Annotated in this window: 70 protein-coding genes, 2 tRNA genes, 1 other RNA gene and 2 pseudogenes; 18 read left to right on the top strand and 57 right to left on the bottom strand. The window is 44.0% G+C overall.

Going from position 1 to position 89,416, the window contains the following annotated elements:
* Positions 1-1,458: 1,458 nt before the first annotated feature.
* The 3 genes from G493_RS0112735 (at position 1,459) to G493_RS32175 (ending at position 4,766) form a co-directional block, all read left to right on the top strand.
* Positions 1,459-1,992 (top strand): RDD family protein, encoded by a 534-nt coding sequence (locus tag G493_RS0112735; protein WP_028580706.1) that lies wholly within the window; start codon positions 1,459-1,461, stop codon positions 1,990-1,992.
* A 191-nt stretch (positions 1,993-2,183) separates the two neighbouring features.
* A complete protein-coding gene (locus tag G493_RS0112730; RefSeq protein WP_205623675.1) occupies positions 2,184-2,774 on the top strand; it encodes a lipid-binding SYLF domain-containing protein in 591 nt (196 codons plus the stop codon).
* A 57-nt stretch (positions 2,775-2,831) separates the two neighbouring features.
* Positions 2,832-4,766, top strand: a complete 1,935-nt coding sequence (locus G493_RS32175; RefSeq protein ID WP_051309275.1) for an ATP-binding protein — start codon at positions 2,832-2,834, stop codon at positions 4,764-4,766.
* A gap of 113 nt (positions 4,767-4,879) precedes the next feature.
* Here the strand turns inward: G493_RS32175 and G493_RS29100 are convergent, their stop codons facing one another.
* The 15 genes and pseudogenes from G493_RS29100 to G493_RS0112645 all read right to left on the bottom strand — a co-directional run bounded on the left by G493_RS29100 (position 4,880) and on the right by G493_RS0112645 (position 23,320).
* Entirely contained in the window at positions 4,880-6,022 is a 1,143-nt protein-coding gene (locus tag G493_RS29100; protein ID WP_051309274.1) for a glycosyltransferase, read from the bottom strand.
* Positions 6,023-6,371: 349 nt separating this feature from the next.
* On the bottom strand, positions 6,372-7,805 hold the full coding sequence (locus G493_RS0112715; protein ID WP_035274389.1) for a sigma-54-dependent transcriptional regulator: 1,434 nt from the start codon (positions 7,803-7,805) through the stop codon (positions 6,372-6,374).
* Positions 7,789-8,859, bottom strand: a complete 1,071-nt coding sequence (locus G493_RS0112710; protein ID WP_232363762.1) for a protein-tyrosine phosphatase family protein — start codon at positions 8,857-8,859, stop codon at positions 7,789-7,791. Before G493_RS0112710 ends, G493_RS0112715 begins: the two co-directional genes overlap by 17 nt.
* A 95-nt stretch (positions 8,860-8,954) precedes the next feature.
* Positions 8,955-11,411, bottom strand: coding sequence for a PEP/pyruvate-binding domain-containing protein (locus tag G493_RS0112705; RefSeq protein WP_028580702.1), 2,457 nt, complete (start codon positions 11,409-11,411; stop codon positions 8,955-8,957).
* A gap of 41 nt (positions 11,412-11,452) precedes the next feature.
* Positions 11,453-12,139, bottom strand: a complete 687-nt coding sequence (locus G493_RS0112700; protein WP_028580701.1) for a hypothetical protein — start codon at positions 12,137-12,139, stop codon at positions 11,453-11,455.
* Positions 12,140-12,160: 21 nt separating this feature from the next.
* Entirely contained in the window at positions 12,161-13,870 is a 1,710-nt protein-coding gene (locus G493_RS0112695; RefSeq protein WP_035274355.1) for a sulfite exporter TauE/SafE family protein, read from the bottom strand.
* 248 nt (positions 13,871-14,118) lie between these two features.
* Positions 14,119-14,568: a hypothetical protein gene (locus G493_RS0112685; protein WP_153306506.1), complete on the bottom strand. Its 450-nt coding sequence runs from the start codon at positions 14,566-14,568 to the stop codon at positions 14,119-14,121.
* A gap of 50 nt (positions 14,569-14,618) precedes the next feature.
* Positions 14,619-16,298 carry a GAF domain-containing protein gene (locus tag G493_RS0112680; protein WP_035274354.1) on the bottom strand — a complete coding sequence of 560 codons (1,680 nt, stop codon included), beginning with the start codon at positions 16,296-16,298 and terminating at the stop codon, positions 14,619-14,621.
* A 33-nt stretch (positions 16,299-16,331) separates the two neighbouring features.
* On the bottom strand, positions 16,332-16,784 hold the full coding sequence (locus tag G493_RS29095) for a 4Fe-4S dicluster domain-containing protein (RefSeq protein WP_084813562.1): 453 nt from the start codon (positions 16,782-16,784) through the stop codon (positions 16,332-16,334).
* Entirely contained in the window at positions 16,781-18,895 is a 2,115-nt protein-coding gene (locus tag G493_RS0112670) for a molybdopterin-containing oxidoreductase family protein (protein ID WP_028580697.1), read from the bottom strand. The genes G493_RS29095 and G493_RS0112670 overlap by 4 nt, the downstream gene beginning before the upstream one ends.
* A gap of 44 nt (positions 18,896-18,939) precedes the next feature.
* Entirely contained in the window at positions 18,940-19,299 is a 360-nt protein-coding gene (locus G493_RS0112665; RefSeq protein WP_028580696.1) for a response regulator, read from the bottom strand.
* A gap of 14 nt (positions 19,300-19,313) precedes the next feature.
* A complete protein-coding gene (locus G493_RS0112660; protein ID WP_028580695.1) occupies positions 19,314-20,864 on the bottom strand; it encodes a two-component system sensor histidine kinase NtrB in 1,551 nt (516 codons plus the stop codon).
* Positions 20,861-21,325: a hypothetical protein gene (locus G493_RS0112655; RefSeq protein ID WP_051309273.1), complete on the bottom strand. Its 465-nt coding sequence runs from the start codon at positions 21,323-21,325 to the stop codon at positions 20,861-20,863. Before G493_RS0112655 ends, G493_RS0112660 begins: the two co-directional genes overlap by 4 nt.
* A gap of 389 nt (positions 21,326-21,714) precedes the next feature.
* Positions 21,715-22,302: pseudogene (locus tag G493_RS29090) on the bottom strand (hypothetical protein); the annotation flags it as partial.
* Positions 22,303-22,534: 232 nt separating this feature from the next.
* Entirely contained in the window at positions 22,535-23,320 is a 786-nt protein-coding gene (locus tag G493_RS0112645) for a hypothetical protein (RefSeq protein ID WP_028580692.1), read from the bottom strand.
* Positions 23,321-23,855: 535 nt separating this feature from the next.
* Between G493_RS0112645 and G493_RS0112640 the strand changes: the two genes are divergently transcribed.
* The gene (locus G493_RS0112640) at positions 23,856-24,188 is read left to right on the top strand and encodes an IscA/HesB family protein (RefSeq protein ID WP_028580691.1); all 333 of its coding nucleotides are present in this window, start codon (positions 23,856-23,858) and stop codon (positions 24,186-24,188) included.
* Between the two features lie 65 nt (positions 24,189-24,253).
* Here G493_RS0112640 and G493_RS0112635 read toward each other — a convergent pair whose 3' ends face one another.
* From G493_RS0112635 to G493_RS0112580, 11 genes are all read right to left on the bottom strand, one after another.
* Positions 24,254-25,321 carry an HD domain-containing phosphohydrolase gene (locus G493_RS0112635; protein WP_028580690.1) on the bottom strand — a complete coding sequence of 356 codons (1,068 nt, stop codon included), beginning with the start codon at positions 25,319-25,321 and terminating at the stop codon, positions 24,254-24,256.
* On the bottom strand, positions 25,318-27,243 hold the full coding sequence (locus tag G493_RS0112630; RefSeq protein WP_153306505.1) for a histidine kinase dimerization/phospho-acceptor domain-containing protein: 1,926 nt from the start codon (positions 27,241-27,243) through the stop codon (positions 25,318-25,320). Before G493_RS0112630 ends, G493_RS0112635 begins: the two co-directional genes overlap by 4 nt.
* Before the next feature lie 382 nt (positions 27,244-27,625).
* Positions 27,626-29,062, bottom strand: coding sequence for a cobyrinate a,c-diamide synthase (locus tag G493_RS0112620; RefSeq protein ID WP_084813561.1), 1,437 nt, complete (start codon positions 29,060-29,062; stop codon positions 27,626-27,628).
* Positions 29,063-29,147: 85 nt separating this feature from the next.
* Positions 29,148-29,825, bottom strand: coding sequence for a lysophospholipid acyltransferase family protein (locus G493_RS29085; RefSeq protein WP_051309272.1), 678 nt, complete (start codon positions 29,823-29,825; stop codon positions 29,148-29,150).
* Positions 29,818-31,866: an excinuclease ABC subunit UvrB gene (uvrB, locus tag G493_RS0112610; protein WP_028580686.1), complete on the bottom strand. Its 2,049-nt coding sequence runs from the start codon at positions 31,864-31,866 to the stop codon at positions 29,818-29,820. The genes G493_RS29085 and uvrB overlap by 8 nt, the downstream gene beginning before the upstream one ends.
* Before the next feature lie 343 nt (positions 31,867-32,209).
* Positions 32,210-34,093, bottom strand: a complete 1,884-nt coding sequence (locus tag G493_RS29080) for a bifunctional acetyl-CoA hydrolase/transferase family protein/GNAT family N-acetyltransferase (RefSeq protein WP_035274350.1) — start codon at positions 34,091-34,093, stop codon at positions 32,210-32,212.
* 151 nt (positions 34,094-34,244) lie between these two features.
* On the bottom strand, positions 34,245-36,362 hold the full coding sequence (locus G493_RS29075; protein WP_035274348.1) for an acetate--CoA ligase family protein: 2,118 nt from the start codon (positions 36,360-36,362) through the stop codon (positions 34,245-34,247).
* A gap of 10 nt (positions 36,363-36,372) precedes the next feature.
* Complete coding sequence (locus G493_RS0112595) at positions 36,373-37,032, bottom strand: CBS domain-containing protein (protein ID WP_028580685.1); 660 nt, start codon at positions 37,030-37,032, stop codon at positions 36,373-36,375.
* A 28-nt stretch (positions 37,033-37,060) separates the two neighbouring features.
* Entirely contained in the window at positions 37,061-38,032 is a 972-nt protein-coding gene (locus G493_RS0112590) for a histone deacetylase family protein (RefSeq protein WP_028580684.1), read from the bottom strand.
* Positions 38,033-38,319: 287 nt separating this feature from the next.
* Positions 38,320-38,997, bottom strand: a complete 678-nt coding sequence (locus G493_RS0112585; protein WP_028580683.1) for a ferredoxin--NADP reductase — start codon at positions 38,995-38,997, stop codon at positions 38,320-38,322.
* Positions 38,982-39,554, bottom strand: coding sequence for a cob(I)yrinic acid a,c-diamide adenosyltransferase (locus G493_RS0112580; protein WP_028580682.1), 573 nt, complete (start codon positions 39,552-39,554; stop codon positions 38,982-38,984). The genes G493_RS0112585 and G493_RS0112580 overlap by 16 nt, the downstream gene beginning before the upstream one ends.
* Positions 39,555-40,409: 855 nt before the next feature.
* On the opposite strand from G493_RS0112580, the gene G493_RS0112565 reads away from it, so the two are divergent.
* The 7 genes from G493_RS0112565 (at position 40,410) to G493_RS0112535 (ending at position 49,968) form a co-directional block, all read left to right on the top strand.
* Positions 40,410-41,426, top strand: a complete 1,017-nt coding sequence (locus G493_RS0112565; protein ID WP_028580680.1) for a CoA transferase subunit A — start codon at positions 40,410-40,412, stop codon at positions 41,424-41,426.
* Between the two features lie 57 nt (positions 41,427-41,483).
* The gene (locus G493_RS0112560; RefSeq protein WP_028580679.1) at positions 41,484-42,278 is read left to right on the top strand and encodes a CoA-transferase subunit beta; all 795 of its coding nucleotides are present in this window, start codon (positions 41,484-41,486) and stop codon (positions 42,276-42,278) included.
* Between the two features lie 293 nt (positions 42,279-42,571).
* Positions 42,572-42,976 (top strand): methylmalonyl-CoA epimerase, encoded by a 405-nt coding sequence (mce, locus tag G493_RS0112555; protein ID WP_028580678.1) that lies wholly within the window; start codon positions 42,572-42,574, stop codon positions 42,974-42,976.
* A gap of 169 nt (positions 42,977-43,145) precedes the next feature.
* Positions 43,146-45,290: a methylmalonyl-CoA mutase gene (gene scpA, locus G493_RS0112550; RefSeq protein WP_028580677.1), complete on the top strand. Its 2,145-nt coding sequence runs from the start codon at positions 43,146-43,148 to the stop codon at positions 45,288-45,290.
* 86 nt (positions 45,291-45,376) lie between these two features.
* Positions 45,377-46,366 carry a methylmalonyl Co-A mutase-associated GTPase MeaB gene (gene meaB / locus G493_RS0112545; protein WP_028580676.1) on the top strand — a complete coding sequence of 330 codons (990 nt, stop codon included), beginning with the start codon at positions 45,377-45,379 and terminating at the stop codon, positions 46,364-46,366.
* 820 nt (positions 46,367-47,186) lie between these two features.
* Positions 47,187-49,496 carry a penicillin-binding protein 1B gene (gene mrcB, locus G493_RS29070; RefSeq protein ID WP_051309271.1) on the top strand — a complete coding sequence of 770 codons (2,310 nt, stop codon included), beginning with the start codon at positions 47,187-47,189 and terminating at the stop codon, positions 49,494-49,496.
* 10 nt (positions 49,497-49,506) lie between these two features.
* Positions 49,507-49,968 (top strand): tetratricopeptide repeat protein, encoded by a 462-nt coding sequence (locus G493_RS0112535; RefSeq protein WP_028580675.1) that lies wholly within the window; start codon positions 49,507-49,509, stop codon positions 49,966-49,968.
* Positions 49,969-50,177: 209 nt separating this feature from the next.
* Here the strand turns inward: G493_RS0112535 and G493_RS0112530 are convergent, their stop codons facing one another.
* The 15 genes from G493_RS0112530 to G493_RS0112460 all read right to left on the bottom strand — a co-directional run bounded on the left by G493_RS0112530 (position 50,178) and on the right by G493_RS0112460 (position 65,945).
* Positions 50,178-50,624, bottom strand: coding sequence for a CBS domain-containing protein (locus G493_RS0112530; protein WP_028580674.1), 447 nt, complete (start codon positions 50,622-50,624; stop codon positions 50,178-50,180).
* Positions 50,625-50,702: 78 nt separating this feature from the next.
* On the bottom strand, positions 50,703-52,121 hold the full coding sequence (locus G493_RS29065; RefSeq protein ID WP_051309270.1) for an NADH-quinone oxidoreductase subunit N: 1,419 nt from the start codon (positions 52,119-52,121) through the stop codon (positions 50,703-50,705).
* Between the two features lie 14 nt (positions 52,122-52,135).
* A complete protein-coding gene (locus G493_RS29060; protein ID WP_084813560.1) occupies positions 52,136-53,665 on the bottom strand; it encodes a complex I subunit 4 family protein in 1,530 nt (509 codons plus the stop codon).
* Positions 53,666-53,679: 14 nt separating this feature from the next.
* Positions 53,680-55,590: an NADH-quinone oxidoreductase subunit L gene (nuoL, locus tag G493_RS0112515; RefSeq protein WP_028580673.1), complete on the bottom strand. Its 1,911-nt coding sequence runs from the start codon at positions 55,588-55,590 to the stop codon at positions 53,680-53,682.
* Between the two features lie 4 nt (positions 55,591-55,594).
* A complete protein-coding gene (nuoK, locus tag G493_RS0112510; protein ID WP_028580672.1) occupies positions 55,595-55,891 on the bottom strand; it encodes an NADH-quinone oxidoreductase subunit NuoK in 297 nt (98 codons plus the stop codon).
* Positions 55,888-56,397, bottom strand: coding sequence for an NADH-quinone oxidoreductase subunit J family protein (locus tag G493_RS0112505; RefSeq protein ID WP_028580671.1), 510 nt, complete (start codon positions 56,395-56,397; stop codon positions 55,888-55,890). Before G493_RS0112505 ends, nuoK begins: the two co-directional genes overlap by 4 nt.
* Positions 56,398-56,401: 4 nt before the next feature.
* Positions 56,402-56,926: a NuoI/complex I 23 kDa subunit family protein gene (locus G493_RS0112500; protein WP_028580670.1), complete on the bottom strand. Its 525-nt coding sequence runs from the start codon at positions 56,924-56,926 to the stop codon at positions 56,402-56,404.
* Positions 56,927-56,939: 13 nt separating this feature from the next.
* Positions 56,940-58,226, bottom strand: a complete 1,287-nt coding sequence (locus G493_RS0112495) for a complex I subunit 1/NuoH family protein (protein WP_153306504.1) — start codon at positions 58,224-58,226, stop codon at positions 56,940-56,942.
* Positions 58,213-59,775, bottom strand: a complete 1,563-nt coding sequence (locus tag G493_RS29055) for a 2Fe-2S iron-sulfur cluster-binding protein (protein WP_051309269.1) — start codon at positions 59,773-59,775, stop codon at positions 58,213-58,215. Before G493_RS29055 ends, G493_RS0112495 begins: the two co-directional genes overlap by 14 nt.
* Positions 59,776-59,821: 46 nt before the next feature.
* A complete protein-coding gene (nuoF, locus tag G493_RS0112485) occupies positions 59,822-61,066 on the bottom strand; it encodes an NADH-quinone oxidoreductase subunit NuoF (RefSeq protein ID WP_028580668.1) in 1,245 nt (414 codons plus the stop codon).
* A gap of 12 nt (positions 61,067-61,078) precedes the next feature.
* Positions 61,079-61,585, bottom strand: coding sequence for an NADH-quinone oxidoreductase subunit NuoE family protein (locus tag G493_RS0112480; RefSeq protein WP_051309268.1), 507 nt, complete (start codon positions 61,583-61,585; stop codon positions 61,079-61,081).
* Entirely contained in the window at positions 61,582-63,273 is a 1,692-nt protein-coding gene (locus tag G493_RS29050; protein WP_408608813.1) for an NADH-quinone oxidoreductase subunit D, read from the bottom strand. Before G493_RS29050 ends, G493_RS0112480 begins: the two co-directional genes overlap by 4 nt.
* A gap of 22 nt (positions 63,274-63,295) precedes the next feature.
* Entirely contained in the window at positions 63,296-63,808 is a 513-nt protein-coding gene (locus tag G493_RS0112470) for an NADH-quinone oxidoreductase subunit B (protein WP_028580665.1), read from the bottom strand.
* Positions 63,799-64,158: an NADH-quinone oxidoreductase subunit A gene (locus G493_RS0112465; protein WP_028580664.1), complete on the bottom strand. Its 360-nt coding sequence runs from the start codon at positions 64,156-64,158 to the stop codon at positions 63,799-63,801. The genes G493_RS0112470 and G493_RS0112465 overlap by 10 nt, the downstream gene beginning before the upstream one ends.
* A 1,046-nt stretch (positions 64,159-65,204) precedes the next feature.
* Positions 65,205-65,945: an enoyl-CoA hydratase/isomerase family protein gene (locus G493_RS0112460; RefSeq protein ID WP_028580663.1), complete on the bottom strand. Its 741-nt coding sequence runs from the start codon at positions 65,943-65,945 to the stop codon at positions 65,205-65,207.
* Between the two features lie 682 nt (positions 65,946-66,627).
* Between G493_RS0112460 and G493_RS0112455 the strand changes: the two genes are divergently transcribed.
* The 4 genes from G493_RS0112455 to G493_RS0112440 all read left to right on the top strand — a co-directional run bounded on the left by G493_RS0112455 (position 66,628) and on the right by G493_RS0112440 (position 72,194).
* Positions 66,628-68,214, top strand: a complete 1,587-nt coding sequence (locus tag G493_RS0112455; RefSeq protein WP_028580662.1) for a two-component system sensor histidine kinase NtrB — start codon at positions 66,628-66,630, stop codon at positions 68,212-68,214.
* A 2-nt stretch (positions 68,215-68,216) separates the two neighbouring features.
* Complete coding sequence (locus G493_RS0112450; protein ID WP_028580661.1) at positions 68,217-69,572, top strand: sigma-54-dependent transcriptional regulator; 1,356 nt, start codon at positions 68,217-68,219, stop codon at positions 69,570-69,572.
* Positions 69,573-69,843: 271 nt separating this feature from the next.
* Entirely contained in the window at positions 69,844-70,290 is a 447-nt protein-coding gene (locus G493_RS0112445) for a hypothetical protein (protein ID WP_028580660.1), read from the top strand.
* Positions 70,291-71,078: 788 nt separating this feature from the next.
* Positions 71,079-72,194: a hypothetical protein gene (locus G493_RS0112440; RefSeq protein WP_153306503.1), complete on the top strand. Its 1,116-nt coding sequence runs from the start codon at positions 71,079-71,081 to the stop codon at positions 72,192-72,194.
* A gap of 145 nt (positions 72,195-72,339) precedes the next feature.
* Here G493_RS0112440 and G493_RS0112435 read toward each other — a convergent pair whose 3' ends face one another.
* On the bottom strand, positions 72,340-73,041 hold the full coding sequence (locus G493_RS0112435; RefSeq protein WP_028580658.1) for a hypothetical protein: 702 nt from the start codon (positions 73,039-73,041) through the stop codon (positions 72,340-72,342).
* An 802-nt stretch (positions 73,042-73,843) separates the two neighbouring features.
* Here G493_RS0112435 and G493_RS0112430 point away from each other — a divergent pair.
* From G493_RS0112430 to G493_RS34650, 3 genes are all read left to right on the top strand, one after another.
* A complete protein-coding gene (locus tag G493_RS0112430) occupies positions 73,844-74,872 on the top strand; it encodes a response regulator (protein ID WP_028580657.1) in 1,029 nt (342 codons plus the stop codon).
* Between the two features lie 492 nt (positions 74,873-75,364).
* On the top strand, positions 75,365-76,198 hold the full coding sequence (locus G493_RS0112420; RefSeq protein ID WP_028580656.1) for a cytidylate kinase-like family protein: 834 nt from the start codon (positions 75,365-75,367) through the stop codon (positions 76,196-76,198).
* 289 nt (positions 76,199-76,487) lie between these two features.
* On the top strand, positions 76,488-76,979 hold the full coding sequence (locus tag G493_RS34650; RefSeq protein ID WP_028580655.1) for a PilZ domain-containing protein: 492 nt from the start codon (positions 76,488-76,490) through the stop codon (positions 76,977-76,979).
* Between the two features lie 195 nt (positions 76,980-77,174).
* Here G493_RS34650 and G493_RS33400 read toward each other — a convergent pair whose 3' ends face one another.
* The 15 genes and pseudogenes from G493_RS33400 to ffs form a co-directional block, all read right to left on the bottom strand.
* Complete coding sequence (locus G493_RS33400) at positions 77,175-77,369, bottom strand: hypothetical protein (protein ID WP_153306502.1); 195 nt, start codon at positions 77,367-77,369, stop codon at positions 77,175-77,177.
* Positions 77,370-77,659: 290 nt separating this feature from the next.
* Positions 77,660-77,736 (bottom strand) — tRNA-Pro (locus G493_RS0112405).
* A 204-nt stretch (positions 77,737-77,940) separates the two neighbouring features.
* Positions 77,941-78,159, bottom strand: a pseudogene (locus G493_RS34825) (MerR family transcriptional regulator); the annotation flags it as partial.
* Positions 78,160-78,317: 158 nt separating this feature from the next.
* Complete coding sequence (locus tag G493_RS0112395; RefSeq protein ID WP_028580654.1) at positions 78,318-78,608, bottom strand: integration host factor subunit alpha; 291 nt, start codon at positions 78,606-78,608, stop codon at positions 78,318-78,320.
* Positions 78,605-81,058, bottom strand: a complete 2,454-nt coding sequence (gene pheT, locus G493_RS0112390) for a phenylalanine--tRNA ligase subunit beta (RefSeq protein WP_028580653.1) — start codon at positions 81,056-81,058, stop codon at positions 78,605-78,607. Before pheT ends, G493_RS0112395 begins: the two co-directional genes overlap by 4 nt.
* A gap of 140 nt (positions 81,059-81,198) precedes the next feature.
* Positions 81,199-82,212 carry a phenylalanine--tRNA ligase subunit alpha gene (gene pheS / locus G493_RS0112385; RefSeq protein WP_028580652.1) on the bottom strand — a complete coding sequence of 338 codons (1,014 nt, stop codon included), beginning with the start codon at positions 82,210-82,212 and terminating at the stop codon, positions 81,199-81,201.
* Between the two features lie 9 nt (positions 82,213-82,221).
* Positions 82,222-82,578, bottom strand: coding sequence for a 50S ribosomal protein L20 (gene rplT, locus G493_RS0112380; protein WP_028580651.1), 357 nt, complete (start codon positions 82,576-82,578; stop codon positions 82,222-82,224).
* 92 nt (positions 82,579-82,670) lie between these two features.
* Entirely contained in the window at positions 82,671-82,868 is a 198-nt protein-coding gene (gene rpmI / locus G493_RS0112375) for a 50S ribosomal protein L35 (protein WP_028580650.1), read from the bottom strand.
* A 66-nt stretch (positions 82,869-82,934) separates the two neighbouring features.
* The gene (gene infC / locus G493_RS0112370; protein ID WP_232363760.1) at positions 82,935-83,570 is read right to left on the bottom strand and encodes a translation initiation factor IF-3; all 636 of its coding nucleotides are present in this window, start codon (positions 83,568-83,570) and stop codon (positions 82,935-82,937) included.
* Positions 83,524-85,455: a threonine--tRNA ligase gene (gene thrS / locus G493_RS0112365; protein ID WP_028580648.1), complete on the bottom strand. Its 1,932-nt coding sequence runs from the start codon at positions 85,453-85,455 to the stop codon at positions 83,524-83,526. Before thrS ends, infC begins: the two co-directional genes overlap by 47 nt.
* A 74-nt stretch (positions 85,456-85,529) precedes the next feature.
* Positions 85,530-85,604: transfer RNA gene (locus tag G493_RS0112360), tRNA-Val, on the bottom strand.
* Positions 85,605-85,952: 348 nt separating this feature from the next.
* Positions 85,953-86,558: a recombination mediator RecR gene (recR, locus tag G493_RS0112355; RefSeq protein ID WP_028580647.1), complete on the bottom strand. Its 606-nt coding sequence runs from the start codon at positions 86,556-86,558 to the stop codon at positions 85,953-85,955.
* 13 nt (positions 86,559-86,571) lie between these two features.
* Positions 86,572-86,880 carry a YbaB/EbfC family nucleoid-associated protein gene (locus tag G493_RS0112350; RefSeq protein ID WP_028580646.1) on the bottom strand — a complete coding sequence of 103 codons (309 nt, stop codon included), beginning with the start codon at positions 86,878-86,880 and terminating at the stop codon, positions 86,572-86,574.
* A gap of 15 nt (positions 86,881-86,895) precedes the next feature.
* Positions 86,896-88,809 (bottom strand): DNA polymerase III subunit gamma/tau, encoded by a 1,914-nt coding sequence (dnaX, locus tag G493_RS29040; RefSeq protein ID WP_051309266.1) that lies wholly within the window; start codon positions 88,807-88,809, stop codon positions 86,896-86,898.
* 46 nt (positions 88,810-88,855) lie between these two features.
* Positions 88,856-88,954, bottom strand: an RNA gene (gene ffs / locus G493_RS33010) — signal recognition particle sRNA small type.
* Positions 88,955-89,416 lie beyond the last annotated feature (462 nt).

The following is an 89,416-nucleotide window of genomic DNA, read 5'->3' as shown; positions in this document are numbered from 1 at the left end:
CTGGGCAAGGAAAAACCTACACCTAAATTAAGCAGGGTATATTGCTTTACGCCTTTATCTGTCCGCTTGGATTCAACAAGGCGATAGGTATAATACTGCCCACCGTCTTTCCTTCCTTTGATTGTAGTTCTTCGAATATACATGCGTCGCAGCTTGGCATAAAAAAGTCTGCATGTCAAGTCTTTATTATTTTTTATGGCACTACAAGCGATGGTGAATTTCTATGTGGCTGAAATTCTGACGATTTATTTTTTTAGCGCAACGAAAAACTTTCATCAGGGGAGATTTTGAGAATAATTGTCAAAAACTTGGGTTAAAATTATTATACCACACAGTGTGATTGTTTTAGTCCCTAATAAACGAACCACTATTAAAAAATAATTGCAATTTCCGATTAATTAGAACCATTTGAGTAACCTAACTGAAATTTCTAACGAATCAGGCCCCCTGAGACATGATACAACCGATGCGATCGTACATATGCAGCTATCTCGGTTGCAGTATGTGCAATAGAGGTAACTCATTGAAACATTAGTATTGTTAACCCAGTGACCAGTTTCCGACAGAGTGATAACCACGCGGGATAAAGGTCATATTCCCAACGAGTTATACATGTATTGTTTACTCAATCATTATAACTGTATAGAAAGAGAAACCTACTGCCCGATTTTCAGCTAAAATAATTCAGATCACACTACCCCCAATGCTTGTTATGCACTCCTGCTAATTGTGTTTTTTAAATGCTGCGAGTTGAGTTATGATTAAAAGTGTTTCTTGAGAAAGATGTAAGGGTCACGGAAAAAATAAATTATCCAATCTTACTTGTCTCTCAACTCGGGAACGTCGTCGCGTTAATGGCTCAATACGGTCAGCATGGAACCATTAGCGCTACGACGTTACCAAACCGATATCCTACGCAATTTTTGGATATTTATTCTTTTCCGCGACCCTAAAATAGAGACTATGTATCCTGTTGGGATCAGTTCGCCAGGTGAAACCATTCAGAACTGATTGAAATATCAGCATTGTTATCCCCGTGATCAGTTACGTAAAATTGGCTTATCCCGTGATGGTAAGCAAAAAACATGTTGTCAAACCATCCTTTTCACCTGCGCCATGAAACCGATGATGGTCGGTACTAAGAGTTGCAAAACACGTAAGCACAGGGTGCAGCCGGTCTATATTAAAAAACCACTTTTCTATCTGGCTATAATTGCGAAATTTTGAAAAAAGGCATTTTCAACAATTTGTCAAAAATGGCGATTTTTGGCATTAAAACACAATTATTGACAAATCATGGAAAAATGATGTTGTGTATCATGCTAATTTTCCTTATTTTCTTTTCTCCCTGTTTTTTTAGGAAGACCGGCTACACCCGTAAGCACATTACACCAGCCCCACAAAGACACAGGATCCGGCAGGTGTACATAGCCAGCGATAGCCCGGAAGGAGAAGCCTTTGACTTCACAAAAGAACAAGCTTGGAGTGTATTATTCTCCTGAGGATTATGCAAATTTTTGGCGAAGGATAGCTGCCTGGGTAATTGATCTCCTTGTCCTTTCGCTCCTAGTATCTTCCTACTCTCTGCTCTTTGTTTATTGTACAGACGGCAATTCTAGCGCATTCACCATATTGTTCACTGTCTCACTTACGACGTGCCTCCTCTATTTGACAGTTATTAAAGCCTCACAGTTTTCTACTCTTGGATTCTGGTGTACGAAAATACAGATAGTTAATTTATTCGGAGAAAAGCCCAGTTTCTGGACCATGGGATTTCGATTTATTTTACTCACTCTTGGTCCATTTGAACTAATAATCGACCTATTATGGTTAACAGGAGAAAAGACCAAGCAAACACTGAGAGATAAATATGCAGGCACCTACGTGATACGAAAAAATGCTGTACCAATTGGAAAAGCTCCAATTATACAGAGTAGACTTGATGTTCTTGGCTGGCATCTTGTTTTCAGTGAAGTTGACATTCCTGAATAATTACGCCCTATCCTTAGCAAGGATTTAATGAAAAGTATTTTAGATGGTTATAAATTTTCTTAAATACCAAGTCATCATGGATAAAAATTCAGTAAAAGCTTACAATAGAGTGACTAGAGACAGGCAGCCATCGTTATAAAATGTTTTACACCAAGAAGACTATTTTTAACGTGACCTCAGGGAGATCCTACATGAAGAATTTCACAGTTCAATACCATTTCAGGAAATCATTCTCTTTGCCATGCATTCAAGCGCTTACCCTTACCATCTTGTTACTTGGTACACCCCAGGCAGGATTTTCAGCAACCGCTGAACAAATAGATAGTGAGGTGGAACTGGCTATGAACATATTAACCAGCACTATCCCTGCTGCTAAAAAAATGGCTCCTGATGCCAAAGGGATATTAATCTTTCCAAGCATCATCAAAGGTGGCCTGATAATCGGTGGGCAGTATGGTGAAGGAGCCTTGCAAGTTCCGGGAAAAACTACCAAATACTACAAAACTGTTTCTGCTTCCTATGGCTTGCAGATAGGAGCCCAGACCTTTGGTTACGCTTTATTTTTTATGGATGAAAAAAGCCTGGGTTACCTGCAACAGAGTAAAGGTTGGGAAATTGGAGTGGGCCCCAGCGTAGTACTTGTGGACGAAGGCCTGGCTAAATCAATGTCGTCAACTACAGTACAGGATGGCATCTATGCTTTCTTTTTCAGCCAAAAAGGACTGATGGCAGGACTTGGTATCCAGGGCAGCAAGATATCGCAATACACTCCTGCCAAATAGCGTCAGAGGCCTGAAAATAATATATTCATTTCAATGTCGTGCAGGAAAGGCACATTCATGACCAGAAAGCCCTCCGACAAAAAATTTCCCGACATATCTGCAAATACATCCCGAAGATTGTTCACTGATTTGATCATCGGTTTACTGAGCATCGTAATAATTGTAGCCAGCCTGAGCATGGGAGGATACTTTTTCATCGCCTACCGAAAAGCCTCCCAGACCCTTGAGGGTGATGCCGATCAATACATATCCTATCTGATTAAAAGCCTTGAATTACCACTATGGTCTCTGGATGATGAAACTGTTCAACAAATTGGAGATGCATATATGACTTCTGGTCGCGTCTCGCTTCTGGAAATTATCTCCAATGCATATGAAGAGGAATATATTTATGTAAAGAAAAAGGATGACGAGAACGACATGGTGTTACGCAAAGCGCAAATCTTCCATTCAGGGCAGATTGTCGGCAGTATCCGGATAGGCCTTTCCAGGGCATATTATGAAGGGGAACTGTATCGTTTCTTGATTTCAAGTATCGGAATCCTTCTGATTATAGTTTTAGCGATGATGGTGGCTACTTCATTGATGCTACACTACTTTGTACGCAAACCCCTTCAACTGCTAATGGATGTGGCCGAAGATATGTCCCAGGGTAATTACGAACGAAAACAGGAAAAGATCCGGCACTATGAAATAAGCATTGTCTACGGCCAGTTGGTCATTATGGCTGAGAATGTAAAAAGAAGAGAAACGTCTCTTGCAGAATCCAACACTAGACTTCGCGGAGAAATCGCGCGCAGGGAAAACAGTGAGCGGGAGATTCTCCGGCTGAGAAACTACCTCTTCAACATTATTAACTCTATGCCCTCCTGTCTTGTTGCAGTGGATATTAAAGGCAGGGTGACCCAGTGGAACAACCAAATGGAACAGGCTACAGGCATATCTTTTAAAGACGCACTCTCCAGACCACTGGCTCAAGTTTTCCCACGTCTGGCAGAAAAAATGCCTGAGATTGAAACCGCTATCCGTGAAAGCAGGGTAGTTCTAGCCCCTAAAGTATCCCGACAGACAAAACAGGGAACATGCTTCGAAAATATTACCATCTTTCCCTTGATAGCCAATAAGGTGGAAGGAGCAGTAATTCGGATAGACGATGTTACCGAACATGTACGCATGGAAGAAATGATGGTTCAGAGTGAGAAGATGCTCACTGTTGGAGGCCTGGCCGCGGGTATGGCTCACGAAATCAATAACCCCCTGGCTGGTATATTGCAAACGACAGGAGTTATGAGCAACCGTCTGAGTACCAACCTCAAAATCTCGGCAAATAGAAAAGCAGCCGAGGAGGCAGGTATTACCCTGGAGGCCATAGAGCAATTCATGAAATCCCGGGGCATTTTCCGCATGATCGATACTATTAACAGTTCCTGCAGGCGGGTTACCGAGGTCGTAAAAAACATGCTCTCCTTTGCCAGAAAGAGTGATGAGGGCATGATCCCGTACTCTATGGATGAGATAATGGACAGTGCTCTTGATCTTGCTGCCACTGACTATGATCTGAAGAAAGAGTATGATTTCAAAAAAATTACAATCATTAAGGAATATACAGACAGCCTTCCGCCCATTCCATGTCAAAAGTCCCAAATTCAGCAGGTACTGCTTAACATTTTGGGTAACGGCGCCCAGGCAATGAAAAGTGCAGGAACAGAAAATCCCCACTTCATTATCAGAGCATATGTGGAAAAGCATAAGGATATGATCTGCCTGGAAATTGAAGACAATGGCCCTGGAATGGACGAAGTTATACGAAAAAAAATATTTGACCCCTTCTATACAACAAAGCCTCCTGGAATGGGAACCGGCCTTGGGCTAAGCGTATCCTATTTTATTATTACGGAAAACCATCAGGGAAAAATAACAGTAGAATCCGAACCCGGTGCCGGTGCAAAATTTATCATATCCTTGCCTTTATATCGTCGAAGGCAGCAATAATTATGTACCAGAAACAGATTCAGGAGAGTTACCAGGTTTAGCCCCTTACCCATGAGTAGCCACCGCAGGTCAATCATTTCTTTGTATATCAACAATACGACTGTAGCAAGTTGTCAACGTTGCAGCAGCCATTTAAGTGTAATAAGCGGAGTGATTGTTCGTAGCTGACGGAGAGAATAATGGGTGCCTCTCCAGGTAATTCCACGCTCATAAAGAGTTACCAGCATGGCACGAAGAGAAACGAGCAGCAAAATGCCCGGAGCCAAAGGAGCCCAGAGCAAGGAATGCAACGGAGCCATCAATCTGCGGCACACAAGGAAAAAACAGAGCAGTTTAAGCAGTACAATGATTCCACAGAACAACTGCACCAGACCACCTGCAAAGAGAATCCCCAGATATGGCAAGATGCTCAGTCCGATTATGATCAGGGCGGCACCAATAGCGGTAGGGATGTGAAAATTGTAAAAGGCAAAGACGTTTTTCATCAGCCCCCCCACCATATCGCCGGTTCCTGCGTACCAATCTACTGTCACATGGTGATATCCGCACAGGCAATCCTGAGAATATCCATGCTCCTTCAAGGTCTTGCCCAAAATGAGATCGTCAATGGGATGCAGCGGATTGGCCGCATGGCCACCAATGTTGTCGTAAGCACTTCGGGCAACAAGATTAAAGGCACCAATACCAATGAAATATTTTCCTCCCTTCTCTGCTGCTTTCCAGGGACGCAGGAGCAGAAAAAGCCCGGTCATGGCCTCGACAATAACCGCGTTGAGCAGCCCTCCTGGTGCGGTATTACGAAAGAGCAGGGTCAGATGATCAAGTTTGTTACGGTAAACATGTTCCATTGCTCTTTTCAAGGTGTCAGGAGCAAAACGAATGTCAGCGTCTGTAAACAAAAGATACTCCCCGCTTGCCAGCTCAACCCCTGTATGGAGGGCGTAATTTTTTCCGAGCCATCCTTCTGGCAGCGTGGTGATATGTACTCCCTTTACTGCTGGGATATCGGCAAGAATCTTGTTCAACACCTGGCCTGTTGCATCGGTTGAACGGTCATTTATGATGATAAGCTCCAGTGGTCTGTACTCTTGAGCAAGTATGCTGTGTACGGTCTCATGAAGATTATCGGCTTCGTTGCAGGCCGGCACAATCACCGACACTTTAGGTAGTTTGATTTCGCTTCCCACCACGTTTTCAAGTCGCACGCCTTCCAGAGTGCCAAGTTTGGACAGACCATACCACAGCAGAAACAACATATACGCTGTGAACAGAGAAACCGCAAAGGACCAATAAAATAGCATAATAGTAAAGAAAAAAGTTTGGCACGTGGAAAAATACATTATCCGAGTTTACTTCGTAATGGCATATGCTCAGCCCGGATTTTCCACGATCATAGCTTTTAGGGTCGCAGAAAATAATTAAAATCCAAAAATAGGATATCGGTTTGGTAACGCCGTCGCGTCAATGGTTCCATACTGGACGTATTGAGTCATTGACGCGACGGTGTTACCGAGTTGAGAGACAAGCAAGATTGGATAATTTATTTTTTCCGTGACCCTTAATAAAGAAGAGGCACCGGACATACAGCCGTAATAAAACGAACCTTTATTTTTTATAATCAGCAGAAACAATCCCACATTTCCGCATCAACCGCTGCAGGGCCTGCCGTTCCAGGCCGCAGGCTGCAGCAGCATTGGTGACATTACCCTGATGAAGGTTAAGCAGGTTATGAATATAGCCTGTGGAAAAAGCACTCACCAGATCAGCTTTAGCCTGGTTATAAGGTGCTGCATAGTAATGACGTATATCATAGCCAGGGTCTGATCCATACGATTTCGATTGCCCATTGCCATCCTGCAACAGCAAATGCAAATCTTCCATCTCAACCCTTTTTCCGGCAGCAAGCAGCACTATCCGCTTGATGCTGTTACGTAATTCCCGAACATTCCCCTGCCATTTGCGATTGCACAGGTACTGCAATACATCAGGAGCAAGTACCACGTCTTCACGGTCGTACTGTTTTGTAAACAAGGAAAAAAAGTAATGGATCAACAAGGGAATATCTTCAGGTATCTCCTTCAGTCCGGGCATTACCACGGTTACCACGTTCAAACGATAGAACAGGTCTTCTCTGAACTCTCCGGCACGTATCTTTGCCTCGAGATTTTGGTTGGTGGAGGCCACCACACGGACATCAACCTTGATGGTCTTGTTCTGCCCCAGGGGTTGAATTTCCTTTTCCTGAAGCACACGCAGCAGTTTGGTCTGTATTGACACCGGAATATCAGCGATTTCATCAAGGAGTATGGTTGATCCCTGGGCCTCCAGAAACAGTCCTTTTTTATCGCGTAATGCCCCAGTGAATGCACCTTTGCTGTAACCGAAAAGTTCACTTTCCAGCACGTTTTCAGGAAGCGCAGGACAGTTAACAATCACCCTCTTCCTCTCACTGCGGCTACTGAGCTGGTGCAGGGCTCTTGCAGCGAGTTCCTTTCCGGTTCCACTTTCCCCCCGTATCAAAACAGTGGCATCAGTATCAGCCACCCGTGAAATCAGATCAAGGGCAGCTCGTAAGGGAGGGCTTTGACCGACAAAGCCTTCTGGCAGGCTAAGTTGCTGCAACTTTTGCTGCAAGCTAACATTGGTGCGCAGCAGTGAGGTACGTTCTATGCAATTATTAACCAACCGGACAATATGATCTTTCTCAAAGGGCTTTTGCAGAAAATCATAGGCACCGTTTTTTAAAGCCTCCACAGCCATGGCAATAGTGCCGTAACCAGTCATGATAATAACAGAAACAGTGGCATCACATTCCCGAATTCGCTTCAGCAGTTCAAGCCCATCCATATCAGGCATCTTGATATCTGAGACAACAACATCAGGGTTGTTGCCCTTTATCAAAGGAAGCGCATCAGTACCTGAAGGTGCAGTTATGACATCACATCCACATTTTTTTTGTAGAACAAGCTTGAGCATGAGCAGCATGTCCGGTTCATCATCCACAACCAGGACCAGAGGCTGTTTACTCTGATTTTCCATCATCATTTTTCTTTTTGTCAGATTTCTGTGCGGCAAGGTGCTGGAAATATTTTTGAATAAACTTCCCGGAAATAGTATCACGATTGCTCACATCCGGAAGGGAAATATACTCCGCAGCTTGCTTTCCAAAAACAGCATAAAAAACTTCTTCAGAGAGCAAGGCCAACTCTTCATAAATAGCATAGACCTCCTTGGCGTCCAATGAACAACCGGCCAGACGACAATACACTGGACGAAACGTGTGCAGCAGGCACTTGCCATCTTTACGCAGAGGACATTTCGTATCAGATATGGAATGGAAGACAGGCAGTTGCCCTTCCTGCAAAGTATTAGTGTTCTCTTCTTTCTTGCGGGTATCAGTTATCCCGACAGCCTGGTCGATAATAGCATTGCGCTGCTCAGAGGTAAGCGCGACATTGACCTTGTTGTTCAGGTATAATGCCTCAATAAGTGACAGATTGAAATTTTTACTGCAGGTTTCTTTCTTTTTTCCACAGCTGGCAGGCCCTGACTCTTCTATAAGCCTGTCCACCTTCTCCAGCAGCTGTTCATACCGTTTGTAATATACGCTAAGATCGTCACTGCGGCGATTTTCCGCTGAAGGTTCATAGAGTTTCAGCTGCCCTTCTTTTTTCCCGAATTTTCGGAGCAGCCACCACTGGGAAAAATTAGTGGGATTGGCTCTGGTTCTTGCTTTTCTCAGCAATTTTTCAGCTTTTCTGAGGTTAAATCCTCGTCGCAACATATAGGCGGTAAGGAAGGTACCGGTTCGTCCGACCCCGTGTTTACAGTGTATAAGCACCTTTTTTCCAAGATAGATTGCCTCATCAAGCCATTCAAGCCCTTTTTCCATTTCCTCCATGGGGGGCGCTGTCTCATCAGGAATGGGGATATAAAACACTTCAAAACCAGCCCCTTCTTCGAGCTCGTGGAGATCTGAAAATTCGCCGCAAAGATTCACAATACCACTGATCCCCTGTTCCCGTATACTGTCCAGATCATCATAGGACATAGGGGCATGACCAACGGCCAAGTGATCAGTTATCCAAGTCATTTCATAGCCTGACATATGCTTTTACATCCCTGAAATCTATCTCTATTGAAAACAGCCATCCTGTAAAGCTGGTGTGTTGTGATCAGTTGCCGTTGTCATCCCTGCTCAGAAAAAGAATACCTGCCATTAAAAAAATCATCGACACAGGTCTCTACCATTTCAGGATCTTCCAGTACCATATCCATGAGTTTGGTCGCACCCAACAGTCTACCGAGCATATCCAGTTTAGCGGCAAGCTCTTCCTTACCAAGAGATTGCAACTTACCTTCCAGCAGGTCTCCTTTGTGTTCCACCCTGAACCCCAGGCGAAGCAGTACACCAACAATAAAATCAATCCGCAAAACACGGTGATCATAATCGCCTCCACCACCTGCAAAGCGCAGCATGCAATAGTTTTCCACACTGTTTTCACCACATAATACGTCAAGGATGGTGAAATGGTACCCGAATCGAATATTAAAATGAAGATAATCAGCACCAATGGCAGCATAGCTGGCAAAAGCAAAGCTATCTTTTTTCGGCGGCACCCCGCCAGCCAGTTCAATCTTATCGTAGGCATCCCAGTCAAAAGGTTTCTGTTTCCACTGTACATCAGGGTGACTCATCCCTGCCCAGAGAGCCTGAAAAGGAAATGAGGCGACCTCTTCCAATGGGATAGATTTGCGTTTGCCGATATCAGCAACAAATCCACCTCCTACATCAAAGAGGAACACATCCAGGGGAATATCTGCAACAAGCCGCAAAGCTCCCCTGCCCGTCCCCGGCCTGGCTGTCGCAAACATGGCCTGCAAGGCCATTTCATGACAAAAACGGATGATATCGTGCATGGAACGGCATCCTTCGGGGGTAAAATTTGATGCAGCAGCATCAACCAGTTCAAGGGGGGTAATAAATTTCATTACCTCTCGAAGAATGCGAGAACGCTCTCTCTTTTTTGTTGTACGTTCACTCTTTTTAAGCAGTTGTTCTACCTTGCCGCTGTATACGATCCCCCTGTCGCCATCAACAGTTACCAGTTCACCAGAAGGGAGGCTTTCAAAGGCTTTTTCCCTGCCAACAAGCAAGGGAACACCAAATTCCCTGGCAACTGTGGCAAAATGGCTGGCCCTGCTGCCATGCACGGCAACGACGGCAGCCAATCTATTGAGAACACGCACATATTCAGGAGGGCTGTCCATCGTAACCAAAACAGCACCTTCAGGGACACTATCGAGATTATTGGAAACATCCAAATGATATACCAATCCGGAAGCAACACCAGGTGCTGCACACCTGCATCCATCAAGAAGTTTTATGCTGCCCGAAATCTCGGGCAAAGAGCCGGAGTCTTGTTCCGATACGTGTAAAGGTCTTGCTTGAAGAATGCTTAACATATTGTTTTGATCAATGGCCCATTCTATATCCTGTTCACAACCGAGCGTCTGCTCTATCTCCAGCCCATACCGGGCAATGCAGACCGCCATTTCTTTATCCAGTTGACTGCATTCCCCATTGCAGTGAGATAAAACAGGAGGCTGCTCTCTACTGAAAAGATACGTATCCGGGTTGTCATGTCCTCCTACCAGCCGCTCTCCAAATCCAGGCACCGCATGGAGCTGCATTTGTTCAGAATCTGAGACAACATTTCTGGTATAAAGCACTCCGCTGGCAACAGGTAGCACCATCTGCTGAACAAGCACAGACATGGCAGTCTCCTCGTCACCCAGGCCATGACTGATACGATAAAACAATGCTTCTGGAGAATATTTGGATGCCAGGACCTGTAGGTATGCCTGTCCCAAAGAGTTGCGATCGACATGTAATACCGTGGAATATTGTCCGGCAAAGGTTATGCCGCTATCTTCAATTATTGCACTGCTGCGTACAGCAACGAGACGCTCTTGATCGCCGCTAAGCCCAGGTAAAACCTCATAACCTGTGAGCAACTCTTCAAGCAGCAGCGGGGGCACCTCGCCCTGCAATATCATATGCTGCAATTCCTGGGCGTGGTGATTGAGATTGGCTGGTTCGAAAATTTGAATTTCAGCAAGCAGTCTGTCAATTTCCGGCCTGAGATCGTTATATTCAATGAAATAATGGTATCCGCCTGTGGTTACCACAAAACCTGGTGGAATCGGCAATTGTAGTTCCTGGAGCAGGATCGCAAGATTTTTTGCCTTGTTTCCAATTTCAGGATTATCCCGTTGTATATCATCCAGCCTGTAAACAAAGGGTGCTGCATAGGTTAATTTTGGCGGTGCCAGAAGAAATCTTGTGTAGAAATCAAATTTTTTATGATATGCCTTTAAAGAAGCATAGCTCCCAGGAGAGATGACTTCAAGAGCGGCTACCATCTCCCTGACATTAGAAGAAAAATCAGTAAACCTTTTTCGAATGGCAACCAGATCTTCAGGCTGACCGCTGTGGAGAATATCCTGAAATTCAGCCATTTGTTCATGGCTGAGGATATCATAATTAAGGAGTTTCTTCAGGGCCTCATACCGTTCCCGAAGCATGGTTCCGGGAGCAAACAGACGATAGCTCCAGTGCCTGAAAAGTGTATTGAGCAACATCGTGTCTCCCTGTAGAGATAGGATGGAAAGTACAGTTCAGTTTACATACAATTATCCTCAGCCGGTACAGGCATGGTTGATGGGGTTTGGCGACTCCACTTCTGCACCAATTTCCTGCCCAGGCCCCAGCAAATATAACAGGCCAGCAGGCTGATAAAATACCAGAATACTGCACCAATCAACACAGGTTCCCCACCTGGATTAACCAGGCAGATGACATAATTTTGCCCGAACAGTTCCTGCAGATTTTCCTGTCGGTAAAATTCATTGAGAAAAGCAAATACAAAAAATATGGGAATGACTTTTCTGGCAATGCCAAGGAGAAAACCTTCAAAGAAATAATCATAGTAGGCTCTATTGAGTTCTGCCTGATCGATATTTCTGGCAAGCATTTTTCCTTTCTCGGGATCCTCACACTGCAATGCTTCCTGCCGGAGGTCAAACCAATGATGATACTCTTTTTCCAGTTTAAGAAAACGTTTAGTAACAATAACCCGGTTTAGAAATTTGGTCAGCAGTACAGTACACAGGGCAAGAACAGAAATAAGTACTGCGGGACCAAGAAAATGCAGGTGCTGGAGTACCGCATAGCAAGTTTCTCCTGCAAAGATAAACCCTATTACCAGGTATTCCCAAACTCTATCAAGAAAGGCATCCATTGTTACGATTTCCAAAAGATATGGTTTTAGCCTCACAGCCGGAGAAAATGCCTCTCCGGCTGTGTACATATGCAGTACCTCTGTTGACCTTTAGATCCAGACTTCAATCTTGAAGAAGCGGAAAAAGAGAAAGAACAGAGTAATAGCAAGAACAACCTTGAGCTGCATCTCACTGAACATTTTCTGGGCACGGCTACCGAGCATACCACCAGCAAAGCCGCCGATGATGATGGCACCAGCCAGGACCCAGTCAGGCCAGTAGCCGATCATAACATACCCGATAAAAGAACCAATACTGGAAAAACAGGTTCCTATCAAAGAGATCGGCACCGCAACATACATAGGTAATGCACCTATACTGGTCATGGCAGGTACGAGCAGAAAACCACCGCCAACTCCAAAGGCACGTGAAACAATACCTATAAGTATACCAAGAAAACAGAACAGCAGAGGATTAATGCGGAACTCTTCACCCCAGAACTTGAATCGGTAATCCATAAGTCCGGTTTTGATTGGTTCAATGGCTCCCATTTCCATGGCACCACCAGTTTCTTTTGCCTTTTTAACCGCAGCATTGAACTTCTGGGTCATGGCCTTAATATTCTTCCGCTTATTCATGGCCTTGGGTGTCATCTCACTCAGTGTTTTAATTCCCATGAGCACAACCAATATTGCGAGCCACTCTTTATAGGCAGCCATGGGCATAATAGCGGAAATATATTTTCCGAGCCAAATGGAGCCAATAAAGATACCGACACCGAAAGAAATACCCACTGGCCAGGCAACCCGTTTCTCAACCACAGCAAAACGGTAAAAAGAACCAAGCGGAGAGAAAAGGGTCAACGCCATGTTGGAAGGCTTTAGCACGTTTGCCGCGTTCACGCCAACAGGACCGGCTGTATTGACAACCAAAACCTGGAATGCAGCCATGAGCAAACCACCTGCAGCACCGATCATGGAAAAATAGGTTCCTACGGCAATGGCGCCAAGAACAATCCAAAGAGGGTTCATATAACGAAACCCTTTGGCAAGCCAGAAACCTTTGCCTTTTAGGCTGAAAGATGTAGATTTTTCACCATTGACATAGACGTCAAACGCAGTGTCAGGAGGAGTGTGGCGATATGAGGTCAGGGTTGCGGTAAACTTACCTGTGGCCTTGTCCAGATTAACGGTAGTCCCCTTATCCCAGTAGTTGCCACTGGACTGATCCTGAAGGACGGTTCTGGAAAAAATAACGACTTGACCTACACGCTGGCCCTCTTTGACAATGGTATTGATACCATAGGAACTCTCATTAGCCCACTTGAGCATGGTCCATTGGGCTGCTGTTGTAATGGGGCCCAGGGCTGCTCTGGCTGTTGCATCAATGGCATTGAAATCATCCTTTAACAGATAACTGTAGGTGGAATACAGGCCTTTAGTGCGCCCCTTACCGAGCAAAACTGAAGGACCGCCGAACCTGGTATCGTCTACCCGTTTACCAAAAGCAGAAGGATTGGTGGTCAAAACATAATAGAGCGGTGGAATGGAGGTATCCATGCCAAAATCGCGCTTATCGGTTTCCTTGGCAAAGGTCTTTTTCTCATGGGGCATCGTAGCGTCAGCAGGTTTAAACTCCTCCTGCTGCGCAACTGTCAGATACAGGTCCTTACCCGGTTCAATGGTTCCTTCAAACGTAATTGTGTCACCAACATTACCGTTGGTGGTTACCTTAACTTCAGCAAGTGCCAGACTCTGGCTCGCCAGAAGAAAAGCCCCCAGACTTAACACCGCCATCAGCGGCTTGCGCACGACTTTCATGCATTCTTCTCCTTATTGTATGAATCTCCGTTACTGTTAACCCAGACTAGTATCTCTTTCCAAAATTCTGTAATTACACCTCCCTCTTTTTCACTCGTGTCTGTCCAGCATACTGATTTTCCTCTAATTTCAAGGCATATATATACCCCTGGCATACAGCTGAAATTGAGTGCTATCCTCCTTCGAGGGTATGAAATGACATATTTCAGCAAAATTGAGCCAAAAGGCCATCACTGGATAAGCACGTATTAATCTCCATCTGTTATATTCAAATTCAACGCATATTTTTTTGCAGCTATCCAACTCCCAAAAAACGTTCCACCTACAGCAGCAACGATACCTGAAACACATCGAACCCAATCGAAAAGAGATTCCCAGGGAAACAGGACCACCACCGAGACGATCCCCACAATGGTCAGCAGTACAGCAATGGACACCAATGCTATGTTAGCCTTTGGAAAAGAGCGGAGCCTATTGATCATGCCGTATCCGGTTGAGGCACAGTTAAAGGCAATAATTCCTGGCCACAAAAGAAGCAGCGCCCCGGAAGAAAGCACTTTGGACAGGAAAAACATCAAAATAACAATACCGATACTGCCGGTCAGCAGGCTGTACAAATATACTCCCACAGGAGAGAGAAGAAACTGTCTCCAACGCTCCATAACTACTCTTGCGCCATCAATACATATGTCTATCATAGCTTTGCTCCGTGAACCTTTTTCCATCTTCCGGATAGCTTATCGGGATATCACTGCTCTTTTTGCAGATTAATGATTCGTGTGTCCCCCACGTATTCACTGCTGGAATATCCAGTCAGGTCAACCATTTTCCTGGTAAGCTCACCCATCTTTTTCATGTTGCTGATAATCAAGTCCATTTCCTCGATCATATCGGGTTCCTCCAGGTCCTCCCTGAGCAACTGTGCGGTTCCCAAGGCTGCAAATAGAGGAGTATTCAGCTCGTGTGCTGCAGTACCTGCCATTTCAATAACCCCCTGAAGCTTCATTCTGCGGGAATGTTCCTGCTCCAATTTCACTTGATCGGTTATATCGTTGACAGCCTCAACAACAAAATCCACCTGACCGTGTTCGCCAATAATCGGGGTCAGGTGGCGCTCAAGCCAACCTGCTTCTCCCTCTTCAACATCATATTCTTTGACGACTGTGACCGGTTTTCCGGTTTGTAATACCTGCTGCAAGGGACATTGCATATCGTCTACATACCAGGGCGATACTCTCTTATGGAGCTGGCCAAGAATCTCTTCTTCTGTAAATCCTCGTGTGTTCAGAAAAATTTTGTTAGCCATAATCACGCGGCTGCTAGGATCAACCACCAGCAGTTCCATCCACAGGGAATCGAGAATAGTCTGCAGAAACCTCTCGTGTTCCTCTATCTGGTTAAACAACAGGTTGATTTTACGATAGGTGCGTGCCTTTTCTATGGCATTGCCGCCTTCAGCGGCAGCTGTGACAGCAAAATGAATTTCATTGGCTGAGAACAGGTGATGGGTATCGCTGAGCAGTCGAAGCACGCCGATAATTTCCTGTTCATTTTTTATAGGAATTGCCAGGATCGACTTGATACCCTCCTCCATGATCTCTTTATGATAGTTGACCCTGGTGTCGTTAGGGGCATCATATATGGCTACCGGCTCACCTTTGAGGACTTTAAAGATGGAATCTTCCCTGTTGATGCTTCCACGGTTGAGGTACTTTTCAGACACGCCATGCGCTGCCACCAGTTTGAGTCTGTTGGTAGCCGGCTCCAGAAGGCGAATGGTACAACCTTTCACTCCCATGATACCGGGCAGTTTTTCGACGATGGCAGTCAGTACCTGCTCCAGGTTCAACGTTGAATTAACCAGTTTGGATATCTCCCGCTGTGCCTGGAAAAACTTCACCTGATTTTCCAGCTCCTGAATCATATGGCTATTGGCAAGGGCCACGCCAACCTGCTCAGCAAGGGACATGGCAAAATTAATCTCAGCCTCTGCAAATTCCCGGGGCCTTTTTGTCAACAAACGCAGCAGGCCGGTCAACTCCCCTTTATAGAGAATGGGAAGGGACATGGCACTTTTGACACCTTCGTTGGAGATGTAGGCGCAGTCTGCGTGATCGCAATTCTGGTCAATATCCTTCCTGGCTGTCGGTTTACCGGCAAGCAGTTCAGCCATCACTTCTTCGGTATCAATGATGGAACGGGATAAATACTCATCTGACACGCCCCAGGCTGCACCAAGAACAAAACGATCTGTGCCTGCGTCAAACAACCTGATGGTGGCAGCATCCACCTCCAGTAATACCGGCAGTCTCCGCACCACCAGGTCCATGACCTGCTGGGAATCGTGCACTCCGCTTATCAACCGGGTAACTTCCTGGAATACCTGCAGATACCCCTGCTCTCTTCCAGATTGCATGGTGCTGTTCATGGGCGTGTCATCCATTACTCGTTGTCCCAGGGGCTATGCACACTCAAGGGTGACGAGTTTCAGTGCATGCGTGGTACATTTTGTTACGCAGGCTGGTTTGAGCCCGGCATCGAGTCTGTCCATGCACATATCGCATTTAACGGCCTTGTCGGTATCGGGATTCTGGACAGGTATCTCCCAGGGACAGGCTTTCTGACAAGCCATACAGCCTATGCATTTTTCAGCGTCTACATAGACAATACCGTCATCTCTCTGGATCATGGCATTAGTCGGACATGCAGGAACACAAAGAGGATCTTCGCAATGCCTGCAATGGGAGAAAGTGATTTCTGTCTTTGGAACACCGCCAACTTTCTGCAGTGGAGTGCAATGTATAGTGCAGAGAAACGGTCCCACCGGCAGATTTTTGTTGGCCTTGCAGTGTACCTCACACCCGTGGCAGGCTATGCACCTGCGGCTGTTGAGATGAATCATATATTTTTTCACAGTTCCACTCTCCTTTTGGTGTTACGGATACTCTTTTTCACATGGACAAACACCTGGCAGAGATTGATTCCTCCACCTGCCTGGTCCCAATCGTCGAGCTTACCGATCATCAATTTCTGGTCACTGACTCCAGCATGAAGGCTTCTGGTCTGCCTGGGAATCTCTTTACCAAAGCCGTGGTAAACAAACACAGCTTCAGGATGAACGTGGTCAGTAACCAACGCCTCTACTGTTGCATTATAGGAGTGATCACTAGAAGAAATTTCAACCAGATCACCGGTCTCAACCCCAAGCTTCTTGGCTTGCCGGGTGTTGATCCAGGCAGTATTGGTGGGCATAAGTTCAGACAACATGGGATTGTTGGTGGTATGTCCCTGGGTGTGAACGGCGACCTTACCGTAAATAAGACGTAACATACCTTTTTCAGGTGCAGGTGGAGCTTCAAACGGCTTCAGGGAAACAAGACCTGCCTGATCCAGTTTTTCGCTGACGATCTCAATTTTACCACTGGGTGTACCGAACTTACCGTCCAGCTTATCGCGGTCATAAAAGATATCTTTATCGCTCAGTTCGACAAAACCCTTTTCTTCAAAGTCGGCAATGGTATAACCGGTTGGCTCCAGCTGCCAGGCCCAGAGTTCTTCTATGCTTTTAAAAGGAAAAGTCTCTTCAAGATCGAGACGGGCAGCCAGTTCAGTAAAGATCTCCCAGTTCGCTTTGGTGTCGTATTTCGGTTCCACAGCTTTTCTACGCAGGCTAAGGCGTGGCTTCAATCCTTTCTGCTGAACAATGGGAGTATCTCTTTCAAGATAGGTAGATTCAGGTAAAATCACATCACTGTACCAGCCGAATTCACTGTAGTTCGTATCAATGGAGACCAAGAGATCACACTTGTCCAGAGCGAGTTTCTGGGCCTGAGGGTCAGGCATGCCACTGCAAAGGTCGTGACGCATGGCTATCCAGGCCTTGATGGGATAGGGATCTTCCTTGAGCATGTTCTCAAAAAAGAGGTGTGCCAGCCCTGGCCCTTTATCGAAATGATTGTATTTCCAGCCAACGCCATCCCCTCGACGAATATCGGGTTTACCGCAGTCAATGGAGCGAATGCCAGCCTTACCGCAGTCGCTGGCACCCTTGGGAATGAAAAGGCCTCCTTTCATTTCAATGTTACCCATGAGCACATTGAGAATATGCATGGCACGGCTGGCATAAAAAGAGTCTTGATACCTGGCCAGGTTCCAGCCAGGATGAAAAATCACACTCGGCCGGTCTTCTCCAATCTCATCAACAAAGGCCAAAAGATCTTTTTCCTTTATGCCACATTGTTTTGCAGTCCAGGCCGGCGTGTACTGCTCAATAAAATCACAAAGCTCCTCAAAGCCTGTCACATATTGAGCTATGAAGCCTTTGTCATAATATTCCCGCTTAATCACCTCATGGATCACACCAAGCGCGAGAGCATAGTCTGTTCCTGGACGAACCTGGAAAAATCTGGTTGCCTTGGCACCGGTCATGGTCTGGCGGACATCCACATAGGTGAGTCTGCCACCCTTTTCGAGCATATCAAGTGTCTGGTTATTTTCAGCAATGCGCAATGCTGAAAACATATCCCGACCAAACAGCACCAGGTGCTTGGCATTCTTGATATCATAAGCAAAGCCTTTACGTCCTACTCCGTTTATAGACAAACTGGCGTGGTGCGTATTCCGGCCACAGGTACAATCATGGTTGGTATAATTAGGAGAACCAAAGGCGTGAATGAAAGCTTTATACATGCCCTGCCAGGGGCCGCCGCGACTGGATAAAACCACAGATTCCGGACCATACTGATTTTTAATGGCTTTGAGCTTGTCCGCCACATAATCCAGAGCCTCGTCCCAGGTGGCTTCCCGCCATCTTCCAGACCCTCTGGCACCAGCACGAATCAAAGGTTGTTGCGGTCGCTGGCTGTCGTTGAGTAATGCAATTCCGGCAGTCCCCTTGGCACATAATGCACCAGCCAGAAGATGGGGATTCCCTTCAATCCACGTGACCTGGTTATCTTCAGACTCCACACGAATGGGACAGCGTACGGTGCACATACCACACATGGAGTAGACCGATTTTTTCATGAAATTCTCCTCATTACAGTTAGATGTTCCAAACCACGACTCTTTTACCCGCCCAGTACAACATCAACCTTTTCTTTGAGTTCGGATATATCGATGGGTTTTACGCAATATTCCCCTGCACCAAGCTCAATGGCTGTGCGAGCGGTTTCTATGGTTGGGTACCCGGTGAGCATAATGGCTTTCATCTCAGGTTTAAGCTTTTTCATTTCTTCCAACACCTGGATACCACTCATTTTTTTTAGCTTTATATCCAAAATAGCCAGATCAACCTGATGCTTTTCGACGTAATCAATAGCTTCCTGTTCTTCTGTAAAAGTCATCACATTGTGTCCCAGCCTGGTCAGCACTTTTTTCACCAGGACCACAGCATCAAGCACATCATCCAATACGAGTATTTCAGCCATTTCGTTCTTTTCTCCTATTCATCGTTGCCGGTACTTTCATATATCGGCAGAAGAATGGTAAATACGGTTCCGCTCATTTCCTGACCGCTTTCCGGATCCATAACCGGACTTTCCACAACTATGGAGCCACCGTGTTCCTGAATTATGCCATAAATTACAGACAGGCCGAGGCCAGTCCCCTTGCCCACTTCCTTAGTGGTAAAAAAGGGATCGAATATTTTGGGTTTGATTTCATCGGGAATCCCTGTTCCCGTATCGAGGACAGAAATATGTACAAAGCCTTCTGTACTGTCTGTATTGATGATAATTTTGCCACCCTGCTCACCAATGGCATACTGCGCATTGTTAATCAGGTTGATCATGACCTGTCGTAATTTTTCAGCATCACCGACCACCTGCGGCAGTGCAGGTGAAAATTGACGAACCACCTCTATCTGTTGAATATTCAGAGAATGTTCAGTAACGGCCAAGACTTCATCAACCACCTGGTTCAGATCAAGGGCTGCTTTGACACTTTCTGACTGGCGTGAAAATTTAAGCAGGTCTGCAACGATTCGTCTGCAGGCTTTGGTTTGTCGTTCCATTACTTCCAGATTGGCATGCTCTTCACTTCCTTCTGCGAAATCCTCCATCATCAGCTGGGTATAACCCAGTATGATACCCAGGGGAGTATTAATCTCATGGGCAACTCCTGCCGCCATTTCACCGACAGATGCCATTTTTTCCCGGTTGATCAACTGTTCGGTTATGGTTTTCAATCTGGTAAGATCTTTGCCGATTCCCTCACGACCGATCATGATGCCATCTTCATCATACACGCTATTGGCGCTGATCAGGATATGCTTGGTGGCTCCGTTTCGTCCCTGACACTCGACTTCAAAATCACTGATATATCCTTTTAAAAGAAGCTCCTCCTGATATCTTTTGCGATCACTCTCTTTGATGAACAAATCGGATAACCGAAAAGATTCAATGGGTTCTTCAATATCCAGCAATCTCCAGCCGCTGGAATTAATGCTGGTCAATCGACCTTCATGATCAGAAAAATAGATAACATCTTTTGAATTCTCAAAAAATTGCCTGAATTTTCGCTCTGATTTGGAAAGATTTCTGGTCCGCTCTTCTACCATCTCTTCAAGGTGAAAATTCAGTTGCTTCAATTGCAGTGCAGAGGCAGAAAGCTTGACATTGGCATCTGTAAGTTTTTCCGCTTCTGTACGAATAGCTTTGTAAGCGGCCAATCCTTTATGATAATAGATAGTTACAGCTGCAGCAGATATCAGCAACATGGTGTTGAAACCACCAGATAAAGGCGAAAGATGACGCCATGTTTCGCCATATCCTCCAAATACTAAAAGAATTCTGACAATGTGTCCCACTCCACGTGAAAGTGAAAACACAGCCATGGCAGCACAGAAATAAAAAAGAAATCCCCAGATGAAATTGTTGGGTTGTAGGCGAACTAATCTTCGGGAATATACCAGGGCGAGAAATGAAAGAAAAATGGCCAGACCAGAGCCTATCATATCGACAATGTGGGCTGGAAAAAGGGGAAGTGCGGTCATTTTTCTTTCCCCTTCAATGCTTCCCTGCTTAACACTCGCAGTGCTATGACAAGAAACAACAGTGCAGGCACATAGATTAAATGATCCATTTTGGTGATGAAATACACCATTTTAACGGGAGTGATGGGACCTGCTATTTGTTCATTCCAGGTGGCAGCATGGATAAAATCCTCAGGAGTTAAAAACTTGATAGCTTCATGTCCAATCAATGCCAGCAGATTCCACCCTGAAAAGAGAATGCAGAAAGTCTGCAGATACTTCCAGCCTTTACTCTGCAATTCAGGAGTACGCCTGGTATGCATGTACAAATACACCAATGCCCCGGTGAATAACAGATGGGACATCTGATGCACATACAATCCTTCAGGCGCGCTGTGTGGCTGTAAAGCCCAGGCACTTTCAGGCATAGCCTGAAGAACCAGCAGCATGAATGTGAAATATTTCGCAAATATCCTGTTCATAATCCTCTCTCGTTCCTCCATATAAAAGCATGTACTGTGCCGCTCCGGTAACATGCTGGAGCTCAATTATTTTTTCCCAGTTATTCCAACGTAATAGTAAGAAAAAAACTCAATAAATAGAAAGCGGGATACTATATGCAGCTTGTTCATTGCAACTTTTTGGTTGCACTTTTCCTGTGCTATACGTATTTAATAGCTAAAAACAATGGAATACAAGTGCGTTAGAAAAAACACAGTGTGGAAATCATAAGAGCGGTGTCACTGCAACAACTTTGATGCAGGGGAGACGAAGGCCGAATAGAGCCGTGCGTGAAACTGCTGGGCCATCTCGTCAGTAGACCAAATGCAACTTTTCTGTTGCTCTGATCTGAGGAGGTTCTATTGATACATTACGGGTAAAGACAAAGATTGTTTCGAACCTGTATGTTTAGCTTTTTTTTCATCACAACCTTTTGCCAGGTAAAGCACTCTTTTGGTGGTTCATACATAGAGGTTGCGGAGTTATACCAACCCTGCACCCCTGTCATAATCTTCATGGAATTGGTAGCCGCAGCCTTAAACCTGTCGTCTGTTGCACGTAAACCTATATGGAAGTCATTTCCAGGCCAGGAGACATGATCCCAGGCAACGATGCTCAGCAATGTGCAGTTGTTGAATTTTCCGGAGGTTTCCTCATATTGTTCAGGGAGGCAGAGTTGTGCTTTTTCATTCCCCGCCGTATACGGACGTATAAGGTATGAAATATGACCGATTTGCATCCGTTCATCATTGCACTCGTCGTATGGATCAAAAGAGACGGCCCTTACATCAGGCATTAGATCCACATATTTATCAAGCAAATTCTGCAAAGTATTACTGAGCATATCGCCCAGCTGTCCTCTGTACCTCCCGGCAAAGCAACCACAGCCTAGTCCTGGAATGGTTATAAAGGCTCTTTTACCATGAGCCTTGGTACATTTTGCGCACGTAGTAATGCTGGGAAAAACCTGCGCTCGTACAGTGCTGCATACTTCTCACTCTTTGCAGATGACAATCATAATTCGATGCGAAAAGTTTTATTCTATTCAAGTGCTGAAGCTTGTTCTCCCAAAATTCAGCTCCTGTCTTTGTCCGCCGAACTTTCATGCTTCAGAATTCTTCTACCGGTTTATGCGGTAATGGTGATCTGTTTCGATTCTCCAATATTCTCTCACGAAAATATTTTCAGAATTACAATTCCCAACCAGCATTCCTTAATTCCTGAATGATATCTCTGGCTTTGCGCTGTACATAAGCAGACGGATCTTCTGTACAATGTATGAGGTTTTCAATCATCTCTGCGGATATCTCCTTTTCCGGGTGCCATGTAAACAAGCCGTGGGTTCGATCATAGATATAGTACTTTATTCCTGCAAGGGCGAATATCCGAATGCTTTGCGAATCGATGGCAAGGCTATCGAACCAGAACGGGAGCAGCCTTTTGTCACGCATCATCCATACGGCGGCCAGGGCATTTGAAATTGTGTATTCATCTTTATCCAACCCGATCGTTTCAGTCACGTAGTAAATAATTTGTTCCCTTGCATTGCCGCTAATACGCCCCGATTTGCGTAGATCAATGACTAAAAATGACTGCAGGGTCATCGCAGCAGAAAAACCGATAGTCTGAGTAGGTTTCAAATAGGCGTCAAAACCACCGATAGCTCCCGGCGTAGACTGGATATTTCGAATCATTTTTGAGACAATCGGCTCTGGCACCGGTCTTTCATCACCCAAAAGAACAAGGATATAGGGGATGAGCTTATGCCCTTTTTCCATGCCCAATGTCTCGATATCCATCAATGCTTGAGAGATTATTGCCGGATCTTCAGACGTGAGGGCATTAATGGACGCCTCTAGATTTGGATTATAGTAGTAGGTATAATGATGTATCCAGAAGGCCAAAATTATGATTCCGGCAACAACAGCCAGCCCTTTCCAACTTTTTATTTCAATGGTGAACTCATCTTCAGACATTTCGTGCTCGCTATTTGCAATAAATTCAGGAAGGTAAATTGTCGTTCAGACGGCCGACATCATTAACTGACAGGCGAACGAAGAACCCTTTTACCTGATCACGGAGTTAACAACACTGATATTTCAATTAGTTCTGAGTCGTAACTGGTCACAGGTGCCTCAGATTTATGCAATCACGGTTTTTCGCAGGTAAGCGAAGACTCCTGAAGGCTATTATCTATGCGGGAAACCGCGATCGTGCAAAGAGATAAGCGACCAGCTTGAGACTTCGTGGAGTACCTGTGATAAGTTACATCTTAACGCCTCATTTTAGTCAGTTACACAGGTTGAAACATAGCCCTGGCAGATATAAAAATACCAGTTACCTATGATTGTCATAGATAAAGATAAAGTTACACCTTGACTCATGATAAAGGAATTAATAGTTTAGACTTCATTACACATTTAGATGTCTCACAACAGAACTTTCACCCGACACTGGTCAGCCTGAGTGTGTGAGTGTTGGTTACACTATTATTTATTAGGGAGATTTGACATGTTTGAAGTATCAGCCACAGCAACAGAAAAACTTACAGCGTACCTCAAGGAGAATAACGTAACCTCGCCATTGAGAATTATTGTTATGAATGGCGGTTGTTCAGGACCGGCATTGGGCCTTGCCCTTGACGAACAAAAACCCGGGGACGAAGTATTCGAACAGGAAAGCCTTACATTTCTCATGGAAAAAGAACTCATGGAACAGTGCGGAGATGTCAGCATAGACTTTATTGATGCTGGGGCACAATCCGGTTTTCATGTTCGCTCATCAGTACCACTCCCTGGCGGAGGTGGCTGTAGTTCATGCGGTTCCGGAGGGTGTGGCTGCTAAATTTCGGTTCGCTTCAGATAGAACAGCTTGAATGCGGTAAAAAACTGTATTCAAGCTGTTGAGTTTTAATCTCGGTTAGCCTGAGCAATTTCGAAAAAGACTGGTTCTACTTCCATCAAAGCATCCACCAGTAAAGGATCAAAGTGGGCGCCTTTGCCATCAACCATTATTTGAATGGCATCTTCGTGGGAAATGGCATCTTTATAAACACGTTTTGAAATAAGCGCATCATAGACATCCGCTATAGCCATAATGCGTCCAGCCAGGGGGATATCTTCTCCCGCAAGTCCACGAGGATAGCCGGACCCATCCCATTTTTCATGGTGTGCTCCGGCAATTTCCTTCGCACAGCTAAGAAATGAAGTGGGATGCCCAGCCATCTGTTCAAGATTGGCAATAACTTCTTCACCAAAGCTGGTGTGTTTCTTCATCTCTTCAAACTCTTCAAATGTAAGTTTTCCCGGTTTAAGAAGTATTGAATCTCGAATCGCGACTTTTCCGATATCGTGTAGTGGCGCTGATTTTTTCAGCAATGCTATATATTCATCTGTCAGCTGATCGGTGAAATGACCGTTTTTAACAAGGGTGATGGACAAAGTGTAGACGTATTCGCGCGTACGATGAATATGACTGCCAGTTTCCGGATCACGATATTCCGCCATCTCACCCATGGCTTCTATAATCACATCTTTAAGTAGTTCCGCCTCTTGAGTACGCTTTCTCACCTGTTCCTCAAGGCTGAAACGATAAGCACTTAATTCCAAATGATTACGTACCCTTGAGCGTAGCTCAACTCCTTTGAACGGTTTGGTAATATAATCCACGCCACCTAATTCAAATCCGCGAACAATGTCTTCCGGTTCTGCCCTCGCGGTCAGAAATATGATGGGTATAGAATCAATCTTCCGATTTTTCCGGATTTGTTCAACTGTTTCAAAGCCACTCTGCCCCGGCATCATCACATCCATGAGAATCAGTTGCGGCATAGTTATCTTGATACGCTCTAAAGCCTGTTCACCATTGGTTGCATAGGCGAACTCACAGTCCAAGGCTTTCAGATGGGACATGGCGACCTGGATATTCTGGGGAACATCATCAACAATAAAAATCAATGGTTTCTTTCTTCTGGTCATATTTCATATCCAGACATGGCTTTCAGTGAAGTGAGAATCTGTTCGACTTCGACGATGTTTGGTTCGCCCGCGGCATCGGCCAGTTCCTCGCCAAGTCGTACAATTGTCTCAGAATTACTTTTTTCTCCAATCTCTACAATACTGTTTCCAAGCATTAATGCTGCGGAAAGGCTGCCAGTATGCATGGCCTGATCCAAAAGATAACTGAGATCATTATTCCACAATGTTGCCAGCGAAGCAGTTTCCTTGATAGCGGAAGTGTCAATTACTGCCTGCTCAGAAACAAGATCATTTCCAGTTCTCTCCATCATTTTTTTATATTTATCGACAATCCTGTCTAGCCCTTCCAGACGAAATGGTTTTTGTAAAAAATCATCAAAAAGAGGTTTATACTCTGATTCTTCCAGGAGATTTCCCGTCATGAGTATGATGGGAATACCTTCAGTATCAGGATTGGCCCGCAGTTCTCTGGCAACAGCGTTTCCATCTTTTCCAACCAGATTCAAATCAAGAAAAATCATTCCCGGTTGTTCCCTTTTTATCTGGGCCAATGCTTCATCACCATTGGAAGCAGAAACAACTGTGAATTCCGTTCCGTTAAAATAATCGACAAAAACATCTTTAATAAGATCCATGTCGTCAACAACCATGATCCTGGTACTTGACAGCCGGCGCTGAGGAACAATTTTATCTTCTTGTTCAATTTGAGGCGCTGTAGCCGGAGCCAGCACGTTGTCAAAGGTAACGGTAAAAGCAGCTCCTTTGCCGGGTTCTGTTTGCAGATGTATACGCCCTCCCATCATAGAAGTCAGCTTTGCACAAAGGGGCACTCCAAACCCTATACCGCTGTATACTTCAAAGGATTCTTCTGAAACTGGATTCAGCACCTCGGAAACGATAAGCTCCTGTTCCCTATCCATCCCTAAGCCGGTATCCCTGACAGTAATATCAATGGTCCAAGCCTCCGGTTGTTGATAGACACCTGACGGAGAGGCTTCGACAGCAATTGAGATGCTTCCATGGTGAGTAAACTTAACGGCATTACTTAAAAGATTCTGTAAAATCTGCTGCAGACGTACTCCGTCAAAAAGAATAACGTCAGGAACATTTTTCTTAATCTCAACCCCCAGATGAAGATTTTTGCTCCTAGCGACATCCTCAAAAGCCACTATGGATTCCCGCACCAAATGGTGAAGGCTGATCACAGTCTGATTAATCTTAAGACGACCGGATTCTATTTTCGAGAGATCCATTATGTCATTAAGCAAACTAACCAGCGTCATGCTGCTTTTATATATGGTCTCGGCAAATCGCTGTTCCCTCCCTCCAAGATCACTGGCAGCAAGCATTTCAGCGTAACCGATAATTGCGTTCATCGGTGTACGTATTTCATGGTTCATATTGGCTATGAATTCCATGCGCATACGCTTGGCACTGCGGAGAACTTCATGGGCCTGACCACTCTGTAAGGTTATACACTTTCTCTCTACAGTCTTGTTACAGACAAAATCAACAAGCCCAAATCCATACCTGATAAAGACTTTCCCAGCTCCCGTCCCATAACTGTATATAATTTCTTCACAGCTTCTACATGGTTCTTCCTGAACACAAGGGTATCTCCGGTGAATCTTCGCGTTTGTATCTACAGTAGACAATGAGAGCAGTTCTTCTTCTGGGAAATCAGGATCAAAATCATGGTGAGACATACCAACCAGATCCATATGGTATTTTCCGGCTGCTTGTTCAGCGGTTTTATTGACTCTGGTAATCACCAGATTTTCATCCAGCCATAAAACGTCCAGTGGTGCCAGATCAAAAATACGCAGAAGATATTTCTGTTCATTACGACTGTGTGCTAATTCTGCTTGAGTACAACGCAATTTTCTGGCGAGAAGTACCAGGAATACGACCGTCAGAAACACACATAAAAAAAAGACTGCATTGAGATACAATGACCATGGAGGAGATTTCGCAGCGTATGCCTCCGCGTATGGCAGGAATATATATACACAAGAAAAGAAAATAATATTGGTTGTTTTTCGCACAATATTAGCTGCAGGCTGAAATTTAGCGATGTGTTTGTTTTACATTATAGAACCGTAGATGTAGAGAAGTCAAAATCAGCTTGATGCATAGGTAACAGGGGACATTTTTTATTGCCTCCTGCCACTTTTCAAACAGCCTTAGCCTTGTCGCCATTTTCAACTGATTCCATCCACATTTCTCATGATTATTGAACGCCTGTTTCAATTGACTGAACACGTGTAGAACATCCCTGGCAAACAAGAACCTGTCTGCTGACTTTCAAGGCCTTTTCGCATATTTCCTGGCAGCCTGGACCAGCCCAATGGCCCATTCCGGAGTCCCTGGTGCAAGAACATGGGTGTACATAGCCAAAGTGTTTTTTTTCACCAACCCATCACGGCCTGCGACGAATCCTGTACCACGCGTCATTTGTACGACAAGATCACTCTCATCTCCTTCCCAGGACTGTACGGTCGAATAACGGAATTCATGGCCTTTTATGACAGTACCCTTTGCATAAAAACAGGTATCTCCAGTGACAGTAAATGTCGAATAGCCATGTGCCTGGGGCTTTTGCGAGAGACCAAATCTTATGGGGAAAACATCTGCCATGGGATATACCTGGCCTTCAATTTCAATGGATCTGCCCAGATAAATCAACCCGCCACATTCGGCGTATATGGGCAGCCCCTTTTCCGCCGCCTTTCGTAGGGACTCGCGGAACCGCCGGTTTTCAGCTAGTTGCCTGGCACTGGTTTCTGGAAAACCTCCGCCGATATAGAGACCGTCAAGATTTTCAGGCAGATTTTCAGTATGCAACGCGTCAATCGTCACTAATTCTGCCCCTTCTCTTTGAAGATACTCTAAATTTTCTTCATAGTAAAACTGAAAGGCTACATCGCGGATTATTCCTATGGTAACTCTATTGTGCGGCTCTATTTTTGGATTATGCAGGGCAATGTTTGGGACAACGGGCGTCATTGCACGTTTAATTCGATGCAGATCAAAATTCTCTCTGGCCAATGTCGATAATCTTTCCAAGGCCTGCTGTGATCCGGTATGCTCCTGTAGAGGGATGACACCAAGGTGACGCATTGGAAAAACATCTTCTTTCATCCTTGGTACGATACCTAACACTGATAACGGCGTATAGGTCTCTATGGATCTTCGAATTATGCTTTCATGCCGGGATGTTGCAATTTGATTGAGAACTACGCCTGCAAATTCGATATCAGGGTCGAAATGACAGCAGCCTAAAACCATTGCACCAACGGTCCGGGTGGTTTTAGAACAATTCACCACTAAAATTACCGGCAGGTTCAATAATTTGGCAAGGGAAGCTGTGGAATACTCGCCCTGTATATTCACACCGTCATATACCCCTCTGTTGCCCTCTATAATAGCATAGTCATATCCATGTAAATGTCCCTGAAACGACTTCTGTATAGCTGCAGGAGTCATGAGATAAGGATCGAGATTATAACAGGGGGTCTGGGAAGCAGCTGTCATCCATCCAGCATCGATATAATCCGGGCCCTTTTTAAACGGGATAATGGATGCCCCTTCCTGCTTAAGCACTGAAATCAGGGCTACGGATACCACTGATTTGCCTGACCCGCCGCTCATACCGGCAACCACACAACTTTTCACATTATCGACGTTCACTTTTTCTCCACAGGATTCGCCATACAACTGGGTTGGGGATAAAGGATTCATTATTTTTACATTGCAATTGGGGGAGTACGTAGTGTCAGCGACCTATGCAGGAACACAACGGTAACGATCTTTCAGGTATCTTGGCTCAGTCTTTTTTTTCATGACATTGCAATCCGACTTTTTTCCAAACATCATCATAGAGATGATTCATCTGTTGTTCCAATTTTTCGCGATATTGTTCAACCTGCTGGCCATCAATGCCTGCAGGGACTTCCATTGGTTCACCGTACTGTAAAACAATGGAACTGAACGGTAGAGGCAGCACCGTTTTATCCCATGAATTAAAGGTCAGTAATGGTCTGGCGGCCCATACAATAGGTATTATTGGACAACCGGTTTTACTGGCTATTAAGATACATCCCGGCTGCACTTTTCTGGGCGGTCCCTGGGAGCCATCTGCTACGATGCCACAGTTATACCCCTTCTGCACAGCCTGGATCATTTGTCTCAAAGCCTGCACCCCTTTTCTGTTTGAAGAGCCACGAACAGGCAGGAACCCCATGAGCTGGGCTACCCGTGCAATATATTCTCCATCTTTACTGGCACTAACCATTACAGCGGCAGAATATTTGCGCAGATGATAAAAACAATAGACAAATGAATAGTGCCAAAAAGTGGCTATGCCTGGTCCTTCTTTTTCTGTTTTTTCTAGATATTCCTGGCCTCGAATTTCAATTCTGCATGTACGAAACCAAAGATGAATTAAAAGGACAAAAATACGGGGCACAATCCACAAAGATATACGATGTACTAGTTCAGCCAACTTCCAACTCCAGCATTTTCAATGCATTCATTTGATCTCGATAGGCTGCGGCTTCTTCAAATGCCAACCGCTCAGCAGCCTCTTTCATCTTTTCTTCAAGGTCTCGGATTTCTTGTTGTAATTGACCCACACTCCTGTACACGGCAGTGGGCTCGGCAGCTTTCAGCAACACCTGATTCGTACCTTCGCGTGGCTCTTCACTCCACCCTGAAGCCTTTAAGTGTTGTGTTATGGAATCTTTCACTTCGGAAATAATTGTCTGCGGAGTAATATTGTGTTCCTGGTTGAAAGCATGCTGTATTTCTCTTCGGCGATTGGTTTCCTCAATGGTATACGCCATGGAATCCGTTACAGAATCAGCATAGAGAATCACGGTTCCATCAGCATTTCTTGCAGCTCGACCGCAAGTCTGCACAAGGGAGCGTGCACTACGCAAAAAACCCTCCTTATCGGCATCCAGAATTGCGACCAGCGAGACCTCAGGAATATCCAACCCTTCACGAAGCAGGTTTATGCCTATCAAGACATCATACAGACGATTACGGAGATCTTTAATCAGTTCAATACGTTCAAGAGTTTTAATATCAGAGTGCAGGTATCGGACCCTGACCCCTAATTCTTCATAGTATTCAGTGAGGTCTTCAGCCATTTTTTTGGTCAGAGTGGTTACCAATACCGCCTCTCCTCGCTGGCTGCGCAGACGGATTTCTTCAAGAAGATCATCAACCTGATTGGAGGCAGGACGAACTTCTATGAGTGGATCAAGGAGTCCGGTTGGTCGTATAAGTTGCTCAACAATCAACCCCTGGCTCTTTTCCAATTCATAATTTCCTGGTGTTGCAGAGACATAGATAACCTGGTGCACACGCTGTTCAAATTCATCAAATCGCAACGGGCGGTTATCCAGCGCAGAAGGCAATCTAAAACCAAAATTAACCAGAGTCTGCTTGCGGCTACGGTCCCCATTATACATTCCACGAATTTGAGGTACAGCGATATGGGATTCGTCAATAAAAGTCACATAATCGTCGGGAAAATAATCCAATAAGTTTGGAGGTGGGGCTCCTTCGGGCTTACCGGTAAGATGCCTGCTGTAATTTTCAATGCCATTGCAGTATCCCAGCTCACCTATCATTTCAAGGTCAAACATTGTCCGTTGTTCAAGGCGCTGCTGTTCTACCAGTTGATTGTTCAGATATAATTCATCTGAACGGAGACGAAGCTCCTCTTTGATGGAACGCATGGCCTTTTCAAGATTATCCTGACTGGTCACAAAATGGCTGGAAGGGAAAACGGTAATTTCATCCACATCTTCCAGTACAACTCCACGCAAAGGGTCGATGATCGAAATGGTGTCTATGGTGTCTCCAAAAAATTCCACCCGGACAGCATGGTTTTCCTCATGCACTGGGAAAATATCAAGCACATCACCCCGAACTCTAAACGTGCCTCTATGAAAAGAAAATTCGTTACGCTCATACAGCATGAAGGCAAGCCTGCGGAGCACTTCCTCCATGGGATAGTCTGTATCAACTTGCAGGAACAGATGCATATTTCTATATTCTTCCGGAGATCCAAGACCGTAAATACAGGACACTGAAGCGACAATCAAAACGTCTCTTCTGGTTAGCAGCGAACGTGTCGCCGAATGGCGCATTTTATCGATGGCATCATTTATGGAAGAATCTTTTTCAATGTAAGTATCAGAAGCTGGAATATAAGCCTCTGGCTGATAATAATCGTAATAGGATACAAAATACTCTACGGCATTGTGGGGAAAAAGTTCACGAAATTCGCCGAACAACTGCGCTGCTAGCGTTTTATTGGGAGCGAGGATTAAGGCTGGACGTTGGACTGCTGCAATGACCTGGGCCATGGTAAAGGTTTTACCTGACCCGGTGACGCCGAGCAGTACCTGATGTTTTTCTTCAAGAGACAACCCTTTTGCCAATTTTTCGATGGCAGTGGGTTGATCCCCCGCAGGGCTGAACTCGGAAACAATCTGGAAAGGGATGTCTTTCTGGTAGTGCTGTGGGCTCACGCTACACCTAAGTTAAAACAGGGATTGAGCCCGTATTTCTCATGACTACCATGTGTCTTTCACATCAAAAAACACTGCATTTTCACACCAAGCCAACAGTGAGACCCCCTGGCGTACAGCATGAGTACTGTCGGAAAGGTAGCACAATCTTTGGGTTGCAACAGCCTTACTGCTACAAAAAGAATCATGAGTGAGAAATCCGGGTTACTAATCAATCACAGGTAGATCTAAAAAAATATAATCCTGTGAAATATTACACTGATCTTCAGAACAAAAAGATACTAATTCACCCCTGGAATGGCAACAGCCCGTCTAGAAAAAAGTGCCTCTTCAGAGTATGTGGCTAAAAATCCATCACAAATGAGTACACGCCCTCTTCGATATTACTGCTCACTTTTAATCCAGAATGATTAAACACGTTCTGCATACGCTTGTTTTCCCGAAGCACTTCCGCAGTAAACCCGGCTATTCCATTATTCTTAGCAATATGTATTAAATGCTGAAAGAGAAAGGTTCCCAATCGTTTATTTTGCCAATCGTCTTTAACGATAAAAGCCACTTCAGCTTTATTCGTCTTTTCGTTTAAATAATAGCGTCCAACAGCTATGATCTGTTCACCATGCGCTTCAGGCACGGTGGCCACGATACACACATCCCTCCGATGATCTATGTAGACAAAATCTTGTATATGGCGGGTGGTAAATCGCTGATGGTGGGTCATGAAGCGATAATAGACTGTCTCCTGGGAAAGATTGTAAAACAATTCTCTCATATGAGGTTCATCGGTGGGACGAATGGAACGGATAGAGATATCAATGCCTTCAGGTAAAAGATAATTCGCCCGCATTGCCTCTTCAGCTGGAACGATAAAACGGTTTCCAAACCGAGCAAGCTCAGGCCTGAGATATTTCAATTCTACGGCCTCGTTAAACAGCTGTTCCCTGAAGTCCGGATGTGCAATTGAAATCAAGGCCATTACCCTTTCCTGTATCGACTTGCCATGGAGAAAGGCCACACCGTACTCGGTAACGACATAATGTACTGTTCCCCGGGTAATAACCACACCAGAACCTGGCTGTAAGGTGGAAACTATACGGCTGGAGTTACTGTCTTTCATTAGTGATGGCAAGACAACTATGGCTCGACCTCGCTCGGACCGCGATGCTCCGCGGTTAAAATCTATCTGACCACCTATGCCGGAATAAAACTTGCCGCCAACAGAATCGGAACAGACCTGCCCGGTCAGATCGATTTCAAGGGCCATATTGACCGATACCATCCGTTTATGTTTCCCTATTACCGCGGCATCATTGAGATATTCCGTTGGACGGAAACTAAAAAGAGGGTTGTCATGTATAAATTCGTAAAGTTTTTTGGTTCCCATACAAAAACTAGCTGTGATTTTACCACGATCAATGCTCTTTCTCGCCCCAGTCACAGCACCTGACTCTATAAGAGGCATGATGGTATCTGAGATCATTTCTGTATGAAAACCGATATCTTTGCTTTCGTGCAGATACTCCATAACCACTTGGGGAATACGACCATATCCGGGGACACGTCCCAGACCCAATTCAATGGTTGCCCCGTCGGGAATCAGTGCAGCCACCTGCTTGGCAATACTTCTGCTGACCTCATTGGGTGGATCAACCTTACGCTCAAGAATAGGGTGATCAACAGGAACAAGTATATCCAGATCATAGACATCTATCAGAGTATCTCCATGTGTCCAGGGCATATTGGGATTTACTTCCGCAATTACCAGCGAAGCATTGTCTGCGGCTGAACGTACGATATCAACTGAAATTCCAAGGCTTACCTTTCCGGAAGTATCTGGAGGGGTTACCTGGATTAAGGCAACATCAAGGGGTAAAATGCCTGAATCAAGCAGCCTGGGAACATCAGAAAGGAGTATCGGGGTATAATCGCCATATCCTTCCTGAATAACGGTCCGAATGTTGGAACTGATAAAAAATGCGTTAATGGCAAAACATTCAGACAATTTTTTCTCAGCATAGGGAGCTGTTCCTTTGGTGATGAGTTGAATAATCTCAACATTATTCAGCTGCCCTGCCCTTTTAGTCATGGATGTAATGAGATCCTGAGGTGCTCCACAACCAGTACCAATGAACACCCTTTGCCCAGGTCTGATCTGCGAGACTGCCCTGGCCGGAGTGGCAATCATGTCTTTGTAGGTTTGCTGCCAGTTCTGATCATATTCAACCATGAGACACCGTTTGCTAATAAACAATTATGTATTCGCAGTATTGTTCTGCGAAAGAGACCTTTTGACAGCAGAAGCTGCCAACGCACATGATTTTACTGTGCAATAATCAGAATGGCTGATAATTACCTTCAGCCATGCTGGTAAAAAGGGATTAACTACCTGCCCGGAGATCCTTCTCCGGTTTAACAAAGGACATTCTTGCATCAGCTACCACAGGCTCTGTCCCAGGTTCTCCAACAATGAGCGGGTTAATGTCCAACTCTGCTATCTGTGGAAAATCGGTTGCCAGTTGACTAATTCTTTGTAACGCCACAGCCAAGGCACCCACATCGACCTTTTTTAACCCACGCTTTCCTTTCAATAGCTCGTATGATCTGGTGGAACTCAGCATCTGAATGGCTTCGTCCTCTGTGATGGGAGCCAAATGAAAAGCTACATCTTTCATGACCTCGACAAAAATACCACCTAAACCAAACATCAACATAGGGCCGAATTGAGGATCACGTGTCATACCTATAATGACCTCAAGCCCTTTTTCAGCCATTTTTTCGACATAAATCCCGTCTATCTTTGCCTCCGGCGCATGTTTTCTTATTCGGAGCATCATAAGTTCAAAGGCATCGGCTACCTCCTGGCTGGAACCAACATTAAGACGAACACCACCCAGATCCGATTTGTGTACAATAGAGGGAGAAACTATTTTCATGGCCACAGGGAAGCCAATAAAACGCGCTATTTCTACAGCCTGTTCAGGGCTGACTGTCATACGCCCGTCAAGAATACGGAATCCATAGGCCTTCAAAATATCCTTGGATTTAACTTCACCAATTTGCAGACGCCCAGTTCTCTGCCTCCTTGATATAATCCTTTCAACCCTCCGACGATTAACGGGAAAACGTATAACATGCCGAGCAGGCCTCCGCTTCCATTCACCATAATCATACATAGCACGAATGGTTGCGACAGCCCTCTCAGGAGAAGCATAAAATGGTAATCTGGCCGCAGCAAGTTCACGTCTGCTGGGCATAACATCGTCCCCTCCTAAAAAGGAGGCAAGTACAGGTTTGGTAAAATTAAGTTTCCCAGCGATGGCTCTGGCCGTTTCTGCTGGCTCATCCAAATACTGGGGAGCAAGAATAATGAGCACTGCATCAATGGAGTCATCATCCTGCGCAGCCTCCAGGAGCGCACCAAAATGCTCCGGTGTCGCCTCCCCACTCACATCCATGGGATTATTGACTTTAGTGGCAAAGGGTAAGATATGCTGTACAGCGGTTTTGGTCTCACTGCTCATTTCACAGACAACCAAACCAGCTTTTTCAATGGCATCAGCTGCTATAGTTCCCGGCCCCCCTGCATTGGAGATGACAAAAACTCTATTGCCCTTTGGCGGGGGTTGCATGGCAAGAGCCGTGGAATAATCAAATAAGGCTTCAAAACTATCAGCCCTGCATATACCCGCCCTGCGAAAAGCTGCACCATAAGCCGTATCTCTTTTGCCTCCCAGAACACCTGTATGCAAAGCTGCGGCACGGATACCGGCAACAGTCGTCCCTGACTTGAGTATGACCACAGGTTTGTTTGTCGAGGCATCTTCTGCAGCCTTCACAAAGCGATCTCCATCGCTGATGTCCTCTAAATACCCCACAATGACCTTGGTCTTGTCATCCCGGGCTAATGCCTCGAGAACATCGACCTCGGTGATATCGGCCTTGTTGCCGATGGAAATGGATTTGGAAAGACCCAGCTCTCTGCTATCTGCCAGATCCATCATCGCGGTACACAGAGCTCCTGACTGCGAAAAAATAGCCATGGCCCCAGGCTTTGGAATACGTTTGGAGAACGAGGCGTTGAGCTTTATTTCAGTATTGATTAACCCAAGGCAATTCGGGCCAAGCAAACGAATCTTACCTTTCCGGCAAATGGCGATCAATTCCTCTTCAAGTGCCCTGCCCATATTACCTGATTCCTTAAATCCGGACGCTACAACCACTACACCTTGGACTTTTTTGCCCACGGCAGCTCTGGCTGCATCAGCGACTTGTTCAGCCGGAACAGTAATAACAGCCACATCAATGGGATCGGGATATGAAAGTATATCTCTATATACTTTTAGCCCCAGAAGTTCGCCACCGGCTTGATTCACAGGGATGATAGGGCCTTCAAAACCACCTTTCACGAGGTTGTGCAGCACTTCGTACCCTACCTTGCCTGCGGTTTTCGATGCTCCTATGATAGCTATGGACTGAGGATTGAATAATTGTTCCAAAACCGCTCCCTTACGTGTTGGTTACTCTGGGTATATGGATTGTAAACCCAATTTTTTCAATGGCCTTATGAACAGAACGAATGTTATAGGTATTAATGCGAAGATAAATCATCGGATCAATGCCATCTGCAGCTTTTGCCCTGATGAGCCTTGTAAACTCCACATTGTTATCCTCCATTGCCTTGACAATCTTACTGAGGGCCTCGGGGTCTCCGTTATCTTCGATACAGACAAGCGAAGATCCCTTTTCTCCCAACCCAAAAAGTCCCTTGTACGCTTTCATCAGGTCCATAACGGAAAAAACGCCTATTACCTGCTGGGTCTCATTAAGTACGGGAAGCGCTCCCATACCTTTCGACTGCAATAATAGCAAAGCCCTGTCCAGGGTAGACATTCGGGTCAAGTGGAGACAATCGTCATTCATCACCAGTTTTACCGGAGTGTTGTTGACCTTTTCCTCAACATTCTGTCGCTGACTGCTTCTGGCGACAGTTGAGGGCGTGGCGGATCGCAAATTTCTGTCTGTAAGCATGCCAAGCAGCATCCCCTCATCATCCACCACAGGTATATGGCGAAATTTATAATGATTCAAAAGATTGATTGCTTCGGCCACTGTTTGTTCCGGACCAATGGTTATCGGATCACGGGTCATGAAATACTGAACAAACATGTTAATACTCCTGTGGTCTGTCGATTATCTATTTCTTATTTTTATACAGAATTATTCCCTGCAAATAAGCTCCCACACACGGCCCCAAACTTTCCAGAAAGTACCCTCCTTCCAATATGGATACAAAACGGTCCTGAGTATATGTATGCGCCAGTTCAGCTATAAATGCTCCTAATTCTTCGTATATCCGGGTGGAAAAATTCAGTCCAGACATATCATCATCAATATGGGCATCAAATCCGGCACCGACGACCAAAGCATCTGGCTGAAATTTTTTAACAAAGTCCAGAATTCGAGGGAAAAGTGCGCGAACTTCTGAATCACCTGCCCCAGGAAGCAGAGGGAGATTCAACATAGTTCCCTTGCCGGCCTTGATGCCGGTTTCTTCTGGCCATCCAGTACCTGGGTAACTGAAGCTGGGGTGCTCATGAATGGATATATACGCACTGTCAGCATCTTCTTCGAAAGCTGTCTGTATGCCGTTACCATGGTGCGCATCAAAATCCAATATACAAATTCTTTTTCTACCGTAACCATTCTGCCAGTAGCGGGCAGCTATAACACAGTTATTAAAAAAACAGAAACCATAGGGTGTGTTGGGCTCTGCATGATGCCCGGGAGGACGGGTAATTCCAAAAATGATGGACTGGGAATCCTGCTCTATCAAGTCAACTCCACGAATCCCGGTCCCGGCAGACAGGGTTGCGATTTCATAGGACTCATAACCGACCTGATTGTCTGGGTGATCAATATATGTCCGACCACTGAGAACTGCTTCCTCAAAGCGAAAAAGCCAGTCTTCAGTATGAAAAGTGAGCAACTGCGACCTGGTGGCAGGAATGGGGAAATAATGCTGTATTGCCTTTGTAAAGGAACAGCTGCGGAGAAAACGGGCAATCACCTGCATACGTTCAGGAACTTCCGGATGATCACCCCCACCAGTATCATGCCTCTGAAAAGATGGATCAGTAATGATATAAACCGGTATTTCAGTTGCCATGATACGTTTTTAATTACTTGAAATTTGGCACATCTTTACAGACCGCGCTTGCGATAATTTTACTTTTATACCAAAAATTTTCCAGGAGAGTCAAGTTTTGTTTTCTCTGTTATGCAACGCAATGCACGGAGAATAAATCTATAGATAAAGCTTGTGGTATACCACTCACAAACATAGGATTATGCCAATATTTCCGAACCTCATCCACAGGTAAATTGCTCATTTTGTTCGCAAGCAGATAAGCGGGAGACAAGATTGCGAGTAGAGCACGCGGAGACGCTCGCAAGTTAATATCCTTCACTATAAATTACAGACGCAGGGAATCGCTCGTCTATAATGTGGGTAACTTCCTGAATCATCTCCCATACGCCACAAAGATAAAATGCATATCTGCCTTCAGTAAAAGATTTCTTTAAAAAAGACGTTACCCTGCCTGAATAAAAACCTTCAAGATTGCAATTAACCGCTTTGGAAGTAGTTAGACATCGTATGTAGGAAGCAGCGTGTTTTTGCAGTTCTTTTTCATAAAACAACTCTACCCGATCCCTTGCCCCATGAATAAGGGTAAAATCACGAGCACCACTACGTACCATGGAAATAAAAGGGGCAATACCTGTCCCTGTTGCGACAAACACCTGCATATCCGGTGAGTTTCGATTGACCAGATAACCCGCTGGAGGAGAAATTGCTATCTGGGTCTGCAACGGCATGTCAGCAAGTTGAGGACTTAATTTACCTTCCGGGAGACGTTTAATGAGAAAAAGTAAAAAATCATCAGTATCCGCAGATACCATGGTGTATTCCCGACAGAAATTTCCCACAGAAAACGAAACATGCTGACCGGGCAAAAAGGTAAATTCTTCCGGCCGAGTACATTTTAATTGAAAAGTATCCTCACTAAGCCAGACCCTGTCAAGCAGAGTAACCCGATTGACAGCATTTTCACCTTTTAGCTTTTCTGCCATTCACGTTCCCTGGTATCTGTCTTGAAATTGATGTATCGGGCCACTGTGAAAAGGTAATCTGAAAGTCTGTTGATATATACTTGAATAGTTTTCATTTCGTCCTGGCCTGCGTCACTGTTTTGTTCTTCGAGAAGTTGACTGATTTTACGTTCACAACGTCTACAGACAGTCCTTCCGACATGTGACATGGATGCCGCAGTGTGTCCACCAGGTAAAATAAAGACTTTCAAGGGTGGCAATTCATCGCTTAACTGATCGATATCTTTTTCCATATCCTTAACGAGTGTTTCAGGAAATGGATCAAGAAATTCTGCGGCAGATGATCCCGGCGTGGTCGCGAGCCAGGCGCCAGCCTGAAAAAGACGTGCCTGAATGACCTGCAGTTGCTGCTCCAGAGTATTAACCCCCTGGGGAAGCATTGAAAGAACAACACCAATGACCGAATTCAACTCATCCAGATCTCCATAAGCTGCAATGCGCGAACTGTGTTTTTCAACTCTCTCCCCTGAAAACAAGCTGGTTTTCCCCTTATCCCCACCACCTGTATACACTTTCATAATCCACTCCCACCATGTGTTTTATAAAAAAGCTCACACTTCGGCGCTATTTTTTCGTCTATCTTTTGCATTGCTGTGAACTGTTCAACAAAAAGAGGCGCCAGGGCCGATAAAACCCAAAATACCTCAAGTTTCTCTTTTGATGCATAGACCAGATAAACAAAAAAAGCAATGAGCATAATCAGATACAGGGTGTAATTGTTAAACGGTGCATGAAAGCAACCAAATTCCGCCACAAACAGTTCGAATATCCTGAATATTTTCATAAGAAATATAGATACGACATCTACAAATTACCATAACTTATTATTTTAGCGACAAATGACAGCATGTATTTCATTTTAAGCAGCACAAACCCAAACTTTTTTAAGTTGACAAATCGCTGAACTTACAATACGAAATTATTATCTTTTTTTGGGGAAGTGGATTTTTCAAACCTACGGTGTGCCTGATCCGGTGACACTCGTAACACAGAATTATACTTGTTGAATTGGATTTTTATCCAATTTAGGCAGCGTTCGGGAAGCATGTATATCTGATACATTTCTTTCCAGATCCTTGGTTTATTGGTGTAATCCGTCCGGGGAGACCGCGTCATTGGCAAATATTTTCCGTCTCTGCGAGATGTGAATACTTTGTTTTAGGAGCATGCGATCAACGTGTTGAATGTCTGGAAACAACTCAAAGTATTAGCGTCACAGGTCTGCAACCGATCATGTCTTTCACAGGATCAATGACTTGGCACTGATTTTCAGTGCAATCTCATTGATCTTTTTTTTTGTACTGAGGGGGCCGAAAAATCTACTGATTTTTTGGAGTAACAACAAAGCTCGATAGACAGGAAGAGGTAGAACATTGGAAAACAACGCTGAAATGTATTGGACAGGTTTATCTCCCGACGAGGCAAGGGAAGCACTTGTCAACAAAGACAAATCCATGCGTGATAAGCGTATGAGCTTGAAAGAAGCTGTCGACAAATTCATCAAAGATGGTGACAATGTTGGTGTTGGTGGATTCGTAAATATTCGCCAGCCCATTGCCATCACCCATGAGATGGTGCGCCATGGTTTCAAAGACCTCACCCTCTCCTGGCAGTCAGCAGGTCTGGGACCAGATTATCTGGCAGGCGCCATGATGGTCGATGATAGTCATTTTTCCATCAAACGTGTCGAAATAGCCTATTGGGCACATGAGTCTTTTGGTCTTTCCCCAATGTTTCGCTATCTGGCAGAACGTGGAAAAATCGAACTCGAAGACTGGAGTAATTACAACATGTCTGCCCGCTTTAAGGCAGGCTCCATGGGATTACCTTTTATTCCAACCCGAGGGCCGATGGCCGGTGATATACCTTCCAGTTGCAGAACGAAAATCATGGATTGCCCATTCACAGGACGTCCTATCGCTCTGCTTCCCGCGAGCAACCCCGATGTTGCTATCATCCATGTCAATGCAGCAGACAAATACGGCAACTGCATTATCCGCGGTACTGACTGTACCTGTGCTGAAATAGCAATGGCTTCTGCTCGAACCATTATCACCTGTGAGCAACTTGTTTCCCATGAACTGATCACCAGTTCACCTAAAGAAGTCGGAATCCCCTTCCCTGCAGTAGATGCAGTCGTAGAAGTGCCTTACGGGGCCTATCCAGGTTTATGCCGCCGTCATTATTATTTTAATGGGGACCACATCCGTGAACTCCATGCAGCTGCAGCGGTTATGTGCAAAGGCGAGCCGGCAGATAAACTCAAAGCTTATTATGATAAATATATTTTCGGTGTCGAATCCTTCGAAGGGTTCCTCGAGCAATTCCCGTTATCAAAACTGTTAGCTGATCAAAAGGCAGAAGCGTACAACTGCGAACGTTTGGCTTAGAGGAAATCTTTTCACATTACACGGGAACCCATCGAAAATAGAAGACAAGGAGTTATCATGACAGCTTCAACGGATTACACCGCCCAAGAAATAATCGTCGTGGCGGGTGCAAAAATATTGGAAAACAACAAAATAGTGTTTGTAGGAACCGGCCTACCCATGGTAGCGGCTCTACTCGCTAAACGAACCCATGCCCCAGGCCTTATCCCCGTATTTGAGGCGGGTGCAGTTGGTCCCCCTCTGGAAGTTGGTCTGCCTATCTCTGTTGGTGATTCAAAAACCATTACCGGCGCCTGCTATGCAAAGGGTCTCAATGCTGCCTTTGAGATGACCCAGCGAGGTTTTGCAGATTTTGATTTTATCGGGGGAGCTGAGGTTGATATGTACGGCAACCTGAATTCAACGATGATTGGTGATTTTCCTGGTGGCTACCAGACGCCTAAAGTACGTTTACCAGGTAGTGGTGGTGCGAGTGACATGGCTGCATCCTGCGAGCGTACCATCCTCATCGTGCCCCATGATAAGAGAAAATTCAGTGAAAAACTGCAATATGTAACCAGCCCCGGCCACCTTGATGGATCTCCAAATGCCCGTTTTAAAGCCGGTATGCAGGGGAAAGGCCCTTATCGTGTTATCACAACCAAAGGTATTTTTGATTTCGAAGAGGAGTCAAAACGTATGAGACTTATCCATACGTTCCCGGGTGAAACTGTTGAATCAATCCAGGCTAACACCGGCTTTGAACTGCTGGTAGCAGATAATGTCAGTGAATTTACAGCACCTACCCAGGAAGAAGTACGTATGATTCGCGAAGATATTGATCCAAACGGGGCTTTTGTTAAACGAGCGTAATTTCATCCTCGTTATTCCAAGCAGTGTCCCCTTTTGATAAAGGGACACTGCTTTTTCCAGTTCGACTGAGATGAGATAAAACCTGAAACAGAGTTGTACCTCATGCTGCATGTAAACCGGAAAAACTTGTGGTTAGGAAATATTTGGTCCACAGTAACCGATAAAAGAGATAGTTGATAACTGACCAAAGTAGAGATGGCATCCATCTCATTTAATACAAGGATCAAGTACAAAACACACGCTGGATATAAATTATACTATTGGCCGTTAGGCTTCATGAAAGGAGTAACACAATGAAAATTGAAAAAATTGATCATCTCGGTATTGCTGTAGGTTCCATTGAAGATGGAAAAAATTTTTGGACAGACGTACTTGGTCTTGAATTTGAAGGCTCTGAGACTGTAGAAGAACAAAAAGTAACAACTGCTTTTTTCCCTGTTGGAGAAAGCGAAGTGGAATTGCTCGAATCTACCTCTCCAGATGGTCCTGTAGCAAAATTCATTGAGAAAAAGGGAGCAGGATTTCAACACATTGCTTTTCGTGTAGCAAATATTGAAGAGGCTCTAGAAGAACTGAAAGAGAAAGGTGTTAAACTTATTGATCAGACTCCCCGTATCGGCGCTGGCGGAGCAAAAATCGCTTTCCTGCACCCTAAGGCAACCGGTGGCGTTCTGGTTGAACTGTGTGAAAGAAACTAGTAGCAGTTGCAGTTACCCCACAATTGTTCGCGGCAACGAATAATTGTGGTCAATATAATTATTTACAATTGGTTCCATGAAGCTGATCAGAGATGTTCTCTACAGCTTTATGGAACACGTCATCATGTAATAGGGGAATAACCCTTCGTATTAAACAAGGAGTAAGGACATGGCAACACAAGAACAATGGCTTGAACTTGCAACCAAGCAAATGAAAGGCAAATCACCCGATATTCTTACCTGGAAATCTCCAGAAGGTATTGACGTGAAATGCCTGTACACAGAAGATGATATCCAGGGGTTAGAGACCAAAGTACAATATCCTGGTCTGGCACCATATACTCGCGGACCCATGGCTACTATGTACGCCGGTCGCCCATGGACTATTCGACAGTATGCTGGTTTCTCCACAGCCAAGGAGTCTAACGCATTCTACCGCCGTAATCTCGCTGCAGGCCAGAAAGGTCTTTCCGTTGCTTTCGACCTTGCCACCCATCGCGGTTACGATTCTGACAATCCTCGTGTTGCCGGTGATATCGGTAAAGCAGGTGTTGCCATTGATTCAATAGAGGATATGAAAATCCTCTTTGATGGTATTCCTCTGGACAAAATGTCTGTATCCATGACCATGAACGGTGCGGTTATTCCTATCCTCGGCATGTGGATTGCGGCTGCTGAGGAATCAGGAGTTCAGCAGGAGCAATTGACGGGTACCATCCAGAACGACATTTTGAAAGAGTACCTTACCAGAAATACCTATATTTACCCACCTGAGCCTTCCATGAGAATTGTCTCAGACATCATGGCATTCTGCTCTCAAAACATGCCAAAATACAACACTATCAGTATCAGCGGCTACCATATCATGGAAGCAGGTGCTGATTCTGTACTGCAGACAGCCTTCACCCTGGCTGACGGTGTTGAATATGTCCGTGCTGCCATAGCGTCAGGTATGAGTGTTGACACTTTTGCTCCACGCCTTTCTTTCTTCTTCGGCATTGGCATGAACTTTTTCATGGATATCGCCATGTTGCGCGCTGCCCGTTTTCTCTGGCACCGCTTGATGCAGCAATTCAATCCATCCAATCCGAAATCTTCCATGCTGCGTACCCATTGCCAGACATCCGGTTGGAGTTTGACAGAGCAGGATCCGTACAATAACATCATTCGTACAACCATGGAAGCTATGTCAGCAGCTCTTGGCGGCACCCAGTCACTGCATACCAACAGCTATGATGAGGCTGTTTGTCTGCCTACAGACTTCTCCGCACGTATTGCACGTAACACCCAGATCATTATTCAGGAAGAATCTCATGTTTGTAAAGTCGCTGATCCTCTTGGCGGCTCTTACTACATCGAGTATCTTACCAATCAAATTGTTGAGAAAGCTCAAGCAATCATTGATGAGATTGAAGAGATCGGCGGTATGGCAAAAGCCATCGAATCCGGTATGCCCAAAATGCGTATCGAAGAATCTGCTGCCCGTCGTCAAGCACGCATTGACCAAGGTTCAGATGTTATCGTCGGTGTGAATAAATATCGTCTTGAAGACGAAAAACTTGACTTCGATATCCTGGAAGTACCCGATTCAGTCCGCTTGGAGCAAATTGATCGGCTTAAAGAAATCCGCTCTACCCGTGACGAAGCTCAAACCCAAGCGTGCCTTGAGGCTGTTACCAAAGCCGCAGAAGGTAATGGCAACCTGCTGGAAGTTGCCATAGCCGCAGCCAAAGCACGCGCAACAGTTGGAGAAATTTCTGACGCCATGGAAAAAGTTTTTGGACGCTACGTTGCCACAACTCAATGTGTCTCAGGCGCTTATTCTTCTGAATACAGCGAGGCTAGCAGTGAAAGCGCAGGAATCATTGAGTCTTTCCGTAAACGTACAGGTGAATTCCTGGAGAAAACAGGACGTCGTCCTCGTATTCTTGTGACCAAAATGGGACAGGATGGACATGATCGAGGTATCAAAGTTGTAGCCTCTTCTTTTGCTGATCTCGGATTTGATGTTGATATCAGCCCCATGTTCCAGACGCCTGATGAAGCTGCGAAAATGGCTATCGAAAACGATGTCCATATCGTCGGCGCTTCCAGCCTTGCAGCTGGACATAAGACCCTTGTACCTGAGTTGATTGCTAAACTTAAAGAGCAGGGCGCAGGAGAAATCGGCGTAGTTGCTGGTGGCGTTATTCCACCAAGCGATTATGATTTCCTCTTTAATGCTGGTTGTAAAGCTGTTTTCGGCCCAGGTACGCCGATCACCACTTCTGCAGGAAAAGTCATGGATCTTTTGGAAGCACAATACCTCAAATAAGCCTTTAAGATCCTCGGCTGAATATACAGACGGATGGGGCAACTCATCCGTCTGTCTTTATTTAATCCTTTTTTGAGACTACCACTATGTTTAAAGATCCCAGCTATTACATACAAGGTGTACTCGATTTTAACCGCCTGATGCTCGCGCGGACAATTACTCTCATTGAAAGTCAATTGTCTACCCATCAGGACATTGCCAGGGAGGTAATCAGCGAATTACTGCCTCATACTGGCAAAGCAGTCAGGCTTGGGATTACCGGAGTTCCGGGAGCCGGAAAGAGTACATTTATTGAAAGCTTCGGAACTATGCTAACCGGGTTGGGATATAGGGTTGCTGTGCTGGCAATCGATCCCAGTTCCACACGCAGTGGTGGCTCCATCTTAGGCGATAAAACACGTATGGAGCGCCTTGCTGTAAATGATATGGCGTTTATCCGCCCATCCCCTTCAGGCGGGAGCCTCGGCGGAGTAGCAAGGAAAACACGGGAGACCATGCTGATCTGTGAAGCCGCAGGTTTTGATGTCATCATCGTAGAGACAGTGGGCGTTGGCCAATCTGAAACCACTGTTGCTTCCATGGTAGACTTCTTTCTGGTACTCCAGATTTCAGGGGCTGGCGACGAACTTCAGGGGATTAAAAAAGGTGTTCTTGAGGTTGCTGACGCAATCGTCGTCAACAAAGCTGACGGTGACAATATCACCCGTGCTAAACTAGCTAAAAAACAATACGAAACGGCCCTGCATCTTGTCACACCATCATCACCAAACTGGACTCCACCTGTTATGACTTGTAGCGCCCTGGAAGAGAAAGGTTTATCGGAGGTATGGGATACCATTACTCAGCATAAGAAGATAATGACTGCCACCGGTGAGCTTGAAGAAAAGCGTAGAGACCAGTCAATGTCCTGGATGTGGTTCCTTGTCAAAGAAGGCCTGGAAACATGGTTTTATAATCATGAGGAGATACAGAAAGTCTTACCTACCATCAAAGAGAGAGTTGAGACAGGCAATATGGCTCCAACCCGTGCTGCAGATGAACTGGTATCAATTTTAGGCAAAGAATTACTCTTTTAATACACAACTCATTGATCCGATGGCCCCATAAAAGTACATGCACCTCCAGCATGTACTTTTTTTGTATTTTCTCTCCAATGATTACAGTCGTAACTCATCACTGGAACTGTGTCTTCTTGATTGCACTCACCTCGGAACTGCAACTGATCAAAGGCTATCCACAGCCACTCTCCTTGGTCAATTTCCACTGAACATAATGAGCTTATACATGATAATTAAAACACTATGTTTTTAAGTTTCAAGGAGTGTGTTATATCACTTGTTGTGCTTAGTTAAGGGTCACGAAAATAATTAATTATCCAATCTTGCCTGTCTCTCAACTCGGTAACGTCGTCGCCTCAATGGCACAATACGGCCGCATGGAACCATTGACGCTACGACGTTGCCAAACCGATATCCTACGCAATTCTTGGATATCCATTATTTTCCGAGCCCCTAATGTCTGCCATGAGTGGACTTTTGCTCATCTTTTTGTGTTATGCTCAAAATTTTATCCTCGCACCTGAACATAGGCTCCCATATCAACCATATGGCTGCGATAAAATTTATAGTAAACCTCGAAAGCTTCCCTCACCTAAACTTGAGCAAAAATTCTCTATTACAACGCGACATTGACATAACGTTTTCCTTTTCAGGCAAATGAAACATTTCAGGGCTACTTATTGCATGTAATTCGCAGGTCTTGCTTTGGTAGATACGTATCAGTACATACAGATATTCATACTGATCACTCGTAATCAGTTGGTTTGCCTGTTGCGTATATGCATACTATGCCCTGACATGTACAACAATACTTGATCAACATTATCTATTTGATAACATGACAAAATCAAAGACGCCCAAAAAACATCCCTGGCGTTGGTTCGCCCTGTTTATTCTTATTTTTCTTATTTCCGCTATTTTTTATGTCTACCCGGATATTCGTGATCACATTCATTATCTCGATACTCGAATCACAGACACATTTGAGAAGAATCGCTGGGCAATACCTGCACGGGTGTATGCTCGCCCACTTGAGATAACACAGGGTAATACTATCTCTCTTGACGAGTTGGAATATGAGCTACAGCTTGCAAGCTACAGCAACACCAACGACCTTCCTTTCAAAGAAGGAAATTATTATAGAGAAAATAATAAAATAGAAATTAAAACCAGGCCATTCACCTTTCTCGAAGGCCACCAGCAAAGCCAACATTGTCTTATATCCTTTACAAAGGAAAGAAGAGTGGCAGAAATTGTGGATTTGGAGACTCATGAAATTTTAGATTATCTCCGTTTCGACCCAATCACAATTGGCAGCTTTTTACCAGAAAACTTTGAAGATCGGATCTTGATTGGCAGAGAGGAAATTCCAGATATCTTTCTTCAATTATTGTTAGCGGTTGAAGATCAAAATTTCTACAATCACTATGGAATTTCCATTAAAGGTATCAGCAGGGCAATGTTACAAAATATCCGAGCTGGAAAAACTGTAGCTGGAGGTTCTACACTTACACAGCAATTGGTAAAAAATCATTTTTTAAGTAATGAGCGTACATTCAAGCGCAAGTTAAACGAAATGATAATGTCGTTGTTACTGGAAAAAAAATATACCAAACATGATATCCTTGTTGCCTATTGCAATGAAATCTTCATGGGACAGGATGGTAAAAGAGCAATACATGGTTTTTCCCTTGCCAGCCAGCATTATTTTAATAAAGATCTTAAACAACTGAGCATTGACCAAATAGCCATGTTGGTTGGAATGGTAAAAGGCCCGTCATACTATAATCCAGTACTCCACCCACAACGAGCAAAGAATCGGCGAGATGTCGTTTTGAAGGTTGCTCGTGATAAGAAACTTATCACAGAAGAGCAATACAATACCGCATGCAACATGCCAGTTGTACTTCATGAACAAATTATATCAGGCATCAATGCATTTCCATCTTTTATTGACTTGGTACAGCGCAAGCTCCTACTCAACTATGATCGGAAAAAGCTGACAAACGATGGGTTACAGATTTTTACAACCTTGAACCCCACAACCCAGAGAACAGCCACAGAGGCATTTCAAACTACAATACAGCTACTTACACAACAATATAACATCCCCTCCCTGGAAGGGGCTTTCCTCATCACGGACAGAAACACCGGGGAAATACTTGCAATGAGTGGTGGAAAATCTCCATCGGTAGGGAGTTACAACCGATGTTTAGACGCCAAAAGACAAATCGGTTCATTAATTAAACCTGCGGTTTACCTTACAGCATTGCAAAATGGCTATTCTTTAACCTCACCCGTCAGCGACACAGCCGTCACCATTACTGATACTGAAACGGGTTTACAATGGCAACCAAAGAACTATAGTGGCCGAGAGCATGGTCAGATTTACCTCTATCAGGGGCTTGAGAAATCACTTAATTTAGCAACCGTACACCTTGGTATGCAACTTGGTGTGCATAGTGTCTTAAACACTCTAAATAAATTAGGGGTCGAAGAGGAATTCCAGCCCTATCCTTCCATACTTCTTGGAAGTGAAGAAATGACCCCAATAACCGTCTTGCAGATGTATCAAACCATTGCTACAGGAGGCTTTTATACTCCTTTAAGGGCAATACGAGAAGTTCTGGACAACCAGAATAACATCATTCAAAATAATGGAATTATCCTTGAACAGCGATTTAAAAGCGAAGACATGTGGCTACTGCAGTTTGCTCTGCAGCGTGTGGTCAAACAGGGAACTGCAAAAAGATTACAGCAGATTATCCCGACAAAGTTTAATATTGCTGGAAAGACAGGGACAACCAACGACAACCGTGACAGTTGGTTTGCCGGATACAGTGGAGATAAAGTAGGAGTGGTCTGGCTTGGAAATGACAACAATACGTCTACTGGTCTGACCGGGTCATCAGGTGCAATGGTGGCCTGGGGCAAAATATTTGCAAAGGTGTCGACAACTCCTGTGGCTGATCATCCGCCAGAGGGTATTACCTATCAAACCGTTCGCTTCTCTTCAGATTCCAGACAAATGGTACAAATACCCTATATTAATAATGGTGACTTACCGGTACAACGGCATCACAAGAAAAACACAATCACGGAAGACCTTGATAATATGATCAATTCTTTCATCGAAATATTCCAATAGGAAAAAGCATATGCATTTCAAACAAATCCGCACATATTTTATTGCAGGATGTATTATCGGATTGCTGATGACCGGGTGCGCTCCCCATCATTATCAACGCCCTGAGCCTACACCTTCAACTTCAAAAAGATTGAGGGATACAATCCCACAAACCCCATCGGCTCCTGCTCAAACTCCAGTGATTAGTCCGTCGCTGCGGCCATTAGGCTCGCCTAATGGATACCAAAAACAGGCTTACAAAGCTTTGCAGAATAAAAATTATCATTTAGCAGAATCCTTTCTGGAACGCGCTATTCGTAGCCAGCCAAATAACTGTTCGTTATGGTATGATCTGGCACGCGTAAAATATTTTCAAGGTGATTACCATCAAAGTAATCAACTTTCAAAAAAAGCCCTCAGACTGGCTCGAAATAATAATGAACGGAAATATATAAAAGAACTTATATCCGGATCCCAATATCATCTTCAGTAATATATTTTTCGTATCCCGACTGTGCTAACCAATAAAATTCATTCGTATTTTTTACATTGCGTGTAACACACCTTACAAATCAGGAGAGTTTCCACGTTCAAACACTCCCGTCAATGTCCCGCATATATATTCAGGCGATGAAGCTTGAGTTCAAAAAAAAGCGCCCTCTCACAAGAGGGCGCTTTGATGGTTATCAACAAAATGAAGTTTCAACCTGGATATTTTCCTTCGATATAATCCCTGAGATAATGATTCTCAACATCTCTGTTTTTAATCATGGCTTTTACGATATCACCAATCGAAACCAGCCCAATAATTTTACCTTCTCGGATTATTGGAATATGACGGATTCTATTCTCAGTCATAATGGCCTGAATATAATCAATATCATCATCCTCAGAGGCACAAAGGATATCCTTTGTCATTACCTGACTAACTTTCTGCAAAGCACAATTCTCTTCAGTACAACCTTCCTGAACAGCTTTAAGGATATCATTGGGAGCTATTATCCCTACAATATTTCCGTTTGCATCATTAACTAGAAGCGATCCAATTTTCTTGCTAAAGAAAATGTCAGTCGCGCCCATCAATGTTGTCTCCTGACTTACTGTAAAGACATCACTTCCTTTACTCTTCAATATATCTTTAACTTTCATGCGTTAGTCTCCTTACAGCGAAAAGTTCATGCCCTTTTGTATTATTAAGCGGACCCTGTGCTTTCTTTAACTATAGGGCTAAATGATAATCGGGTAAAGTCCAATTGCAAAGACACACAAAGCCAGGACCATGGTGCACACAGGTGCCATTTTGTGGCATGTATCTGTTTCAAAGGTATCCACAGCATCATGAAAGTACATGTTCACAATGAGTCTGAGATAATACCACATGGACAGTATACTGCTAATTATACCAAAAACAGCCAAAGCAATCTGCCCTGCACTAATGGCACTGGTTATAATATAAAATTTACCCATAAAACCGGCCGTGGGTGGAATACCGGCCATGGAAAGCAGAAAGATAGTTATAGCTGCTGCGGAATATGGCCTGACCTTTGCTAAGCCTTTAAAATCAGCAAAATTCATCCGCTTTTCATCTTCACCACCAAGGTAGGAAAGAGCCGCAAATATTCCTAATGTGCCTACCGAGTACGCTGCTAGATAGTAAGCGATTACTCCGCCTGTAAACTGTTCTGTATTTATCGCTACCAGAGCAATCAACAGATAACCACTATGTACTATACCAGAAGCTGCCAGCATGCGTTTGAGAGACTCTTGGCCAATCGCTACAAGGTTACCCACAAACATGGTAAGAATTGAAATATAAAACAGACCATTGATCCAGCCTTCATGTAGCCCGTTATTCAGAACTAAAAAATTTGCAAACACTGCAAAGACTGCAGTTTTAAGGGCAGTTGCCATAAAGCCTGTGATTGGAGTTGAAGCACCTTCATAAACATCCGTAACCCAGGCATGGAAAGGAAATGCAGCAACTTTAAACAAAAAGGCTACAATCACAAGAAAAGAACCACCAATAAGCGCAGCGTTACCTGCATAACCGTTAGCTGAAATAGATGCGCTGATCTCAGTAAATTTAGTGGATCCAGCCCCTCCGTAAATAAGAGCAGCCCCCATGGTAAAGAATGCTCCGGCAAAAGCACCAAGCATCAAGTACTTTAAAACCGCCTCTGTCGCTGTTTGGCTCTGTCGGTTATATCCTACAAGGATATAAATGGCCAAGGACATGATCTCAAGGGCAATAAATACAGAAATCAATTCTTGTGCCATGGTTAACAGCAACATGCCGCATGCGGAAAATGCGATCAGGCTGTAAAACTCGCTGGTACAGAAAGGGTTCTGCTTAAAGTAAGTGTAGGCGCTCATGCAGGTCGCTAATCCACAACCAAGTATGATCATTCCACTTGCTCTAGTGAAATCGCTCACGACCAACATGCCGTTAAAAACCTGTTCATAGGGAATAGTCGGATGTGCCACTGTATTGCCAAGTTGAAACAGAAAGGCTACACCAAATAAGCCCATCCCGCTGATTGCCATTCGCTCATGAGTAATACTCTCATAAGTCGAGGCAATCATCAAACCGATGCCGCCTATGCCAACAAGCAACATTGGCATAAGTAAGAGAAAATCGTTATTCATGATTCTGCCTAGCCTTATTTATTCAGTTCAAGGAGGTGCCCATGGTCCTGAGCGTTAACACTATCTGCCACCTGTACATGTTGTGTATCTGCCAGGTGTGCCAATTGAATCTGTGCTGCTGGTTCAATTTTTTCAATAAATGGCTGTGGATACAACCCCATAACAATGATAAGCAAAACTACGGGCAGAAAACAAATTCCCTCTTTAAGGGTAAGATCTTTAAAAGTAACCGTAAGTTCGTTATCTTTTTCGAAGAATACACGCTGGAACATCCACAGCATGTAGCACACACCAATGATTAAAGTGGTACCAGCAAGGATGCCTATGAAAGGACTGAACTTGACTGCTCCAAGTATAATCAAGAACTCACCTATAAATCCCGAGGTACCGGGTAAACCTACAGAGGCAAGTAAGGCTATGGCAAAATACAAAGCAAATACAGGCGCGTGGTAGGCTATTCCACCTAGTGCTTCGATTTTTCTTGTCTGCATACGGTCTTCAATAATTCCGGCGAAAAGAAACAGAACACCGGTACTAGTGGCATGAGCAATGATTTGATATACACTGCCTGTAAGCCCCTGAACATTACATGTAAAGACACCAAGTGCAATGATGCCCATATGCGATGCAGAAGAAAAGGCAAACATACGCTTAATATCATTCTGGGCAATGGCTGCAATACCGCAGTACATCATGCCAAACACACCTGACAAGGAGAGTAACAGGGCAAACCTTGCGAAGTCTTCGTCAAAAACAGGTACAACCATACGGATGACCGCATAAACGCCTATCTTTGCCATGATAGCAGACAAAACAAAAGTGGTGGCGGTAGGCGCTTCCGTATATGCATCGGGCAACCAGGTGTGAAAAGGAAACAATGGAATTTTAATTGCAAAGGCTATCATGAATCCAATGAAAGCCAGGGTGGCAACACCGCCATTTAAGTCAAGCTGGGTTAATTTACTGATCGCAAAATTCCACTCACCGAACTGGCTGTGATATGCTACGCCCAAGTAGATGATAGCCGCGAGCATCAACAGGGAACCTGCTATTGTATAGATGGTAATTTTGAGGGTTGCGGCAATTTTCTTCTCTCCACCATATAGTCCAAGCATGAAGAAAACAGGCAACAACATAATCTCCCAGAAGATATAAAAGAGAATAATGTCTGCTGCACACACGGCACCAGCCATAGCCCCTTGTACTATCAGGAGGTTTGCATAATATCCCTTTTCTTTCGTGGTAAAGAGCAGGAACACCAGCGGCAACAAGACTGATGCTGCCAGCAGAATAAACAAGCTGATACCATCAACACCAAGAGAATAATTGATTCCAACATGGGGGAACCAGGGAATGAATTCTGTAAATTGAAGCTCTCCTACAGGCTTGAATTTAGTAAAGACATCCACACCGAGTATTAATGCCGCCATTGAAATGGCAATACCAGTAACACGGGCGATACCTTTGCCAGCCGGCGTGAGGAGCAGTATCAGTCCTGCCGCTATGGGCAGGAAAATCATGAGTGAAAGAGTATGTTCAAACATTGTTCCACCTACCTCTAGTTCAACGAAAATGATAGTATCAGGCTCATCACACTCAGCCCTACAATCATATAAATGGCATATACACGGACAAAACCGACCTGGAAGACTTTAAAAGCCTGACCAACCATCATATACAATTGAGAAACAAGTTTGATTGGAGCATCGGTAACATTAGGTTCAATCGCGTTACGGATTGCTCCGCCGATTCTTTTATAGGGTTGGACAAAAACGGAATCATACAACTCATCAACATAGAATTTGTGGTAAGCAAATTCTGTGAAACCACTAAATGTAGGTTCTTCTGCACCTTTGCCAAAACGCTGCCAAGCTAAACGGATACCAATGATGAATGCTACAATACTGGCGCACATCGCAAGGAGTTCAACGAATTTACTCACGTGCGGATGGTGCTCGACTACTACCGGGGCTAACCAGTGTGTCACTTCCTGATCGCCGCCAAAAATTGCAGGCAGATTGAGATAACCGGCAAACAGTGCTCCCACAGCGAGGATGATAAGAGGAAGGGTCATAACCAACGGGGCTTCGTGGGCATGATCGTACGCATGCTGATCCCTTGGTTCACCATGAAAAACAACAAAAATCATTCGAAAGGTGTAATAAGCGGTCATTCCAGCAACCGCTACACCAACAAGCCAGATACCCCAATGACCATTGGCAAGGGCCATGAAAAGGATTTCATCCTTACTGAAAAATCCTGAAAAGAAAGGGCACCCTGCGAGTGCCAATGCACCAATAACCATAGTGTAATAGGTAATAGGCATTTTCTTTTTCAGGCCACCCATTTTCCATATATTCTGCTGATGGTGCATTGCGTATATTACAGCGCCTGCACCAAGGAAGAGCAATGCTTTGAAAAATGCATGTGTAAAAACATGAAAAATACCAGCGGAATATGCTGCAACACCAACACCGGCAAACATATAACCAAGCTGACTGACAGTTGAATAGGCGAGTACCTTTTTGATATCATCCTGAAACATGCCGAAAATAGCAGCCAACAGCGCAGTAAGTATACCTACCCACGCGACAATGGATCCTGCCACTGGTACATGAGCATATATAAAACTGAAACGGGCAACCATATAAACACCAGCAGTAACCATGGTTGCGGCATGGATAAGTGCAGATACTGGTGTTGGGCCTGCCATAGCGTCAGGTAACCAGACATACAGAGGAATTTGAGCAGATTTACCTGTAGCGCCAACAAACAGAAGTAGACATACAGTAAGGGCGACTCCCGGAGCAAGGTGATGAGCATTTGCTTTCAGTGCCATGTAGTCAAAACCATGTGCACCTATAGCCCAGAAGAGAAAGCTCATGCCAAGGACAAACCCGAGATCACCGATTCTATTGACGATAAAAGCTTTGTTCCCTGCGATAACGTTTTCAGTTTCCGTGGTATAAAAACTGATTAATAAGTAGGAACAGAGACCAACGCCTTCCCAACCGACAAACATTACTACTGGGGAATCACCTAGTACGAGGACCAGCATGGAACCGAGAAAGAGGTTCAGGTAGGCAAAAAATTTGGCATAGTTCTTTTCACCACCCATGTATCCAATGGAATAGATATGGATCAAGCTACCTATGAAAGTCACAAACAGCAACATAAGAGAACTGAGTGGATCTGCCAGAAACCCCATGGCAACATCAAGGTCACCCACTTGAAACCAGGTAAAAGCCTTCTGTATCAGATACCTTCCCTCTTCAGGCATTCCCTTGAGGTTGAAAAATACTCGCAATGCAAGAACAAATGATAAGATTGGTCCAATGCAGGCGATGATACCGTAAAATTTTTCAAAAATTGGTCTTTTACATGTAAAAACATGCATCAGGCCTATGATCACTGCTCCCAGAAGGGGGAACAGTGGTATATACATGAGATATGTAGCACTGTTTTCCATGTTGTCACCCTTTTAACAGGCTGAATACATTGGTATCCAGCTTACCCTTATGCTTGTGCAGTAGTATAACTACAGCAAGCGCTAGCGCTGCTTCTGCTGCGGCTACAGCCATAACCATCAAGGCAAGAACATGGCCGTCCATGCTCTCATGCAACCGTGAGAACGCTACGAAGGCAAGGTTGGCAGCATTCAACATCAGTTCGATGGACATAAAAACAGTGAAAACGTTTCGGCGAGAGATTACTCCCAACATGCCAATGCAGAAGAGAATGACACTCACCATTAGATAACTGTGTATCATTTATTGATCCCCCTTTTACCGGCCAGTACTACAGCACCGACGAGTGCAACCAGCAGAAGTATACTGACAATCTCAAAGGGGAGTAACCACTTTGAGAACAGTAGCTGACCAACTTCTTTAACACCTCCGAAGTTAGGATCAACGACCACGGTATCACTTCCAGGTATCTGCTTAACAACTTTCATTAAAAACAAACCAATAGGCGCAATAAGTACCGCTCCTATAGTCATGTTTTTCAGGCGTCCCTCTTCAACAGGAAGATCTTCGTTCTGAATGTTCAGGAACATAATGATGAAGATGATAAGCGACATAATTGCTCCGGCATAGACGATAAGCTGGGTAGCAAAAATGAGCTTTGCAGATAACAGGGCATAGAGACCTGCCAATGAAATCAAGGTAACGACGAAACTCATCGCACTATTCATTGGATGCCTAAACGACACCAGTCCTGCTGCCCCAAGGACAGCACAAACTGTAAATAGTATGAACAGCCAATCGGCAAACATGATATCAAGCGCCCCCTTTTTTATACTCTTCTTCGCTAAATGCACCATTAGTGGCAAGAAGGTCGTCAATGCTCAAGACCATTGACTCACGCTCACTCCCGGTTACTGAAAATATTCCTGTATCCATTCTAATTGCATCTTTTGGGCAGGCTTCCACACAAAAACCGCAATAAATACATTCCAATAAATCGATATCAAAGCGAACAGGCAATTTCTCTGTTCGGCCATCCTCTCGTTCTCCCGCCTCGATAATAATGCATTGGGCGGGGCAATTCGTCTGACACATAAAACAGGCTACACATTTAATGGTCCCATCATCATGTTTTGTCAGTCTGTGCCTTCCTCGCCATCTAGGAGTGATTTCAGGTTTAACTTCAGGATAATGCCTGGTATACAACTTCGAATTATCAAGAAAGTTTCTAATGAAGTGACCAAAGGTCACTGCCATTCCTTTAAACACTTCAACGAGGTAGAGCCGTTCATAAAAGCTTTTGCCTTCACGCACTATGGTTTTTACTTTAATGCTCATGGCTTCTCCCTTATTAGCTCAGTGCTACTACAATAGCGCTTGTTACAATGATGTTCAGAAGCGAGAGCGGTAACAATGTCTGCCAGCCTAACTTCTGTAATTGATCATATCTAAATCGTGGAATAGTCCAACGAACCCACACATAAACAAAGCACATGAAAGCAGTCTTAACCAAGAATGTACAGATCTGCAGGAATGCTACCAGCAGATTATCTGCGGCACCGCCTGATGCAAAAACAAGGTAGAAGAAAAAACAGATTTCTGTAAGGATAACGATTGCCCAAACGAGCTTAATATATACTTCACCCTCGCGTACTCGCGGATCATTTGGTCGGTCATAGTGACTTACATTATTCTTCCTAATCCAGCCCGTGAAGATTTTTCCAAATACAGGAACCAGAACCATGAGCAACAAAGAGATCGGAACAGCGTACTTCAGTAAAGTCTCAGTTGGAAACCATGGTATCTGGTATCCACCAAAATACAGGGTGACAATAATCGCGCTGGAAGTAAACATGGCAACATATTCACCCATAAAAAATAAAGCGAATTTCATAGCACTATATTCGACATGAAATCCGGCAACGAGCTCACTTTCACCTTCAGCCAGATCAAATGGCGTACGATTAGCTTCAGCAAAGGCTGCTACGATAAAGATGATAAAACCCAGTGGCTGTATTATGATTCCCCACATGGGGATAAAACCAAAAAGAAGTTGCCCCTGAAATCGTGCCATCTCGCTGAGATTAACCGTTTCATAACAAACTAAAAGGCTAATAATGGCAAGGCCCATTGGAATCTCATAACTGATTACCTGAGCTGCAGCTCGCAATCCACCCAACATACCGTACTTGTTATGAGAAGCCCATCCGGCAAGAATGATGCCATAGACTGCAAACCCTGCAATAGCCAGGAACCAGAGAATCCCCAGATCCATAGGGACAGCCTGCATAATGTATTCCTTGCTTCCAAGAACCAATGTATCGGCAAATGGTATTGCAGCAAAGGAAACAACGGCAGTCATGAAGGTAATCAACGGTGCAAGCACAAAATAGAATTTATGCTTGATGTGATTTGCTATCACATCTTCCTTAAAAATCAATTTCACTGCATCCGCCAGGTTCTGTACAAGACCACCAGCTCGGAAACCGCATATATTTGCACGGTTAGGACCGGACCTGTCTTGAAAAAATGCAGCGCCTCTTCGTTCCATCCAAACACAGACAGCAATGAAGCTCAGCGGAACGAATGCTCCAAAAGCAACTCGTACTATTATTAATGTGATATCAAGCAGCGTCATCTGAACCCTCATCTACTGTAAGTGCCAATCCCTGTTCCGGGATCATTTCCGGCTCAACATCTTTAAGTGCTTCAACACTCACCTTGATCTCTTTCCAAGCCTGATTGTTGTCCGAAATTTCCCCTCCAAGTAAGCCAGCGACTGCAACTATGTCTTCAAGCGGATCGTTCTTAACAACAGCCGTATCAAAAGTTTGTACCACTTTGTCAGCATTAACTACTGTTCCGGAATACTCGCTGTATGATGCGACTGGATATACGAACGTTGCCTGACCAACCAGTGGTGAATCGTAGGCTCCAACAACTGCAATTTTAGTTTTACCTGCTAAGGCGCTCAGAGCAGCTTCATCCAGACTCATCGACAAATCGTTATCAAAGACAATTAACAAGTCTGTAGCTTCAACCAGTGCATCGAATGTAGCTTTAGAAAGATCAATACCAAGCAATTCCAAGCCAGCACGGTTAGCTGATTTGTCATCCTGAATGAGAAAATCATCTCCATCGCCAGGCTTGATATAGCCATCACTAAATCCGGATACAGTTGCACTATGCTGAGACGCGAGCTTCTTGACAGCAACTATTTGTTCCATGGAGCAATTGGGAGAGACTAGAAAGGCTGGTTTGGAGGCATGTCCCAAGGCCTCTTTCAATGACTGAACAGCTTTTTCATTGGAGCAATTATCGCCATTGGCCTTGGCCTGGGTTATCCGTCCATCATTTTCCTTTTTATAGGTCATTCGTCCTTCGTCGCAAATGAAGTAGCCATTAACCTGTTCATTGAGGCGGGGGCGAAAACGATAGATAATATCGTCTTTGTATTTTTCACGATTATGATCAATAAATATATTACATCCCTTACTGCAGCCGTGACATATGCCCTTATCCTTAGAAAGGAACCAGACACGTTGTTTAAAACGAAAATCTTTACTGGTCATCGCGCCGACCGGACATAGATCCACAACATTCAACGCGTATCTATTGTCCAATGGACGTCCAGGAAAGATATTCACACGGGCAGCATCTGTTCGGTTAACAATACCTAATTCACCAGTTTTTGTTACCTGACGAGTAAACCGGACACAACGTGCGCAAAGGACACAACGTTCCTGATCATGGATAACACCGCAACCAAAATCCAATTTCTTGCCCTTAAGAACCTGAGGAACATTCATACGACTGGTTTGACCATCGTATTGCATGTAGTAGTCTTGGAGCGAACATTCACCAGCCTGATCACAAATGGGACAATCAATGGGGTGATTGATCAGTTCAAGCTCCATGATGTCTCTTTGGATTTTTTTGATTTTGTCTGTATCAAGCTGTACCTTCATTCCCTCCTGCGCAGGGGTTTTACAGGCAGGAACCAAGGGTGGCCTGCCATCTTCGATGCCAACCAAACACATTCTGCAGTTGCCATCGGCTCCCAACGCTGGATGGTAGCACAGGTGAGGTATCTCAATACCAACGGCTCCCAGAGCGTCTATCAGATTCTTACCTGATTCGACTTCAACTTCCTGTCCATTAACGGACAGTTTTACCATATCTGCCATGGTTTCTTCCTATTCCTGTTGCATTGCGTTTTTTGACAAAGCCTGCTTACTGAACATATGCTTCAAATTCATGTCGGAATTTATCCAGAAAAGCACGTACCGGCATGGTACATGCCGCAGAAAGTACGCAAACTGTTTTCATTTCGATATTGTCACAAAGTTCCCTAAGCAGGTTGACATCATCGATGGTGCCGTTACCGCTAAGTATCTTCTTCACGATTTTTAACATCCAGCCAAGGCCTTCCCGGCATGGCGTGCATTGCCCACAGCTTTCATGATGGTAAAAATCAATCAAATTCTTAACGAGCTTGACCACGTCAACATCTTCATCCAGAACGACAATTCCTCCAGAACCGAACATAGTTTTATGCTCAGCCATGGATTCATAATCCAGGGTTACGGTTTTCGCTTCTTCCGGCGTCAGTACAGGAGTAGAACTTCCCCCTGGGATAACACCTTTCAGTTTTTTACCGCCTTTAACACCACCGGCAACTTTCTCTATCACCTCAAGGATTGGAAGACCTAAGGGCAACTCATACATACCTGGTTTTTCTACCAGGCCAGAAATACCAAACAGGTGGGTGCCTGGACTCTTTTCAGTTCCGTATGCTTTGTACGCGTCTGCACCATTGGTAATGATAAATGGAAGAGAAGCTATACTTTGCACATTGTTAATAATGGTCGGACATCCATAAAGGCCCTCGACAGCAGGAAACGGTGGTTTGCTTCTGGGTTGGCCTTTTTTCCCTTCAATGGATTCCAGCAGCGCAGTCTCCTCACCACAGACATAGGCACCAGCCCCGCGATGTACAGTAATATCTACGGCATAATCTTTTCCATCTACGGTGTTACCGAGATATCCTGCTGCGTACGCCTCATCAATGGCAGCCTGCAAGGCTTTCACCTGGGTAGTATATTCACCACGAATGTAGATATAGGCGTGATTACTGCGTATCGCATAACAACAGATAATTATGCCCTCTATCAACATATGGGGGTCGCGTACAAGAATATAGCGATCCTTGAAGGTCGCCGGTTCAGATTCATCAGAGTTAACAGCCAGATAGACTGGTTTATCAATGCCTTTTGGCAAAAAACTCCATTTCAAACCTGTGGGAAAGCCAGCACCACCTCGACCACGAAGTCCACTGTTCTTGACTTCCTCAATAACTTCTGCAGGTTCCATGGAGAAGACCTTGTCCAAGGTGGCGTACGCCCCATGTTCCTTGGCAACTTCTATTTTGTGGGCATCTTCAATATCAAATCGAGCACTCAGTATTTTTACTTGCATGTCCATGCCCTCCTATTTCAACGTGGCCAAAAGTTCTTTTATCTTTTCCACGTTCATATTTTCGTGGAACTCACCATTGACCTGAACTACGGGAGCAGTACCGCAATGCCCAAGGCATTCAACTTCTTCAAGACTAAATTTGCCATCCGCAGAAATTTCACCGGGTTTGATGCCGATCTCTGTATCCAGGTAATCAACTATCTCCTGTTTACCAAGCAGATAGCAGGAAAGAGTCCGGCAGACACAGATATGGTATTTGCCTTTCGGTTGCAGATTGTACATTGTATAAAATGTCGCGCATTCATACACTTTGCTTGCAAAAGTACCTATTCTGTCTGCAATGTAGGCAATCGCCTCAGCGCTGATCCAGCCCTCCTGTTCCTGGGTAAGCCAAAGTGCAGGAAGAATCATTGACTCACGAGTTGGATAGCGTTGTACGAGTCTTTCAAATTCTGCGTCTCGTTCTGTATCAAACTGGAACGGCTTCCCAGTTTCAATTAATTGTGATCTATCGCTCATCTGTCCAACTCTCCACCAATAATGTTGATACTACTCAGGTTAATGACTGTATCTGCTATCATTTCACCTTCCACCATTTCATGGAATCCACCCATGGTGTAAAAGCACGGTGGTCGCACCTTGCACTTATACGGTTGCCCTGAACCATCGGAAACGAAATGAAATCCCAGCTCACCGTTGGCAGCCTCAAAGGAGTCATACCACTCACCTGGTGGGGTTCGAACACCTTCGAAAACGAGTTTGAAATGTCCAGCAAGTCCTTCGATGTTGGAATAGACCTGATCTTTAGGTGGTAGACAGACATGTGGATCTGCGACATTCACAGGCCCTTTAGGAATCATTTTCATTGCCTGGCGGACAATAGAGATGCTTTGGAAAATCTCTTCGAAACGAACCATTATGCGATCGTAGATATCCCCATTGGTACCGACAGGAACTGAAAAATCAAATGCATCGTAGTTGTAGTACGGATTATCCTTTCGCAAATCAAAAGGTACGCCACTCGCACGAAGGTTTGGACCGGTAAAACCATATGCAAGTGCGCGATCTCCAGGAAGACAGCAAACTCCTTGTGATCGATCATGTACGATTCTATTTTTAGCAACCAACGCCAGGGAATCATTTACACCTTTTTCAATACCGCGCAGTTGATTTTCCAGGTCAGCTTCCCAACCTTCATAAAAATCGCGATACATTCCTCCGACACGTGTGAAAGAACTGGTAAGTCGCGCCCCGCATAAACGACTGATCAGATCATAGGCCGCTTCCTTCTCGTTGTAGAGATACCAGTAGTTGGTCAAGCCACCCATATCGACAAACAACGCAGCAAGGCATACCAGATGATCAAGGGCGCGATAGAATTCAGACAGAATCACTCGCATAAACTTGGCACGCTCTGTTATTTCCACACCAAGCCATGACTCAACAGCTTTGACGAACGCTACATTGTTCATCAGTGAGGAACAGTAATTGAGCCTATCCGTTAAAGGTATAATCTGGTTATATGTTCTGTTTTCAGCAGTTTTCTCAAAACCGCGATGGAGATAACCGACCTCGTTGACATTGGCTATAACCGTCTCACCATCAAGTGCAGTAAGAATACGAATAGCACCATGAGTCGCAGGATGTGATGGACCAATATTAAGAAACATGATCTCGGTATTGATGTCCTTCATTGTGAGTTCATCAATACCCTTCGTGGCAAGTCGAGCCTTAATTTCTTTTTCCATCGGGTCGGAATCGTAACAGACCTGGCCCTTGTATATATCGTAATCTTTTCGGAGAGGATGTCCTTCGAACTGCCAATGATTCAAAATCCTTCTTAAATCAGGATGACCAATAAAGTGGATTCCATACTGATCATACGTTTCGCGTTCTCCCCAATTGGCAGACTCCCACAAATGGGTTGCAGTTGGAATCCCGCTTTCCGGATCGGGTACTGGAGTGCGAACCTGCACAAGCATATTCTTTTTCCAGCTTCTGATCGTATATACGACATAAAATCGTGTTTCTTTGGACTGCGGGTATTTGAGGTAATCGATAGCTGTTACATCGAGCAACAGACCGAAATCCAATTCCGGGTCATTTTTTAAACCGGACAGAGTCTTTTCCAGTTGTTCCGGCTGGACATCTATCGTTACCGAGTCAATGGTTGGTGTGCAGGTTGCTTTGGGAAACTTTGCCTGCATGAGTTCTAGTGCCGTATTCATATCAGTCGAGAACCCCTTTAAAGTCTTTGTGGCGATCGTTCAGCACACTTTCACCTTTTATCTGATCCTGAATTTTCATCAAAGCATCCAGAACAGCTTCAGGTCTTGGCGGACATCCGGAGATATACACATCAACAGGTATAATGTTATCAATCCCCTGGACCGTACAGTAGTTATCGTACACGCCCCCTGAACTGGCACACGCGCCCATCGCCACAACCCATTTAGGTTCAGGCATCTGCTCATAAATCCTTTTCAGGATAGGAGCCTGTTTGTAGCTGATAGTGCCGCATACAAGCATAAGGTCAGCCTGTCTCGGTGAAAAGCGTACAACCTCGGCGCCCCACCTTGATATATCAAGCTGACTGGCTGCAGCACTCATGAACTCAATGGCGCAGCATGCCGTACCAAAAACCATGGGCCACAGCGAATACTGACGGCCCCAATTAACAACCACATCTAGTTTTGTTGTCAGAACTGAATCGCCCAGTTTTGCTTCTATTCCTAACGCCAATTGAGCACCCCTTTCTTTAGAATGTAGATGAGACCCGTAAAGAGTAGCACCATGAAAACGATCATTTCCGTAAACCCGAACCAGCCGAGAGAACGGAGACTGACAGCCCATGGGTACATGAATACGGCTTCGATATCGAACAAGAGAAACAGGATTGCAAGGAGATAAAACTTGACACTGAACTTCTGTTCAGCTAAGCCTATCATCTTCTTGATACCACTCTCATAAGGATCGTTTTTAGCCTCTCCCCCAGCTTTTGGACCGAATACAGTCGTAGCTACCATTAAAATCGGGATGACTACGGCAATGCCAAACAGTGCAATTGCCGAGAGAACCAGTTCTGTTGTCATTGCGTCAACCTCTCCCTGTGTGTGAATAACTCCGGACCAATCAGGAAAAATCAGCCCATACTAAAGTTATAAAATGAACGGCTATTCATTACCGAGCCGCTAACCATCTGTCAAGGAAAAATAGTATTTTTCCAATTACTTCAAGCTCATTGGTCTATTGAATTCCACACGTGCAGCAATGTGCATTTTATGCATAATGTGCAGAAACCACATCCCAACACCTTCTCTCCATGGATAATTAGGGCAATGTACTTGCGCAGGCAAACACTATGCCTTATATTTATTCAAATGATTTAAAATATTCGTAGAACTGATATTTAACAGAGGGAGACTTTCAGGGCGTTACAAAAGGAATACCTATATTGGCCTAGTTAGCACAGATTGCAAATGGCACGCTTTAAAGACACGACCAGCCTTTACTTTCAGGAATTCGTCTATCAGCTAAACCAATTACGTATAACATTTAATTCCAGCAAGTTAAACACAATCAAAAATGAGTAATATTGACACAAGTAACCCCTCCTGCGTAACCTTTTGCCCCAAGCCTTCCTGTGTTCAAGAAACACCTACCACCAAAACAGTACAGTGGTCTACAAGATTGACCGCTGAACCAAGCCGCATGAAAGCAATAACTTTTGAAGTTATGAGCCATAGGGCCAGACCGAGAATGGTTCTTTCCTAAGATCAAGATGTTTCGCTTAACGGCTGTGCTTTAGGGTCACGAAAAAAATAAATTATCCTATTTTGCCTGTCTCTCAACTCGGTAAGGTCGTCGTATCAATGGCTCAATACGACCAGTATGGAACCATTAACGCAACAAGGTTACCTAACCGATATCCTACACAATTTTAGGATATTTATTATTTTCCTGGCCTCTTACGTCTCATCTTGGAAGGATTCTTTTCCTAATGCTACCTCAAGCCTGGGAAAAATACATTCTGAGATTGCTTTTCAAAATAATTGTGCATGTTGACTTGAAAGATACAAGCCTCACACAATACTTGACCCGCAACTATGGCTCTACATCTGCAGGATTCACCTAACAATTAAAACTTTTGAGCAGCTTTGCGGATTAACTCCTGGCTCGCCTTTTGAAACCAGCATTGGACAAAATTGTGGGTAAATTCTTTGTTATGCTTATGAAATTGTTCACTGATACACGCTGTTCGAATTGCTTTCATAACAGAAAAAGCCTGCATGTTCTCTGGAACCATCTGGCAAACGACTTTACCAGCAGTAGCTATAATCTCTGGTGCTGTAACCAGGTCGTCGAGAAGTCCACACCCATGGGCATCTTTAAAGGAAAGGATGTCCCCTCGGTACAACAATCTGTTTGCCATAGCATCAGAAACAATCTGTCTTACCAGCATTGATGGCAAAAAGGGGACCGGCACTCCAAGCTGAGCCTCATTGCACCCAAATTTTTTAGCTCCATCAGCCCCAATTCGCATATCGCAAGCTAATGCCAATATTGCACCTCCGGCTACAGCATGCCCTTCCATGGCACAGACTACAGGAACGGGCAAAGTATACAGAGAGTGAACAAGTTGTTCGAAACTGGAAATAAAATGTGTAAACTCTTCTGGATTATACCCAATTATTTCAGGTAAATGTAATCCCATTGAAAAGAACTTTGCGTTGCCTGTCAATACCAACGGCACCTTTTCCTTTTTAACCCGATCCAGTAGAGCATCAAGTTGCAAAATGACATCGATCCCCAAGGCATTGGGAATGCCATTGTCCAACTGAATCACGATATAGCCGTCATGTGGTTTAACTTGCAGCATCCCCCTTCCCCCCCAATATCACGTTGTATGCACACATTTGTGCGCAAAAGACAACAAGGTCATGTTCTTTTTCAAGATCAGAACCTCGCCAAATACATTTCGCGCCATATCTCGCAACAGGCATGACCGCTGCTGACAACCGAACAGGACGAAATACGGGCCATGTAAAGACGAAATCTTTGATATTATGTAACGGCTCACAGTGCTCTTGATCTTTCCGAGATCAGCATGGCTTAGGTATAATCCAATACGCTGCGCCAGCCTTATTACGAAAATCTCAGGCCCCCTGTAACTAGTCACATATACAGGAGGAGCTTCAAGTTTATCTGTTTCCCTTGTGAAGAGTTACGATATTTTCAGCGAGAAACTGAATACGCCCCCTGCATTATTCAATATATTGCAAATTTTTAGATGAATATATTTTTTCCGGGAATTTTTGGTGCACACTGTGGCGTAACTGCATATATAATTCATCCTAAAGGAATATGCCCTTATCCACCCACCATTTGTTGACAAACGCTCCTTATCTCTCATGCATCGATTCTTCGCAAGCCATACGAAAAACAGCAACCCAGTATTTCAATTTTCCAAGATAAGCATCGGCCTTCTTTTGGCAGTTCTCCTTCTTGCCACGCTCTTATCATTAAACACTATTCAAAATATCAAGCGGAATAGAGACGGCATGATTCAGTATGTCAATGATAAGGCGCTGACCATTATTCGCTCACTTGAAGCTGGTTCAAGAGCCGGGTACAGGAGAAATCAAAACTCATCCTCTATATTGGTCTCTCTGCTTAATGAGTATCAGGGCGATGAAGATATAACTTTTATACGAATATCGGATGACAAAGGTAACATATTAGCCCAGATTGGCACGCTTACCGATGGCATTACACAAAACACAGACGATAAACTCCCCCTTCACATCTTACCGCCCAGCAAAGCTTCTAACCAGATTATCATCACCCGCCCTTTTCACCCGAGACCTTTTGCAGGTCATCATCACAGGATGCTGGGCAGAGGCATGGGGATGGGGATGCACGCCCAGCAGAATCAGGCCACTCAAGAACTCACTATCGAACTGGGCCTGCAAACAGATAAATATCTCCAGACTATACGGCAAGGCATTTACCACTCTCTGTTTATGGGAGCGATACTCTTTTTGCTTGGGTGCGCAGGGCTCTACTTTGTCTACCTCTATCAAAGTATGCAATCAACAAAAAAATCACTCAATGCCATGCATGTATACACAAATCATCTCGTAGAGAGTATGCCTGCTGGCCTAATGACTGTTGACAATGATAACACTATACTTTTCATGAATAGAAATGCAGAACAGATCACTGGAGTTCAATACAAAGATTTAACAAACAAATGCATTACCGATCCATCACTTGGTAACCTGGGGGATGGATTGCAAATCGACAGTCCGCCCTTCAGTCATTCCTTTATTTTTTATCCTGCAAAAGAAGGCAAGAAACCGCTGACCCTGACCATTCAAGCTTCCCATCTATATAATTCTGAAATGCTAGAGATAGGTACAGTCTACATTCTCAATGACATTACCCTGATACAGGAAATGGAACAACAACTAGAACGATCTCGCCGCATGAGTGCCCTGGGGAAAATGGCTGCTGGCATAGCTCACGAAATCCGAAACCCCCTTGGAACATTACGCGGATTCGCACAATACTTTGGCCGTCACAGTGCCCCAGATAGTAATGGAAAAGAATATGCAGAACTCATGATTCAGGAGGTTGACCGTATTAATCATAACGTTTCAGCCCTGTTACAATTTGCACGCCAACAACCACCTGAAATCAAATTGTTTAACTTAAACAACCTAGTAAAAAAGGCCATACTGTTTGCTCGTCAGTCTGTCCCAGACGATTCCATACAGTTTGTGTTTCAAGATGTCCCGGTTGTCCATATGCAAGGCGACCAAAATATGATCCTTCAGGTGCTACTCAATCTCCTCCGCAACGCCACTTGTGCATGCAACAACAAAGGCACCATCAGCATACAGATCCAGCATCAGGAAAATACCGTAGTAGTCAAAATTAAAGATAATGGTAAAGGAATGACCAGAGAAGAACAACTGCATATGTTTGACCCCTTCTACACAACACATAAAAGCGGAACAGGCCTTGGGCTGGCCATCAGTCACCAAATCATCGAGCAACATCACGGCAGATTTGAGGTAACGTCGACGCATGGACACGGCACAACCATCTCCTTCATTCTCCCGACCACATCACAGGAAGCATAATTATGACTGCACAAACATCCATACTTCTCGTTGATGATGATCGGGCACACCGTATAATGCTTAAAGTAAACCTTGAACAGGAATCCTACAGGATCTTTGAATGTGATGACGGTGATCAGGTTTTATCGATGCTTGAAAAACACGCACCCCACCTCATTCTCATGGACCAAAAAATGGCAAGAATGGATGGACTGGAAGCCCTGGAACTCATTAAAAAAAAGGGCTACACCATACCTGTTATTCTACTTACAGCATTCTCTTCAGTGAAACAGGCTGTCAGCGCAATGAAAAATGGCGCATTTGATTACATTACTAAACCGATCGACATAGAAGAATTACTTCTATTAATCAACCGAGCCCTGACCTACGAACAAATCGAACAGGAAAACAGGCAACTTAAAGAAAGAATTGGAGAGCAGTTCAGCTTCTCAAATATAATAGGAAACTGCAGCAGCATGCAGGATCTTTTTCAAAACCTGAGAATCATTGCTCCAACAGACGCTACTGTACTGATCACCGGAGAATCAGGAACAGGAAAAGAACTTATCGCCAATGCGCTCCACGAGAACAGCCTGAGAAAAGATAATGTCTTTATCAAACTCAATTGCGCCGCCTTAAACGAAAACTTACTCGAAAGCGAACTGTTTGGCCATGAAGCAGGAGCATTTACCGGCGCAAACAAGCAAAGGAAAGGTAGATTCGAACTGGCAAACGGTGGCACATTATTCCTTGATGAAATTGGCGACATGAGCCTGCCCACCCAGGCTAAAATTCTTCGAGTCCTCCAAGAAGGTGAGTTCGAACGTTTAGGCGGAAGCACGACCATACAAGTTGATGTACGGGTTCTGGCTGCAACACACAAAAACCTGGAAGACATGATCAGTGAAGGACTATTTAGACAGGATCTATATTACCGTCTTTCAGTAGTTCCGGTGGAGCTTCCTCCGTTACGTTCAAGATCGACGGATATACCTGAGCTTTGCAATCATTTTCTCAGAAAATACGCTCAGAAAAACAAAAAGGACATCCAGGGAATCCACCCTGAAGCGCTGAGTATTTTAACTCAGTATAACTGGCCGGGCAATATACGAGAATTGGAAAACACTATCGAACGAGCGGTTATTCTCTGCCAGGGAGAGTATGTAAGTTTCCGTGAACTGCCAACACACATGGTGCCGAAAAGCCTGTCAGATAATATAAGTCAGCCAGATGATCCTCAGTTCACATTGCGCGACATGGAGCGAGAAGTCATTCGGTCTACCCTGGCCCTAACCAATAACAATAAAAGTGAAACAGCCAAAAAACTCGGTATCGCCAGACAGACATTGCTCAACAAGATTAAGGAGTATGACTTGTAAAAAGTTTTACCCTCCTCCCTTGCGGTCCACAACATTTCCAGGTGTCCAAGTATGAGACACTCGAGGCCATTCACTAAAAGTCCACTGTCTAATTATTAGACAGCCCGTAGCCTTCGAGCTACGACGCAATCACCTGAAAGGTAAAACAACAACACAATATCAAAAAGATAAACACATAGTCAATCTTTTTCATATTCTGGCATATTATGTGAAATTCCTAAAGCAAACGCAAGGTTCGAAACTCATATCCACTTAATCGGAGGAATAGACAATGAAAAAGACTATAATTGCTGCAACTTTAGGGTTTTGCATCATCGCCGGATACGCTTATGCTCGCGGAGGACATGGCTGGAACTCCTGGCATGGACAAGGTGCTTGTGGCTATTATAACGATCAAATCGGCCAGGGAAATATGATGGGGCAGCGAGGAATGGGTTGCGGATTTGGAATGCGGGGCAATGGATCATGCGCTTTCTACTCTGGACAAAATGCCAGGCCAATGATGTGGCAGGACAGCGCAACCCAACAAAAGTTCTTTCAGGAAACACTCTCGCTACGAAAAGAACTCCACAGCAAACGATTTGACTTAAGAGAAGCACGCCGCAATCCACAGAGCACACCTGAACAAATCGGAGCACTAGAAAAACAAATTATCGACCTGCAGACCAAAATTTCCCAAAAGGTTCAGACGATCGCTCCGGCAACAGAGGCTCAATAAACAAGCAATATAATGGAGAGAGGGAGATCCCCCTCCCTCTCTCCATTACAAGAGACAGCGTCAAACCAAAAATCCAGGTTTCGACACGCAATTTTCCGGAAACCTGAACTGAAGATCCTGATAGTGCCATTTTTTTACACCAATAGTGCCATTTTTTGTCAGGTTATTAAGCATGCTCAAATCAACAACGAATAGCCACCGCTTCTACACATCATATTGACAAAACTGCACATCACCACGAACGTACTGCAAACACATTACTTTCCCTAACACACCTTCATTCCCACGCCCACAAGAACACATTACATTTTTTGTCACACACCTTCATGCAAACTGGCACGCCAATTGTAGATTGTATTTAAAACGTACGACCAAGGCGACAGTTTAAATACGTACAGCTGCACTTTGTAGCTTATTCAGCAGCGCATGCATACAATATTGGCACACAGCCTTCAAATTATAAACACTTGGTAACTGATCACAGGAACTCCACGAAGTCTCCCGCAGGTCGCTTATCTCTTTGCACGATCGCGGTTTTCTGCACAGATAGCCTCCCGGAGTCTTCGTTTACCTGCGAAAAACCGCGCTTGCACAAATCTGAAGCACCTGTGACCAGTTACAATACTTGCTCTACCACAGCAGGCATGCTGAAAATTTTGCGAGCCGATGAAAACACAAAGGTTTCACACAAATAGTAACGCTACAATGTATTCAAAAAGAAATGCATGACACATGTGTGAGGTATTATTATGATTTTTTCACACTGGAAACAGGGATTGTTTTTTTGCATGTTTACCTTGTTGCCAACTTCTCCAATACTCGCCACAGGGATAAATAATCAGCTCACTGACTATTATGGCCCACTCGAGAAGTCGAAACCTTCTCCAGCTACTTTTTCTTATTCGCAGGAAAATGATTACAAAGTTTTTAGTTTCAACGGGAAGTTAAAAAGAAGCAACGAGAGCATAGAGGATGATTATTTTACTGCCGGTATACGAACCAGCTATGGCCAGTTATTCTCTTCGCAAGGGAATGGCTTTTTAGGCTTTGGCTACTTTACGACTCGTATTGACACTGATAACAACATTCGCTTCAATACCAGCATATCCCACCTGATTCCTGATATTGGCAGCGAGCTATTTGTGACCTATAGACTTTTTGGCGCCAACGTAAGTAGCACATTTGATACTCTTGGTTATGGTGAGGATCATGTGTATGAAAACAGCTTTGCAGCCAGATGCACCACATACTCAGATATCTTTGTAAAGGAAGCTTCGATCGCTTACAGCTACAGTTCGTTACCAGGTCAGTCTCTCCGAACAGGGATATATGATACTGACACACAAGACCACTTTCGCAACACCTACCTTATTGGAGGTTTTGGGGATACGGAAAGTCATGCTATAGGCGCTGACCTTGCTTTGGGCACGGACAATCTCCCTCTTGATTTACTTCATGGATTCAAAATTGATCTTGGTGTTGATTACGAACATATCAGTTATGCCAGATATTATGATATTGAAAGTGAAGTAATTCAGGGAATGTCTGGAAAGGCATCACTACAACACAAAACTAACATAGGATTGTTGAAAGGATCATATAAAATGGGGCAGACTAGCTCTACTCTTTATGCCGGATTACACGTAGGAGCTATGGAGCTATATATGAAAGATACTTCATATGATGACGGAGACAGAAACCAAGTGTACGGCTTAAAGTTGAAGCTCAACCTGTATGAACTCGAAAGCTCTCTCGTTCCCGATGATACCCCTCTTTTTAAGCCTCCGGGCAGACGTTACACCAATGTCGGGCAAATTCATCACAACGACAGCATGACTGCTAACAGCTTCTACCATTCTCCAAAAATACACGTGGCTGAACGACAGATTTACGCTCGAAAATAGCTTAAAGGTCACGGAAAAAATACATTATCCAATCTTGCTTGTCCTTCAACGCGGTAACGTTGTCGCGTCAATTGCTCAATACGGCCAGTATGGAACCATTGACGCGATGAGGTTACCAAACCGAGATCCTAAAGGAACTCTATCGTCACTTATGCTCAAGACAACAAGCATTTTCAAAAGCCGCCAGGTAATATCCGTGTCCCTGGGACAGCGCCAGGGCAAAATCAAAAGAAGAAACATATTTATTCAAGGATTCAGCCTGCCCATCCAATATTGTTTCCATATGAGTCCTTGTTTCAGCAGGCAGTAACTGGTAATGCTCTGACCAATACACAACTCCATCAAAAATATGACTAAAACTACGTGGAATAAGAGGTTCATCTATTTCCACTTGGCATAACATCAAGTACCCATGAATATCGTAGCTGTATGAATTGAGGTACTGTTCGACTCGCAACTCCTCCAGGCATGAGGCATGCAGGCCATTCAAACGATATGCACAAGTGGCCTTTCCCTGGTACAGATAAGGCATAAACATCTGGCAGGCTGTGGGTTTATAAGCATGTATGATGCAAGAATCAGAAACGAGAAAAGGACAGAACCCCGTATCCCCTGTTAAAGCATGATGCTCCATTACCAATTCTATCATATCTCGATTTAATAGAAATACTAACAATGCCTCTAAACCAGTTAAATCCATTTTGACATTCGAACGACAACATTCATGACACTGGGTGGGGCATGCGGCCTGAATATCAGGCAGCCCCTCAACAACAAAACGATCTGTTGAAATCTTTTGCTTCAGCAAAAGCGCTTTACCTAGCACTGACACAATATCTTCGCCCATATTTCCTCTCGATATAGTTCATTAATGAGACATCCAGGAACTATGGTTATCCTGAAAGATTAGATAGTGCCTAGGTGGCTGTCGGAGAAAGCTTTTTTCCCATATTTATGTTATTTTCAGAAAATAAACACTCCACTATCAACTATATAGCTGTGCTTGACTCCCTAAAAATACCTTAATCTGAAAAAACAGCATTTCTCAGACAAACTCCTGGCCACCACTCATTTTCGTTTTCTATTGCAGTATAATGATATTTTGAAACTACTCATAAGGGAAATGAATAATCCTGAAACTCCATGTGTTTGCAACGGTTTACAGGGCTCCTGAATTTTCGTAATCAGGTTGGCGCAGCCTATTGAATTATACGTGAGCCAGGCTGAAAGCGGAAAGATCAAATGCGCTATGAGCAGTTACAATGTTTTAGAGTCGCGTAAAATAATAAATATCCAAAAATTGCGTAGGATATCGGTTTGGTAACACCATTGACGTTACCGAGTTGAGAGACAAGCAAGGTCGGATAATTTATTTTTTTCCGCGACCCTTAAGTCGTATTCGCGAACATCACCCCTAATGCACTCTATAGTATTTTACAGGATTTGCATACACTATATTGAGCAATCACGACCACTTCAATAAAACCTAAAAAAAAGACGCCATTACTGCAAGTTACCTGCTATTTCGACAGGAAAGAATACAGCCTATGTAATTCTTTGCAAGATCAACTTGAAATCATGACTTATCATGTGCTTGAATACTTGTATAAACCATCAGCCGCATGATCGATTGCCTGTGAGGATAGCTCGTGGACCGATATACAACATCATCTATAGTTCTTGTTATAGAAGACGAACCAACTCAACGAAAATTACTCCAGAAACAGCTTGAACAGACTGGCTTCACTATCATCGTCGCAAACAACGCCAGGGAAGGAATTGCTGCCTGGCGTGAAAATAAAGCCAAAATTAGAATTATCATCACAGACCTCCTGATGCCGGACATCAGCGGGCTAACAGTAATCGACACGATACGCGCAGAAGAAATGAATTACACCTATATTATGGCTCTTACCCAGAGCAGAAATAAGGATGATCTTATCAATGTTCTTACACATGGAGCAGACGATTACGTGCCTAAGCCTGTCGTCCCGGCAGAACTCAAATTACGGATGCAAGCTGCACTCAAAATTCTTCGCCTGCAAGATTATAATATTTTAATTTCCGGACTAGCTGAATTGGCGGCTGAACGTAGCGGTGAATCAGCCAATCACTTAAACAGAATCAAACGTTACAGCTACATCCTTGCAAAAGAAATGGGTTCCACTTGTAATGATCTGGATACAAGGCTCACTTTAGCTGAAGACATTGCTAATTTAAGTGTACTCCATGATATTGGCAAAAACAGTTTGCCAGATGGCCTCCTCAATAAACGTACCAAATACACGGCCCGTGAATTTGCAATGTATAAAGAACATACAGTGATAGGTGGTAATATTCTCTTGAAACTGCATCAAGAGACTGGATCACCATATTTACTTATGGGGTACGAGATAGCCATGTATCATCATGAACACTGGGATGGTAGCGGCTATCCTCAAGGACTGAAGGGAAATGAAATACCATTGCCTGCCAGAATTGTAGGATTTGCAGATGTGTACGACTCCATGCTTTCAAGAAAGCCCTACAAAGATGCTCTTCCGCTCAGTTACGTTGAAGAGGTTATCGAAACACAAAAAGGAAAACGCTTTGCTCCAGAGGTTGTTGAGGCTTACCAAAAACTTCGTGAACAACTCATTTGTATCCGTAAAGAAATACCTGACAGAGATATATTCTAGAACTGGTGATTACTTACAGCTAAAGTGTTTAGGAAAGCAAGGCCTTGCTAATCCAGTGATAGCTTATAGCAATACGCTTCAACCCTACCAACCGAATGGCAAACTATAATACTTTCAGCACGGTGTCGCGATACAACCCATTAATTTTCAAACATGAAATACCTTTTCGTTAACCTGCGTCCTTAATTATAGTTGTTGAACAGATACATCAATCCAAAGAGAGATCCTCAGATAACATGATCACTTCATCATGTCTTCCTGCCACATCACTGCCCATCATATCCCCATCAGACATCTCCACACTCATGCTTTTTACCTACAGGAACTATCGATGGTAAGAGTTTTGCTTATTAATATTCTTTACATTTTCCATCTACGCTGTACATACAGAAGTGGTGGAGATAATCCTGAAAGGCCCTTAAGCAGGGTAAAATATTCAATTGCGGTGGTAGTTCACAATCTTAATACTCACCTAATCAAGGAGTTGGCATAATGGCAATTATAACTATTTCGAGAGGTTCGTACAGTCGTGGAAAGGAAGTCGCAGAGAAGCTAGCAAAAAAACTTGGGTACGAATGTATTTCCCGGGAAATTTTACTGGAAGCATCAGAAGAATTTAATATACCGGAAATTCGGCTTTCTAAAGCAATCCATGATGCAGCTTCAATCTTAGACCGATTGCAGCAAGGCAAACTCAGATATATGAGTTACTACCGTTATGCTTTGTTGAAACATGTAAAAAATGATAACATTGTCTACCATGGATTGGCTGGTCAATTTTTCCTCCGAGACATTCCAAACGTCTTTAAAGTACGGATAATTGCGAACATGGATGAGCGTGTCGAAGAAGTCATGAGACGTGAAAAATTGAATTATAAAAAAGCAATGCACCAAATCACCAAAGATGACGAAGAAAGACGTAAATGGGGGCTACAACTCTATGGAATTGACACCTGGGACAGTCGTCTTTACGATATGGTTTTGAACATAAATCATCTAAGTGTAGAAGATGCTGTAGAACTTCTTGAATTCACAGTACAAAAGCCCGTGTTTCAAACTACAGAACATGCAAAAACAATCATAAATGACCTTACTCTTGCTGCAAAAATACACTCTTTACTCGTCAGTTATTCACTAGTGGTAGAAGTGAAAGTACAAAAAGGGATAGCCTATCTATCAAATACCGGTGATGTTTTACGAACTGACAGTATCATACGATCACGTATCGAAGAGCGTATTATGGAATTGAATGGTATTGAAGAAGTACGATTCCTTGATACCCTCAAAGGTGTTGGTGAGCATGTGAATCCTTTTCACAATATATAAAATCTACGATATCCAGTGATGCCCTCTGTCGTGTACTCAGAGGGCTCACATTTTAATGTATTTATCTTAACGGTTATATTTTCAACAGTCAGGAATAAAAATTATTACTCAGGAGCTATACTTTATCGATTGGCGGATATATATTTTCTACACATATAACCTCAAAAAATAACGGAGGGAATATCAAATTTACAGATAACAATGCCTGCAATTACCTTAACGAAATACAACATACTAGAATTCGTTATGTAAAATCCCGGCTTGAGATAATGAACAGTGCGCTAATACTATGAGCACCTTTTCCCCTGAAAAATACTATGTGAGCAAAAAGGGAACCATCAATATAAAATGCCCCTACTGTGCGGTAATCAAACCTCTAGCTATAAACAAATTACAAAAAAAGAGCCACGTTCTCAAAGTAAAATGTTCTTGTAACAAGGTGTTCCCCATAGAGATCGAGTACAGGCAATTTTACAGAAAAGAGGTTCATATTTTGGCGGAGTATATGAACGACTCCCATAACACAAAGGAAGTTAAAGCGGGTGTGGTTACAGACATTTCCCTTGGAGGATTAGCACTAAAAGTTTTTAACGATTCGTCCATCGAACTCTCAGACACTCTCAAGATTATCTTCAAACTTGACAACAAACTTCACAGTGAAATCAAGAAACGGATGAAGGTGGTGCACATTGACCGCAAAAGAGGAATAATAGGTTGCAAATTTGAAGAGATGGCCAATGCCGGCTCCCAAGAAAAAGATCTTTACTATTACCTTAAATAGTATCTTTCCATAGTCAGTGGCTGTTCATAAATGGCCTTTTTGCCAGATAAATGTGCTATCGTCCCAATTTCATACTCTGAATATCAGATGTATACCTGTGGTAAAATTTTGAAGATGCCTTACTCTTGAATAAAAAATCTCATTTATGGCCAGATACTCTATAAGGATAGATAGAGTCTTCCTTGATAGTTTATATCACAAAAGAGAATCCAAATAAGCTTTCGTAATCCAGGCATCCCCTTCCTCTTCAGTCAAATCAGCAAAAGCTGTAACTTCTTTGCAGAGATATTGCGTAGAGAACTGCTGAATATAGGCATCGACATCCATTTCTTTCTCTTTGCTCAGAGTTTGAAATATTTTAATCTGTAGAGAATTAAGTGAGTTACTCATGATATGTTAACCTGACAAATCAAAACACAGAAAAGCTATCAACTCGCTATCTGAATTAAAAAGACTTCATTACCATAGTGTATAAAGTATATCACACTCTGTTTGCAGATGATACCGCAGAGAGCACATGAATACACATACTGTTGTGAGCTGTACGACATTATTTCGGTCGCCCTGTTGTCTTTCTAGAAATGACAACCCAAAATTGACCATCCGTGCTAATCGAAAATTATCCACATCTGTAAAAAAAAAAACACTCACAACTCGAAGTTGTAAGTGCTTGTATTTTATGGTCGGAACGAGAGGATTTGAACCTCCGGCCCCCTGAACCCCATTCAGGTGCGCTACCAGGCTGCGCTACGTTCCGACCCAATGTTTTTTTGCGTGCAGTGTTTCTAGCATTTTCAGGGTGGTTATGTCAACTCTTTGTTGAGTTTTTTTACACAGTACTCTTTAACTGACCGATTATAGCTGTAAGTTCATTTTTTATATATCTGAGCCGTTCGCGTTCCCGGTTCTTTTTATAAAGATAATACGCAGTATTTTCCTCAGCTCGACGCTCAAGCAATTTTCTTGCACCAGATATCGTGTACCCTTCATAATGGAGGAGATTACGAATAAGCAGCAGATTATCTATGTCCTGACGCCGATATAATCGCTGCTTGGATTTCCCACGAACTGGTCGAATGTTTTTAAATTCTGATTCCCAATATCTAAGAACATGAGTGTCCACACCCACAATGGTACTGACTTCTCCAATTCTAAAATATTTTTTATCAGGAATTTTCACGCGATTAGTAATCCTGTCGGCCAGTTGTATAATTAACGCCAATGTATTTATGATTTTATCGTATAAAATCGGTACATTGATGATTTATACTATGGAATTTCCTATGCAGTTAAAGAATTTACCTCCCTGATTCAACATCATAAATATAACAGGTTTGCTTATTTATTCAAGCGCTCCCTTAAACGTTTGCTGGGACGAAAAGAAACCATCTGCCGTTTGGTGATGGTCATAGATTCACCAGTTCGAGGATTGCGTCCACGCCTTGGTGCCTTATCTCTTACAGACAGGGTGCCAAATTGCACGAGTTTAATAGACTCTCCGGCAACCATAGTATCTTTCATGGTAGAAAAAATGGTATCAACAATCTCAGCAGCGTTTCGTTGGGAAACGCCAAGTTTTTCATTTACTGAGATGGCGAGTTCTTTTCGAGTTACATTCTTCTTTTTCATACAACAGATCCTTCTCTATATCGTGCGTTGAACTGTGACATCAGCTTATCCACTATTTTTTTGTGAATTTTGTCCACAGCGTTATCGTTAAGCGTTTTATTTTCTGCTCGATATGTAACTGATATAGCTACACTTTTATAACCTTTTTCAATTGTTTGCCCTTTGTATACATCAAACAGGCAAACAGATTCAACCATTTTTTCCTTGAGATCGTTAATACCTGCCAATAACTGCCCAGCAGGAATATCAGCGGGCACAAGCAACGCTATGTCACGTTTAACAGCGGGATATTTAGGAAGAGACGAAAATTTCTTCTCTAGTCTGTTAACAGTTAGCAGTGTATTAAGATCTATATCGAAGAAATATACGGGCTGTTTAATTCCAAAATCAGCTAAAACGTCTGAGCGAATAGAGCCAAGGAGTCCAATCTGTATATTTTGAACCACTATCTCAAGAGTTGTAGCAAGTTCACAATACCTGGCGTCAAAAGATTCCTGAGCAAGTACCTGCCAATGGGTTGGTGAGGACTCATTACTGAAACGTAATACAGAAAGGAGTTGCTGTACACTACCTTTCAAATCGAACAGATCTGCGAGTGTGTCTGAATGATACATTTGCTCGGCAAATGGATACCTATCGCCACAAAGGACACCAGCGAGATGGTAATTCTCTTTCGGTAATTCACCCTGAACTTGTTGGCTGAAAGTTTTTCCTATTTCAAAAAGCTTTACACCTGTCTGTTGCCTGTTAAGGTTATGACGGATATTTTCCAAGAGGCCTGGCAGCATAATAGGCCGCATAACCCCTTGATCTTCTGAAAGAGGATTTAACAGGTCAGTTGTCTTACGGCGAGGATCATTATCGGCAAGGCAAAGAGAATCAAGAAATTTTTCAGATATAAAGCTATAGTTAATGGCTTCATAGAAGCCCATGGAAGTCATGATATCGGCGATTTCTTTCCTCAAAACACGCATGGGATCCTTTTTGGGAGAATCCATGCCAATTTTAGGGAGTGTAGTGGGAATTTCATTAAACCCGACTAACCTGGCGATCTCCTCTACCAAATCAATTTCCCTTTCAATATCAACCCTGAATGATGGTACTTGGACATTAAGTACACCATCTAATTCAGAGACTTCAAACTCTATACTTTCCAGAAGACGTATAATTTCAGCGTGATCGAGTTGTATACCCAGCAAATTGTTAACACGTTCCGGGCGTAAGGATAATGTAAGCATATCCTTTTTGCCAGGATACACATCAAGGGCATCAGGAAATCCTTTGCCGTTGGCATATTTTTCCAGGAGCTGAACAGCGCGTTCTAAAGCAATCAGAGTTATTTCTGGATCAACCCCTCTCTCAAAACGATAACTGGCTTCAGAAGGTATATTAAGCTTGCGGGCAGTCTTGCGAATGGAAACAGGATTGAAACAGGCAGATTCCAAAAGAACATCAACCGTGGTATCGGTAACTTCTGACTCAAGCCCACCCATTACACCAGCAACGGCAACAGGTTGATGTTCATTGCAGATCATCAACATATCAGACTCTAAAACTCGTTCGACATTGTCCAAGGTTGTAAAATGAGTCTCTGTGTCCCTAGGACAACGTACAACTATTGTATTGCCTTCAATAGTGTTAAAGTCAAAAGCATGAAGCGGCTGACCCAATTCAAGCATTACAAAGTTTGTGATATCCACCACATTATTGATGGGACGCATGCCAGCAGCAAGAAGTTGTCGTTGCATCCAATCAGGAGAAGGTCCGATGTGCACTCCTGAAATTTTCCGTGCGGCATATCTAGGGCATAACTCGGGATTTTCAACGATGATTTTAAAATCAACACTATCACCACTGAAAGAGGTAACCTCTTTAATAGGCAATCGTGCTGATTGATGGGTAAAGCTTCCAACTTCTCGTGCAATTCCCAATACGCTTGCACAATCTGGCCGGTTGGGGGTGAGATCAACTTCGATCATGGTATCCCGTAATCCCAGGGCTCTATTTACCGGAGTACCGAGGGTAAGGTCAGGATTAAGATCAAGTATTCCAGCATGTTCTTCACTTAATCCAAGCTCACGGCTGGAGCAAAGCATTCCATGGGATACCTCACCTCGAACTTTCGACTTTTTAATTTTTACCCCACCGGGAAGAACAGTGCCTGGTAAAGCTAAAGCTGAAATCATCCCTTCTCGTACATTGGGAGCGCCGCAGATAATTTGAAGTGTGTCTCCACTCCCCGTGTTTACCTCGCAGATCGTCAATTTATCGGCATTTGGGTGTTTGGTTACCTTTTCGATACGTGCACAGATAACATGATCAAGATCAGTGAATAACTCTTCAACAGCATCCACCTCTAGGCCGAGCATGGTCAGTTTGTCTGCTAGAAGTTGAGCGTCTATCCCTTCAAGGGAAACAAAATTGCTAAGCCAGCTCAAGGTAAATTTCATGACAGTATCCTGAAGAAAGAGAAACTGGTTCGGAAGTTGAATTTCACCCTTCAGTATTTACAAAACTGAAGGGTGAAAACACGGGATATTACCCGTTTCACCTTCGTTACATCAAAGTATATCGAAAATACAAGATGCTTTTAAAATTGAGATAAGAAACGAAGATCGTTTTCGTAGTAGAGACGAATATCGTCAATCCCATACTTCAGCATTGCGATACGTTCGACACCTAAACCAAATGCAAAACCTGAATAAACATCAGGATCATACCCAACCATACGCATGACCTCAGGATCAATAAGTCCTGACCCTAAAATCTCAAGCCATCCGGTTTTTTTACATACCCTGCATCCCTTACCTTCGCAGATTACACAGGCTATGTCCACTTCGGCACTTGGTTCAGTAAAAGGGAAGAAACTTGGTCTAAACCTTAAAGCAAGTTCCTTTTCAAACATGTGATGGGTAAAGCTGGTCAACACGCCTTTCAGATCAGCAAAAGATACCTGCTTGTCAACGAGAAACCCCTCGACTTGATGAAACATCGGGGTATGAGTTATGTCAGAGTCACATCGATATACTTTACCCGGAGCGATATAACGCAACGGAGGATCCTGTTTTTCCATAATTCTCGCCTGCATAGGAGAAGTGTGAGTTCGCAACAGGATTGAATCTGTAACATAGAACGTGTCGTGCATATCCCTTGCAGGATGATGCGGAGGTATATTTAGAGCCTCGAAATTGTAATAATCCGTTTCAACATCGGGTCCTTCTGCAACAGCAAAACCAAGTGACTCAAAAATAGAGCATATCTCCTCCATGACCTGTGTAATTGGATGGAGTTTACCAAAAGGAAGGAACCGGCCTGGTAGGCTGGTATCTATATCAGATGCCCCTTTGGTCGACAGGCCTGCACCTAAAGCATTTTTCTTCTGCTCAAAGAGTTGCTCGATTTCATTTTTTAAAGAGTTTGCCAATGCGCCAAATCGAGGTCTGTCTGCCTTATCGACTGAGGACAACCGACGCATCAGACCTGTAATAACACCGCCTTTACGTCCCAGATATTGTATCCGAAAGGACTCAAGCTCCTGGTCGTTATTTATATTCTGCAGTGCTTCTTCAGCTTGCTCTTTCAGCTGTTGCAGCTCGCTTTCCATATTGCCCCGCTATGCGTTTGCCTGACCAGCTGTTTTAACAACTACTGAAAAAGCGTTGGGGTCCACTATGGCGAGGTTAGAGAGTACCTTGCGATCAAGTTCAATACTATTTTTACGAAGACCACCAGCCAGCTGTGAATAGTTAGTCCCGTTCATTTTAGCAGCTGCACTGATGCGGCTGATCCACAAACGACGGAATTCACGTTTTTTGGTTCTGCGATCACGATAAGCAAAGCATAGTGCTCGATCAACAGCTTCAGTTGCTGTACGCCAAAGGCGACTTTTTCCACCTCTGTAGCCTTTTGCCAGGGCTAATACTCTATTTCTTCTACGGCGGGCCTTAAAGCCACGGGTAACACGAGGCATGTTTCTATCTCCAACAATAAAATCTTTACACGTTAAGAAGGTAATAATCCTGATACGTGCTGAAAGTTACACTTGCTCAGCAGGTAATGCTCTTAGATATAAGGGAGCATACGTTTTACTGCTTTTTGATCTGACTCTGCAATTAAACCAGCCTGACGCAGATTGCGTTTGCGTTTGGTAGATTTTTTAGTCAGAATGTGTGAAGTAAAAGCTTTAGCTCGACGAATTTTTCCCGAGCCTGTTGCTTTAAATCTTTTAGCAGCACCTCTGTTTGTTTTCATTTTTGGCATGATACTCTCCTGCTCTTCTCTGTACTGAGACGATATTACTGATATAATTAATAGGGCTGGTGGTTCTCAGGGTTTCGGACCAATAAACATGACGAGCTGTCTGCCTTCCATTTTTGGTTCCTGCAGAATAACACAATCCTCACGTAACGAGTCAGCAATTTTATTCAAGGCATCAAGACCAATGGATTGTGCATATACAATCTCGCGACCTCGAAACCGCATAGTAACCTTGACCTTATTCTTGGCATCTAAAAATTGCCTGATTTTCCTAATCTTGAAATTGAGATCGTGTTCCTCAGTTTTTGGTCTGAATTTAATTTCTTTGGTCTCAATAACAGTTTGTTTTTTCTTGGCTTCCTGCTGTTTTTTCTTCAGCTCATACCTATATTTATCGTAGTTCATGATACGACAAACTGGAGGATCTGCCTTATCTGCTACCTCGACCAAATCGAGTCCCTGGTCGTAGGCTGCGTCCAGTGCCTCCTTTGAGCTGACTATCCCAAGTTGGCTCCCGTCGGCTCCGATCAGCCTAATTTTCGGGTAGCGTATATCATCGTTTATTTTTGCTTTTATTTCCTGCTGTTGGGGAAGTCTTCTGCCGCGCTTCTTAATGTCCGTTCCTCCAGTTGAATTGTCTGTATGAGCCGCCCTGATTCTATTCAGGACATATGCCTTGAGCGCATTCTTTTTGAATATGCTCAATGAATTCCTCAGGTCGCATAGGCGGAAGATTTTTTCCGTTACGTAAACGTACGGTTACCAAACCTTCTTCTTTTTCGCGATCGCCAATGATTAGCATATAGGGTATTTTCATGAGCTGTGCTTCACGAATTTTATAATTTAACTTTTCGTTGCGCAGATCTTTTTCTATACGAACGCCAGCCAGGCGTAATTGACCAAACAGCTGCTCACAATATTCAGCCTGATCATCGGTAATATTAAGGATTCGTGCTTGTTCAGGTGCCATCCATATAGGGAAAGCACCGGCATAATGTTCAATGAGCACACCTATAAACCGCTCCAGTGAACCCATAAGTGCTCTATGGATCATGATGGGCTGATGCTCAGCTCCATCTTCTCCTGTATACGACATTTCAAAACGATCAGGCAAGTTAAAATCAACTTGAATCGTAGAGCACTGCCAGGAGCGTCCCAACTGATCTTTGATCTTTATGTCAATTTTCGGACCATAAAATACACCTTCACCAGGATCGACCTCATAAGCGAGGCCTTTTTTCTCCAAAGCATGTTTTAACGCAGAGGTGGAAAGTTCCCAATGTTCGTCGGAACCTACATATTTTTCCGGCCTGGTAGAGAGATATACATCATATTGATCAAACCCAAAAGTTTTAAGAATATGAAGGTTCAAGTCAATGATATTGAAAATTTCTTCTTCCAGCTGATCGGGACGACAAAAAATATGGGCATCATCCTGAGTAAAACCACGAACACGCATAAGGCCATGGAGAGCTCCTGTACGCTCATAACGATATACTGTGCCGAGCTCACACCATCTAATAGGAAATTCTCTATAGCTGTGTTTAGTAGAGTTGAACACCCCAATGTGGAAGGGGCAGTTCATTGGCTTCAGCTGGTATTTAACCTCATCAATTTCCATGGCTGAATACATATTCTCACCATAAAAATCCAAATGACCTGATGTCTTCCAGAGGTCTTGCCTGGCTATATGCGGAGTATATAATAGCTGATAGCCATTCTTATAGTGTTCATCTTTCCAATAATCTTCGATGAGCTTCCTCAGAAGAGCACCTCGTGGTTGCCACAAAATCAGGCCTGGTCCGATTTGATCCTGTATGGTAAACAGGCCAAGTTCCTTACCTAATTTACGGTGATCACGTTTTTTGGCCTCTTCCAGTTGGGTCAGGTATTTTTTCAGCTCTTTTTGGTCAAAAAAAGCGGTCCCATAAATACGCGTAAGCATTGGGCGAGTCTCATCCCCTCGCCAATAAGATCCCGCCACTCGTAATAACTTAAAGACTTTAAGCCAGGAAGAATCAGGTATATGTGGTCCACGACAAAGGTCTGTAAAACTTGAATGCTCGTACAGGGAAACTGTATCAGACTCTATTTCCCCCAACAGCTCCAGCTTATATTCTTCGCCGGCTTTCTGAAAAAAATCTACAGCAGCCTGTTTTGCCACAACTTTACGAACAAAGGGTATCCGGGCTTCTGCAAGTTCAGCCATTTTTGATTCAATGGCTTCGAATTCATCAGGCGTAAAAGCCTTTTCACGATCAAAATCGTAATAAAACCCATCTGCAATAGCTGGCCCTATGGCGACCTTTACACCATCGCCATACAGCTCCTTCACGGCTAGCGCCATAATATGGGCGGCTGAATGGCGCAAAATCTCCAGAGATTCGGGAGATCCTATTTCTATAGGCTGCAACTCGACATCAGTCGTTAAAGGCGTAGTAAGATCAACAATATTGTCTTCGGCTCTAACAGCAATGATTTTTTTCCGCTGTTTATTTGAAACCAAGTCTTTTATTGCATCTGCAGCAGCAATTCCTTCTGAAAACTGCTTTGACTCACCGCCTGCTATGGAAACTGATATCTCTGCCATTCTTACCTTTAAAAAGGAAAGGCTAATGACCAATGGACAGACCTCTCCACTGTATCCTAGCCTTTCATTATTTTTGGTAGGCGCGGGCGGTATCGAACCGCCGACTTCTACCACGTCAAGGTAGCGCTCTCCCACTGAGCTACGCGCCTACTCATTTATTATAACACATTAGTGTTGATGTATGAGTCAAACTCTGTATAAATACCTGCAAACCTACAGGCTGTCAAGAAAAATTCGTCAACCTAGTGTTACTTTTTCACCCTGTGTAACAGGAAAACATAGTCAAACAACTATATTACCCTTAAGCATTCTGGGCTCTGGAATTTCCCCTATAAAATCGGCTCGGAACTATATAATACAACGATCTGAATATTCAAGATAATTTTTCAATCCAAGCTATTTCCAATTATACACCAGCCAGTCACCTACTCGAAAAACAAAAATATTCAACAGGTTAAATAAAAAACATCGCAGCACATTCTCTGACTCAAAAAGATTTATCGACCAAAAGACTGCCGCGACTCAATAGCCTTACCCAAGGTATACATATCAGCATATTTGATATCCATTCCCATAGGTATCCCACACGCGAGACGGCTCACCTTTAGGGAAAATGGCTCAAGCTTTTCGGCCAGATATGATGCTGTGGCCTCACCAGGGACTGTTGAACTGGTGGCAATAATGACTTCCTCCACATTCTCTTGACGGAGCCGGGTGTAAAGTTCATTAATTTTCAGCTCATCTGGACCTATGCCTTCCATGGGAGCCAGAGTTCCATGAAGTATGTGATACAACCCCCTGTAACTGCTCGTTTTTTCAATAGCAAGCAGATCGCCAGGTTCTTCAACCACACAAATAATAGAATGCTGCCGCGAATGGTCACAGCAAATCTCGCAGGGATCCTTTTCAGAAAAAGTATAACAACTTGAACATAACGTTATAGAACCATGAAGTTGCCCAACGGCTTCTGCTAGCCCGGCAGCTTCTGCTGCAGAACGACGCATTATGTATAACGCGAGTCTGGTAGCTGTTTTTTTACCAATGCCTGGCAATTTGCACAGCTCACAGATAAGCCTATCCAATGCAGGAGGTACAATATGCATTTTGTAAATCCGATTAGAACATACCTGGCAGATTAAGGCCGCCTGTCAACTTCGACATTTCGGATTTACCTAACTCCTTAGATTTTCTGATGCCGTCATTTATTGCTGCTGAAATAAGATCCTGAACCAATGTCACATCCTGCTCTGACAACAGCTGTGGTTCAATGGATAAAGTAACTAACTCACTGTTACCATTAAATATAGCAGTAACCATTCCACCACCAGCTGAACCTTCTACTGTTTTTCCGGCCATTTCATCCTGCATTTTTTTCAGATTTTCCTGAAACTGCTGGGCCTGTTTCATGAGATCGCTCATATTCATATGTCTTATTCTCCACTAATTGATTTCATCGTGTTCAATTTTTTCTTCCTGCTCCATATGAACAGCAGCCTGACTCTGGCGATAGCGCGGCCCTATTCGAACATCGCCTACCTGACCGTTAAAAATATCGACTGCAGTTAAGACTAATGGATCATTGGCCAATGCTTTTCGCTCTTCCCGGGCCAAAATGGCGTTTTGGCCGTCTATCTCACACCCTACTCCATCGGGGACTTTAAAACGAACAGTGAGCTCCTGCTGAAAAAAATCAAGCACATATTCACTTAACCGTCGAATATGCTCTTTATTTTTCAACAAAGTGCAGTCAGCAGCATCTTCAAACTGGATAACCAGTTCACCTTCCACTTTTTTGACAGAACTTGCGTGCTGTAAAGCAGCTCCCATCCAACGAGCCCTCTCCTGGACATAAGAAACAAACGGCAACCAATTTTTACGTATATCCTTTTCTTTACGTGTAGGATTGGTAACGGTCTGCGAATTTTCGGGTTGGTCGATTGACTCGCTTTCCACTTCCCCTTTGCCAGGCTTTTGTTTTCCGTTACTCTCAACAGGCTCACTCTCTTGCTGTTGTTTTTGAGTATCGTTTTGCTTATCGACAGAAAAAGAACCTTTCTCCCTTTCCTGGAGTAAAGGCGAGTTCGCCTTTATTTCTAACGCCTGATTCGGTGAAATAGCGGCCGGATGGTTTGTTGAGCGCGGCATTTCGCTAACTGCGGATGCAGCAGGAGGCGCTATGCCAACCTCTTTCAAAGACGGTAAAGGTAGTTGTTCTTCTCCAATTAAAGCATTGAATTGACGGATCAGGTGTGACACTTCGACCACTTTCCCCGCCTGGATTACTCGTAAAAATGTCAACTCCAGTGTCAATTTAGGATACGAAGAGAATTGAATCTTTTCAAAACCAGTTAAAAGCAAATTAAAAACAGATGTCAATTGAGATATATCCTGCTGTCCGGCAACCTCCTGTAATCTTTTTAAATCATCATCTGGAAGGTCCAGAAGCCCAGTATCACCCTTGTGCACGGAACACAAAATAAGATTACGGAACCAGGATAACAAGTCACCACTTAACCTTTTTAAATCCAGCCCATGGTTATAGATTTCAGAAACCTTAGAGTACACTGTCCGCAAATCCTGCTCCAGCAGGGCTTCCACAAGATCTGCTACCAAAGAATGATGCGCAACGCCGAGCACCTCGACAACATCCTCCGCAGTAACGACATCCCCGCAGTATGCAAATATTTGATCCAGCAAACTCAATCCATCGCGGACACTCCCGCCAGCTTCTCTGGCCACAATATCCAGCGCACCGTCATCCATACTTATATTTTCGGTTTCTGCCAGATATCTAAAATGCTGTTTGAGCTCATGCCTGTCAATCCGTTTGAGTTCAAAACGCTGACAACGGGACAGAATAGTCACCGGTACTTTGTGCAACTCTGTGGTGGCGAACATGAAAAAGATATGTGAGGGAGGTTCTTCCAGAGTTTTAAGAAGAGCGTTAAAAGCCTCTGTGGTCAGCATATGCACTTCATCTATAATGATGATCTTATAGCGACTGCTGGTGGGCATGAAACGTATTTTTTCTTTCAGCTCTCGAATTTCCTGGATACCACGATTGGAGGCACCGTCAATCTCATGGAGATCAACACTGTTTCCCTCTGTTATCTGACGGCAGGAAGTACAGGCATTACAAGGCTCTCGGCCAGGACCATTTTCACAATTAATGGCCTTGGCCATTATCCTGGCAAGTGTGGTTTTGCCGGTCCCACGGACTCCACTGAAAATAAGTGCATGGGCGACGCGATTGTTGGCCAGTGCGTTTTGCAGAGTTTTAACAATCGGTTTTTGTCCGACAACTTCTTTAAACGACTGGGGACGGGATTTTCTAGCAAGGACAAGATACGACAATTTGGCATCCTTGGTGGTTGATTAATCAAAAGTGCCTGAAAAAAAAGATAGCCAGGCACCCCTGTGGCACACAAAGAGGTTCACTACCGCTGCTTCCTCCCGGACCTGACGGGGTTTGTGAGTCTTTGTTGCACAGGACCCGGCTATCACACCAAAGATCTTGTACGGAGTCGACGAGCTTTTTAGAATGTATATTTAACCTTGCTTGCTTGAGCAAAGTCGGAGTCAGCTCATCGAGTCCGGGCTATATACTATTACCAGAACGTTCCGTCAAGATTTTTTTTTATAGTTGTTGCTTTTGTGCCTCAGAACAACAAACCCTATCAACACGGGACCGGGAGTTGCCCATTAAGCAATAGTGACAATGTAACACAGCTTACATAAAAGCCAACGCCTCTCTCTACTCTTTTTCTGATTATTTCGGATTTAGGGGTGGTAAATAAAACAACTCAAAAACAGCTGGTTAAAGCGTCCAAAATTTCCCTTTCCAACGTCAAAGAAGTCAGTAGCGGGATATACATCACCTGTAACTTCTTGATTTTGTGTAGGCGAAAATCTTCTCCCGACAACCTCCTGGACAGGGCTCCCCTAAATCCGAAACAATCAG

This window comes from Desulfogranum japonicum DSM 18378, assembly GCF_000429945.1.
In the GTDB taxonomy this organism is placed as follows: Bacteria; Desulfobacterota; Desulfobulbia; order Desulfobulbales; family Desulfobulbaceae; genus Desulfogranum; species Desulfogranum japonicum.
Note: the sequence above shows the minus strand (reverse complement) of the source record. Positions and strands in the feature narration are given on the sequence as shown.

Coding starts and splice junctions, on each gene's coding strand:
- mce (WP_028580678.1), top strand. CDS start 42,572: ATGAAAATTGAAAAAATTGATCATCTCGGTATTGCTGTAGGTTCCATT.
- G493_RS0112695 (WP_035274355.1), bottom strand. CDS start 13,870: ATGAAAGTCGTGCGCAAGCCGCTGATGGCGGTGTTAAGTCTGGGGGCT.
- pheT (WP_028580653.1), bottom strand. CDS start 81,058: ATGAAATTTACCTTGAGCTGGCTTAGCAATTTTGTTTCCCTTGAAGGG.
- G493_RS0112670 (WP_028580697.1), bottom strand. CDS start 18,895: ATGAAAAAATCGGTCTACTCCATGTGTGGTATGTGCACCGTACGCTGT.
- thrS (WP_028580648.1), bottom strand. CDS start 85,455: ATGGCAGAGATATCAGTTTCCATAGCAGGCGGTGAGTCAAAGCAGTTT.
- G493_RS0112715 (WP_035274389.1), bottom strand. CDS start 7,805: ATGGAAAATCAGAGTAAACAGCCTCTGGTCCTGGTTGTGGATGATGAA.
- G493_RS0112445 (WP_028580660.1), top strand. CDS start 69,844: ATGAAAAAGACTATAATTGCTGCAACTTTAGGGTTTTGCATCATCGCC.
- mrcB (WP_051309271.1), top strand. CDS start 47,187: ATGACAAAATCAAAGACGCCCAAAAAACATCCCTGGCGTTGGTTCGCC.
- G493_RS0112500 (WP_028580670.1), bottom strand. CDS start 56,926: ATGAGCATTAAAGTAAAAACCATAGTGCGTGAAGGCAAAAGCTTTTAT.
- G493_RS0112635 (WP_028580690.1), bottom strand. CDS start 25,321: ATGACCAGAAGAAAGAAACCATTGATTTTTATTGTTGATGATGTTCCC.
- G493_RS0112700 (WP_028580701.1), bottom strand. CDS start 12,139: ATGTACACAGCCGGAGAGGCATTTTCTCCGGCTGTGAGGCTAAAACCA.
- G493_RS0112665 (WP_028580696.1), bottom strand. CDS start 19,299: ATGGCTGAAATACTCGTATTGGATGATGTGCTTGATGCTGTGGTCCTG.
- G493_RS0112660 (WP_028580695.1), bottom strand. CDS start 20,864: ATGACCGCACTTCCCCTTTTTCCAGCCCACATTGTCGATATGATAGGC.
- G493_RS0112440 (WP_153306503.1), top strand. CDS start 71,079: ATGTTTACCTTGTTGCCAACTTCTCCAATACTCGCCACAGGGATAAAT.
- nuoL (WP_028580673.1), bottom strand. CDS start 55,590: ATGGAAAACAGTGCTACATATCTCATGTATATACCACTGTTCCCCCTT.
- G493_RS0112480 (WP_051309268.1), bottom strand. CDS start 61,585: ATGAGCGATAGATCACAATTAATTGAAACTGGGAAGCCGTTCCAGTTT.
- G493_RS29100 (WP_051309274.1), bottom strand. CDS start 6,022: ATGTTGTTTCTGCTGTGGTATGGTCTGTCCAAACTTGGCACTCTGGAA.
- G493_RS0112535 (WP_028580675.1), top strand. CDS start 49,507: ATGCATTTCAAACAAATCCGCACATATTTTATTGCAGGATGTATTATC.
- G493_RS0112620 (WP_084813561.1), bottom strand. CDS start 29,062: ATGAATCCTTTATCCCCAACCCAGTTGTATGGCGAATCCTGTGGAGAA.
- G493_RS32175 (WP_051309275.1), top strand. CDS start 2,832: ATGACCAGAAAGCCCTCCGACAAAAAATTTCCCGACATATCTGCAAAT.
- rplT (WP_028580651.1), bottom strand. CDS start 82,578: ATGCCTCGTGTTACCCGTGGCTTTAAGGCCCGCCGTAGAAGAAATAGA.
- G493_RS0112710 (WP_232363762.1), bottom strand. CDS start 8,859: ATGACTTGGATAACTGATCACTTGGCCGTTGGTCATGCCCCTATGTCC.
- G493_RS0112495 (WP_153306504.1), bottom strand. CDS start 58,226: ATGACGCTGCTTGATATCACATTAATAATAGTACGAGTTGCTTTTGGA.
- G493_RS0112730 (WP_205623675.1), top strand. CDS start 2,184: ATGAAGAATTTCACAGTTCAATACCATTTCAGGAAATCATTCTCTTTG.
- G493_RS0112350 (WP_028580646.1), bottom strand. CDS start 86,880: ATGAATATGAGCGATCTCATGAAACAGGCCCAGCAGTTTCAGGAAAAT.
- G493_RS0112395 (WP_028580654.1), bottom strand. CDS start 78,608: ATGAAAAAGAAGAATGTAACTCGAAAAGAACTCGCCATCTCAGTAAAT.
- G493_RS0112505 (WP_028580671.1), bottom strand. CDS start 56,397: ATGTTTGCCGATTGGCTGTTCATACTATTTACAGTTTGTGCTGTCCTT.
- G493_RS0112655 (WP_051309273.1), bottom strand. CDS start 21,325: ATGAACAGGATATTTGCGAAATATTTCACATTCATGCTGCTGGTTCTT.
- meaB (WP_028580676.1), top strand. CDS start 45,377: ATGTTTAAAGATCCCAGCTATTACATACAAGGTGTACTCGATTTTAAC.
- G493_RS0112465 (WP_028580664.1), bottom strand. CDS start 64,158: ATGACAACAGAACTGGTTCTCTCGGCAATTGCACTGTTTGGCATTGCC.
- G493_RS0112595 (WP_028580685.1), bottom strand. CDS start 37,032: ATGTTTGTTCAGTATTTCATGACCCGTGATCCGATAACCATTGGTCCG.
- G493_RS34650 (WP_028580655.1), top strand. CDS start 76,488: ATGAGCACCTTTTCCCCTGAAAAATACTATGTGAGCAAAAAGGGAACC.
- scpA (WP_028580677.1), top strand. CDS start 43,146: ATGGCAACACAAGAACAATGGCTTGAACTTGCAACCAAGCAAATGAAA.
- pheS (WP_028580652.1), bottom strand. CDS start 82,212: ATGGAAAGCGAGCTGCAACAGCTGAAAGAGCAAGCTGAAGAAGCACTG.
- rpmI (WP_028580650.1), bottom strand. CDS start 82,868: ATGCCAAAAATGAAAACAAACAGAGGTGCTGCTAAAAGATTTAAAGCA.
- G493_RS0112435 (WP_028580658.1), bottom strand. CDS start 73,041: ATGGGCGAAGATATTGTGTCAGTGCTAGGTAAAGCGCTTTTGCTGAAG.
- G493_RS0112645 (WP_028580692.1), bottom strand. CDS start 23,320: ATGTCTGAAGATGAGTTCACCATTGAAATAAAAAGTTGGAAAGGGCTG.
- G493_RS29050 (WP_408608813.1), bottom strand. CDS start 63,273: ATGCAGGCAAAGTTTCCCAAAGCAACCTGCACACCAACCATTGACTCG.
- G493_RS33400 (WP_153306502.1), bottom strand. CDS start 77,369: ATGAGTAACTCACTTAATTCTCTACAGATTAAAATATTTCAAACTCTG.
- G493_RS0112420 (WP_028580656.1), top strand. CDS start 75,365: ATGGCAATTATAACTATTTCGAGAGGTTCGTACAGTCGTGGAAAGGAA.
- G493_RS0112455 (WP_028580662.1), top strand. CDS start 66,628: ATGATTCAGTATGTCAATGATAAGGCGCTGACCATTATTCGCTCACTT.
- G493_RS0112685 (WP_153306506.1), bottom strand. CDS start 14,568: ATGATAGACATATGTATTGATGGCGCAAGAGTAGTTATGGAGCGTTGG.
- recR (WP_028580647.1), bottom strand. CDS start 86,558: ATGCATATTGTACCTCCTGCATTGGATAGGCTTATCTGTGAGCTGTGC.
- G493_RS29080 (WP_035274350.1), bottom strand. CDS start 34,093: ATGGTTGAATATGATCAGAACTGGCAGCAAACCTACAAAGACATGATT.
- G493_RS29055 (WP_051309269.1), bottom strand. CDS start 59,775: ATGGCAGATATGGTAAAACTGTCCGTTAATGGACAGGAAGTTGAAGTC.
- G493_RS0112590 (WP_028580684.1), bottom strand. CDS start 38,032: ATGGCAACTGAAATACCGGTTTATATCATTACTGATCCATCTTTTCAG.
- nuoF (WP_028580668.1), bottom strand. CDS start 61,066: ATGCAAGTAAAAATACTGAGTGCTCGATTTGATATTGAAGATGCCCAC.
- G493_RS29060 (WP_084813560.1), bottom strand. CDS start 53,665: ATGTTTGAACATACTCTTTCACTCATGATTTTCCTGCCCATAGCGGCA.
- G493_RS0112640 (WP_028580691.1), top strand. CDS start 23,856: ATGTTTGAAGTATCAGCCACAGCAACAGAAAAACTTACAGCGTACCTC.
- G493_RS0112450 (WP_028580661.1), top strand. CDS start 68,217: ATGACTGCACAAACATCCATACTTCTCGTTGATGATGATCGGGCACAC.
- G493_RS0112680 (WP_035274354.1), bottom strand. CDS start 16,298: ATGAACAGCACCATGCAATCTGGAAGAGAGCAGGGGTATCTGCAGGTA.
- G493_RS0112585 (WP_028580683.1), bottom strand. CDS start 38,997: ATGGCAGAAAAGCTAAAAGGTGAAAATGCTGTCAATCGGGTTACTCTG.
- G493_RS0112580 (WP_028580682.1), bottom strand. CDS start 39,554: ATGAAAGTGTATACAGGTGGTGGGGATAAGGGGAAAACCAGCTTGTTT.
- G493_RS29065 (WP_051309270.1), bottom strand. CDS start 52,121: ATGAATAACGATTTTCTCTTACTTATGCCAATGTTGCTTGTTGGCATA.
- G493_RS0112560 (WP_028580679.1), top strand. CDS start 41,484: ATGACAGCTTCAACGGATTACACCGCCCAAGAAATAATCGTCGTGGCG.
- G493_RS0112530 (WP_028580674.1), bottom strand. CDS start 50,624: ATGAAAGTTAAAGATATATTGAAGAGTAAAGGAAGTGATGTCTTTACA.
- nuoK (WP_028580672.1), bottom strand. CDS start 55,891: ATGATACACAGTTATCTAATGGTGAGTGTCATTCTCTTCTGCATTGGC.
- G493_RS0112705 (WP_028580702.1), bottom strand. CDS start 11,411: ATGTTGCTCAATACACTTTTCAGGCACTGGAGCTATCGTCTGTTTGCT.
- G493_RS0112460 (WP_028580663.1), bottom strand. CDS start 65,945: ATGCTGCAAGTTAAACCACATGACGGCTATATCGTGATTCAGTTGGAC.